The organism is Thalassospira xiamenensis M-5 = DSM 17429, from assembly GCF_000300235.2.
GTDB lineage: Bacteria > Pseudomonadota > Alphaproteobacteria > Rhodospirillales > Thalassospiraceae > Thalassospira > Thalassospira xiamenensis.
On sequence record NZ_CP004388.1, the window covers coordinates 2935172 to 3050514 of the forward strand.

Below are 115343 nucleotides of genomic sequence, written 5' to 3' on the forward strand. Positions count from 1 at the left end.
CACGATCCGGCGCAGGGAAATCATTATGTCTATTGCTATCGCGAAAGGGAGAAACTGAAAAGTCATTTTGTATGATGATTGACTTAAACCGCCAAACGCAATCGCAACTCGGTTGCATTTCCATCAGGTTATTGATAGGCATTCTCATATTCATGCAGCCTGCTTTGCCGGATGCGATCCGCGATTTTGCACCGGCACCGACTTCTTGCGAGTTTCCGCCCAATGTTCGATCTGAAAAATATCTCCTTCCAAAGCGAAGGCAAGAACCCGAAAACGCTGCTTGGCGATATATCGGTGTGCTTCCCGACAGGCGAATTCAGCGCGATTGTCGGACATAACGGATCGGGCAAAAGTACGCTTTTGAAATTGCTCGCCCGCAAAAATAAACCGGCATCCGGCCAGATCACGCTCGATACCCGGATTCTAGATACTCACAGCACGCGCGATTTCGCCCGCAAGGTCGCCTATCTGCCGCAAAGCCCGATTGTCCCAGCCCATCTCAGTGTCCGCGAACTGGTTGCCTTTGGCCGATATCCGTGGCGCGGTGCCTTTGGCCGATATCGCGCGGAAGATCACGAAAAAATCGACCGTGCCATGGAAATGACCCACGTCACCGAATTTGCCGACCGCTTTGTCGCAAGTCTTTCGGGTGGGGAACGCCAACGTGTCTGGCTCGCCATGCTGCTTGCCCAGGATGCCCCGGTTCTGTTGCTTGATGAACCGACATCCGCCCTTGATGTCGGTCATCAACGCGACATCCTGCAACTTGTCGCCAATCTTAAATCCGAAATCGGCCTTACCGTGATTGCCGTTCTGCACGATATCGACATGGTCGGGCGGTTTGCCGATCATATCCTCGCACTTCGCGGCGGCCAAACATGCTGGCAGGGCACAGCAGCCGACTTCATGCAGGCAGATACGCTTCGCAATATTTTCCAAACCGAAATAGGTGTGATCCGCTTGCCGGAATCCACTCATTATGTCAGTTACATAGCCTAGGACCCTGACCATGCGAAACCGTCTGATCGCTTCAATTGCCTGTTCCTGCATGATTGCAACCGGCATCCTTGCACCGACCATCGCCCCGACAATCGCATTGGCTGAAACCTATCGCCATGAAATGGGAACGGTAAATTTCGCAACACCCCCGACCCGGATTGCCGTATCGAACTGGTCACTGACGGAAACGGTTCTGGCCCTTGGTCTTGATCCGGTCGCCATCCCGGAGGCCGACGGATATCGCGCATGGGTCGTCGAACCTGCCCTACCCGCTGAATTTGCCGATCTTGGCGAACGCAGATCCCCTAACCTCGAAGTTCTGCGCGATAGTCGCCCCGACGTCATCCTGATCAGTAACGAAGTCGCCATGGCCTATGACAAGCTATCGGCTCTTGCCCCAACCATGGTCTATTCGATCTATAACAGCGATCAGTCCGCCCTTGAAAAGGCCGAGGAGCTCACGCGCAATATCGGTAAACTGACCGGGCGCAGCGACAAGGCCGGGGAAATCATCGCGTCGGCCAATCAACGGATCGCCGCCGCCGCCGACCGCATCCGCAAGGTCGTTGGTGATGATGCCAAATTCTCGGTCGTACGCATCCTTGATGGTGCCCATTTCCGCATTCACGGCACTACATCGCTTTTCGGATCGACACTGGCGCGGATGGGATTTGCCAATGCATGGACCGGCCCGCTTAATGGCTGGGGCTTCAGCAATGGCGAAATTGGCGATCTTGCCAAACTCGGCCCGGCTCATGTCGCCTATATCGAACCCACCCCCGATCCGGTAAAGGCCAAACTTTTTGCTTCTCCGGTCTGGAAGGCGCTGCCGTTCAACCGGGAAAACACCGTCTATGAAGTCCCTGCAAGCTGGACATTTGGCGGGCTTTTGTCGGCAGCACGTTTTGCCGAACAGCTCGCTGATGCCGTGACCAAGACCACCGCACAGGGATCGTAGACCGATATGATCAGACACCTGTTTCTTCGCCTCTTCGTGATCGCCGGTTTAACCGCACCACTTACGCCACAAATGGCCCATGCCGATCCGATCACCATTGAACATGAGCACGGCACCCTGAAGCTTGATGCACCTGCTAAACGCATTGCCGTGACCAATTGGGCGACAACCGAAACCGTCATTGCACTGGGGTTGGACCCGGTCGCAATTGCCGATCCCGACGATTACCTTGACTGGGTTGCCAAGCCGGACCTTCCCGAGAACTTCACCGATATTGGCCTGCGCGCTGCCCCCAATATGGAAGCCCTGCGCGCGGCCAAGCCCGACCTGATCGTGATCAGCAAGAACCTTGAAATGGCATATGACAGTTTCAATGCCATCGCCCCAACCATCGTATTGTCGGTCTATAACAACAATCGCGATGCCCTGCCCGAGGCGCAAAAACTTCTCGAAACCCTCGCCAAGGCCACCGATCGTCAAGCCGAAGCCAAAGCATGGCTTGACGATGCCGATGTCAAATTCGCTGAATATGGCGATCGTGTCCGGGCCGCCATGCCGCCGGGTCGCGCCCTTGCCATTACCCAGTTCGTCTCCGAAAGTCATATCGGACTTTATGGCAAATCATCTCTGCCCGGCACGGTACTTGCAAAAATGGACCTGCCTCTGGCCTATCAGGGGCCAGTCAATAATTGGGGCTTTGCCAAGGGTGGCGTCGAGATTCTTGGCCCCCGCGCGCAGGATACACTGGTGTATCTGAACCCGGTGCCCGACGTGATCCGTGAAAAAGTCTGGGCATCCCCGGTCTGGAAAATCCTTGATTTCGTTAAGAATGACCGGGTCTATGAATTGCCCGTCGTATGGGCCTATGGCGGCATGCCATCGGCCTTGCGCTTTGCCCGGCTTCTTGCCGAAAGTATGGAAAGCGGCCCGGTTAAATGAGCGGCCAAAAGTCCCGTGAAGCGAACCCTGCTATGACACGCGCCATCAATAGTGACATGAACCGCTTTTTCCATCGCGGCCCGTCTATCCTGTGTATTGTCCTTGCCCTTTGTTCCGTTACCATCCTGATCAAAGATCTTTGGCCGTTCCTGCAAAACGGCGCCGGGATGAATGCGCTGTTTCATCCCGACGAAACCGATTTCGACCAAATCCTGTTTCATTTCAGCACCCTGCCCCGTATCGCGATGGCCTTTATCTGCGGGGCCGGTCTGGCCTTGGCTGGGGCGGCGATCCAGACGGTATTGCGCAACCCTTTGGCATCGCCGACCACCCTTGGGGTTGGTGCCGGTGTTGAATTTGCCCTGACGGTATTTCTGCTTCTGGCCCCTGCGGCCTTGGCCCCGTTCAAAGAAGCCGCTGCCCTTGCCGGTGGCATGATCGCCCTTGGCGCGGTTTATCTGATTGCATCGCGGCGCGCCAATGCGACACTGTGGCTGATCCTGGCCGGGATGATCATCAATCTGATGCTACAATCGGGTACGCAGATTTTCCTGCTGTTTAACGAACAATATCTGCAATCGGTCTTCATGTGGGGGGCAGGAGACCTCGCACAAAATGGCTGGGACTCAACGCAGTTTGTTTTGCCCCGCCTGCTGGTTGGTGTTGCGGTTGTGCTGCTTCTCTCGCGCCCGCTTGATCTTCTTGCCCTTGGTGACGACACCGCAAGCTCGCTTGGTGCGCGTGTAACAATCTTGCGACTGCTGATTCTGGGCTTTGCCGTCTTCATTACCGCATCGGTCATTTCGGCCGCCGGATTGATCGGTTTTATCGGTCTGGCGGTTCCAGCCGCCCTGCGCATTGCCGGTCTGACGCGTTCGCGCGATCTGATGATCTACTCGCTGTTGACCGGGGGCTTTGCATTGCTGTGCATCGACTTCCTTGTCCGGCAGATGAATGGGCTTGGCGGTGACATCGTTCCGACAGGTGCGGCCACCGCATTGATCGGTGCCCCCTTCATCATTCTGATCCTGCGCAAGGCACGGATCATGCCCGACCAGCAAAGCGAGGACCACCACCCCGATCAGCAGATTGTCTCGAAAAATGTGCTGAGCCTGGTACTGGTATTAGGGTTGGTTACAGGCCTCGGCTTATCTTTGTTTGTATCGTTTAACGGCCATGATTTTGTGCTTCTGACCGGCGGTGAAAGCTTCCATGACATCCTCCTCCAGCGTTCCGAACGCACCTTTGCCGCGGTCATTTGTGGTGCGGCACTGGCGGTTTCAGGCACGTTAATTCAACGCGTTGGTCGCAATCCTTTGGCCAGCCCTGAAATTACGGGCGTCAGTTCTGCTACCGCACTTGCCATGATTATCGCCCTTGTCTTCTTTGGCTTCGGGCAACGCGCCGATCTGATGTTTGTCGGGGCGGTCGGCGGGATCATTTCGCTGATCATTTTATTACTTCTATGCCGAAAATTCACCCACGCCCCGCATTACCTATTACTCAACGGCCTTGCTTTAACCGCCATTTTGGGGGCTATTGTACGGATTGCTCTGACCCGCAGCGGCACACAGACCTCAATGCTGATTTCATGGCTGGCTGGCACCACATATTTTACCCGCATGGACGAAGTCCTCATCGTCGCGGGGGTTACAGTAGCCTTGCTGATTGTGGTGATTGCGGTCCGTCGTCCGCTTGAACTGGCATCATTTGGCAATGATCAGGCCACCTCGCTAGGCCTTGGTATTTCAGGCTTTCAGTTCTTCATCATGCTGCTTGCTGCCATCCTTGCCGCCAGTGCCACCCTGCTTGTCGGGCCGCTTAGTTTTGTCGGACTGATGGCACCGCATTTGGCGCGTATTGCCGGGTATCGGCTTGCAGGCGGCCATTTGCTTGGTGCGGTTCTGATCGGGGCGAATGTAATGATGGTGGCCGAGTGGATGGCCAGAAACCTGCTTTATCCGCAACAACTGCCAACCGGCCTGATCGCGGCACTGATCGGGACGGCCTATTTCCTGTTTCTGGCAATCCGAAAACGCTAGGGCTTTGGCCAGTTCTCAGCCATCGCATAAGCCTTTTCAAGGCTATCAGCATGTTTAATCGGAAATGGCAGCATCTTTGCAAAGTTACTGCTCTCCAATTCTTCGGCATGACCTTCGTGGTCGTGGTCATCGACCCGGATCACGCCAAACAGAAACGCCGATAACCTGCCACGATTTTGCTTGAACCAAAGGGCGGCCTGTTTGCGGGTTTCGTGATCCTGATCAGTATGGCCCTGAACCGTCATGATCAGAAGCACCGGTTGTGTTCGGACCGAAAGCGCATGAAGGGCGGTGATATAGGCAGCCCCGTCCGCTTCGCTTTGGGCATCTTTCATTTCAAACAGGACAATCCCGTGACGCGGTTCCGAACTTGTAAACATTCCGTCTCCTGAACACCGAAACACCCGGCGGAACGCCCCGCCGGGTTGCCATGCTGCTATATACCGCCAGATCAGAATTCCCGACGGAATCCGATCAGGATCGTCCGGCCAAGTCCGGCAATGGAATATCCGCGAAGGGCGGTTGCTGCCGGGTTTTCATAGCTGGTATCAAGAATATTCTCGATGCCAAGCCGCGCCGTTCCGCCCATCACCGGGTAATTGGCAGACAGGTTGAAAACCAGACTTGGCTTGATTGTCTCGTCTTTGATACGGTTACGTTGGGCGGTATATGTGCCATCAAACCGAACATTCAGATCATCCCAGACATAACTGTCGACATATCCCGTGAACCGGAAGGGCGATGGAATGCGGTTGTTGGGCAGCCAGCTTTCCAGATCGCCGTCTTTATCTTTGTCATATTTTCCTTCAACATAAGACGCCAAAGCCCCGACATAGGTATTTTCGGTCAGATCATATTCTGCACTCAGCTCCGCACCGATGATGCGTTCTTTTTCCTGACTGAGCGCATTGGTCGCAGGGGCAAAATTGTTACCGTGTTCGTTGGTGCTCATATATACCGCCCCCGACGTCCGGAAATTACGCGTGTCATAACTTGCGGCAAGTTCATATGTCTTGACCTTGGATGCTTCGACATCGATCTGCGAGAAATTCAGTGGTACCCCTTGGGTCCCGGCACGACGGGTGTAGGCACCAACATCGGGAACGGCAAAACCTTCGCTATAGCTCAGTGATGTATCAAACTGATCGGTCCAGTGAACCACCGCAGATGCGTTATAGGTAACGGCATCATAGGTCGTGCTGCCGCCGGTAAATTGCGCTGCAGGGAAATAGGCACTCGCGACGCCACCGACATAGCGCATATAGTTAGGCCGCAGGAAATCATCGACCGTCAGATCATATGTCTCATAACGAACGCCGCCAGAAACATCGACAAAACGCGTGATCGGCGCACTTAATTGGGCAAAAACCGCCTTGCCGTCCTGATCCATTGGTGCGCCGATGTCGCGTCCACTAACGGTGCGATACTTGATCTCATCAAATGTCAGATCCCCGCCCCAGCTAAGTGTCAGTCCGTCATACAAATCGTCAATTCCGGTATCGGTTGAAAGTTTGACCCCATATTTCTGCGCATCAATAACCGACTGTCCCAGCGGATCCTCAACCGCGGGGCTGCCCGGTAATGCGACCAGTGCAAAATTATAGGTCGCATCATACTGTGCCCGCGACGCCTGCTTGTAGGTGTCATTGTAAAACAGTTTAAGATCGCCACGGCCCAAAGCCCCCAGGTCAAACTCGTATCCAGCAGTCAAATATTCGCTTTCTTCCTCAAGCGGCTGCCCGTCATATGGGGCCAAAAAATTCACTGCCGCAGGATTGGCCCGCACGTCGGGATAGTAATCCGGCTTCTGACTGAACCGGACGATTTCGGTCGAAAACGAAACCCGGTGTCCTTCAAGAAAACCATAGCCGACCTTGCCAAACAGGTTCAGATTCTCGGCATTGTCAAAACTACCCTGCCCCATCATCGGGTCGGACGGCATTTGTTTCCCATAGCCGCTATACTGGTTTTCGGATGTTGATCCGGTAACACTTGCAGCATAGTCGAATTTTCCCACGCCACCGCTGCCGGAAAGAGTAAGCGACGGCGCAAGGCTGTCACCGATATCCTGAGTGAATGCTTTTAAATGGGTATCGACAACAAAGATGTTCTCCCCCGGTGTCCCGGTTTTGGTTACGATATTGATCGTCGCCCCGGTTGCACCCTCTCCGTTCAGGGCGCTTGAACCCGGAATAACTTCGATGCTTTCAATCAGTTCCGGATCAATCATAGACAGAATGCGGCTGGAATTACGTAGCGGCGTATTGCGACCAATCCCATCAACAAGCACCTGTATGTCGCGTCCTCGGAAAGTTTCCGTGCTGCTGGTCAGGGTTTGCGCATCGAACATAAAGCCGGGAACAGCATCCCGCAAAAGGGTCGAAAGACTGTTGGACTTTGCGAGCTGCGCCTCGATCTGGTCGCGGCCAATTACCACCACTGAGGGAGACATGCTTTTTATTGAGCGTTTCGAACGACTTGCCGAAACCACAATATCCTGCAGGATGATCTCGCCACTGTCCGACTTTGCCGCCGGAATAATTTTTACGCTGTCAGCCCCGATAAACTCAAAATCATACCCGCTACCTGCCAGCAGGGTTCGCAATGCTTCCGTCGCGGTTACATCCCCTGCAAACGGCGTTGCAACCACCCCTGCAAGATCGCCCTGTACAATCAGCTGCAAACCAAACTCGGTCGCCAGTTGATCAAGTGCCGCGCGAAGATCTTGCGTTTCAATGCGGATTGTATGGACCGTATTAGCGTCCTGTGCCTGCACCATTCCGGTACTGCAGATCATCAGGACAGACACAAGTGCGCTTGTTCCAAGCAGGCGCATCATCGCGCTTCGTTCGTTTTTCAAGATCATTCCCCCATATCTGAAAGATAATAATGCAAATCACTATTACCCTCATGACGAATGGCTCGCGGGAATGAGGAGGTCATTTTGTTTATTTTTTTGAAATCAGATGAAAACCACCCGGATAGGCCTTATTTTCAAGGTCATAGGCTGCCATCAGAGCATTCATCGCACTGTCGGGTTTTGCCAGATCGAAATTTCCGGTAACGAAAATATCGCCCATACGCGGATCAAGGATAAAGTTCTGCCCCGGCAAAAGCGGCGAAATCCGTGCGATCAATTCCTCAAGCGACATCTCGTTAACCATCCAGCGACCATTCCGCCATCCGGCAATGCGATCCACATCGCGCGTGCCATAACGCATGTCACCCGTTGGCACCTGCCACGCGGCACGCCCGGCGGAAAGCTGCGCCAAACGTATGTTGCCGTCACTCTGGCGCAGATCGACCACACCTTCGCTGACTTCCACCCGGGCGAGCCCCCCCCATTTCGAAGCCACAAAGGCGGTGCCGACGGCCTGGGCGGTAATATCATTCAGACGAACCCGTAAAGGCCGGGATTTGTCAGGAGCAACTTCAATATAAATGCCACCTTCAAGAACCGTAATATCGCGCCCGGTATCATCATATTTGACCGCAAGCCGTGTTCCCGGTTCCATCCAGACCCGTGAACCATCTGTCAGTTCGTGAATTTCGCGGACCGCAATGGCATCGTTGGCCGCGATCAGATCCGGATCGCGACGAAGCCCGCCCAGCACAAACAGACCGACGAGGACCAATCCGATAGCTGCCGCCAGCTTCGGCCGAAACCGGCGTTTGCCGGATCGCATTCCCGGCAATCGCCCCTGCCCGCCTTCAAGTGCGCCAAGACGTTCAAGATCGGCGCGGATGCCGTCAAGATCGACGGGTTGTCTTTCAGTGTTTTCCTGCGCTGGTCGCGGACTATCCACTACGGCTATTTCCATGCTGCGCCATGTCTGGCGTGCCCGCATCAAAAGCCGCACATTGCCTGAATTTTCAGCCTGCCAGTTCTCAAAAGCCGTCTGCTCACATCGATCCAGATCCCCCTGGTCAAGTCGGATTGCCCAAAAATCGGCAATGTCTTCATTGCTTTGGCAGTCGTCGGGATAGCGAAACTCTGTCATGGCAATGGCGGGATCCGGCAATTGATCGAATAGCTTGATATGTAAAAGACGAATGGCAACGCACAAAGAGGATATTCAGTTTTCATATCGCGCCAGCATCGTTCGACAATGTTTAAGAGCATGACGCAAGTGTTTTTCGACCATATTGCGACTGATGCCAAGAGCTTCTGCGGCCTCCGCCGGGCTGAGATGGTCGCGCTTGCACAGCAGGAAAGCATCCCGGCAGCGCGGCGGCAATCCATCAATCGCCCGCCCGACAATGGCGATACGTTGCCGGTCTGCACTTATTTGCTCTGGCGTCACACTACCCCCGATTGCATCGGGTATATCGGCAAGATCGGCGGGATCGGTAAAATCAAGCGGATTTCGATTGCGACGGCGCAGCGTATCAATCGCCAGATTGGTTGCCATTCGCATCAAATAGGCAGGCGGATTGTCAACGTCGCACGGGTCGACGGCACGTTTGCGAAGTTGGATATAAAGGTCTTGCAACACATCATGGCTTTCTTCGCCAGCGGGCAGATATTTCTGCACCTGACGCAACAGGCGCCCGTGGTATTGTTGATATATCCCATCCCAGAAACGGTCCCTGACCGTCATGTCTCTCACCGGCCCAATCAATAATGATAACTGTTATCATTTTCATCAATGCTTATACAGTGCACGGTTTCAGGGTCAATCCCAAAAGCAAAAGGCCCGCTTGCGCAGACCTTTGACTGTATAGTTAATGGTGATTTGATCAGTCTTCAAAGTGACCTTTGGCAGCAAAACCACCTCCCTGATAGATCACAGCCGGGTCGTGACGGTCTTCGACCGGGAAGGCTGCCTCGATTTCTTCGCGGAAGATCTCGGAACTATCCTGCGGCTGCCAACCGATCAGTTCGGCATGATCGTTGCTCCACCATTTGGTGCGGTTGTTCGAAACCCCATACATCACCAGATGGCCGGTCATCGGTGCATCAAACACTGCCTTCATCAGGGAAATGAAGTCACGCGGGCTCATCCAGGTCGACAACATCCGGCGATCGCGCGGCTTTTCAAAACATGACCCGATACGAAGCGAGACGGTTTCAACATCGAACTTGTCGAAATAGTAACTCGCCAAGGCCTCTCCATAGCATTTGGTGACGCCATACAGACTGTCAGGGCGCAGTTCGGATTTGTCATCAAGCTTGGTCGTGCGCTTGTGGAACCCGATGGCGTGGTTCGAACTGGCAAACAGGATGCGTGGCTTGCCGTTCTTGCGGGCACCTTCATACAGGTTATAGGTGCCAAGGAAATTGGCCTGCAGCAGGTCATCAAATGCAGCTTCGACCGAAATCCCGCCCAGATGAATGATCCCGTCGCAATCCTTGGTCAATTCATGAACAGCCGAACGATCCGAAAGATCGCACGGCACGACTTCCTCGCCCGGACCAGCCGGATCCATCGGCGCGATATCCGAAAGGCGCAGCACATCGGCATAGCCTTTAAGCCCCTCGCGCAGGATTTTCCCAAGGTTGCCAGCAGCACCGGTAATCAGCAAACGTTTCATTGTCTTCCTCTTTGAAGTCATCTTGCCCCGCGATCAGCCACCACCAAACACAAGGTTCGGCAACGTCAGCGAAATCGCAGGCACATAGGTTGTCAGCATAAGCGCCGTCAGGATCGCCAGATAAAACGGCCAGATCGTCATGACGGCCTTTTCAATCTTCACCCCGCCAATCGCACAACCGACAAACAGGCAGGAACCCACCGGGGGCGTACAAAGGCCAAGGCCCAAATTCATCATCAAAACCATGCCGAACTGGATCGGGTCCATGCCAAACTGGGTCGCCAGCGGCAGGAAGATCGGCGTACAGATCAGGATCAATGCCGCCATATCCATGATCATGCCCGCCACCAGCAACATAAGATTGATCAGCAACAGAACCATGATCGGATTATCGGTGATCGATGTAATCGCATGGGCCAGTGCATCGGGCACCTGATAGAAGGCCAGCATATAGCCATAGGCCGATGCACACCCGACCAGCAACATGACAAGAGCCGTCGTTTTAGCCGATTGCTTGACCGCAGCAACAAAGCCCGCCGGATTGGCTCACACGATAAACAATCCCGGTAATGATCAACGCATAAGCCACGCCAATCGCACCGGATTCTGTCACGGTAAAGATACCGCTCAGAACGCCGCCGACGATAATGACCGCCGTGAAAAATCCGGGAATGGCACGAATGGCCGTAACCCCAACAACGCGCCATCCCGGAAACGGAACCGACGGGTAACCGTGTTTTATCGCCACCAACCACGTGGCAAGCCCAAGCAACAGACACATGATGATGCCCGGCACCAGACCGGCCATGAACAGCTTGGAAATCGAAATCCCGCCACCGGCCGCGACAGCATACAGGATCATGTTATGGCTGGGCGGGATCATGATACCCGCAATCGACGAGGTCACCGTGACGTTGACCGCATAATCCGCACGGTAGCCTTCCTTTTTCATCACCGGAATAAGGATCGAGCCAAGCGCGGAGGTATCGGCAACAGCAGACCCGGAAATGCCGCCAAACAGCATCGATGAAAATACGTTTACAATGCCAAGTCCGCCACGGCGGCTGCCGACAAGGGCGGTTGCGAACTGCACCAGCCGGTTGGCGATCCCGCCATGCAGCATCAGTTCACCGGCAAAGATAAAGAACGGAATGGCCAGAAGCGAAAAGGCACTGATCCCCGAACCGATGCGCTGAAATGCGATCAGGGTTGGCAGACCTTCGAAGAAGAAAGTCGCAAGGGCAGCAACGCCAAGTGCAAGGGCAACGGGCATACCAATGACAATGCCAATGGCAAACAGGCCCAAAAGAATGGTCATGCCCATTTATTCGGTGTCCTTATCAAGCAATTCGTCACTGTAAAAACGGCTTTGTGCGATGGTGTTCCAGCCACTAAGGATTTTAAGGATATGGACAACGCTGTAAAAAGCGATGCCTGCCCCGCAAACCATCATCGGGATCGACCGCATGCCATCGGGGATGTGAATGATCGGCATTTTCTTGGCCCAGTTAAAGACAACAAGATCATACCCGCCGATAAACATGTAATAACCAAACACCACCATTGCGGCATAGCTGATCAGTGCCATGACCGCCGCCGCCTTGGGCGGCAATGCATCGCGGAAAAACGATACCGAAAGATGGCTGTTGTCGCGAATACAGGCGGCAGCAACCGGAAAGGTGATCAGAACGATCAGGATCAGAGAAAGCTGCTCGACCCAGGTAGGGGTTTCATTGAGCACATAGCGCCCGAAAACCAGCCAGGCAAAAGCGGGAATAAGCGCCACCAGCGCAATTCCGCCGATCAGATTAAGGATTTTGGCAAGTCTGCCACCCAAACGGTCAAGCATCCCGGTGAGTTGAGAAAACATTCGCACGCCGCCAGAAATGGATTAACGAAAAAGACTGGATACAAGCGTAAAGAAGGGCGGCGAGAATGTCGCCGCCCTTCCATGGCTTGATCAATTATTTCTGGGCGTCCTGGATCGCCTTGACCAGACCGGCCAGATCCGGGTTGGCTTTGATGAAGTTGTCATAGACAGGCTTCATCGCATCTTGGAACGCGGCCTTGTCAGCGATTTCGTTCACTTCGATACCGGCAGCAACAACTTTCTCTTTGGACTGTTCTGCACGTTCCGCCCAGGCAGCGCGCTGAACCTTGACCGACTCATCGGCTGCTTCCTGAAGGATTTTCTTTTCGTCATCCGACAGACCGTCATACAGCGCCTTGTTGACGCACAGGCATTCCGGAAGGATCAGGTGCTGGGTCACGGAATAGTATTTCGCCGCTTCGAAATGGCCCGAGCTGTCATAAGACGGATAGTTATTTTCTGCACCGTCGATCACACCGGTTTTCAGCGACTGGTAAACTTCGCCATACGGCATCGGGGTTGCGTTACCGCCAAGGGCACCAACCATCTGTACATACAGATCGTTGCTCATCACGCGGAATTTAAGCCCCTTGAGGTCTTCTGGCGTGTTGATCGGGTGCTTGGTGTTATAGAAGGAACGCGCACCTGAATCGTACCAGCCAAGTGCCTGAAGGCCCGCATTTGCAAGGCCGTCTGCGATCTGCTGACCTGCCGGACCATCCATGACGTCATGCATGGCATCGACGTTTTTAAAGATGAAAGGCAGCGAAACAACGTTGGCTTCGGGTGCGACTTCACCCAACGGGCCAAGGTTGAAAACAGCCCAGTCCAGACCGCCAAGGCGAACCTGCTGGATGGCATCGGGCTGATCGCCCAGAACGCCGCCGTGATAAACCTTGGCTTCAAGGTTTCCACCGGATTTTTCATTGATCAGGCGGGCGAATTCCTCCATCCCGGTCGAAACAGGATAGTCTGCCGGATGGATATTCCAGCCGCGCCATTCACGTGCTTGCGCACCGGCAACAAAAGCGACCGACATCGCCGCTGCGGCAAGTGTCAGCGTCGTGGTTTTCATAAACTTGTTCATTGATATTCCTCCCGTGACTTTATGTCGTTTAACGTTAAAGTCTTGTTTTCCCTGATGGGACCAGTTGTTGTCAGAAAACCTTACATCTTGTCACTTGTAACAACAAGTAATGGTTTTTCTGACAACCAAATTTTGCGCGCCATTTGCTTTTGCAGCGTCGCAGAGGTAGTCCCGGCAGAAGCCACCTGCCGGTTCGTGCAGCTTAGGCGACCTTCAATACGTCCTCGCCGAACGCCTTGCAGATAACTTCAGCCAGCATGTCATGTTCTTCTGCACTCAGATCGGTAAGGGGGCTGCGAACCGGGCCGGTATCACGGCCAATAACGCGCATCCCTGCCTTGACGATCGACACGGCATAACCCGTGCCGCGATCACGCACCGCAAGATACGGATAGAAGAAGTCGGTCAGGATACGGTTCATCGTCGCATCGTCGTCAGTTGTCAGCGCGTCATAGAATTCCAGCGCCTGCTTGGGCAGGAAGTTAAAGATCGCTGACGAATAGGTGGTCACACCCGCCGCCTTGTATGCCTTGGCAAAAACTTCGGCCGTCGGCATCCCACCGATATAGGAAAGACGATCCCCCATCGTGACACAAACGCGCGTGACCAGTTCGATATCGCCGTGCCCATCCTTGAAGCCGACCAGATTGGGACACTCGTCACACAATTTCGAAAGCGTTTCAGCAGACAGGATCGAGTTGTCGCGGTTGTAAACAATCACACCGACACTCACCGCATTACAAACCGCCTTGACGCGCTCATACAGGCCTCCCTGCTTGGCACCAACCAGATATTGCGGCAGCAAAAGCAGGCCATCGGCACCGGCTTTTTCGCATTCACGGGCCAGTTCGACGGCCATGGCGGTGCCATAACCGCAACCAGCAATGATCGGGGTATCACCAGCAACTTCTTTCGCGACACGGACGGTTTCAACAACTTCCGCCGGGGTCAGCGAGAAAAATTCACCCGTACCACCAGCCGCAAACAGTGCCGCTGCCGGATACTGGGCCAGCCAGGCAACATGCGTACGGTAGGTATTCATATCCAGAGAACCATCCGCCCTGAACGGCGTAACCGGGAAAGACAGAAGACCGGCACCAATTGCCGTTTTCAGATCCTGATAATGCATAAAACGTCCTTCAATTCACAAGTCAGCGACATAATCTATGATGACTCCATAAATTCATCATATCATTGTGTCAATCATATTACTTATCGACTTTAGTCTGGGTGTAAAACCGCCACTTTCCAGGGTTATTCACCGTTATCGCCTTTATCGAAAATCATCATACAAACGCAACCTACATCAAAAAGAGACGACTCCCGGAAATTGATATGATGACTTCATCCAAATGCTCCGCTAGGCTGCTGAGAACGCCACGAAAAACACTCCAAAAACATAAGGATAGGCACAGGGAATGACCGACATCACCAAAGCAAGCCGAATTCTGGCCGATGCTTTCACCCAAAACATCCTGATTGATCCCCTGCCCGACGGTGCCAACCCGACCGACTTCGAAACGGCGTACGAGGTTCAGCAGGCAACCCTTGCCCTGACAGGTGCAAAACAAACCGGCTGGAAGCTCTCGGTGGCAACACGTGCCGCACAGGCGGGGCTTGGGCTTGACGGGCCGTTGATCGGGCCACTGCTTGATGGCCGGATCATTGCCGACGGAGCCACCATCACCACAAATGATGTCCATTTCCCGAATATCGAGGCCGAGATTGCCGTGGTCATGGCGAGCACTCCTGGTGCCAATGCTACCGCCAAAGCGATCCTTGATCACATCAAAAGCGTGCATCTGGCGATAGAGATCGCAGATCGCCGGTTTACCAAAAAACAGGAACCGGTCTCGACATTGGCCGATTTGAATTCCACCGGCTATCTGGTGCTTGGCCCGGAAATTGCCGATTGGCGCGATATGGCGTTTCTGAATGGCCCGGTAGAAACACGGTCCGATGACAAGGTTCTGGCGCAAAACAGCGACCCCGCCGCATGGCCTGATCCGTTTGGCGGATTGGCCTATCTGGTGCGGTTCCTCGCCAAACGCGGTCAGCACTTAAAAGCAGGCGATGTCATCACCACCGGGGCCTGCGCCCCGCCGACCTTGACCAAACATGGCCGTATCGAAGCGATTTTTGAAGGTGTCGGCACCGTGCGCGCCGAAATCAAAACCGCCTGAAAACGTACAGAAAATGGCAAAGGGGCCTTGCGCTGCAAACCGCACGGCCCCTTTGTTTTCAGTATCTATACATCTTCGCGGAACCGGTTGACCGGCACCCCCGCGACATCGACACGCAGCATGACAAGTTTGCCCGCATCGGGGAATTCGGCACGTTTATCAGCCGGGTAATTTTCCATGTGACTGGTGACATAAAGCGTTTTCATGTCCAGCCCGCCAAAGCACGGCATGGTCGGATTTGGCATCGGCATATCAATTGATAGCAACAAGGTACCATCAGGGGCAAAACGGTTCAGTTTGCCCGCCGAAACGCCTGCACTCCAATAACAGCCTTCCATGTCAACCGCCGCACCATCCGGGCGTCCGACCGTGTCGTTAAGGTCAAGGAAACGCTGACAATTACGGATCGCGCCGGTCTTGGCATCAAAATCCCAGCGATTGACCCAAGGCCCACGAGAATCCGAATGATACATAATGCGACCATCGGGCGACCATGCCAGACCGTTGGAAATCTTGATCCCGCCGACCTTGTGTTCGACTTCTCCCGATCCGGTCACGCGATAAAGCGATGCCACAGGCTGCTTGTCGGCATTCTGGTCCATGGTACCGACCCAGAATGCCCCGTCCGGGCCGATTTTGCCGTCATTGGTTCGGCTCATGTCATTATCGCCATCGACCGCGGCAAGCTTTTCGCGCACCCCGGTTTTCGGATCAAACAGGATAATGTCACTTTTCAGCGCCACGACCAGACGCCCCTGATCGGTCAGACCGAAACAGCCGACTTCGCTTTCAAATGACCAGCTATGGCGCTGCCCGGTTTCGATATCAAGCGCATGGATTTTCTGACCGATGATATCGGCCCAGTAAAGGCGGTTATTGTAGCCGTCCCAGTTCGGGCATTCGCCCAGTTCAAACCGTTCCTCCAGCAGAATGCGGGGCTGCTGTACGGCTGAAATATCACCTGACATGATCCGTTCCTGTATTCTTTCCGACGCAATTCGTCATATGACTTGTGTGCAGGCGCACAGGGGCACTTGTCAACAAATTTGCGTGGAAACTTTACAGGATGTTCTGTGCGTGGAAGTCGCGACGTTACATATCACGCGCATGGTCAGTTACCCGCTGGCGAGCTTGATGCAGGTGATAGCGCATCAGCAATTCCGCGCTTTCGCCGTCCTGTCCACGGATCGCGTCATAAATCTGACGATGTTCCAAAAGAACCTTTTTTACCCGTTCGGCCGATCCGGTGCGCGTGATGTTCAAGGCGACATTCATGGTTTTGGCAATCACGCCATGTAGGGACGTCAGCATGGTGACAAAGATATCATTGCCGCTGGCGCGTGCGATTGACATGTGGAATTCAAAATCCGCCTGATCGGCAATATCACCGGCTGCAATGCCTTCTTCAAGCATCTTAAGCGCACGTTCGATGTCGCGATGATGACGCAGTGTGGCGCGTTCGGCGGCCATGCGCGCGGTTGCCCCCTCGATCGCAATGCGGGCTTCAAAACAGCGCAGTAACCCGGCCACATCATTGATCCCGCCAAACTCGATCAACCCTTGTGGTGGTCGTTTCTTGACGAATGATCCAACTCCCTGTCGGGCATAGACCAACCCGTCAGACTGCAATTTGCGCAGGGCTTCGCGCACCACGGGTCGCGACACACCAAAGGATGCACATATTTCATTTTCAGAGGGCAGCTTGGCCCCTTCGGACAGATTGCCCGATACAATCTGCTCAAGTATCTGCCCGTAAAGCTGATCCGCAAGCTTTTCACGCTTCTGGATTTTAAGTTGCAAGCCGGTCATTTCCCCAATCCCCGTCAACTTGTCATCTTGTCATTCTTACTTGTAAGTTTTATCGGCAAATACTTGCAGGGTAAAGGGGAAGCAATCAGTCGACGAGTGAATAATCGCGCCTGCCAATCTGCTCTTCATCCTGATCGACAAGACCATGACCCGATCCGGTCAAAAGGCTTGGCGTCAGCGTCATGACGCCAGAAAGCGTATCGTTATAGCCAAGCACCCTGACATCGCCGAATTCCTTGAATTCAGGACGGTTATGGACGTTTGGTACATGCGACACCGGCTCGACACAGAATGTCTGACCGTTTTCCGGGATATAGAATTGCAGATTCGACAAAGTGTCACTGGCTTCCAGAAGCAGGCTTAACTGCCGGTCTGCCCAGACCATTTCCGCCTGTTTGTTCCAGCCGATATAATGAATATCAAGCCCCTTGTGATGGCAGATCATTTTTCCATCGGCAAAATCGCGACCAAGATCGATCACCGTGCGCGTTGTGGGTAACTTGCCTTCGTCGGTTCCGAAACAGTCGGTCGCAACAAACTGTACCCATGCACTTTCGCCTCCGGGGAACCATGGATGCAACCCGATCCCATATGGCATCGGGTCCTTGCCAAGATGACGCACACCGATTTCGATTGAAATAGTATCGTTTGCGACCTTGATCTGCTGCCAGGCGACATAACAAAAACCGGTCAGCGGATCATCATGTTTGTGATTGAACCGGATGGTATCAACCGCTGGACGTTCGATATCCCAGATACTTGAAATACCAAATCCGTGAATGGCATGCGGGTCCGGTGCCCGATTTGCCGGAACATTGATGGTTTTGCCATCGAATTCGAACTGGGCATAACCCAGCCGGTTGGCAAAGGGTACCATCGGAAAACATCCAAGGTGCGAAGGATTGCCCGATGCCAGGGAATAATCGTCAACCGGACGCAACAGGTTTACCACCCCGTTACCGTCGGGACGCACCCAGTCGATCCGCGAAATGGCCCCGCCCCGCGGGACAATTCCGACCCTGAACGGACCACTGTTCCAGCGATATTCCGGTTCGGCCGATTTGGCCATTGTCGTCGCCTCATCACTGTATCAAAATCATATGATGACTTTCCGTCACCAACATCGTAGGACTATTTCAGGATGTTAAATTCATCATTATTAACATCTGGTTCCGATCATAGCGGATTTGCAGAGCAAGAAAATGAGCAACAACTCCGCGCAGAACGCGCCACGAAAAGTTTCGCTGACCGAAAAGGTCATTGCAAGCCTGCGTCACGAAATTGAAAGCGGCATGCGCACGCCCGGCAGCAAACTTCCGACCGAGCCGGTTTTGACCGAACAGTTCGGCGTCAGCCGCACGGTGGTCCGCGAAGCCATTGCGGCCCTTAAGGCCGATGGTCTGCTCGAACCGCGCCAAGGAGCTGGCGTGTTTGTGCTGGCTCCCAATCCGCGCAAACTAGGCAGCACGATCTTTGCCGTCGATTCCGCGCAGATTTCCGATGTCCTGGAAATTCTTGAACTGCGCATGGCAGTCGAGATCGAGGCAGCCGGTCTTGCCTGCGCACGAAGCTCTGCCGCCCAGCAGGCCAAAATATACGAAGCCCTGCAGGAAATGACCGACTGCTTTGAACGCGGCAATCCGACCGAAAAGGCCGATTTCGAATTCCATCGCGCGATTGCCGATGCGACCAATAACCGGCGTTATGTCGAGTTTCTCGAACATCTGGGCGATAAGACCATCCCGCGCGCGCAATTACGCCGCCGCCCTCCCGAGGTCGAAGACCAGAAAAACTATATGCAGAAAATTCTGGCCGAACATCATCGCATCTTTGATGCAATTGCATCGCGTGATGCCGAAACGGCCCGCACCGCAATGCGCGAACATCTCAGCCAAAGTCAGGCCCGCTATCAAAGCCTGCTGCGGCAGCGCTAGGCAGACTCTAGCTCTGCTCGATCAGGGTGACGATATCACGCATGTCATCGAAAACAATATCGGCCCCGGCGTCATAAAGACGGGTCGATGCATCTTCGCGCTGCCCGGCATAATGCCCGCCCCCGATATAACCAATGCAGGTCATGCCTGCTGCCACGGCGGCCTTCACCCCGGCAATCGAATCCTCGATCACGATTGCCTGATCCGGACGAAACCCCATTTTATCAGCGGCATATAAAAACAGATCCGGTGCCGGTTTACCGTTCAGGACGAAATCGGCACTGTAAATATCGGCTCCGAACCAATGGCCCAGTCCCGTCACCTTCATTGTCCGTTCAAGCCGCTGCACCGAACTGCTTGATGAAATGCAAAACGCGATCTTGCGTTTTTTAAGCGCGGCAAGGACCGTATCGATTGCGTCTGTTTTCCGAAGTTCAACGTCGTAACGGGCAAACAGGCGCTCATAAAAGAACAGCTTGAATTCGAGGGCGATGTCACGTCCGGTTTCAAGGCGGATATGTTCGATCGGGGCGGCACTTGATCGCCCGGTAAAGCGTGCTGCAACTTCTGCTAGACTTAGCGGTGCACCGTAATGATCAAGCACATCGACAAGTGTTGCCAAGGAGATCGGTTCGCTGTCGACCAAGACACCGTCACAATCAAAAAGAACGACACCCTTGCCGGTCATGATCGATGCCAGTGTCCGGTTACGGACGTTATCTTGGACATTTCGGGGGGCCATGTTGAACCTGGCTTCATTGGGTTTGATGACAAAAGCCTATACAAATGCGAATATCACAGTCAACCAAAATGAGCATTTGACCAAATGATGCACTTTTGCTCAATTGCGCGTCATGTAAATTTATTGCGGACAAAAAGATACGCGGAAATCGCTTGAAATCAGGGTCGGATTTGCGCTCAAAACGCATCACACTACCAATCGGCCCCGCGGGAGGAAGATCAAATGAGCCCTACAGATAAGTTCATCATCGGCGTAGATGTTGGCACCGGAAGCGCACGCGCTGGCGTGTTTAGCGTCGATGGAAAGTTGCTTGGCAGCGCCGCCCATGCCATCGCCATGAACAAGCCAAAACCTGATTTTGTCGAACAGGACTCGGAAAATATCTGGCAATCGGTTTGCCAGTCGGTTCGCGACGCGCTGGCAAAATCAAATATTGCCGCCGATCAGGTCGCAGCCATCGGATTTGATGCCACCTGTTCGCTCGTGATCCGCGATACTGATAACCGTCCGCTTGGCGTAACACCGGGTGGTGCGGATAACTGGGATGTTATTGTCTGGATGGATCACCGTGCCATCCGCGAAGCCGAAGAATGCACCAAAACCGGCACCAAGGTGCTAGAATATATCGGCGGCACCATGTCCCCCGAAATGGAATTGCCCAAACTGATGTGGCTGAAACGCCATCATCGTCAGAACTGGGACAAAATGGGTGCGGCATATGACCTTGCCGATTTCCTGTCTTTCCGCGCAACCGGCAGTGACGACCGGTCCTGCTGCACAATCACCTGTAAATGGACCTATTTGGCGCATCAGGATGATCCGTGGGATCGCGCGTTTCTTGATCAGATCGGCCTTGATGATTTCCCCGGCAAGGCCGGAATTAACCGCAAGGCATTGGGTGTTGGCGATCTGATCGGCAATCTGTCAGATCAGGGGGCCGCCGAACTCGGCCTGACCACCGATTGCGTCGTGGGGGCAGGCTTGATTGATGCCCATGCCGGGGCCCTTGGCACACTTGGCGAATATCTGGATGGCAATCTTGATGAACGCTTTGCCATGATTGCCGGAACATCCACTTGCCATATGGCTCTATCCTCCGAACCGCGTTTCATTAAAGGTGTCTGGGGCCCCTATTTCGGGGCGATTGCGCCGGGTCTTTGGTTAAACGAGGGCGGTCAGTCTGCAACCGGCGCGCTGCTTGATCATATCGTCGCCATGCATCCGTTTTCGCACAACATGGGCCGTGATGCGCACAAGCTTGCAGGGGAAAAGCTTATGCCCCGGATGATGGAAACACCCGATCTTGCGCCCCGACTGCATGTTCTGCCCGATTTTCATGGCAATCGGTCGCCACTTGCCGACTCAGAAGCACTCGGCGTGATTTCAGGTCTCAGCCTTGATCAAAGCGAGGAGAGCTTCCTTGACCTTTACTGGGCAACCGCCTGCGCGATTGCCTATGGCACGCGCCATATCATTGATGCCCTGAACGCAACGGGCTATGAGATCAAACATATCCATCTAAGCGGCGGACACACTGCAAGCCCGGTTCTGGTCAAACTTTATGCCGATGTTACCGGATGCAATGTCGTGATGTCCGATTGCGCCGAACCGGTCCTGCTGGGTTCCGCCATGCTTGGTGCTGCGGCCCTTGATCCCGAAGGCGGTCTTGCCCTTGCATCGCGCCGGATGGCTGGCAAGGAAACCATCCACGCCCCGGACCAAACCGCAAAGGACGCCCACGATAGGCGCTATGCCATTTTCCACAAGCTTCATACCCACCGGCAGGAACTTGATGCCATGGTAGCAGGCTGATTCATCAAAAAGCCCCGCAACATTCACTGCGGGGCTTTTCATTTTGCTTACAAGCCTCATCAGGCCTGAACGGTTTTCTGACGCTGGCTTCCTAGCCCTTCGATGCCAAGCTCCATGACATCACCGGGTTTCAGGAAACGTTGCGGTGTCATGCCCATGCCAACCCCGGGCGGGGTGCCGGTCGTGATGATGTCGCCCGGCTGCAGGGTCATGAATTTCGACAGATAACTGATCAGATGGGTAACGCCATAAACCATGGTTGCCGTGCTGCCATCCTGAACACGTTCACCGTTCAGTTCCAGCCACAGACGCAGGTTTTGCGGATCGGCAACCTCGTCACGTGTCACAAGCCACGGACCAATCGGACCAAAGGTATCGTGGCTTTTGCCCTTTACCCATTGGCCTGCATGTTCAAGCTGAAACGCGCGTTCAGACATATCATTGACCACACAATATCCCGCTACATGACCAAGCGCCTCCGCCTCGGTCACGTATTTGGCTTGCTTGCCGATCACGATGCCCAGCTCAACCTCCCAGTCAGATTTTTCCGACCCACGCGGGATTTCGACATCATCATTCGGGCCGCAAACTGCCGACGTTGCCTTGAAAAAGATGATCGGCTCGGGCGGCACCTGCATGCCCGCCTCGGCGGCATGATCGGAATAGTTCAAACCGATGCAAATGAACTTGCCAGGTTTGGCAACACAGGCACCAATTCGCGGATTGCCGGAAACTGCCGGAAGTTTTTTGGGATCAAGGGCTGCGATTTTGGTAAAGGTCGCATCGGAAATGGTCTCGGGATTGTAATCCTCGATCACCGACGAAAGATCGCGGATTACACCATCCGGATCTAGAAGCCCGGGCTTTTCCGCACCGGCAGCCCCAAAACGCAGAAGTTTCATTTAATATTCCTCCCATGATCGGTTTATTTGTATTCCTCATACAAATAAACCCTTCCTTGGTCCAGTAAGGATCATTGATCTTGTAAATTAAAAGGGCCGCAGATTTGCGGCCCTCAGACCGCTGACAAACCCCGTCATATTTTGGCGGGGTTTTTCTTTTAGAGGTGTTTGAAAGCTGGCTTGAGTGTGCCGAGGGGATTATCCCTCAGCGATTGGCCCCTTGGGGCCCAAAGCCAGGGCTATTTTCTTGATGTTTTGGGCGGCGGCGGCCAGCAGACATTGGCATTTGACATTGATCAGTCCCCGGAACCTTGCATATCGATGACCGTGAAGCTGTTTGGCATCTGCAAAAGAGCGTTCGACCGTCTCTTTTCGGCGCTTGTAAACCCGCTTACCCCACTCTGTCAGACGATAGGCGTCAGCCCGGTCTCTGGCGTCTTGCCAGACATGGCGCGTGACAGTTTTTCGGTGGTGGGCATTGGCGGTACAGGAAGCCAGCACAGGACAGGTGCGGCATTTTTCCGGGTCGCTGTGATAATGGCGGTATCCATTTCGGTCGGTTGTCGCATAAGACAGAAGCTGACCTTCGGGGCAGCGATAAGCATCACGCTCAGGGTCATAAACGTATTTGCGTTTGGGGATGTAGCCTTCCCGAAGGTTCGGGCGGCGATAGCCCGTCACGCCAAGGATGTCACGATCTTCAAGGCCTTTGGCAATCGCGGCGGTCGCATAGCCCGCATCCAGTCCGACGGCGATAACATCAAGGTCAAAACGCTGCCTTTGTCGGTCAAGACGGTCGAGATAGGGAATGCTGTCATGCAGATTGGCCGGGGTGGCGTAACTGTCGGTAATGATCCCAAGCTTGCCATCGACCGTGCGGTGATCGAGATAGAAAAAGCCCTTGGGCTTGCCGTCGCGCACCATATATCCGCTGTCGGGATCGGTTCGGCTGATCTTGGTTTCTTTCTCAACCGGCTGGCGTTCCTTGGCTTTGAGCGGCTTTTTCGCATGAGCCGCCCGGTCTTCCTCAATCGCCAGATCCAGATCATCCCAATAGGCCGCGCGCGATTTGGCAACCACTTCGCGGTCCCATTTGTTCTTGTTGGCATCGGCCTTCAAATGCGTGCTGTCGGTATAGAGAACCTTACCATCCACCAGCCCGTGCCTGATCGCCTGCTCGACGATCTCGTCAAAAATATCCTGCGCAACACTGGCATCATGATATCGACGCCGCCGGTTCTGCGACAGGGTCGAGGCATCAAAGACCTTGTCGGTCAGCTTGAGTTGCAAAAACCAGCGATAGGCGACATTGACCTCAATCTCGCGCACAAGCTGGCGCTCCGAGCGCACGCCAAACAGATAGCCAATGAACAGCGCCTTAAACATCATCACCGGATCAAGGGCGGGACGGCCATTGTTCGCGCAGTACAAATCGGCCACGCGCGCATGGATAAAACTGAAATCGATCACGGCATCGATCTTACGAAGCAAATGATCGCTGGGGACCAAACTGTCGAGTGTCACCATCTCAAGTTCGGTTTGATGTGGGCTGGGTTTCTTAAGCATTCCCCATTGAATCAAAAATCCCCGCCAATGGCGAGGACTTTGTCAGCAGTCTGAAAGCCGCAGATTTGCGGCCCTTGTTGGGATCAGGTTGTGACGATCACGCAAGGTTTTCCTGGAAAAACTCGGCCGTCCGTGCATTGGCGGTTTCTGCATCCTTCTCGTCGTAATGCGCCCCGCCCTTGCGCGCAAACGCATGATCGCGACCGGGATAGAAATGAAGCTCGGTCAACGGATGGTCATCAAGCGCATCCTTGATAACGGCCTGCGCATCGGCAGGGATATATTCATCATTCCCGGCAAGGTGAATGATCACCGGCTGTTTGATCTTCCCGGCTTCGCCGATATAATTGTTCATGCCGCCACCATAATAGACGGCAAAGGCATCGCCATCAGTTCGCGTGGCCGACAGGAAGGTCAAAAGCCCGCCAAGGCAGAAACCGACAACACCGGCCTTGCCATTTGCACCATCAATCTTGCGTGCTGCCGTCAGGGTTGCCGCAATATCCTCGACACCCTTATCGACATTGAATGCCTGATAATAGCCAAATGCCTGTTTCCATTCTTCTTCGGTCTTGTCGGTGATTTCGATCCCCGGCTCGATCCGCCAGAACAGATCAGGACAAACCGCGATATAGCCCTGTTTGGCATAATCATCGGCAATGCCACGCATCACGGCATTAACACCAAAGATTTCCTGAATAACCACCACCACCGGTGCCGGTAATTTGGCTGGCATGGCAACATAGGCATCGAAATTACCGTTCGGCGTCTGCACCGTCAGCTTGCTGGTCATGATGGTCCTCCTTGTCGATATCAGATTTTCCGGCGACGCCGGTTCTTTCCCTGATGAGGTATTGGATCATACTGATTTCGCAAGGGCGTGGCAGAAATCCCTCCCCCTCAGATCAGCTTCGCCACGGATTGACCGCACGACGATCCACCACACCGGGGACAATCCCGCGTGCAGCGTTCGATACATGATCCATCACGTTGCTGGCTGCGATATCGTATTGACGTGCGATCATGCGTTTTTGCCGTTCAGCAAATAACGACGCACGATCCGCCAGATCAATCGGGCTTCCGGCCGTTTCCATCCCTGCAAGGAACGCATCGCGATCCAGCCAGTCCAGTGTATTTTTTGTCAGATCAAGACGCAGCACATCCCCGTCGCGCAGATGACCGATGCCGCCACCCACGAATGCCTCGGGCACCATATGGCCGATACACGCCCCCTTGGTCACGCCGGAATAACGGCCATCAGTGATCAGCATGCTTGACGCTTCAAGGATGCGATGGTGGCGCAGGTTCTGGGACGGTGAAAACATTTCCGGCATGCCATAGGCTTCCGGCCCCTGCCCGCCAATCACAAAGGCAAAGGACAAATGCCCCTGTGCCTGCATATCCTTGGGGGCGTCCATATCAACCCGGTTACCACCATTGCGCCGGACCACGGCAGCAATCAGTTCTTCGTCCACGCCATCGGTTTCAATCAGGCGCGTCACCAGATCGGGCGAGGCAAAATCAGCGTTACAGACATGCTCATTTTCATAATAGCGTACGATGAAAACGTGATTGTCGAAATGTTCGATCAGATGGTCGCTCATGCCCGATGTCTTGACCGCACAATTTTCAAAGAAGCTGCCGGTCAGAACATCCACGCCGGACCGCTTGCGTACAGGGGTCGCCCGGATAACCGATTTATCGCCAAGTGACAGATCGACGGGGTTTTCAAGATTGGCAATCCGTTCGCCCCATGTTTTGCCAAGAACCGTCGGCGCATCCAGATCCATCGCCACACCAAGATCGGCAAGAACGCGATAGATACTTTCCATACCACGATTTTTGCCTTCGGCCATTTGCTGGGCCAGAACAAAGGTATCGCGATTTTCCGTCAGGCTATGGGCGAAGATTTCCGGCACCGGTGTTTTAAGACGCACATCCTGATAATCATCAATCGTCACGTCAAACCCGGCATAGCGCATCATGAAGGGCAAATGCAGCAGCATGTTGCTGCTTGACCCCGTGGCATTATGAATACGCACGAAATTGGCAAAGTTGCGTTTCAACAGATTGCTGATCGCATATTCGGGTTTGTTGAAGACCCCAAACATCGCATCAATCCCGGCCGCCACTGCTGCATAGGGCGGCACATCGGTAAGCAATTCCAGTTCGGGCGGTGTCAGGCCAAAGGCAGCCAGCATGGTGCGCGATGAATTACCTGTACCGTTAAAGGCGCAAATTCCCCCCTTGGAATCACAGGTCGCCCCGGCAAGCTCATCAAGAACCCGGCGTTCCATCTTGCCATCGATAATGCCCAATAACCGCGCCCGGTCCAGCAACCCGGCAAAGGCTTCGTCAGACGTGCATTGCAGAATATAGCGCATATTTTCGCGAATATCCGAACCAAGGTCATCATGCCCGGCCCGATCTGCATCATCGGCAATTTTATCCAGCAACCGGCGGGTTCCATCGGGAATTTCCCCGCCCTTCAGGACGTGGGACGGGGCAAACACCGCCCAGACCGGGGCCTGATCACCACGATATTTGCGCGCCTGATCGGCGGCTGCCAGCCCAGCCACCACCGCGGCGGGTGATTTGTCGCACCCGGCAATGACGTAGGCCGCATGATAGCTGTGGCCTTCAAAGGTAATATTGACCGCCGCCGCCGTATGGTTCCGCGATGCCAGGGAATAGCTTTGGCCGATATTATTCTGCGCGGTGCCATCGCAAATCACCGGCACATGAAACAGGAACGGCACCCCACCCATTTCCCATATGCGAATTGCCGCCATCAAAGCCTGTGGCCGATCCAGCAAATGCGCCGGATGATCCGGTGCGCCGCCGATAATCGCAATGCGTGGCCGGTTTTCCACCAGTCGCCCGACCACATCTCGGATTTCCGGTACATTGAATTTCCGGTCGCTGGCGACAACCGGGTTTTCATTCACCGCATCGCGCAATAGCCGCACAACCGTAATCGGCTGATTGGCTAGCCCCTGAATGCAGTCGCGATAGGGATTGGCTTTTTCGTCAATGGTGATGGCATTGGGAAGGGATTGGGGCATGATGGTCTCTGACTGCGGGAATCGGGACGAAATGGTGCGAATTTATTTGATTGGTGGCAGACTATCAGACAAGCCCGCCATCGACGATAAAGCTTTGTGACGAGCACGCCGATGATACGTCGGATGCCAGGAAAAGCACCATCTGTGCAACATCATCCCCGACAAGGCGGCGTTTGACGCATTGCTGTTCCTGAATGCGTTCCTCGTCCGCGGGGCTGATCCAAAGATCAAGCTGGCGCTGGGTAATAATACAGCCCGGAATCACGGTATTGACCCGAATGCCATCCGCACCCCAGTCACGTGCCAAGGCGCGTGTCATGCCAACAATGCCAGCCTTGGCGGTTTCATAACCGACCAGATCGGGCAACCCCATCAAGTAACTTACCGAACTGAAATTAATGATGCTGCCACGGCCCTTTTCGGCCATGCCCTTTGCCACGGCACGCGAACAGAAAAACTGATGTGACAGATTGACATCAAGCTTGTCACGCCATTCATTCGGCCCGGTTTCTTCTGGACTGTGGCGGTCATCGCGGGCGGCATTATTGACCAGCACATCAATCACACCGATTTTCGATGCCATTTCGGTAACAGCCTTGGGAATCCCGGCCTGATCGCGCAGATCAAGTGACATGTAGTGCGGACGAACATCCAGATCACGTTCGATTTCGGCACACAGTTTTGCAGCAGCAGCATCATCGATATCAAAAAAGCCGACCCGCGCGCCCTGCGCACAAAAGGCCCGGACGATAGACGCCCCGATGCCCGACGCGCCACCGGTCACCAGAACCGATTTGCCCTCTATGTCGTGATAACTCGCTGTCATAACGTTCCCTGACTTGTTTTGATCTTTTATTTTTCACTATCAAATTAAATGCTGCGCTGCACCAACTCAAATCCGCCTTAAATCAACCAGTGATGCGGCTTAACGGTGTATTTGAGCGTAAAAAGCGAGATTTTTAATTTGTTCATTAAAAAAATTTGACAGGACGGATCGAAGGCGTCAACATTTTTTCGACAACAAAAATAAATGTCACTGCAAGACACATATCATTCAGGGAAGAAACAGATGAAAAAACTCCTCTCCTCGGTCGCACTGGCCGGTGCCGTGCTGTTTTCCGCTAACGCCTTTGCCGACGATCTGATCGTTGGTGTCAGCTGGTCGAACTTCCAGGAAGAACGCTGGAAAACCGACGAAGCCGCCATTGTCAAGGCGCTTGAAGCAGCTGGCGCACAATATATCAGCGCCGACGCCCAAAGCTCGCCCTCCAAACAGCTTTCCGATATCGAAAGCCTGATTTCGCGTGGTGCAGATGCCTTGATCGTTCTGGCACAGGATTCCTCATCCATTGGTGCTGCAGTCACGCAGGCGATCAATGAAGGCATTCCGGTGGTTGGTTATGACCGCCTGATCGAAGACCCGAACGCCTATTACATTACCTTCAACAACAAGGAAGTCGGCCGTCTTCAGGCCGAAGCCGTGTTTGCCCAACAGCCGAAAGGCAATTACGTATTCATCAAAGGCGCACCGACCGACCCGAACGCCAATATCCTGCATGAAGGGCAGCTTGAAATCCTTCAGGCGGCAATCGATAGCGGCGATATCAAGGTTGTCGGCGAAGCCTATACCGATAGCTGGCAGCCAGCCATCGCCCAGCGCAACATGGAACAGTTCCTGACTGCTGCCGATAACAAGGTTGACGCCGTTGTCGCCTCGAATGACGGCACGGCGGGTGGCGTTGTGGCCGCCCTTTCCGCACAGGGCATGCAAGGCATTCCGGTTTCCGGTCAGGATGGCGATCACGCCGCCCTTAACCGTGTTGCGCTTGGCACCCAGACGGTTTCGGTCTGGAAAGATGCCCGCCTTCTGGGACAGCGCGCGGCCGAAATCGCGGTTGAACTGGCAAAAGGCACCAAACTGGGTGACGTCGAAGGAACCCAGGATTGGAACAGCCCGAACGGTGTCACCATGAAGTCCTACTTCCTTGATCCGGTCGCGATCAACCAGAACAAGCTTGATCTTGTGATCGACGCGGGCTGGGTATCCAAGGACGTCGTCTGCAAAGGGGTTGAAAGCGGCAAGGTCGCTGCCTGTAACTAGGCAGGTTTCCTCCATCCGACCTTGTTAAACCCCGGGGCCGGCCGCATCTGATCGACCGGCCCCGCTGCCTGACGAGCATTTTACATGACAAGACTACTTGCCAAGATGGAAGTCGACCGCCGCCTTGTAGGGCTCGCCGTTGTGCTTCTGGTTATCTGGATCGGCTTTGACATCGCATCCGGCGGACGCTTCATCACCCCGCGCAATATCTTCAACCTGTCGGTTCAGACGGCATCCGTTGCCGTGATGGCGTGCGGGATGGTGCTGATTATCGTCACCCGCCATATCGACCTTTCGGTCGGTGCGATACTGGGTGTTCTTGCGATGATCATGGGTGTCGTGCAATCCGACATCCTGCCACAATTCCTTGAATACAACCACCCGATGACATGGATCATCACCCTTCTTGTCGGGTTGGTGATCGGGGCGACAATTGGTGGCATACAGGGGCTTGCCGTTGGTTATCTTGGCGTTCCGGCCTTTATCGTGACCCTGGGCGGGCTTCTGGTCTGGCGCGGGGCGGCATGGTGGGTCACGCAAGGGCGTACTGTTGCCCCGCTTGATCACAATTTCATGCTGCTGGGCGGCGGGATCGAAGGCACGATTGGCGCAACCTGGAGCTGGATTGTCGCAGCCATCTCCATTGTCGCCATCATCTATGCCGCCATCATGGAACGTCGCCGCAGGCTTTCCTTCCAGTTCCCGGTCAAACCGATCTGGGCGGAATATACCAATACACTGATCAAGGCCGGGCTGGTTCTGGTGGCGATCATCACATTGAACGCCTATCATCTACCCGAACGTGCAGCCGAACGCATTCTTGAAGATCGCGGTATTCCGGTGACGCCGGAAAACCTTATGATTTCGCACGGCATTCCGATTCCGCTTCTGATTGTTGCCCTTGTGGCGATTGTTCTGACCATCGTTGCCAAACGCACCCGGTTCGGGCGCTACGTTTTCGCCATGGGCGGCAACCCACAGGCCGCCGAACTGGCAGGCATTAACGTCAAACGCATGACGGTTGCGGTTTTTGCCCTGATGGGAGTTCTGTGCGCGATCAGTGCGGCGATTTCATCGGCACGCCTGCAATCGGCGGGCAATGACCTTGGCACGCTTGACGAATTGCGCGTGATTGCCGCGGTTGTGATCGGCGGAACGTCGCTGGCCGGCGGTGTCGGCACCATCTATGGCGCGCTGATCGGTGCCCTTGTGATGCAAAGCCTGCAAAGCGGCATGGCGCTTCTGGGTGTTGATACATCACTGCAAAGCATCGTCATCGGCCTTGTGCTTGTCCTTGCCGTGTTCAGCGACAAATATTTCCACCGTCGCTATAGCGACCCGACCAGTTAGGAGTATGGGGAAATGAACGATATCAAAACCGGTCAAAACCCGCTGGTCGAAATGCGCGACATCCATATCAGCTTTGGCGGGGTCAAGGCGGTCGACGGGGTTTCCATTGATCTTTATCCCGGCGAGGTGGTTGGCGTGCTTGGCCATAACGGTGCAGGCAAATCAACTCTGATCAAGGTGCTTTCGGGTGCATACAAGGCCGACACCGGCCAGATCATTGTTGATGGCCGCGAAGCCAAAATCGAAAATGCCCGCGATGCGCGCGACAACAATATCGAAACCATCTATCAGAACCTTGCCCTTGCCGATAATCTTGATGCCGCGCAGAACCTGTTTCTCGGCCGTGAAATCGTTGATAAATTTGGCTTTCTTGACGATGCCGCGATGGAACACAAGGCGCGTGAAGTGCTTCATCGCCTGAACCCGAATTTCCATAAATTCACATCCCCCGTTTCTGCACTTTCGGGCGGGCAACGGCAATCGGTGGCAATTGCGCGTGCCCTTTTGTTCGAAGCCCGCGTTCTGATCATGGATGAACCGTGTGCCGCCCTTGGCGTGCATGAAACCCGCATGGTCGGCGAACTGATTGATCAACTTAAACGCGACGGGCTCGGTATTTTGTTGATCAGTCACGATCTTCATGATGTGTTTGATTTGTCTGATCGTTTGCATGTTATGAAGAACGGCAAGCTGGTCGGCACCGTCCCGACCAAAGATGTTACCCATGATGACGTTCTTGGAATGATCATTCTGGGCAAAATGCCCGATCATCTTTTGCATCTTGCCGGACCGGGTGCCACCAACGCCCCGAACAAAGAGGCCCTTCAATGACTATCGACTTCCCAAATACCGCAAGCGACATCCTGCCCGACGATCATGGCAATGCCATTCTGGTTGGTCGCGTCTGGGACCCGCGCGTTTCCGGCCCGACCCCGGTTGTTGTCGATCAGGGCAACCTTCGCGATATCAGCAAACTGGCCCCGACCATCAGTCAGCTTCTTGAACGCGATGACCTGGTATCGCAGCTTCGCAATCCGTCCGGTTTCCCGCTGGTGGGTACGCTTGATGACGTTGCAGCAGCATCCAAACCCGGCGCCGGATCGCAAACACTTCATTTGCTCAGCCCAAATGACCTTCAGGCGATCAAGGCCAGTGGCGTGACATTTGTCGCAAGCCTTCTGGAACGTGTGATCGAAGAACAGGCGCGTGGGGACGCCAGCAAGGCCGATCTGATTCGCACCGAAATCACCGGCATCATCGGCGATGACCTGTCGCAAATCGAACCGGGATCGAAAAAGGCCGCAGACATCAAGGAAGTCCTGATCGCCAAAGGCGCATGGTCGCAATATCTGGAAGTCGGGATTGGCCCGGATGCGGAAATCTTTACCAAATCCCCGCCAATGTCCGCCGTTGGTCATGGCGCACATGTCGGCCTGCATCCGATTTCAAACTGGAACAACCCGGAACCCGAAGTGGTTCTGGCTGTCAGCTCAAAGGGCAAAATCGTCGGCGCAACCCTTGGCAATGATGTCAATCTGCGCGACGTCGAAGGCCGCTCCGCCCTGCTTCTGGGCAAGGCAAAGGACAATAACGGCTCCTGCGCCATCGGGCCATTCATCCGCATTTTTGATGGTAATTTCACGCTTGAAACCGTCAAGCAGGCCGATCTTAAAATGGCGGTCGACGGACAGGATGGCTATCACCTTGATGCCGGAAGCTCCATGAGCCAGATCAGTCGTTCACCCGAAAGCCTCGCCGCACAGGCATACGGCAAACATCATCAATATCCGGATGGCTTCATGCTGTTTCTGGGCACGATGTTTGCTCCCACCGATGATCGTGGCGGCAAGGGCAAGGGCTTCACCCACGAAATGGGCGATCTCGTTACCATTTCGACCCCCTGCCTCGGCAAGCTTTGCAATCAGGTCGAGCGGTCCGATGCCATTGCGCCATGGACCTTTGGCATTACGGCACTGATGACCAATCTGGCCGCACGTGGATTGCTTTAACCCGCTGCATCACCAGCTTGCCAAAACGATAAAAAACATGCCCTTATCCGGAACCGGGTTTGCCCCCGGTTCCGATCCCGCCTTGCAGAATAACAGGCCCCGCCGATGAGCCGTCGAACCGATCACGATACCCCACGCCAGCCATCCCAGATTGCCATTCTGCGTTTTCTGCGTATTCATGGCCCTGCCGCCCGTATCGATATCGGCAACGCTACCGGATTAAGCCCGGCGACAGTAACATCGCTGACCGCCGATCTGATTGCCCAGGGGCTGGTAAAGGAAACTCAAGGCGCACCAAACGGCACAAATGGCAATAACGGCCAAAGCGCTACACGCGGCCGCCCCAAGGTTCTACTTGATCTTGTGCCCGGCGCGGCCTGTGTGGTTGGCGTTAAACTAACGATCAATCTGGTTGAAATCGCACTGGGCAATTTCAAGGGCGAGATTGAACGCAGCATCCAGCACAGCGTGAATACCCGCGACCTGGATGAAACATCGCTGGTGACAACGCTTTGCGATCTGATTGATCAATTCATCACCAATAACCGGGATATCGCGCCAAACCCGCCCATCGGGATCGGCATCGCCATTCAGGGCGTTGCCGACAGCAATAGCGGTGAAATCATCTGGTCGCCGGCCCTCCGCCACCGGCAGATTGCGATTACCAAACCGCTGCGTGAACGCTTTGGCGGCATTGTCCAGATGTCAAACGATGCCAACTGTATTGCGACCGCCATCACTCAAAATAACGATCTTGGCGGCAATGGTGATTTTGCCGTGATCATGCTAGGCTACGGCGTCGGCATGGGGCTTGTCCTGAACGGGGCGGTGTATAATGGCCATTTTGGCGCTGCCGCCGAATTCGGTCACATGAAATATCAACCCGACGGGCCGCTTTGCAATTGCGGGCGACGCGGTTGCATCGAAGCCTATATCGGGGATTACGCCATTCTGCGCGATGCCAGTGGCCTGATTGATATGCCCGATACCAACAACCTGCATCCCAGCGAAAAACAGATGATGGATCTGGTCAAACGGGCACGTGACGGCCACGAAGACCTTGCCGATCTGTTCCGCCACGCCGGAAAGGTACTCGGATATGGCATTGCCAATCTGATCGCCCTTCTGGGACCGGAACGCATCCTGATCACCGGGTCCGGCGCGCGGGCCTATGATTTGATGGAGCCGGAAATCGAACGCGGCCTTCGCGAGGCACAGGTGCCGGAACTGCGTAACGGGCCCAAGATCATCCACCTGCCGTGGGACAAGGATCTGGCATTGCAGGGTGCAATCGGCCAAAGCCTTTTGCGCCATGACGAAAGCATGTTCGCCAATCCACCGGCGAACTGATCGGATCACTTGCCTAGACCCGAAATGCAAAAAGCCGCCCGAAACGGGGCGGCTTTACACGATATTCAGCAAAGCATAACCGGATCAGCGACCCGTTTTTTTGCGCCATGCCTCATAATTGGCTTTGGTTTCGTCCTTGGTCGCCGGATAAAGGCCGATGATCGGCTTGCCGGCCAAAACTTCTTCCAGAACGAAGTCCTCGAAGCTCTCCATGCCTGCGCATTCTTCGGCCAGTTCGTCTGCAAGATGGGCCGGAATGACAACAACGCCATCCTTATCCCCGACCAGAACATCCCCCGGGAAAACCGGCGCATCGCCACACCCGATCGGCACGTTAAGGTCATAGGCCTCGTGCAGGGTCAGGTTGGTCGGTGCCGACGGACGGTTGTGATAGGCGTGAATATCAAGTTTGCCAATACCCTCCGCATCGCGGAAACCACCATCGGTAACGATACCGACAACGCCGCGCTTCATCAGACGGGTTACAAGGATCGAGCCCGCCGATGCCGCCCGGGCATCCTTGCGGCTATCCATCACCAGAACATGACCAGCCGGGCATTGTTCAACCGCAACACGCTGCGGATGATTAGGATCGCGGAAAACCTCGATCGGGTTGCGGTCTTCACGTGCCGGGATATAGCGCAGGGTATAGGCCTGCCCGACCATGTTCTCGCCTTTTGGCGCAACCGGGCCAACCTCCTGAATAAACTGATTGCGCAGACCGCGTTTGAACAGGGCGGTGCACAGCGATGCCGTGCTGACCCGTTTAAGCTTCTCGCGCGTTGCGCCACCAAGGACATAATCGCTCATTATCTGAACTCCGTAGGTACGCCGGGGTGCAATCACCCCGGCAAATCAATGAAAGGCGATCAGGCCAAATCAGTCGGCAGGACATCCGCCGGAATGTTCTGATAGCAGACCGGACGCAGGAAACGACGGATCGACAAGGTACCGACCGACGTCGCCCCGAAATTGGTCGATGCCGGGTATGGCCCGCCATGCACCATGGTGTCGCAAACCTCAACCCCGGTCGGGAAACCATTGGCCAGAATACGCCCAGCCTTGCGCTCCAGGATCGGCAGCAGCGAACGCGCATCCCCCGCATCCCCGCCATCCATATGGATCGTGCAGGTCAGCTGACCTTCAAGCGCCCTGGCAATCGCCTGCATTTCGGCAATGTCCTTCACCCGGACAACAAGCCCAAGCGGCCCAAACACTTCCTCACCCAGCACATGATTGGCCAGCCAGTTTTCACCGCTGGTCTCAAACAGATACGGCGTCGCATTGCGAAGATCACATGACGTGGTCAGGACTTCCTTCACTCCCGATGTCGCAGCAATACGTTTCGCCCCACTGCGATACGCATCGGCCATGCCATCGGTCAGCATGGTTTGCGCCGATACATCCCCAAGGCCCGCCTTGGCGGTTGCGACAAACGCATCGGCATCCGGCCCATCCAGGACAACCGCAATCCCCGGATTGGTGCAGAACTGCCCTGCCCCCATGGTCAGCGACCCGACCCAGCCCCTGGCGAGTTCTTCGGTGCGCGCACTCATGGCCTTCGGCAGCAGGAACATCGGGTTGACCGAACCCAGCTCGCCAAAGAACGGGATCGGTTCCGGGCGCTGTGCGCACAGATCGAACAATGCACGACCACCGCCCAGCGACCCGGTAAAGCCGACCGCCTTGATCAGCGGATGCTGCACAAGGCTCTGACCGACATCGCGCTTGCCACCCTGAATAAGGCTGAACACACCGGGATGGATGCCACATGCCTTGACCGCAACATCAATCGCCTGGGCCACAATCTCGCCGGTACCCGGATGGGCCGAATGGCCCTTGACCACGACCGGGCAACCGGCTGCAAGGGCGGCGGCGGTATCGCCACCAGCGACCGAAAAGGCCAGCGGGAAGTTCGACGCACCGAACACCGCCACCGGGCCAATCGGGCGCTGCATCAGACGCAGGTCCGGACGCGGCAGGGGTGCACGATCCGGAAGCGCTTCGTCATGACGGCGATCAAGATAATCACCGGCAAGGATATGGCTGGCAAACAGGCGAAGCTGGCCAACGGTACGGCCACGTTCCCCATTCAGGCGCGCTTCCGGCAGGCCGGTTTCCTGGGTACCGATTTCGGTGATTTCCGTACCACGGGCGTCGATTTCATCGGCGATCCTATTCAGGAACTTCGCCCGTTCTTCGCGGGTGGAATAGCCATAGGACCAGAATGCGTCTTCGGCGGCCCTGGCGGCCTGATCGACCAAGGCCGGGGTACCGACCGGGAAGGTATTGGCCGGACCATGGGCCGGTTCAGACTGGAAGGTCTGCTCGCCCGCCACCCACTGGCCGGCAATCAGATGTTTTCCTGTCAGGTTATAGGACATTGGTGCCTCCTTTAAGCGGGGATATCCCGGCGCTTATTTCACTAGTTTGTTTTCGCGCATGAAGACGACAAGCTTGTCATGCTGCGCAGGCGTCAGGGGCCAAGCTGATGGCGGGCGCGTCGGTCCGCAATCGTTGCCCAGAATCTGCAACGCGGATTTAACTCCGGTCACGTTGGTACCGTTCATTTCTTCGGCTCGGACATCTTCAAATGCCCGCATTTCCGAAATCAGTTTGCGTGCGGTTTCGTAATCGCCGCCCTCAAGAGCCGCATGGATCGCCATCGAGCGTTCCGGCCACACATTGATCAGACCCGACGTAAAGCCGCGCGCGCCCACCGCATAGAAGGTCGGCGCCCAGACTTCGGCAAGCCCGCCAACCCAGACGATATCAGGATCGCAGGCTGAAATCGCCTCGGCCAGCTTCATCGGATTTGGCGTCGCCCATTTGACACCGGCAACACCTTTAACTGCACATAGGTCGGCAATCGCCTTGGTGCCAATCGTATCGTTGCGAAGATACAGCATCATCGGCAAACCATCCGACGCATCGGCAATGCGTTTAAGATAGTCGACAACACCACGCGGCGCGACAAAGGGATCTGGTGGCTGATGGATCATAAGCGCCTCGGCACCGGCATCCGTCGATGCCTTTGCCAATGCAACCGCATCGCGAATGCCACGCCCGACACCTGCCAGCATCGGCGCGCGACCATCAAGCATTTCGGCAACGGATCTGGCCATGGTGATGGCCTCGTCCGTGGTCAGCGCATAAAATTCGCCGGTATTGCCGTTTACCACCGGAAAATGGACACCCGCGGCCAGCGCACGATCAATGATCGGGGAGAGTTTTTTCGGCGCGACATCGCCGTTTTCATCATAAGGCGTAACAAGAATGCCGGAAATCCCGGACAGCACGCCACGCAAATCGACTTTGGAAAGTGCCATTGGTCAAAGTCCCTGAATTCTGTTGGTGGTGGCGCGATGGGTGCGCCACCAGTTTGTCATCGATCATTGCCGGATCAACCAACCGGCGGATCAGAAGATATCCGGCTCACCGGCGGTTTTGCCGAAGTCGGGCGACAGGAAGTCGAAATCACAGCCTTCATTGGCCTGGGTGACATGCTTGCCAAACATCCAGCCATAACCGCGCTGATAGCGATCCTCGGGCTTTTTCCAAGCCGCGCGACGCCGTTCGAGTTCATCTTCATCCACCAGCATGTCCAGACGACGGTTATCAAGATCAAGCTTCACGATATCGCCGGTTTTCAAAAGGGCGAGCGGCCCGCCGATATAGCTTTCCGGCGCAACATGAAGCACACACGCCCCATAAGACGTGCCCGACATACGCGCATCCGAAATGCGCAACATGTCACGATGCCCCTGCTTGATCAGCGCTTTCGGGATCGGCAGCATCCCCCATTCCGGGAATCCCGGCCCGCCAAGCGGCCCGGCATTGCGTAGAACCATCACATGATCGGGCGTGATATCAAGATTTTCGTCATCAACCGCCTTTTTCATTTCCGGATAGCTGTCAAATACAAGTGCAGGACCCTGATGATTGCGGAACCGTTCATCACAGGCGGCCGGTTTGATCACCGCCCCGTCCGGGCACAGATTGCCGCGCAGCACGGCAAGCGATCCTTCGTGATAGACCGGGTTGGACAGCGGACGAATGACATCGTCGTTATAAACCGTCGCGCCCTCAAGGGTTTCGCCAAGTGTCTTGCCGGTAACGGTCGTAACGCTTGTATCAAGCTTGTCGCCAAGTTCCGCCATCAGGGCGCGCAGACCACCGGCATAGAAGAAATCTTCCATCAGGTAATCACCCTTGCCCGACGGGCGAATATTGGCAATCAGCGGCGTGGTACGGCCAAGTGCGTCAAGATCATCAAGATCAAGCTTGATGCTGGCACGGCGCGCCATCGCCAGAAGATGCACCACCGCATTGGTCGAACAGCCGGTCGCCATCGCAACAACGGCAGAGTTTCTTACCGACGCCGGGGTGACAATTTTTTCAGGCGTCAGATCTTCCCAGACCATATCGACGATGCGACGACCACATTGGGTCGACATGCGGATATGACCGGCATCCGGTGCCGGGATCGACGACGCGCCAGGAAGGCAAAGCCCCATGGCTTCGGCAATCGCGGTCATGGTCGATGCCGTGCCCATGGTCATGCAATGACCATAAGAACGTGCGATGCCGCCTTCGACCCCCACCCATTCCTCGTCACTGATGTTACCCGCACGGCGTTCATCCCAGTATTTCCACGCATCCGACCCAGAACCAAGGATTTTACCGGCATAATTCCCGCGCAACATCGGGCCAGCCGGAAGATAGATCATCGGCACACCCGCCGAAATCGCACCCATGACAAGACCCGGCGTGGTTTTGTCGCAACCGCCCATCAAAACCACACCATCAAGCGGGTGCGAACGGATCAGCTCTTCTGTCTCCATCGCCAGCAGGTTGCGATACAGCATCGAGGTCGGCTTGGTGAAAGATTCATCAACCGAAATCGCCGGAAGTTCGACCGGGAAACCACCCGCCTGATGCACGCCTTTTTTGACGTCACCGGAACGTTCGCGGAAATGAGCGTGGCACGGGTTCAATTCCGACCAGGTATTCAGAATTCCGATGACCGGGCGACCTGTCCAGTCTTCCGGATCAAGCCCCATCTGCATCAGACGCGAACGGTGACCAAAAGAACGCAGATCGTCGGGCGCAAACCAGCGCGCACTTCTAAGGTCTTCGGCAGATTTTTTTTGTTTTTCGGACATGGCGTTCCTCCCGTGTATCTGCCCTGCCGGGTGACTATGCACATGCAAACCCGACAGAACAATGCAATTTCATTTATGATGTCATGTATGCGCATACACATCAATGTTGTCAAGTTATCTTACAGGTATTTTCCCGTGTGAAGCCTATACAAAAAGACCAAATATTCCGGGATTGACAGAAGTTAAATCGACTTGTATGAATTTATGTATGCGCTTTCATTAAGCTTGGAATTTTACAGGCAACAATAACAAGAACAAGCAAAGCGCAGGCCTATCGGGAACCACCCCGGCCGGGCATCTCGGGCAAGGAGCCCTTATTCAGGATCGCGTCATTCGGGAGGAAACAATGACCGGACTTTTCAAAACCCTCGCCACTGCCGTCGGGCTTGCAGCCATGCTCGCAGCACCGTCTCTTGCCAACGCAGCCGACCTGCCAAGCAACGTTCGACTGGTCATCGGTTCGAAGTCAACCGGTGGCGACACCTATCAGAACAGCGCAATCATCGCCGAAGCACTTTCGAAAAAACTCGATATCAACTCAAGGTTGATGCCGTTGGCGTGAGCGAAGCCTTCAAGGCTCTTGATCGCGATTCACGTGGCACGACGCTTATGATGTTCCATGACGGTGCCTATATGGGCAACCTTTATGGCGTTCGCGGTTACGACAATATTTTTGAAAAATACAATGTCGGTGCCACCGTCTCGATCAATCCGGGCAACGCATACCTTGTCGCGAAAGACTCTCCGTTCAAATCAATGGAAGACGTCTTTGCCGCTGCGGCTGCCGGACAGCGCATTCGCGTCGCCATTCAGGCTGGTGGCGTTTCGGAAATCGGTCTTTCTGCGATGAAAAACGCAGCAAAAATCATGTATCCGGGCGCTGAAGAAAACATCGTCGCCGTAAATACCGGTTCGCAGGCAGATAAAAACCAGCTTCTGTTTGATCGTCAGGCCGATGTGATCAACGGCTCCGTACAGGCAAACGAACAGTTCACCCAGCTTCCGCAGGACGACCAGAAAGCGATGCGTTTCATCTGGGTAACAGCCCGTGAAAAAACCATCAAACAGGCAAATCCGGAAGGCATGGGCAACACGACCAGCGAAGAATTGCTCGGCTACACCACACCGAATGTAAGCGTCACGATGGACGGCACGAACGACTTCACCTTTGATAAAGAGTTCTTCTTCCTCTTCAACAAAGACATGGATCCGGCAATCGTCGAAACCATCGACAATGCCCTTGCCGAAATCTATGCCGAAGGCAAAATTCAGGAAACCCAGAAGAATTCCTTCTTCATTCCGAACTTCCTGCCATCGAAAGAAGCCTCTGCCTATCTTGAAGGTAAAAGCGAAACCATCCGGAAAATCATCTCTTCGATTTCGACGAACTAGCCATTCCCTGTTGGCCCGGCCATCTGCCGGGCCAACAGGAACATCGACAGATGAAGACTATCCCGACAACCCTGCCCGCAGCTAAAACCGACACGTTTTCAGCACATTGGGCAACGCGGGATAAGAAGGAGATACTTCATGTCACTGGAATCGCTTTTATCAGTGTCCATTGATTTCGATACATCGCACACGGTATTTCCAACCATCGTTGCCATTGTGCTCGGCATTTTACTGGTTGCGATACTGGCAACGCGCAGTCGCGCGATTTTGGCAACGGTTGGCTCTGTCCCCTGGTGGCCGGCCAAAATTGACCATATGCGTTTTTTCGGAACCCTCGCCGGTACCGTTCTTTATTTCATCGCCATGCCATGGGTGGGCGACTTTTATCCGAATACCGGCCTCGGGTTTTATATCTGTTCGATCCCCTACCTGTTTGCCATGAGCGTGCTTTACCTGCAGCAGCGCGATAAGCGGCATCTGCTGATCGCGGGCCTGAATGCCCTGATAGCACCAAGCGTTGTCTGGTACCTGCTGTCGGAACTTTTCAACATATCGCTTCCTTAAGCCAAGAACGACACGAGAGATTTGATATGGATTTTCTTTCCATTTTAACGCCGTTCTTCTTTACCCTGGTTGCATCCGGCACGGTGATCGGCATCATTTTTGGTGCGATCCCCGGGATGACGGCAACCATGGCGGTCGCGGTGTGTTTACCCCTGACCTATTCCCTTGGTCTGGAAAACGGTCTGGCCCTTTTGCTGGGTCTTTATGTTGGCGGCATTTCGGGCGGACTTGTTCCGGCTATTCTTTTGAATATCCCGGGAACGCCATCCTCAATCGCCACCACATTTGACGGCTACCCCATGACCCAAAAGGGCGACGGTGAAAGCGCCCTTCGGATCGCAGTCATTTCATCTTTTGTCGGCGGCATCATCAGTCTGGCGGCACTCTTCTTCTTTGCCCCCGCACTTGCCGACTTTGCGATCAAATTTTCATATGTTGAAAAATTCCTGATCATCTTCTTTGCGCTGACCGTTATGGCAGCACTTAGCAGCAACATGCTCGTTGGCGTTTTCAGTGGCGTGCTTGGTATCTTCCTTAGCCTGATCGGTGCCTACGATATTTCGCGCGGCGGCAACGGCGAATTGCGTCTGGTACCTGAATTTCTGGAATATTACCTTGAAGGTGGCTTCTCGCTGCTGCCGGTACTGATCGGCATCTTTGGCCTGTCGACCATCCTGATCGAAGCCGAAAGTGGCATGAAGGACGAAAAAGGTCTTTCATCGGTCAAGATCGGCAAAGGCAGACGTTTCGATTTTTCCGTATTCAAAGGTCAGTTCGTCAACCTGATACGATCTTCGGGGATTGGTACTTTTGTGGGAATTTTGCCCGGTGTCGGCGGCAGTGCCGCATCGATCCTGGCCTATAGCCAGCAAAAAAACTTTTCAAAAAATCCGGAACGCTTTGGCAAAGGCGAGCCTTCCGGCGTCATGGCATCGGAAAGTGCGAATAACGGCCTGACCGGCGGCGCGCTGGTACCGTTGCTTTCGCTTGGCATTCCCGGTGATTCGACAACCGCCATCCTGATCGGTGCCTTCACCTTGCAGGGCATTCAGGTCGGCCCCCTGTTTATCGGCAACAATCCGGTAACCTGGGATGCGATGATTGTTGCCATGCTTGCAGCAAACATCGTGATGCTGATTGTCATGATCTTTGCCATCCGGCACATCGCCAAGGTGGTGATGATCCCGAAAAACATCCTGTTTCCGATCATCTTGATGATGTGCGTTGTTGGCGCATACACCATCAATTACGGCGTGATGTTTGATGTCTGGACGTTGTTGATATTCGGTTTGTTTGGCTACTTTGCCCATAAAATCGGCTTGGAAATCGCCCCCTTCATCATCGGTTTTATCCTTGGTCCGTCGGCGGAAATCTATTTCGTCAAAAGCATTGAATCGTTTGGCACGCTCTCGATCTTCTTCACCAAAAGCTGGATCGCAGTTCTGTTGTGGATACTGATTGCACTTTCCGTCTGGTTCTCGGTTGCAATTTCTCGCAAAAAGAAACGGGACCTGACGGCATCTGGCAATTAAGATAAAACGCGATTGCCATCCAGTGATGCCAATGTGCCGGTGCCCTCGGATCAAGCCGATGCCAAGGGCGCCTTCACAAAATGACTTCAACAGAGAAACCGTTTTGCCGAAAAACGAAACATCGCACACAATGTCTCAGAACAAAGAACACCATTCGGGCACCGTAACGATGGAATCCGTCGGGCGACTTGCCGGTGTGTCGCAGGTGACGGTTTCGCGTGCCCTTAACGATCCGTCCAAAGTCTCCGCAAAGACACTCCAACGCATCAAAGATGCAATCGAACTGACCGGTTATGTGCCAAACATGGTAGCCGGGGCCCTGGCATCCAAGCGAAGTCACCTGATTGTTGCCCTGATCCCGTCCATCACCAACTTCGCCTATTCCGAATTCATCAAGCATTTCATTCAGGTGATGCGCGGGCATGGCTATCATGTTCTGACTGCTGAAACCGGCCTTTCGATGGAAGAAGAAGAATCGGTCCTCGCAACCATGCTAAGCCGCCGCCCCGATGGCATCATGATGACCGGGATCAATCATTCGGCAAAATGCAAACGGATGCTTCTGGGATCCGGAATTCCGGTTGTTGAAATCTGGGACATGACGGAATCCCCGATTGATACCTGTGTTGGCTTTTCACATGCAAAATCGGGCGAAGAAACCGCGAAATTCGCGCATAAAAAGGGCTATCGCAATGCGCTGGCCATTTCGGCCGCCGACGAACGTGCGCTGCGACGTAAGGATGCTTTCTGCGAAACCTTTCGCAAGCTAGGCAACAATCCCGTCAAAGAGATATGCCTGGATAGTCCCGCCAGTCTGGAACTGGGACGAAAGTCGCTTGCACAGGCTATTGATGAGGGCTTCCAGAACGGCGTTGTCATGTGCAGCTCCGACCTGCTGGCGCATGGGGTCATCATCGAAGCACAGACACGCAATCTGCGCATCCCCGAAGACATTGCAGTGATCGGCTTTGGGAACCAGAATTTTGCCGCTTTCACAGTACCAAGTTTGACATCGCTTCACGTTGACCGGGCTTATCTGGGCTCTCAGGCGGCGACAGCCTTAATGGCACGCATCGACAAAAAGCCGCTGCAAAAAAACTGCATCGATATCGGATTTGAAATTGTCGAACGGGATTCCGCCTGATTTGGCTTAGGCAAAACGCCGGAACAAACCGCGCCGTTCGCGACAGATCATTGTCAATCCCGCCTGTCGCGCCAGATTGACCGCGGTTAATGTCGGCCCCGAAAGGGTTACAAGTCCGCCCACCCCGCATTGCACGGTTTTGGTGACGATTTCATATGAACAGCGGCTGGTCATAAGGATGAAACCACCGGCTTTATCAACACCCTGACGCACCACCGCACCAAGAACCTTGTCGAGCGCATTATGACGCCCGATATCCTCGCGCACAATGCGGATGGAGCCAGTCGCATCGACAAAGGCACTGGCATGCAAAAGACCGCCGCCTTCGCGGTTGCGCGTCTGCTGATCGGGAAGGGCGTCAATCGCACCAAGCACGATGTCTTGTGGCATATTTGAAGGCGCCACCTTACCGATCCGGTCCATCGCCACCGCCTCAAGCGACTGCACCCCGCAAAGCCCGCAACCAGAACGCCCTTCAAGAGTGCGCTTGCGGATTTCAAGCCGGTCCTGAATATCCTCATCCAGATCAGCCTCGATCACATAACCCTGCAAGGTTTTGCGCACATCGCGCAAATTGATCTGCCCGGCATGATCGGCAATGCCTTCAGACAGGGCAAACCCGATCATGAAATCTTCAAGATCGTGCGGCGACACCATCATTACCGCGTGGGACGTGCCATTGAACGTCAGTGCCGCCGGGATTTCCGGCTGCAGGATCATCGGTGCATCAACACTTCCATCGCCGCGTGCTACGGCACGCGCCGGGTCATGGTCACGGCCATCAATGATGCGATTTGCCGATGTCATTTTTGCTGTCACGCCGGTTGTTTGACCTTGCGGATCAATGGGGCGGCTTCGATCACCAGCGGATGGAAACCTCCATGGCCGCTTTCGATCATGTCAAAAAGCTGCTTGCGCATGCGCGGTTCCCAGAAATCGCTGATATGCCCGGCCACCCCCTCGACCCCTTCTGCGTGGGGTTTTGATGTGAAAAAGGTCGCGATCTGATTGGCCATATAGACGAGTTTGTCAGGTGCCATTGACGTTTAATCTCCCGCCGGAATTCTTGATTTTACGGACGAAAACACCCGGTTTCATGACACGATCCTATCATGAAACCGGGCAACATTTCGCGCCTATTCGGCCGCATCAACACGTGGAAGGATCCGGCGTGACTGTTCAGCCTGCTTGTCATATTCCACCTGCCATTCGGTCGGCCCGTTACTCGGCGTGACCTGAACCGCGGTAACCTTGTATTCCGGGCAGTTGGTCGCCCAGTCGGTATAATCGGTGGTGATCACGTTGGCCTGTGTGCCCGGATGGTGGAAGGTCGTGTAAACCACCCCCGGTGCAACCCGGTCGGTAATCGTTGCTCGCAACGACGTTTCACCCGACCGCGACGCCAGACGGATCCAGTCCCCTTCGCGAATGCCACGCTGTTCGGCATCATGGGGATGGATTTCAAGCAGGTCTTCCTTGTGCCATGCAGTGTTTTGCGTACGACGGGTCTGTGCCCCAACGTTATATTGGCTAAGGATGCGCCCCGTCGTCAGCAACAGCGGGAAGCGCGGTCCGGTACGCTCGTCGGTTGCAACATATTCGGTCACAACAAACTTGCCCTTGCCGCGCACAAAGCCGTCGATATGCATCACCGGCGTCCCCAGCGGCGCCTTTTCATTGCATGGCCACTGGATCGATCCTTCGCGCTCCAGAAGACCATAATTGACCCCGGCAAAGCTTGGCGTGGTACGGGCAATTTCATCCATGATCTGTGATGGATGGTTATAGTTCCAATCAAGCCCCATCGCACGCGCCAGATTCTGGGTCACTTCCCAATCGGCAAAGCCGTTTTTCGGGCTCATCACCTTGCGAACACGGTTGATACGACGTTCCGCATTGGTAAATGTCCCGTCCTTCTCAAGGAAGGTCGAACCGGGCAGGAACACATGCGCATGATTTGCCGTTTCGTTCAAAAACAGGTCATGAACCACAACGCATTCCATCGCCGCAAGACCGGCGGCGACATGCTTGGTATCCGGGTCCGATTGCAGGATGTCTTCACCCTGAATATAGATGCCCTTGAAAGTGCCTTCGACGGCGGCATCAAGCATGTTGGGAATGCGAAGCCCCGGTTCGTCATCGAGTTTGACACCCCAGATTTTTTCAAACACGTCGCGCGTCGCATCATCGCTAATATGGCGATAACCCGGTAATTCATGCGGGAACGATCCCATATCACACGAACCCTGCACGTTGTTCTGCCCACGAAGCGGGTTCACACCCACACCCGGACGCCCGATATTACCCGTCGCCATCGCAAGGTTGGCAATCGCCATTACCGTGGTTGATCCCTGGCTGTGTTCGGTCACGCCAAGCCCGTAATAGATCGCGCCATTGCCACCGCGCGCAAAAATACGCGCCGCCTTGCGCACGGTTTCCGCAGGGACCCCCGACAGGCGTTCGACCTCTTCCGGGCTGTTTTGCGGATCGGACACAAACGCCGCCCAATCCTGGAATTCATCCCAGTCGCAGCGTTCGCGAATGAATGCCTCGTCAAACAGGCCTTCGGTCACAATCACATGCGCAAGCGACGTCAGAACCGCAACATTGGTACCCGGACGCAATGCCAGATGGGCGGCGGCCTTGATATGCGGTGACTGCACCAGATCAATGCGACGCGGATCAATCACGATCAGCTCCGCCCCCTGACGCAACCGCTTTTTAAGGCGCGATGCAAAAACAGGATGCCCGTCCGTCGGGTTGGCCCCGATCAGGATCACCACATCGGTATGTTCGACACTGTCAAAATCCTGCGTCCCGGCCGATGTCCCGAATGTGGTTTTAAGGCCATAACCGGTCGGCGAATGACAGACACGCGCGCACGTATCAACGTTGTTATTGCCAAACCCGGCCCGGATCAGCTTCTGCACAAGGAAGGTTTCCTCGTTCGTGCAACGCGATGACGTAATCCCGCCAATCGCGGCCTTGCCGTATTTTGCCTGAATCGAACGGAACTTGTCCGCCGTGTATCTAAGGGCTTCTTCCCAACTGACTTCGCGCCACGGATCAGACGTGTTTTCGCGGATCATCGGGTTCAGGATACGGTCCTTATGGCTGGCATAGCCATAGGCAAACCGCCCCTTAACGCACGAATGCCCGCGGTTGGCTTTGCCATCCTTGTAAGGCACCATGCGCACCAACTCATCGCCGCGCATTTCCGCCTTGAACGAACAGCCGACCCCGCAATAGGCACAGGTGGTAACGACCGAATGTTCCGGCTGACCGATTTCGATCACCGATTTTTCCTGAAGCGTTGCCGTCGGGCAGGCCTGAACACAGGCACCACACGACACGCATTCTGAATCCAGGAAGTTTTCATGCATGCCCGGCGACACCCGGCTTTCAAACCCGCGCCCCTCAATGGTCAGGGCAAAAGTCCCCTGCACTTCCTCGCACGCCCGCACACACCGCGAACAGACGATACATTTCGACGGGTCATAGGTGAAATACGGGTTGCTCTCGTCCTTGGCCATATAGCGCGGGTTTTCCTCGCCATTCTGGCGGGTCTTGACGTGGTTGCCCCCATCATAGCCATAACGCACATCGCGCAGGCCAACCGCACCGGCCATATCCTGCAATTCGCAGTCACCATTCGCCGCGCAGGTCAGGCAATCCAGCGGGTGATCGGAAATATAAAGTTCCATCACGCCTTTGCGGATTTTCTTCAATCTTTCGGTCTGGGTATGAACCACCATGCCATCCGCGACCGGGGTCGTGCAGGATGACGGGGTGCCATTGCGGCCTTCGATTTCCACCAGACACAGGCGGCATGAACCGAACGCATCGACCATGTCGGTCGCGCATAGTTTCGGCACCTGAATGCCCGCCTCCATTGAGGCCCGCATGATCGACGTGCCTTCGGGCACGGTCACATCAAATCCGTCGACATTAATTGTCACGGTCTTTTCGGATTTCGCGGCGGGGGTTCCGTAGTCGACTTCTTGTATCAAGGACATCGTTCTCACTCCGCGGCTATGTCAAGCGCATGGGGCCTGAAATCATCAGGGAAATGGGTCAGCGCGCTCATCACCGGATAGGGCGTAAACCCGCCCAGCGCACATAGCGACCCGAACTTCATCGTTTCACACAGATCGGCCAGAAGTTCCTTTTGCATTTCGGGATCTTCGCCGCGCGCGATTTTATCCACAACTTCGGTGCCGCGTGTTGATCCAATGCGGCATGGCGTGCATTTGCCACAGGATTCAATCGCACAGAATTCCATGGCAAAGCGGGCCTGTTTCATCATGTCGACACTGTCGTCAAACACGACGACACCGGCATGACCGATCAAACCGTCTGCCTTGGCGAATGCCTCGTAATCAAACGGCGTGTCAAACAATTCGCGCGGGAAATATGCGCCCAGCGGGCCACCAACCTGAACCGCCTTGACCGGGCGACCACTTGCAGTACCCCCACCGATCTGATCAACGATTTCACCCAGTGTCAGGCCAAAGGCCGTTTCATAAAGGCCGCCATGTTTGACATTGCCAGCGATCTGGATCGGGATGGTCCCGCGCGAACGGCCCATGCCGAAATCGCGGTAATATTCCGCACCCTTTTCAAGGATTACCGGCACCGAACACAACGAGATAACGTTGTTAACAACCGTCGGCCGTGCCATGAAGCCCTCAAGTGCTGGAAGCGGCGGCTTGGCGCGAACAACCCCCCGTTTGCCTTCCATGCTGTTCAACAGCGAGGTTTCCTCGCCACAGACATAGGCACCCGCCCCCATGCGGACTTCCATGTCGAACGCGTAATCCGATCCCAGAACCTTAGGCCCCAGCAGCTTGTTTGCCCGTGCGACTTCTATTGCTTCGTTCATGATGCGGATCGCATCAGGATATTCCGACCTTGTATAGACATATCCCTTGGTCGCCCCGGTCGCCAGACCGGCAATGATCATGCCTTCGATCAGGACGAATGGCTCGCCCTCCATGATCATGCGGTCGGCAAATGTACCACTGTCGCCTTCGTCGGCGTTACAGACGATGTATTTCTGATCACCCGGCGCCTGCCGGACCGTATTCCATTTTATACCCGTCGGGAAACCGGCACCACCGCGCCCGCGAAGACCTGAATCCGTCACTGCCTTGACGATATCCTCGGACGTCATCTTAAGGGCATTTTCAAGCCCCTTGAGCCCGTCATTGGCACGGTAATCGTCAAGCGACACCGGATCGATAATCCCGCACCGCTGGAAGGTCAGGCGCGTCTGCGCCTTCAGGAACGGGATATCCTGCGTATGGCCAAGGTAACGTTTATGATCACTACCGTTCAGGAAACCGGCATCAAACAGGCTATCGACATCTTCGACCGCGACCGGGCCATAGGCCAGACGACCGCGCGATGTTTCGACCTCGACCATCGGCTCCAGCCAGTACATGCCAAACGAACCGTTACGCACGATCTGAACATCTTCGCCGCGTTTCGCCGCCGTCGCGGCAATGGCAGTTGCGACTTCGTCCGCACCAAGGGCAACGGAACCTGAGTCAAGCGGGACGTAAATCTTGACTGTCATGATTCCACCTCGCTCAGGATGCGATCAAGGCGATCCTTGCTGACCCGTCCGATGACCTTGCCATCCACCATGGCGGCCGGCGCACAGGCACAAAGCCCAAGACAGAAAACCGGTTCAAGCGTCACATTCTGGTCGCTGGTCGTTTCCGACCAGTCGACTTTCAGTTTGCGCTTCGCATGATCGCTCAGATCATCCGCGCCCATCGACTGGCACGCCTCGGCGCGGCAGATCTTGATCACGTGTCTGCCCGGCTTTTCTTCACGGAAATCATGATAAAAACTGGCAACCCCGTGGACTTCCGCCCGGCTGAGATTGAGCTTCTTGGCAATGGTCTGAAGGGCACCTTCGGGAATAAAGCCAAATTCTTCCTGCACTTCATGCAGAATCGGCAAAAGCGGTCCTTCAAGTCCGGCCAGACCATCACAAATGGTACCAACCCGGACGGATATTTCCTCGGTCGTCTCTGTTGCAGACATGCAAGCCTCTCTCACTTAGCAGTCTATTGAATTCTTTGTTATTCTTCACAGTGTCGGTGATTGCCAACGCCTGTTCAATAAAGCCATCCCGTTACGCGATAGCGAAAACCTATCAAGCCCTCTCAGGCGGGCTCCAGTTCAGAAATATTCTTTGCCTCTTTCAGCAACGCCGACACAACCGGTGTTGCCGGTTCGCGCTTTGCCGCGATCATACCCACCAGATGAGACGCATCAGGATCAACAATCGGGATCGATTTGACCCGGTCGCGCATACTGAATTCCTTGACCATCTTGACCGGCATGATGCTGGCCCAGTTACCGGTATGCACATGGGTAAAAAGCGCAATCATCGAATCACTTTCCAGCGTCGGGCTGATACGCGCGCCCGCCTCGTTCAGATGCTGATTGATAATCCGCCGGTTCTGCATATCGGGTGTCAGCAAACATAACGGAAATTCTGCCGCCTCACGCCACGTGATGCTTTCGCGGTCACCGATATCATCGAAATTCGATGTCACAAGATGATAGCGCTCATAATAAAGCGGGATCGATGTCACACGGCCAAGCGGCTCATTATCCAGATAGGTAATCCCGACATCGATTTGAAGATTATCAAGCAGCGCCTGAATTTCTGTCGAAGTCCGCGACAGTACCGCAAAGGTCACATCCGGATGCTTTTCGCGAAACGGCGTGGTCAATTCATGCACCATCGAAAGTGCTGTCGGAATAACCGCAATCTGCACCTGCCCGGTCAGACCGAACCGCATCGCGCGCATTTCATCACGCATCGAACGCGAACTTCCGACAATATGGCGCGCCCATTCCAGAACCCGCTCGCCTTCTGGCGTCAGCCCCTGATAGCGCGAACCACGACGCACCAGAACCACACCAAGATGGTCTTCAAGCTGGCGAAGGGCACTGGAAAGGGTCGGCTGCGTCACACCGCATTCCTCGGCGGCGTGACCAAAATGCTGCTCTCTGGCAAGCACGATAAACATTTCGAGTTTGTCGATCATGGCGTATCCGGCGCCTTTCGGGGAAACCCCGTCTGGTGGCGCACTTTATGTGATTGATGGACACCATTTGCGGGGCGGGTGTCCTGATTGCAGGATAACCCGAATGGCCATAAAAGCCGAAGGGTTAATCCTGCAACAGGACCGGACATGACATTGATGCACTATCATGTCCAGGCGGGTCCGGGGACAGACGAACATACCCGGGCCCAGTGGTACCGGTCAGGGCCAAAGCCGACCGGCACCGGGGTTCGGCTTTACGCCTCAGACGTTGCCTCGCGGCCGGTCGGGGTCGGTTTGGCCGGGTCCGCTGCGGTTTCCATGTAATGCTTGTCATGGATCGGCTTGACCAGCGCGTTGGCAATCAGGCCAATCACCAGCAGGGCCGCCATGGCATACATGGTGGTGTTATAAAGGCTTGGCGTCGGATCAACCGTCCCGGCCGGGGCGATTTCCATCAGACGGCCAATCGTCACGGTTTTGGCCGCAATCAGCTGATCAAGCTGTTCCATACCCGCACCGAACTTTGCCTGAAACGCTGCCGGATCGATCTTGGCAGCCAGTTCCTTGATCGAATTGCCGACCGATGTCTGACGCAGCTGGGTGATGGCAAGCGGGCCAAGCACGCCCGCGACACTCCATGCGGTCAGAAGACGACCATGGATGCCACCGACATATTTGGTTCCGAAAACATCTGCCAGGTAGGCCGGAATGGTCGCAAAACCGCCACCATACATCGTGAAGATGATCATGGTTGCGCCATAGAACATCACAAGCCACGTCACGACCGGGTTCACACTGACCTGCCCCGCAGCATACGGGATCGACAGATACAGGATGATGCCAAGGATGAAGAAGCAGTAGTAGGTGTTCTTGCGTCCGATATAGTCCGAAATCGACGCCCAGAAGAACCGGCCACACATGTTAAAGACCGAAATCATGAACACATAGGTCGCGGCAAAGCCGGAATTGACCACCAGCGGCAGGGTGCTGCCGAAAATCTCGCTCATCATGGTTTTGGCAACGCCAATCACCCCGATGCCTGCCGTCACGTTAAAGCACAGCACGATCCAAAGCATATAGAATTGCGGGGTTTTCAGGGCCTGATCGATATGAACGTTGTTCTGGGTGATCATGCGCTTGGATGCAGTATCCGCCGTCGGCGGTGTCCAGCCAGCCGGGAGCCATCCTTCGCGCGGTACACGATACGAAAACGCCGCAATGACCATGACGATGAAATAGGCGATGCCAAGCGTAAAGAAGGTCGCCGCCGCACCGGTATTGCCCGTGCCCGCAACATATACGCCCTGCTCGATCGTCACCGGCGCCGAAGCAACCTGTGCCGCACCGGCGACAACAACCTCGACCATCTGGCCACCGACTTCGGCCATACGCTTGCCACCTTCGGTGACAAGGTTCACGGCACTTTCCGGCCCAAGATATTCCGGCACCTTATAGAAGAATGAAAGCAGGCTTTCCTTGATCGGCGTTGCGATCATCGCACCACCGCCAAAGCCCATGATCGCCATACCGGTTGCCATGCCGCGACGGTCCGGGAACCAGCGGATCAGGGTTGATACCGGCGATACATAGCCAAGCCCAAGGCCACAACCGCCAAGCGCGCCATAACCCAGATAAACCAGCCAAAGCTGATGGGTCGCAATGCCCATGCCACCGATGATGAAACCACCGCCCCAGCAAAATGCGGCAACAACACCCACCATACGAGGGCCGACTTCTTCAAGCCATTTTCCGCCAAATGCCGCGGCCAGCCCCAGAAATACAATCGCGACCGAGAAAATCCAGACAACAGATTGCAGGCCCCAGTCACCAGAGCTTGACGCAACCACGCCGAATTCCTTGATCAGTGGCGGGTTGAAAATCGACCAAGCATAGACAGAGCCGATGCAAAGATGAATGGCGATGGATGCTGGCGGAACTTTCCAGCGATTGAAATCGTCCCCTGCGACGATATGTTCTTTTTTAAGGCGATCAAACATTTGTGTTTTTCCTCCCGGTATTATGTTCATCCGGCGGCCCCATCCCCCCAAATCGGATGAATGCTGCAAGGCCATATCGGTAAGACCCGGAAACCACACCGTCGCAATCGCTATGCCATTCAGCCTGTTGCCTGATTTTCTGGAAGTTTTTGAAAGACAATCATCATATTGCAGCGCACGCGGGTGGACAAAATGTCCAACAAATTTTTACTGTGCAATGCACCATCCGGACAAAATGTCCAACCTAATGGCAGAACAATCAATCCGCTTCAGGCAACCAGATGGTGAATAACGTGCCCTTGCCCGGCTCGCTCTCAACCGCCATGGCCCCGCCCTGCCGGTCAATCAGGGTTTTGCTGATCGATAAGCCCAACCCCGTGCCTTCGCGGCGCTTGGTCGTATAGAAAGGATCGAAAATACGCCCCAGTATGTCGGACGACATCCCCGTTCCCGTATCGCGGATCGAAATGCGAATGCCAGGTTTTCCGTTTCGATCAAAATCCTCGTCAATCAGGGTCAGGGTGCCACTTCCGAGCATGGCATGCAGGGCATTGACCATCAGATTGACCACCACCTGCTGCAATTCCGTCCGGTTCATCAGAATAAGCCGTCTGGCCCGGCTCTCGCGCGCAACCTCGATATCGGCCTTGTTCAACAGATGCTGCACCAGCGGCAGGCAGTCGCCAATCACCTCGCCTGGTGAATGGCGTTCGACAAATCCGGCATATTCTTCGGGTTTGGCAAATTGCAGAAGCTTGGTGACAATCAGGTTGATACGGCTGACCTGTTCGTCAATCAGGCGGAATTCGGTTTCGGCAATTCGCACATTTTCGCCCAGTAAATCACGCACCACATCAAGGTTCCCCTGAAGCACCGCCACCGGATTGTTGATTTCATGGGCCACACCGGCGGTAATTTCACCGATGGCTGCCAGTTTCTCGGACATGATCAATTGCTTGGTCGTCGCCTCAAGCTGGCGGTTGGCTTCGCGAAGTTCGCTGGTGCGCGCATCGACCCGCGCATTCAGTTCCTCGTTCCAGGCGCGCAAACGTTTGTCACGTTCCTGCACCTGATCAAGCAGATCATCAAGATGTTCCGCCACCAGCGATATTTCATCCTGCACCTGATCAATATGGGTTCGCGCGCCAAAGTCTCCGCTCTCGACCCGTGCAATCGTCTGGGTCATACGTTCAAGCGGCTTGAAAATACCGCGCGCCCATCGCAGGAAGATCGGAACGCTCAGCGTCGCGACAAACAGAAACGCCGCAATGATGATCAGCAGGCTTTCATATTTCGTCTGGGCAAACGGCGCTTCAAGGAACCCGACATACAGCATTCCGACACGGTCGCCAAAGCTGTCCACAATCGGCTCATAGGCTGAAATGTACCAGTCATTGACGACAAACGCGCTATCAAGCCACACCTTGCCGTCTTCCAGAACATTCTGGCGCACCGCACTCGAAACACGGGTGCCCAGCGCACGTCGCCCTTCAAACAGCCGCACATTGGTGCTGATTCGCACATCATCAAGAAAAAGCGTCGCCGTCCCCTGACTGCCTTCCGGAAGGCTGCTTTCGCGGTAAACCAGATCATTGATCGTATCAATGAACACAAGGTTCTGGTTTAACAATATGCCCCCGACCAGCGCGCCATCAATGTCCTCCGGCCCCACCATCGGCAGGGAAACATGACTTGCCGAATGCACAACCATGCCGCGCGTTTCGGCATCGCGCGTGGTTGGCACTGCATTGGGTGTCGGCACCAGATCAAGCCGCGCGCGTGCCGCCAGATCGGGCGAAATCGCCGCCAGATCGGCATTGTCAAAGATGTCCACCCCGGTCAAGGACGCCCCCGAAAGGGCTGTTGCAATCACCGGCCAGTCGGCATCAAGTCGCGGGGTGGCCTGCCGGGGGGACGCCCCTGAAACAATCCCCTGCCGATTGGCGATATACAGGAAATCAAGACCAAGCTCGGCCCGCTTTGCCGCCAACAGATCATCGATCCGCGCCCGGTCCCCCGATGTCAGAACATCACGAAACGTCACTGATTGGCCAAGGGCTTCGATCTGTTCGCCGGTGGTTTCAAGGATATGAGTAAAATACTGATGGGCAATCGTCAGGTCGCCATTGACCTTTGATGTCAAAAGCGCGTCAAACTTGCTGTTCCAACGTACCATCATCACGCCCAGCAAAAGCGGCAGGATGACCAGTGTTGGCAATAACGCAATCGCCAGCAATTTGAACCGCACAGACCGGGTGCGTTTGGTGCGGCGGCCCGGCCACTGCATCAGTCGGCCCAATCGGCAAATTTGCGGTCAATTGTCTTGCGCGAAATGCCCAGACGCCGTGCGGCTTCATTACGATTGCCGTCGGTCTTGTGCACCATCGCCATAATGTGACGGCGCTCCATTTCCTCCAACGTTTCGTCATGGTCGGCATGTCCTTCGGCACCGGCCTGTTCATCACGAAACTCGGCCGGGAACCGCCCAAGGATCAGGGTGCGCTCGACAAGGTTGCGCAATTCGCGCACATTCCCAGGCCAGTCATATCGCGTCAATCCGGCCCGCACCGCCCCGTCCATCGCGACTTGCGGCACGCCAAGCTGCTTTGAAAGTTTGCTCATGAACAGGCTGGCAAGTTCAAGCACATCATCCCCGCGCTCCCGCAACGGCGGCATTGCGATATGCATGACATTGATCCGGTAAAACAGATCGGCACGGAACCGGCCCGCTTCGACCTCTGCCTCCAGATCGGCATTGGTGGCAAAGACAAACCGCAAGTCGACCGGTGCCTCGCGCTCCGACCCTACCGGGCGGATACGACGGCTTTCAATCGCGCGCAAAAGCTTGCTTTGCGTCGCCAGTGACAATTCCCCGACCTCGTCCAGAAACAGGGTACCACCCTGCGCATGCATGAAAAGCCCGTCGCGCGTGGTTTGCGCCCCGGTAAAGGCCCCTTTCAGGTGCCCGAACAATTCGGCCTCTATCATCTCGGACGGAATGGCGGCACAATTGATCGGCACGAACGGTTTTTCGGCCCGGTCGGACAACGCGTGTAACGAGCGCGCTGTCACTTCCTTGCCCGTGCCGCTTTCCCCGGAAATCAGGATCGATGTCGGAAGGGGTGCGACCCTTGCAATGGTTTCACGGATTTCCTGGATTTGCGCCGAATAACCAATCAGCTTGTCGCGCAACAACACATGATCGGATGTCGCGCGCAATTCATGGCGTAAAACATGGTTTTCGCGCCGCAACCGCATCCGGTCAAGGCAGCGCGCCACCGCATTCAAAATCTGGTTGGACCGAAACGGTTTCAGGACAAAATCAACCGCCCCGGCCCGCAATGCCTTGATCGCGGTATCCAGATCGGCATAGGCCGTCATCAGGATCGCATCGGAAAAGAAACCTATTTCGCGCTGCTCGGTCAACCACTCGACCCCGGACTTGCCCGGCATGATGTTATCAAGGATCACGACATCAAAATGATGCTGATCGAGAAGCTTGGTCGCTTCTTCGCAATCAGCGGCTTCTTCGACCCGTTTGGCGCGCGGTCCCAATGTACGCAAAAGGAAATTGCGCATCCCCGGTTCGTCATCGACGATCAGGATCGATGCTTTCTCCAGCCACGGCCCGAATTCCGGCCCCGGCTTGCCATCCGGTTGCGCTGCGGGTGATGGTGCCGCCAACTCCGGCGCACCCATTGCCGTCGATCTCATTGATATTCCTCCGCCGATCTTCCCGGTCATTTTGTTTTTATTTTTTCGAAGATTAGATCAGCAGCACATGAAAAGCAAAACCGTTGGTCGCATTCCTCAAAGTTCCTCGCGCGCGCCCAATAAAAACCGGGCGGGAAACCAATGTTCCCCGCCCTATGAATTCTGAAATATTTTGGGCACTACGCCCCAGATAAAACGACGTTCTAGAACTCGTAACGCGCTGCCACCCCGAAAGTCAAAGGTGCGCCAACATCGACGACTGTATCGCTCTGATTGGCTGTAACGTAACGCTCGTTAAACAGGTTTTTGACATAGCCGGTAAATGTCATGCTGCCAACGGCATATTCCGCATTCAGATTCACCAGCGTCACCGGATCGCTACGCCGTTCACCGACGACAGTCGAACCGCTAGTGATAAAGTTGGAAATGCTGTCATCCTGATAGACAACATTGGTTCCGATCATAAGACCGTTATCAAAGGTGTAATTGGCCCCGACGGATGCCAGATATTTCGGCGCAAACATGAATTCGTGGCCGCTATAATCAACACCGTCCGATACAAAAGAATTGTACTTGGTATCACTGTAAGACGCACCGGCATGCACAGAAAGTTGCGATGTGACCAGATATTGCGCCGAAAGTTCCGCTCCGGCCATCCGGCTATCAGCCGCATTGGCCACCTGGCGGTTGCCACTACTATCACGGAACGTAACCTGCTGATCGGTCCAGTCGGTGTAATAAATGTTGGCATTGGTCCGCAAACGACGGTTCAGCCAATTGCCACGCCAAGCCAGTTCATAAGTATCGGTAAATTCAGGATCATAAGGTGTATGAAGGGCAAGTGATCGAAGATTCACCCCCCCACTGCGATAGCCGCGCTGCCACGTAACCCCGACAAGATGGTTCTCCGTCACGTCATAACTCAGGCCCAGTTTCGGCAGCAAAACACTGGAAGTGATATTTTCGTTTGCAGAAGGGTCCGTCGCCAAATTAAGCGTATCAACCGTGTAGTCAATCCGGGTGTGGTTTTCCTCATGGTCCCAGCGAAGACCAGTAATCAGGGTCCAGTCATTAACGAACTCCCAGTTTGCCTCGCCAAACAGAGCATAACTGTCAATTTCAACCTTGCCCTTTTCATTCATGACGGTTGTCCCGCTTACGGCAAGCTTGTCGTCAATATCACTGGTCGTCCGGCCAAGATAGGCACCAAAGAACCCGGTAAGATTTTCATAATCATAACCAAGCCGAACTTCCTGACTGGCAAGGGTCTGTTCATGCTCGCGAAGAGCCGCCTGCGACGTTGTTGGCGTCCTGTCGAAATCAAGGGCAGCACTATAATCAACAAGTGTCGCCGAACTGATGCTGGTCAATGTCCATTCACCATCCAGATACCAGTCGAGCTTGCCCGTTACCGCATTCTGATCAAACTTGTGATAGGTTTCGGTATTCTCGTATACATTGAAGTAATCTGGCACACCGTCATTTGCATCAACCGCATTAAGTCCGGCACGCTGATCATTATGCGAAAAAGTCAGCAGCACATCGACATCATCCGACGGCAGGAACAATAGCTTCCCGCGCACATTGGCCGACCGCAAAGGATTGGCATCATCGCCCAATGTCGGGTTATTGATGTATCCATCCTCGGTTTGATAATCGACGGCCAACCGTCCCGCCAACCTGTCTTCAATCAGTGCACCATTGGCAAGTGCCGATGAACCCTTTTCACCATAGCGGCCAAGATTTCCCTGTACGGCGAATTCGGGGGTAAATGTCGGGTCTTTGGTTTTCATCACCACCGCACCGGCAAGCGAGTTACGCCCTTGTGTGGTCGATTGCGCTCCGCGATAAACTTCAACCTGCTCAACATCCCAGACCGAGAGCGGATTGGCCGTCAGCAGACGGTTACTTTGGATCGCATCGTCAACATAAACCGAAATCGCACCGTTAAGGGCGGCTGCCCCCTGTTCGTCAAACCCTTGGATCGGAACACCGCGAATACCCCAGTTTTCGTTGCCGGACTGAGTATAGACGCCGGGCGTACCACTCAGCACATCCTGAAGGGTCTTCGCTCCTTCTTTGCGGATATCTTCGCTGGTGCTGACCGCAACACTCGAAAGTGTCCTGTCCTGACTGCGCTGGATTTTTTCTCCTGTGACGATAACTTCTTCTAGCTGAATAACTTCCTGCGGCACTTCCTCGTCCGCAAATACCGGCGTGATACCCAGCGCGCTGGAAGCCACCGCCAGCGCCAAAGAGTTTTTACTGAAAACTTGCATTACCTTGCTTCCCATTCAGAACCACATTTTTTCAAGCGTTGCGGTAAAGAAGTCAGAAGGTTCACACTGTCCGTTTCCCGCCTTCCCCCGCTCCCTGAAACATCTGTTGCGAATGATTAAGCACGATCAATTGCAAATGACAATAGTTATTATTCGCTATAATAAGCACGTATTTTCAGTGAATTAGTTTTTTTGAGGAGAAGCACACAGAAGATGCAGATACATACCACCCAGACCGAGCCGATAAGTCGCACCTCAATTCAGCCATGCTCATGGTAAATGGACCGCAGATAGCTCTCCTGTTCGGCCAACGGCTGCCTGTGCAATCGCGGACATGCTTCGCATAAAACCTCCGGCTTTCCGACAACCGGCGTATGAAGCAGATAATGCAGACAGCAATGCTTCCTTAACGGGATGCTTGAACAAATATCCGGGACAGGCGAAGCAACAATACGTTGCAAGCTTCTAATCTTTAACCGGCCATCGGCAACAACCGGCGTCTCCATCCATTGATGGGCCTTGGAAAAGGTTTCGGGGTCCAGCGCATCGCGCAATCTGTCAAACGCCCCGTCCCAGACCGCGATAACGTTTCCCCACAGCACCTTGGTCGATACACCACCCCACGCGGAAATCGTCGCAAACAACGGGTCCAGATGGTCGTTTAACACGCGCTCCCAATAGCCTGCGATCTGGTCGGATGAAAATGACGGAAGCCGTTCCATGACCTTTAATGCCACAGGGCGGGCGTCATCATGCAAAAGTTCGACATCCCCCTCCCAAACCCGAATTTCCAAATTTCGGGCCAATATTCCCGCCAATACCGCCGGGAACAGAACACTAAGGTAATTCATTGACCACTGGGACGCGATGGGTGGTCGCTTTGCTGCCGAATAGACCAAGGCGAACCGATCAAGCATCGGAAACAGAACGTCTTCCCGTGGAAGCTGCTGCAGCCTGACGGAAGAAAACCCGCAATGATCTGTCCGGATGACTTGACGGATGGGGGGCCATGTTTGGCAAAGCCAGTCTGGTAATTCCATAGCAAGCCCCTGCTAAAAAATGAGAACGCCAATCAGTATTATTAGCATTGCGACCATAACGAGCTGCCTCTATAAACTCAATCTGATTTATCCCGATCAGTTGAGGCATCATGAATACTTTGCAGGGCTTCTGGCGACTTGCGCGCCCTTTCTGGACATCGTCTGAAAAAATCCCTGCCCTGTTGTTACTGGCTGCGACCATCCTCATGAATCTCGGGCTTGTCGGGGTCAACATCCTGAACAATTTCTGGAATCTGAACTTTTATAACGCCTTGCAGGCTCTGGATTACGATGCTTTCCTGATCAGTGGCGGCCAGTTCATCCTGTTACAAGTCGCCCTCACGACCTTCACTGTCGCAGCTTTTCACTTTCAACAAAAACTGACGATCCGGTGGCTGCGCTGGTCAATCACAAACACGCTTCAGGATTGGCTGAAAGATCAACGATACCTTCTCTTGCAACTGGACTCTCCGGAAACAGACAACCCGGATCAACGGGTTGCCGATGATATCGACATGTTCATCGTCATATCGCTCAAACTGGGTCTAGGGCTGATGACGGCTTTGGTGTCGCTCTTCTCTTTCCTCAATATTTTATGGAACGCATCCGGCCTCGTCACGATACCATTCGGAACCGAAAGTCTGGTCATCCCCGGACTACTGGTCTGGGTTGCATTACTTTACTCGATAGCCGGAACGGGTGGTGCATTCTGGCTGGGACGTGCCCTTCCCGGGCTTAATTTCTTGCAGCAACGCCGCGAAGCTGATTTCCGGTTTTCCCTGATGCGCCTTCGCGAACATGCGGAATCGATTGCGCAATATCGTGGCGAAAAAGCCGAAATGCGCACCTTCGCATCACGATTGGAGGCCGCCCTTCAGAACTTCTGGGAACTGGTCAAAAAACAGAAAATCGTACTTGGCTATTCCACATTCTATATGCGCACGGCCACAGTGATCCCAATGTTCATCATGGCACCGCAATTCTTTGCCGGGGCATTTCCCCTTGGCCGCCTGACCCAGATCAGCGCCGCCTTCGGTGAAGTTCACGAAGCCATGGCATATCTTGTCCGGGTCTTCCCGCAAATTGCCGAATGGAAATCTGTCGTCGACCGATTAACCGGCTTCCAGAACAGGCTCGATGCCCTTTCGTCCAATTCCGGCGTCAAGATCCGCCATCAACCACATGCTTTCGAGATCAAGAAACTTAACCTGTGGCTCCCCGATGGCGAAAAAACGCTTCTGCGCGATTTTTCCCTGCAACTGACACCGGGGGATAGCCTTCTTATCCGTGCGCCATCCGGCTTTGGGAAATCCACAATGATCCGTGCTGTTTGCGGCCTGTGGAAACACGCCTCTGGCAGCGCTGCTTACGACACCGAAAACGCTCTTATCCTGGCCCAGAAACCCTATTTTCCGCTTGGAAGGCTGCGCGATATTCTCTGGTATCCGCAAATTGCTGATGCCGACAATGATCCGGCTTTATCGCATGCTTTGCAACGGTTTGAACTGGGGCACCTGATCGAACAGCTCGATAGCGAAACCGACTGGTCAAAGAAACTCAGCATTGGCGAACAGCAGCGATGCTCCTTTGTCCGCGCCGTACTGCGAAAACCGAAAATTCTCTTCCTTGATGAAAGCACGTCCGCACTTGATGAAAACGCGGAAACCCTCTGCTACCGCCATCTGAAAGAAGAACTGCCTGACACAATTCTGGTCAGCATCGGACACCGTGCTTCACTGGAACAATTTCACTCCAGAATTCTGGAACTTGATAAAGATACCAATGCCCTTTCTCTCGCCAGTCGCGAAGTATTGGCATAAAGCAAGACATATCAAAAAAAGTGGCAGTCCATCGGGACTGCCACCTTATGTCTTCACGATCCTGCGAAAATCACTTCATCGTCGGCATGACGAATTCGGCACCCTTGCGAATGCCCGTCGGCCAGCGCGAGGTGATGGTTTTAAGGCGGGTATAGAACCGCACCCCTTCCATGCCATGCATGTGATGATCGCCAAACAAGGATGCCTTCCAGCCGCCAAATGAATGGAACGCCATCGGAACCGGGATCGGCACATTGATGCCGACCATGCCGGTCTGGGTGCGGTTGGCAAATTCACGCGCCGTATCGCCATCGCGGGTAAAGATCGCGGTACCATTGCCATATTCGTGGCTATCAACAAGATCGGCAGCAGTTTCAAAATCATCGGTCCGCACGATCGACAGGACCGGGCCGAAAATCTCTTCCTTATAGATCGTCATGTCGGGTGTGACATTGTCAAACAGGGTCCCGCCAACGAAATAGCCGTCTTCATAGCCCTGCAAACGAATGTCGCGGCCATCAACAACCAGCTTCGCGCCTTCTTCAACGCCCTTGTTGATATAACCGACAACCTTGTCGCGGTGCTGCGCGGTCACAAGCGGCCCCATTTCGGCGGCCGAATCTGTCCCCGGTGCAACGCGAAGTTCGTTAATGCGCGGGACAAGCTTTTCGACCAGCGCATCCGCCGTTGCCTTCCCCACCGGTACTGCAACCGAAATCGCCATGCAGCGTTCACCAGCCGATCCATATGCCGCCCCCATCAGGGCATCCACCGCCTGATCCATATCGGCATCGGGCATCACGATCATGTGGTTCTTCGCGCCCCCCAACGCCTGGCAACGTTTGCCCTGCGCAGTCGCGGTTTCATAGATGTATTTTGCAATCGGGGTCGACCCGACAAAGCTGATTGCGCTGACATGCGGATCAAACAGAAGCGCATCAACCGCTTCCTTGTCGCCCTGCACAACGTTGAAAACGCCGTCCGGCAAACCAGCCTCGCTCAGCCATTCCGCCAGCAGAAGCGACGCAGACGGATCACGTTCGGATGGTTTCAGGATGAAACAGTTGCCGCAGGCAAGCGCAACCGGGAACATCCACATCGGCACCATGGCCGGGAAGTTGAACGGCGTAATACCGGCCACAATACCAAGCGGCTGGCGCACCGAATGGCTATCAACCTTGGTACCGACATTCTCGGTGAACTCGCCCTTCAAAAGCTGCGGCGCGCCGGTGGCAAATTCAACAACCTCGATCCCGCGGGTGACTTCACCCAGCGCATCCGAAAGTACCTTGCCATGCTCGGCGGTAATGGCCGCCGCCAGTTCTTCCGAACGGCTTTCAAGGATGCCCAGGAATTTATTGAGAATACGGGCACGACGCAGCGGCGTGGTATTGGCCCATTCCGCGGCCACCGACCGTGCACTTTCGACAGCATTTCGAACCTCGGCCTTCGATGCAAGGTCAACCGTCGCACTCTGCTGACCGGTGGCCGGGTTGAACACGGCCGCTGTCCGGCCGGAAGTCCCGGCGACACGTTTGCCGTTGATGTAATGGGTGATCTGGCTGGACATTCGGCTTCTCCCGATAATCGTGGTGATCTTTTGTCGCGGATCATGACAACCGTCCGCAAAGCAGGTCGATTATGGATATGCATATGGATGCACATCAATTACCATTATTGCAAATTCGATGTGCAATTTTTAAAGTCAATAGATCATGGATTGGGACCGCATTCGCATCTTTCTGGCCGTCGCACGCCAGGGGCAGATCCTCTCGGCGGCCCGTCAGCTTGGCCTGAACCATGCCACGGTCGGTCGGCAACTGACCGCGCTTGAACAGGAACTCGGCACCAAGCTTGTCGAACGACGCACCACTGGATCGGAACTGACAGAGGCAGGAAAGGCATTAATGGGTGCGGCAGAGGCCGCTGAATCCGCCTTCCTTAAAGTCGGCACCGCCTTCCCCAGCCGAGCAGAAGGCATCGCAGGCACCGTGCGCGTTGGCGTGCCCGATGGACTTGGGAACTATTTCCTGGCGCGTGAACTGGCGGGCTTTGCCGCAAAACATCCCGATCTGGTGATCCAACTGGTGCCCCTCCCGCGCACCTTTTCGCTGTCCCAACGCGAAGCCGACATCGCCATCACCCTTGATCGCCCCAAACAGGGGCGGCTGGTGATCAAAAAGCTCACCGATTACACACTCAGCGTCTATGCCTCCCAAAGCTACATAAAACAGTATGGTGCCATCCGGTCTGAACGCGACCTGACCGACCGGCTGTTTGTCACCCATATCGAAGACCTGATTTACAGTCGCGCACTTGACTACGCCGCCCGCCTTGGCAAACTGATGAAGCGCCGATTTGAATGCGGCAGTGTCGTCGCCCAGATGGAAGCAGTGCGCAACGGGCATGGCATTGGCATTCTGCATGATTACGCCACCCGTGATGTGGCCGACCTGGTCCGTCTGCTGCCCGATATCCGCTTTACCCGAAATTACTGGATGCTGCTTCATCCCGATACCAAGGACACCCGCGGGGTCGCCGCCGTCGCCGACCATATCAGCCGGGTCGTACGCGCCGCGCGTGGCCTGTTCGTTGCCGACTGATGCAAACCGGGGATTTGCGAATCTGATGTCCATACATGCAGGCAGATATCTTGCCGCGCTGAAAAACCCGATAAGAGTGCAACACTATACGAACGGCCGTGATCATCTGCAAAATCAGCTAAAAAGCGAGAAACAACAAGCTGTTCAGGCACCTTAACTGATCACCTTTGATTGTATTTTCACGGACTTAACTTATAATTCTTCGCTACGACCACTTGCATTCAGGATGTATTCCCGGGCATATTCTTTCGGATATGGTTGGGGATGAGCCATGTGGTCGGGGTCACACAAAAAGCCTGTTGAACAGGATTTCAAAAACCGCTTGCTGCATGGCGCAATCAACGTTTGAAAGGTCAGACGTTGCAGAAGCGCACAAACACGTTTGCGCCGGGGACAGAACGGCAGGGAAAACCGCTTACAACGCCGCAGTCGAGCATATGGCTTGACTGGGCCGAGGGCGACGATTGCGCAAATTACAATATTTGCAGCGTCATCCGGTTCGAGGGCGATCTTGATATTGCAGCCCTTTACAAGGCCATTGTCCAAACCGATCAGGAAAATGACGCCCTGCGTCTGCGCTTTGCATCAGAAGGCGGCAAACCGTTTCAGACCTTTGCCGATGACTGCCGCGAAACCGATTTCAGCGTCATCGATTTAAGTTTTACCGATGATCCGGTTCTGATCGCCAATAACGAAGTCGAAGAAATCCGCCGACGGCCACTTGACCCGGAAAACGGATATCATTGCCGCCATCGCCTGTTGCAACTTGGCACGGGACGTTACTGGTGGGTTCGGGTTTATCATCATCTAGTCTGTGACGGTTATGCCGGGCATTTGATGGCGCAACGCGCGGCGGAAATTTACAGCGCACTTAAAACCGGTACTGCCGTCCCCGAAAGCACATTCGGGTCCTATGGCGACTTTATCGCTGCTGACGCGACCTATCCCGAAACACCGGCCTATCAACGTGACCTTGCCTATTGGCAGGAACGCCTGCAAAACGACCACGCGATCACGCGGTTTTCATCGGACAAACCATCCGGAAAATTGGTTCAGGCCCGGCTGGAACAGACGCTGGATGGGCACGACCTTGCCAGACTGATCCACACGGCCAAAGCCTGTGGCACATCGCCCACCGCGATCGTCATGGCCACCTATTTCATCCTGCTGGGTCAGGTCACCCATATCAAACAACCGACCGTCACAATGCCGCTTCTGAACCGGATGGGACGGACTGAACGCCAGACACCGGGTGCCTTTTCCTATATCGTACCCTTCGATGCCGATTTAAGTAAACACACACGTTTTTCGGAACTGGCCCGCGATATCTTTGCCCGGGCACGTCGCGATGTCCGTCATATGCGCCTTGGCGCGCCGCGCATGCGTGCAGCACGTCTGGGTGCCCGGGGTCTTTCGGGCAATGGTGCCTTTTTCAACAGTCTGGACGGCGCAGAACCCTTATCCTTTGCCGGGCTGGATACACGCCGGGTCAATATCTATAACGGGCCAGTCACCGATCTTGGCCTGATCTATATGATGCAGGCCATAAGCCCAGACCGGCAGGAAGCCGAAATCATCTGGCAATATGACACCGCTTGCCACGACGTTAAATCCGTTAAGCGCATCGCCGAACGTTTCCGTTATTTCCTGTCCCGCGCACTGGACGACCCGGAACAGGATATCGCGGCCATCGCCGCACCGCCGATGAACGAGCTTGCCATTATCCGCACGCTTGAAACTGGCCCGACATTCACAAGGTCGGCTCCGGGACGGCTCATTCCCGAACGCATCGATCATGCCATTGCATCACGCCCCGGCGAAATCGCCCTGATCACGGAAGATGATCACGAAGTCACGTTTGCAACGCTGGGTCATATGGCCAATGCCGTCGCCCACCACCTGAAACAATGCGGCATTGCACCGGGCGATTTTGTCGGGATGAACATTTCCCCCAGTGCGCAGCAAACGGCCGCTGTGATCGGTATCCTGAAATGCGGGGCAACCTGTGTGCAGCTTGATCCGTTGCAACCTGTCGCGCGCAATGCGTCGATGACCCGCCATCTTGATTGCCGTCTGGTTCTGACTAACAGCACCGACACATGGCGCAAAATCGGCGACACCTCCATCACGGTAAACGATATCAATGCCTTAACCGGCATTGACGGCAGCATCACCTTTGAAAATATCCATGACGATATTTGTGGCGACGATATTGCCTTTGTCTTCCATACATCGGGTTCGACCGGGCAGCCAAAACCGGTTCCCGTTCATCACCAATCCCTTGCCGATAAAATCGACGTCGCCATTGCGCAATTCGGTATCGGATCACATGAAAACGGCAACCCTGAAATAATGGGTCTTTTCCCGTCGCTCGGATTTGATCCCTGGATGCTGCAATTCTGCGTCGGGCTGATCCGTGGCCATCGCATGTGGCTGATGACCCACGCGATACTCAGTGACGGGCATAAATTCTGGAACGGTGTGGCACGACATCATGTCACCCACATCATGTCGGTCCCGTCATTTTATGAAAGCGTGATCGATGCCGTTCCGGCAGATGGCGCTTTCAAATTGCGCCGTCTGATCACGGGCGGCGAAATCATGCAGCCAACACTCGTCCGCAGGCTTTATTCCGCGTTCGAAACCGTCGATATCTGGAACTGCTATGGCCCGACCGAGGCGACAATTCATGCCGCCGTGTATCTGATACCAAGGGCCTCCCAAACCAAAAGCATCCCGCTCGGCCGCATCGACAAGGGTGGCTTTGTCCGGATACTTGACGAAGACGGAAAACGGGTACCGCTTGGCGTCCCGGGCGAGATTTACCTTGGCGGCGCAGGACTTAACCGCGGCTATATCAATATGCCTGACGTGACGGAGGAAAAATTCGTCACGGATCCGACGGGCGAGACCGATGAAACCTTTTATCGCACTGGTGATCTGGTTTCCTGGGGCGAAGACGGGTTGCTTTATTTTCACGGGCGCACGGACGAACAGGTCAAAATTCGCGGGCAACGCATCGAAATCGGGGAAATCGAATACCAGCTTTCGCGCCTGTCCGGCGTCGGACGGGCTGCGGTATTGCATGTCAAAACCAATCATGGTGGTGAACTGATCGGTTATCTTCTATCCAACGCAAGCCCGTCGAAACGCCCGGACGCAGCAACCGTGCGCGCAGAACTGGCGCGCCACCTGTCCGATGCGGCCGTTCCGACCCGCATTGAATGGGTGGAAACGCTACCCCTCTTGCCGTCGGGCAAAATCGACCGCAAGGCACTTGCCGAATTCGCCCGAAACCCGGATGGCAAGCAGCCTGTTGCGTCCAAAGCATCGCCCCCTGCATCCAGCAAACCCGATCAGGCGCGCATCCATCAACTGGCCGGTAAAATTGCCAGGATATGGATGGAGCTGATCGAAACAGACGAAATTGAATTTGACACCAACCTGTTTGAAGCTGGCGCCCATTCATTGCTGGTACCGCGCGCCCAGTTTGCCCTGTCAAAACTCGCCGGGCGCAACATTGCATCGGTGGAAATATTCCAGCACCCGACCATCAATTCCTTCGCACGTCACCTTTGTGCGGATGATGAACATGCCCCCGAAACCGCACAAGCCGAACCGGTAAAGCCCCAACGCAATGTGTCTGAAAATCACGACATTGCGATTATTGGCATGGCGATGCGCCTGCCCGGCGCGAATGACCGCGACGCATTCTGGTCGATGCTTGAAAACGGTATCGATCAGATAAAGGACGTCGATATTTCCCGCCTGCGCGCAATGGGCGGCGATCCGTCGGTGCTCGAAGACGCCGATTTCATCGCCCGCCATGGGATTCTTGACGATCTCGATATGTTCGATCCCGCACCGTTTGCCATGACCGCGGGCGAAACCATCGAAACCGATCCGCAACAACGCCTGCTGCTTGAAGTCGCCCTTAGCGCTCTGGAAGACGGGTCTTGCGATCCAGCGCGTGACGGCCCGGTCGGTGCCTATGTCGGCGTCGGTTTCCCGACCTATCTGGTCGACAGCCTGCGTGATCGCTTGCGCGACCGCCCCGATGCGATCCGGTATGGCATGACACTCGGCAATGACAAGGATTTTGCTGCAACACGGCTTGCCTACAAGCTGAACCTGACTGGCCCCGCCATCGCATCCTCGACCGCCTGTTCGACCGGGCTTGTCAATCTTGCCCTGGCCGTCAATGCCTTGCGATCCGGTCAATGCCGCGTCGCCCTTGCCGGTGGGGCGGCCCTTGGGCTTAGCCCGGCTGGCGGATATTATTTCACGCAGGGCGGCATTGGATCAAGAAGCGGCGTTTGCCGCCCGTTTGACAGCAAGGCAGACGGTGTTGTCGGCGGCAGCGGTGCGGCCATTGTCCTTTTGAAACGCCTTGATGATGCCATTGCCGACAGGGACACCATCCATGCGGTGATCAAGGGTGTCGGCATCAACAATGACGGTTCAGCAAAGGCCGCCTTTACCGCGCCTTCTGTCGATGGTCAGGCAAAGGCCATTCAAACGGCCCTTGACGATGCCCAGATCGATCCATCGACCATCCGCTTTGTCGAAGGCCATGGCACCGCAACCGCGCTTGGCGACCCGATAGAAATCGCTGCACTGAATAAAATTTACGCCCGAACCGATGCAACGCCAACGCATCCGGTCTGGCTTGGCTCGGTCAAGGGTAATATCGGCCATCTGGACAGTGCCGCCGGAATGGCCGGGCTGATCAAGGCCGTATTGGCAATCCGCCATCGGGTATTTCCGCCGACCTGCCATTTCAATCAACCGAATGAAAACCTTGGTCTGGATCAGGGACCATTTCAAATAAACAACACTGCTCAACCATTATCGAATAATGATGATGAACCGCTGCGCACGGGCATCAGCAGCTTCGGGGTTGGCGGCACCAACGCGCATATCATCATCGAAGAAGCCCCCCGTTTCGATGAACCGGCATCACGCCAGACACAAAACGATATTCCCCGTATCCTGCCCTTCTCGGCGGCAAGCGAACCCGCCTTGCAAAAACTTCTGGAAAACACCGCAAGCTGGCTTGACCGCAACGGATCAGACATTGCGATATCCGATGTCGCAAACAGCCTGTCACGGCGTCACGCCTATCGTTTCAGGGCCGCCATCGTTGCCACGAACATCAAGGCTGCGGTTTCAGCCCTGACCCATCCGAAATCGACCGCCCGCCATCAGGCCGTTGCCCAACGCAATGTCCCTTCCATCGCCTTCCTGTTCCCCGGTCAGGGATCGCAACGACCGGGCATGGCAAAAGGCCTTTATGAAGTGGATCAAACATCGACAAAGATCATCCGCGATGCCTGCAAGCATGTGGCACAGACGGGCGGCCCCGATGATCTTTTTGAATTGCTGACCGTTCCTGATGAAAGCCCGGCAACATCAAGCCGCATGGCACGCACCGAAATCGCCCAGCCCGCTCTGTTCATTTATGAATATGCGCTGGCAAACTGGCTGATCGAAAACGGCATTTTGCCCGCAGCATTGACCGGGCACAGCATTGGCGAATATGTCGCGGCCTGCATTGGCGGGGTCATGTCCTTTGAAGATGCGCTTCGCCTTGTGGTGATGCGCGGTCGCCTGATGGGGCAGACCGAACCGGGATCAATGTTTGCCCTGTCCATGACCGAGGCCGAAGTCGGTGATCTTCTGTCGGCCTTTGGCCCCGATCTGTCGATGGCTGCAATCAACGGCCCGCGTCAATGCGTGGTGGCGGGCAGCACCGAATGCATTGATGCGCTTGAAGAACACATCAAATCACAGGGTAAATCCGGTCGTCGGCTTGTGGTCTCCCATGCCTTCCATTCACGGATGATGGAACCGGTTCTGAATGAATTCCGCCATGTCGTCGCCAAAATCCGGTTGAACGCGCCAACCCTTCCGATCCAGTCCAACCTGACTGGCAACTGGCTGACACCCGAAGACGCCACCAATCCCGATTACTGGGTTCAACATCTGCGCAATGCGGTGCGCTTTGCCGATAACATCAAGGGACTTCTGGCCGAAATGCCCGAAACGATCATGGTCGAATGCGGCTTTGGCAACACGGCAAGCCGCCTTGCCATTGTCAATGGCACAGCGACCGGCAACAGCATTGCCCTGCAACCTGCCCCCGGCCCCGATGCCGCCCGAAAAACGGATGCCGCAATCACCGGGTCAAACGCACTGGCCGATGCGATTGCCCGGCTTTGGGTTATGGGAACATCGCCCGATTGGGATCGGGTGAACCAAACCCGTGATGCCCATCGCATTCCGTTGCCGACCTACGCCTTTGACCGACGCCGCTTCTGGCCGGAGAAGGCAACCACCGTGAACGCCGATCCCAAATCTATCGCCGTTGCCGCTGCCCCGGTGGAGGCCACATTGCCCCCGGCACAAAACCCGGCACAAAATACGTCCGATGCCCAAACCGAAACACAAGCGCAATCCGCCATTCTTGCCGTCTGGCGCGATATGTTTGGCGATCCGGCAATCGGCCCCGATGATGATTTCTTTGAACTTGGCGGGGACTCCTTATTCGCCGTACGGATCGCAACACGGCTTTCCGAAGTCCTGACTGCCGAAATTCCCGCCGCCGTAATGTTCGAAGGCCGCACCGTTTCAGGTGTTGCCAACCTGCTTGCATCCTTTGAGACAAACAGCCCGCCGACCAATGCCCGATCCGCGCCAACAGCAACGGCAACAGCAAAACCGGCCACAACAGCCCCCCGCCCGTCACGTGAACAGGGAGTTCTGTGATGAATACCGATCAGCTGTCACGCCGCACACAAACCGCGCGCAACCTGCTCGACAAACTCCGTCAGCGCGACATTGTGCTAAGCCTGCATGCCAACGGGCACGATCTTTGTTTTGATGCACCGACCGGTGCATTTGATGATGCCCTGAAATCCGAAACCCGTGACCTGAAGGCCGAAATCCTAAGCTTGCTGCGTGAACCTTCCGATGCCGAAAGTCATGACACCAAAGCAGGTCCGATCCTCAAATTCTTCCCGGCCCATCCCGCCATCGAAGGCCAATGGATTGCAAGACGTGACCAACCGGCAAGTGCAAATTACCATATCGTTACAGGCATCACCCTTCCCAAAGGAACCGGTTTCAATGCGGTCCGCGATGCGATTGCCGCCATCGTCAAACGCCATGATGCCCTCCGGTCCACCTTTGTCGAACAGGACGGGCAGCTGATCCAGCGCGTGCATGCCGATATGCCGGTCACTGTGCGCAAAATCGACACCACCCGAGAAATCCGCCATGATCTTTTTGATCTCGCGACGGGTCCTCTGGCCCGGTTTGGCTATATCGAACATGACGACGGAAAAGCCCCACAACTGGCCATGGCGATCGATCATCTGTGCTTTGATGGCCAATCGATCATGTTGCTGCAAAAAGAGCTTCTTGCCATACTTGCCGGAAACACGCCCGGAAACATCCCTGATATCGAAAAACTTGTGCGCAATGCACATCGCAATCTGGATCGGGAACGCGGCGAAATCGCGCGGAAATTCTGGTCGGCACGAACCGATAAACTGTTATCTGCCGGGCTGCCTGACGACCCGGCAGCAGAACGGAATGGCGACGGCAAACGCCTTCTGATCAAACTGACCGGCAAAGACGCCGAGGCTTTCGCAAAGCTTGCCAGCCATACCCGCAAAACAACCCAGACCACTCTCTGGGCCGCCCTGACCATCGCTGTGATCGCGCGGCACAAGGAAAACGCCACAGCCGTGATCGGGCTGCCTTTTGCCGGTCGCAGGGACAAGGAAACCATGCAGTCGATGGGCTGCTTTGTGAATGTCCTGCCCGTCGCGATCAAACCGGATATGGCAGATAATCTTGATGCCCTGACCAGACAGGTCGGGCACGAAGTTCTTTCCATGCTTGACGTGCAGGATTACCCCCTGTCGCGCCTGATGCATGATCTGACACAGGCGGCACAGGGCCCGACCGGCCTGCCATTCGATGCCGTCCATGTGATGGAATCCAGCGACAGCCCCTTCGTGATCGAAGATCTCGACTTCGGGGCGGGCAAATTCCCCCTGATGGTCGGCATGATGAAAAACGGCCCGGAAACATCTCTGGCTGTCGAATATCAAAGCCACGTCTTTGGCGAAGCATGGATCGAACGTTTTGCCAAACGTTTCCTGACCTTTGCGCGTGCGCTTGCCAAAAACCCGGAAATGCCGCTTGGCCTTGTTGATCTGCTGCCTGACGACGAACATGATCACCTGACCGTAGCACTTAACGATACCGCATCGGATTACCCGCGCGACTGCGGCCTTGGCGAATTACTCGCCCGTCAGGTCACCAACCCGGCCAACGCGGATAAAATTGCCCTGCAGGATCGCGACCGAAAAATCACCTATCGCACGTTGGGGCAACACGTTTCCGCCGTTTCTGCCGGTCTTGATGCCCTTGATGTTGCCCCCGGGTCGATTGTCGCCCTTGCCGCTGATCGTACCCTTGATGCGATTATCACGATACTTGGTATCGCATGGCATGGTGCGGCCTATCTGCCAATTGACAAATCTCTGCCTGCCGATGCCATTGCCGCCCTGATGGCAGAATGCGGTGCCCGTACTTTGCTGTGTGACAACGCCGAATTTGAACGCCTGTCGGGGCTGTCTGATCGCGTTCGCATTGCGCAACTGCCCGACGCCAACGCAACATCGGATGCGACCTTCGCCAAACGTGCAGGCGATGATCTGGCTTATGTCATGTTCACGTCCGGCTCCACCGGTGCGCCCAAGGGGGTGCTGATCCCCAACCGGGCTGTTGCACGACTGGTGTTGAACAATCGGGTGCTTGCGTTTGATGAAACCGATGTGATGGCACAGGCCGCATCACTTGGCTTTGATGCCGCAACCCTTGAAGTCTGGGCACCGCTTCTGAATGGCGGCAAACTGGTTCTGATTGATAACGAAACCCTGTTTGATCCAACCGCCCTGCAGAATGCCCTTAAAGGTGGCGGTGTGACCACCATGTGGCTGACCGCAAGCCTGTTTAACCGTATCGCCGATGACGCGCCAGGTTGCTTTTCCCCGCTCAAAAGACTGCTTTCCGGGGGCGAGGCACTAAGCCCCCCTCATCTGCAAAAAGTCATGGCCGCCTGCCCGGACCTTACCCTGATCAACGGCTATGGCCCGACGGAAAACACGACCTTTACCTGTATCCATCCGATCACGCCACATGACGTAAATTCGGCAACCATCCCGATTGGCCGACCGATTGGCAATACGCGCACCTATATTCTTGATACTGGCGGGCAACCGGTTCCGACCGGGGTCTGGGGTGAACTTTACGCCGCGGGCGACGGGCTGGCGCTGGGATATTCCGGCGTGCCCGAACGCACCGCCAAGGCATTCGTCACGTTCGATCATTTACCCGAAACCCGCCTTTACAAAACCGGCGACCGCGTGCGTTGGCGCTCAGATGGGATGATTGAATTTGGCGGCCGCGGTGACGGGCAGGTCAAAATTCGCGGACACCGGATTGAAACCGCCGCCATTGAAAAACGACTGAGCCAGATTGACGGCATCCGCAATGCCTGCGTGATGCCGGTTGGCGTCGGTGCCGATGCCTTCCTTGGTGCGGCCGTCGCCGCCGATCAGGATAACAGCAATGTCTGGATGCATATCCTTGGCCGCAATCTGCCCGATTACATGATCCCCGAACGGTTTGTGGTGCTGGATCATCTGCCGGTCAATGTGAATGGCAAAGTAGATCACAAACAGCTCCTTGGTGCCCTGGCCAATACGGCACCGCTTGCTCCCCAAACCGGCAACGCCGCCACCAGCAACGAACTGGAACAGATCGTTGCCGAACAATTCAGGGCCCTGTTTGGCAACAGGGACATTACCGCATCGTCGGATTTCTTTGCCTTGGGTGGACACAGCCTTGTCGCCATGCGCCTTGCCGGATTGCTCGAAAAATCCACCGGCGTCCGCCCGAAACTTCAGGATATCTTTGTCGCCCGAACAGTCGGCGGGATCGCAGCCCTGCTTGCCAACCATAAACAGAATGGCAAACAATTCCTGATTCCAAAGGCAGATGGCCCGAAATTCCCGCTTTCAAGCGGACAGGCCCGCCTTTGGGTTCTGCAACGCATGCAGCCCGACATGGCGGTCTATTCCGTCCCGGCCGCGTTTGAAATCAATGGCCCGATTGATGCCGATGCATTGCAGACCGCCCTTCATAAACTTGAAGAACGGCAACATGCGCTGCGCCTGCGTTTCAAATCCGATCCCCATCATCCTGATGGCGTCAGCCAGTATCTGGCACCGGTCGGTTCATGGCTTATGGGCCGCCATCAAATGGACGAAGGTCCCGCCCGCCTGTTCATCGCACGCGAAACCGTCCGTCCGTTCGACCTTGAAAACAAACCATTGGCACGGGCCGATCTGATCACACTTGCCCCCGACCGTCACTGGATGCTGGTTTCGCTGCATCATGCGATTTGTGATGGCTGGTCGATGCCGACATTACTACGCGATCTTGCCGCCCTTTATGCCGCCGAAACCGGCAGCCCCGCCGCGCCCTTGCCGGAGCTCGACCGGCATTACGAGGATTTTGCAAGCTGGCAACATGGCTATTTAAGCTCAACCGACGGCAAGGATCTATTGGCCCGCTGGCAAGAACGGCTGTTGCCCCTGCCTGAACCGCTGGCCCTGCCAACGGATCGCCGCCGGCCTAAGGCACGGCGTTTTGCGGGCGATTTCCATGAAATTACCTTTGGCGAACAAACCACGCGTCTGATCAATGATGCGGCGGATCGGCATGGCACAACCGCCTTTTCCATTCTGACCGCTTTGGTGCAAATCCTGATGTACCGCCAATGCGGGCAGACCGATATCCCGCTTGGCATGCTGGTGGCGGGCCGTGAACAGACCGCCCTTGATGATGTGGTCGGCTTCTTTGTCAACACCGTTGTCCTGCGTCAGAATGTCGATCCGAACGCCGGATTTGACGATCATCTGGCCCAAACCGGCAAAACCATCATCGATGCCCTGTCCGATCAGGCCGCCCCGTTCGAGGATGTTGTGGCCGCCGTCAATGCGCCACGCGATCCTGCGCGCAATCCGCTATTTGATGTTCTGGTCGCCTGGCAGGACAGCATCCCTAACCTTGGAAAACTCGGCGATGCCGAACTCTCGCTGCTGAAAACAGAATTCCCGTTCTCGAAATTCGATCTTGCATTCTATTTCAGCAAACAGAACGACGCCCTGCTGTGTCAGATCGAATTTGATACCGACCTGTTTGACAAATCCACCATTCAGGCGATTTTCAACCGGCTTGAAATCCTTGCTGCTGCGGCCCTGTCCACGTCATCAAGCGCCAAAATCGCCGAATTGCCGATTTTGCCGGCCGACGAACGCGCCCGGATCGATCAATTCAATGCCACCGATCTTGACCTTGCGATTGAACGCAGCATTTCCGAACCGTTCACCGATCAGGTCCGTGCGACACCCGGCGCACCGGCGGTTATCGGAACATCTGCAACGCTAAGTTATGAACAATTCGCCCGTCGTGCATCCGGGATTGCCGCAAAACTGCGTGCGACATCGGTCGGTCCGGGTGATGTCATCGGCGTTGCCGTGCGACGCTCAATCGATATGCTGGCCGCCATTCACGGGATTCTTCTATGCGGTGCGGCATATAGCCCCCTTGACCCCGATCATCCCGAACAGCGCCGCACGGATATGCTTGATGATCTTGGCTATCCGCGCGTCATCACCACCGCCGATCTGGCCGATCTGTTTGACGCAGATAAAGTCCTGATCATCGATGGCAGCGAAGATGCCGATATCCCTGATGCAATCAACGCTCCCGATGACCTTGCCTATGTGCTGTTCACATCCGGCTCGACCGGTCGTCCAAAGGGTGTCGAAATCGCCCATCGGGGTGTTCTGAACCGTATCCTCTGGATGCAGGACGCCTTCCCGATTGGCCCCGAAGACGTCATTTTGCAAAAAACCCCGATCACATTCGATGTGTCGGTCTGGGAACTATTCTGGTGGTCATGGACGGGCGCGCGCGTTGTTCTGCCTGATCCGGGTGTTGAACGCGATCCGCAACAACTTGCCCAGGCCATTCGCGATCATGGCGTCACCACCATGCATTTCGTGCCTTCGATGCTGGCAAGTTTCCTGTTCTCGGTCGAACACGGGCTGGTCGACATCGAACATCTTGGCAGCCTCAAACGCGTTTTCGCCAGTGGCGAGGCGCTCGACCCGGCACTGGTAAAGCGCTTCAACGATCTGCTGTTTGATCGCTTCGGAACCGAACTGCATAACCTTTACGGCCCGACCGAGGCGACGGTGGATGTCACCTGGCATGCCTGCTCGCCGCTTGAAAATCCCGATATCGTTCCGATTGGCAAACCGATTGCCAACACCACCATTCGCATCCTTGATGACAGGCTTGGCGACATGCCGATTGGCATTGCGGGTGAAATCGTGCTGGGTGGGCCGCAAATTGCACGCGGTTATCGCAACCGCCCGGAACTGACAGCCGAAAAATTCCCCGACGATCCCCGCAACCCGGGCCATAAACTGTATCGCACCGGCGATCTGGGGCGTTTCCTTGCCGACGGATCGGTCGAATATCTTGGCCGGATCGATCATCAGGTCAAAATTCGCGGCTTCCGCATCGAATGCGGCGAAGTCGAAACCACGATTGAAAGCCACGATCTGGTTGAACGCGCCCTGGTCAAGGCGGTGCGCATCGGCGACCTTGATGAATTGCATGCCTTTGTGCTGGGCGATGGCGACCTGACCATTGGTGTCCTGCGCGATCATCTGCGCACCCGCCTGCCCGAATATATGATCCCTGCGCGTTTCTTTGCCCTTGATCATCTCCCGCTTACCAGCAGCGGCAAGGTCGACCGAAAGGCCCTTTCGGGCACACCGATGGCCGGTTCACCCAAAACCGCCCGCCGGAAATCAAAACCGGCTATCGCGGCAAAGCCCGATGCCGAAAATCATGATCTGGCAAATCTGGAACGCGTTCTGCAACGATTGTGGCAGGAAATCCTGCCCGGTGTGATGGCGGATCGCGAAGACGGTTTCTTTGATGTCGGCGGCAATTCGCTTTTGCTGCTGCGCCTGCATGAAAAGATCAATGCCCGCTGGCCCGGCAAGGTCAGCATTGCCGATCTGTTCGCCAGCGCCACCATCGCCCGACAGGCCGAACTTCTGGCCGGACTGGATATCGCAACCGATGATCTTGCACTGGCAAATAACGTCCAGCTCGCAACCGACGAACCGATTGCGGTGATCGGTATCGGACTTCAGCTTGCCGGGGCGGACGATATCGAAACATTCTGGGCCGATGTTGCTCGCGGGGCGGATCGCGTCCGTCCGCTTACGCCCGAACGCGATCATGAAACCCGCGACATGATGGCCGCCATTGGCCGTTCGGTTCCGGCCCGCTTCCGCGAAGCCGCCTATCTTGACCGCATCTTTGATTTCGATCCGGGCCGTTTCCGCATGGCACCTGCGGATGCCGCCCTGATTGACCCGGAACAACGCCTGTTTATCGAAACCGCCCTGATGGCGATGGAAAATGCCGGTTATGGCGGGCAGGCCCTGCGCGGGAAAAAGGTCGGGATTTTTGCCGGTGGCGGGGCAAACCCGGCATGGCGCGTTGCCATGGAACATGTCGCACGTGACAAGGCCGAACAGGTCTTTGCCCTTAACGTGCCGTCAAACATGGTCACACGCCTGTCCTTCCTAAAGGACTGGCACGGCCCGGCAAGTATCGTCGATACCGCCTGCTCGTCATCCTTGGTCGCGGTTCATCAGGCCTGCCAGAATTTGCGCAGCGGCACATGCACCATCGCCCTTGCCGGTGGCGCAAAACTGATCCCCTGCCCGCCCGATGCGGACGGCGGCTTTACGATTGATTCTTCCACCGCCCGCACCCGCGCCTTTGACGACAGCGCCGATGGTACCGGCATGGGCGAAGGCAGCGTTGTCTTTGTCCTCAAACCGCTTGGCAACGCCATCGCCGATGGTGATCCCGTCCATGCCATCATCCGCGGCAGTGCCGTCAATCAGGATGGCGCCTCAAGCGGCGCGGCCGCCCCCAACCCGGCCATGCAGGCCGATGTCATCCGGCAGGCCGCGCAAACGGCGGACATCGAACTGGGTTCCATATCCTATATCGAAGCCCACGGTACCGGCACATCGCTTGGCGATCCGATTGAAATCGATGGCCTGACCCGTGCATTTGCCGGAAGCACGGATGAACATGGCTTTGCCCTGATCGGCTCGGCCAAGGGGAATTACGGCCATCTTGATGGGGCGGCGGGGGCCCTTGGTCTTGCGCGCGCCATCATGGTATTGCGCTTTGATCAGGCCCCGCCACAACCCTTCTTTGAAACCCCCAACAGCCGGATTGATTTCGCCCGGGCCCCGGTGCGCCCGACCAATCGCCTTGAACCCTTGGCAGATCGCGGCGCGCCAAAACGCGCCGGTGTCAGCTCCTTCGGGCTAAGCGGCATCAACGCCCATGTGATCCTTGAAGCCGCCCCGAAACGCAGCGCAAATCCACAGGATGGAACACAGGATGAAACCGCGCAAAACGGGACCTTCATCCTTGCGCTGTCGGCTGCCAACGAGGCGGCATTAACCGATTATGCAGCCAAACTGCATCGTGACATCGCCAGGGACACCACCCTTGATGTCCGTGACATCTGCCACACGCTTGCCACCGGGCGCGATCAGCTAAAGCATCGCTTCGCCGTTGCCGTGTCGGATCGCGACAGCGTTATTAACGCTCTTGCCGGGTTGATCGCCGGTGACACGACACATTGCGCGGCCCCCAAACCTGCCACTGGGGCATCATCGGTTTCTGCGGTTTCGACCAATCCTGCCGATGCAACCGCCAACGCTCGTGAATGGCTGGCCGGTGCGAACCTGATCTGGCCCGACGACATGCGCGCGCGCCGCGTGTCCCTTCCCCATGCACCTTTTGCGAAAATCGTTTGCAAACCGGTCTTTGGCGACACCCGGGCCCCTGATACCGCCATCATGACCGGCCCGGTCGAAACCGAAAGGGGCCGCTGCTTTGCCATTCCGGTTGCCGCCCCGTCCTTCTGGCCGACAAATGAACATCACCTGAACGGACAACCGACACTGGTCGGCATGGCGGTTCCCGCCATGATCGCAACAGCGGCCCGAAACGGGACAGGCGACCAAACCGTTCATATTTCCGACCTTAAATGGCAAAAGGCCCTTCTTCCCAATGCCCTGCCCGATGGTACGGCAACGCTGCTGCTTGGAAATGACGGTCATGTAGAACTGGGTGGCCGTCTGAAAAACGGCAAATGGTCGATCTTTGCCACCGCGCGCTGGGCCAATGACGCACCGGAAAAGAACCGGACTGATAATTCGCTGTCACTTGATCATGTGCGGGCAAAATGCACCTTGCAGGCCCATGTTCTGCCCCATGCCCCCCAGATCGGCCCGATTTCGATCAGCGACCGCTGGGATTGCCGGATGTCCATGCATTACAGCGCGGACGAAACCACGGCGATCACGCATCTGAAACTGAAACCGCAATATCATGCCGACCTGCGCGACTGGATCATTCATCCGGCCATGGCCGATATTGCCTGCAGCATGATTCTGACGACCGAGGATAATGGCTCTCTCCCCGTCGGCATTGACGAAATCACGCTGCACGCCCCGTTTAGCGGCGATATCATTGTCTGTGCCGAACGTCGCCATCCGGGCCAGGCCGACTTCACCTTCTTTGATGCCGACAGCCAAAAACTGCTTCTGACCATACGCGGCATTCGTTTCTCGGGGGATGTTAACGGCAAAGCCGCATCCGCCATACCGGAACTGCTCGAAATTGACTGGTTGCCGGGCACGGTTGAAATGCAACCGGTTCCCGAAAACACCATCATGATTGCCGATGGCGATTTCTGGCCGATCCCGCCTGCATGTCAACGCGTCCATCCCGATATGCTCGGCAAGGATATGCTGGCAAAGGCACAAAACGTCATTCTGGCGTTGCAGCCGGGCGAAGACATCGCCCTTCGCACCGCCCGATGCCTGCGCGATATCCTGCGCTCGATGCGCGGACGGATGCGGCTTGTCGTTGCCGGAAGCGGTGCCTATCAGATCGACCGCGATACCGTTCCGGCCTCCCCGGATCAAAGTGCCGCTGCCGGTGTTGCCATCGCGGTGGCCGCCGAAGAACCGCGTCTTGCCCTTTCCTTTACTGATATCTCACCGGCTGATTTCATCGCGCATGTCGGTGGTGAACTGGCAGCCGATCCTGGCCGCGATCCGGTTTCGGTTTATCGCAATCAGGTCCGTTATCGCCGCAAACTGCGCCCGATTTCAGGGCACGATAACCTGCCGCAACCCAACTGGCCCGATCATGGCGTCTGTGTCGTGACCGGCGGCACCGGTGGCTTTGCCATGGCCCTTGCCGAAGAAATGGCTTTGGGCGGCAAAATCACGCTTGCCCTTCTTGCCCGTCGCGGTGAAGACGGTCTTGATGCCATTGTGCAGTCTAAACTGGCCGACCTGCGCGCCAAGGGTATTAAAGTATCAATCCACACCTGCGACGTTGCCGATAAAAACGCCCTGTCCGATACCCTTGCCACGATCCGAAATAGTCTTGGCCCGATCACCGCCATCGCGCACGCCGCCGGGCTTGCCGATGGCGGGTTCCTTGCCGTGCGCGACATGGATGCGTTCGACGCCATCATGGCCGCCAAGATCAACGGAGCCCGTCATCTTGACGCCCTGACCCTTAACGACCCCGTGCAGGCCTTTGTCATGTTCGGCAGCCTGACGGCCATCGTCGGTGTACCCGGTCAGGCCGCCTATAGTGCGGCCAACGCCTTCCTTGACGGTTTTGCCCGTTACCGCAGGTCACAGGGCCGCCCGGCACTGACCATCGACTGGTGTGCCCTTGCCGATCAGGGCATGGCGGCGCGCCACAATGTACCGCTTCAGGACGGGGCCGCCATCACCCCGCAACAGGCCCCGGTCTTCTGGCGCGATGCCATGTACAGCACGGCCGCGCAGCTTGTCGTGCTTGATCCGGCCCTTGCCGGTGAAACAGCCGCACAACCGGAAAAACCCGTGACCACACCGGCATCTGTATCCGTCACGGCAACGGATATCTCGCAAAAGATCGCGGCCATCTGGGCCGAAACACTCGGCTATGATGCCATCGCACCGGATGATGATTTCTTTGCCCTTGGCGGCGATTCCATTACCGGCATGCAGATCGTTGATCGCATGAATGCCGAACTGAAACTGTCGCTGGCGATTTCGGACCTGTTTGCCGCACCGACGGTATCCGATCTGACGGCCCAATTCGCCCCGTCACCGGCGGGCGATGTCAACATACCTGAAATATCCGATCATCGTGACGCGATATCGGACGAAAAGGCCACTCCTGCGGAAAAAATTGCAAAAATCTGGGCCGAAATCCTTGGTTATGACACCATCGACCCGGACGAGGATTTCTATGCCCTGGGCGGAGATTCCATCACCGGCATGCAGATCGTTGATCGCATGAATGCCGAACTTGCCTGCAACATCGGTCTTGCCGATCTGTTTGAAACCCCAACGATCACCGCACTGGCCGCAAAAATATCACCATCCGTTGAAACGGCGGAACTTCCCCAGTCATCGGCAAATCCCCCAGCCGAAGAAACATCTCTGCCATCGGCATCAAAACCCGTAAAGGCAGCAACAGAAACCGGGATCGAAACCGATCCGCGCCGCGCGCCTGAAATGGAATTCTATCCGCTGGCCCCCGAACAGGTTTCCGTTCTGCATGCCGAACATAGCGGCAATATGGGTACGGCCTTCAACCTGCCGCATGCCTTCATGCTTGATGACAGTATCGATCTTGATCGCCTGCGCGATGCCATCTCCCGCCTGACGGAACGCCACGAAATCCTGCGCACCCGGTTGATTGCCAATGGCGATGACTGGGCGATGAAAATTCTGCCACTTCATGAAGCCCTGCCCGATCTGACGCCAATTGAACTTGATGCTTCGCTATCACTTGAAGATGTCGGCGCGGACCTTGTCATGCCGTTCGATCTGGCAACGGAAATCCCCGCGCGCTGGCGTCTGATCTGCGCTGCCAACGGTCAAAAGGCACTGTTCTTTGATATCCATCACACGGTTTGCGATGGCTTTACCATTGAAATGCTGCTGGGGGATTTGCTGGCCCTTTATCGTGGGCAGGTCTTGGGCCCACTCCCCTATCAGCTTCGCGATTACGCGTATTGGAGCCAGCAACCCGAAAGCCTCAAGCGGCTTGAAACGGCACGTGATTACTGGCTTTCCCTCTATCAGGGGCCGCTTCCGAAACTGGATATGCCGTCTGATCGCAGACGCCCGGCCTTCCACAGCTTCAGGGGCGAAATCGTCGCGTTTGATATTGATCCGGCCTTGCTGAAATCGGCACGGAAATTCGCATCAGATCAACGCGTCACCATGTTCTCGCTCATGATGGCAACGTGGTTTGCCGTGCTTGGCAGGATCACCGCAACCGACGATCTGGTGATCAGCGTCCCGGTCAACCAGCGCGACGGGACGGGTTTCCGCAACGTGCCGGGCATGATGGTATCGCTTTTGCCGCTCCGCATGCAGATTGCTAATGATGAAACCTTCGCATCCCTACTGCACAAGGTGCAAAACCACCATATCGATGCGCTACGCCACCGGGCCTATTTCCTTGATCTGCTGCTCGATGATCTCTCGCCACCTGCCACCCCCGAACGCACCCTGCTGTCCGAAATATCCCTGTCTTACATGAACTATGCGCAGGGCGATTACGGACCGGATGATCAGGCCAAATCCATGCTCCCCATCGGCCTTGGCCGGCAGCAATGCAAAAACGATCTGGCGATCTTTGTCCGCGATCTGCCCGAACGAATGTCCATCTCGTTTGACTATTATGCCGATATGTTCGATCAGGCGCGCATGATCGAACTCGGTCATATCTTCACAAAAACCCTGCAAAAACTGGTTACGACGGAAACTACCGCGAAAACCATACCGATTGCCGATCTTGATCTTCTGCCCGATGATCAGAAAACAAATATCGAAATCTGGGAACAGGGTCCGCAACCGGAAACCAGCCTTGATGCGGACACGAATGCCGGAATCTTTGCGATATTCGCCAATCAGGCCTCTGTCACCCCCGATGCCCCTGCCATCCGCGATAACAACGGCACATGGACCTTTGGGGAACTGCATGCCGATGCGCGCGCCATTGCCCACTGCCTGCAAACCGCCGGGGTCAAACCGGGCGATCTGGTTGCGATGCATATTGAACGCGGTCGTCCGGCCATTGCGGCAATTCTTGGGATTACCGCCATCGGCGCGGGATATGTCCCGCTTGATCCGGCCTATCCGGCGGCGCGCAATCAATTCATCCTGTCAGACAGCCGCGCCAAACTGGTTCTGGTCGATGACATCGGATATGACGCGCTTGATGCCTTGTCCGAAACCGGCGGTCCATGCCCGCAACGGATCAATATCGCGGGCATTGCCCCGGCACCGGCGGACTTCACCCTGCCCGAATTGACCAACCCGGACAGTTTGCCTGCCTATATCATGTATACCTCCGGCTCGACCGGAACGCCCAAGGGGGTTCTGATCGAACAGGGGGCCGTGCGTCGGCTGGCATTTGGGGCGGATTACGCCAAAATCGTCGCTGGTGATGTGGTGGCACAGGCGGGGCCGCTGGCATTTGATGCCTCGACCTTTGAAATCTGGGCGACCTTGCTGCGTGGGGCGGAAATCGCCGTAATTGACCGTAATGACCTGCTTGATCCGGCCAGATTCGGCGATGCTCTGTCGCAATTTGGTGTCACGAAAATGTTCATGAGTGTCGGCCTGTTCAATCGTCAGGTCGATCATGATCCCCGCACCCTTGCCGGACTTGATATCCTGATGATCGGCGGGGACGCGATCAGCAAACAGCATGTCCGCACCTTCATCGCCACCTGCCCCGATGTCACGGTTCTGAACGGCTATGGTCCGACCGAAAGCACCACCTTTGCCGTTGTCGGCCCGATCGCCGAAAATGATCTGGCGGGCGATACCGACGCCACCATCATCGGCAAACCGATCCCCTTCACCAAAACCCTGATCCTTGATCAGAACGGTCAACGCGCGCCCGTCGGCGTCTGGGGCGAATTGATGATTGGCGGGTCACGGCTGGCACGCGAATACTGGCAACGCCCCGACCTGACCCGCGAACGGTTCATCGCTGATCCTGATCAACCTGGCGAACGGCTCTATCGCACAGGCGACCTTGCCCGCTGGACCCGCGATGGCAGGATCGAATTTGGCGGCCGCCATGACAATCAGATCAAATTGCGCGGTTTCCGCATCGAACTGGATGAAATCGAACAGCAGCTTCAATCCGCACCCGGCATCAAAAATGCCGTTGCCCTGTTTGACGCAACCGCCCCTGACGGCGGGGCAATCATCGGCTGTATTCAGACGGCACAGGGGCAGGATATCGATATCCCTGCCCTGATGACGTGGCTTGGCCAACATCTGCCTGGCTACATGATCCCGGCGAAATGGCATATCGTCGATACCATCCCGATCACCGCCAATGGCAAGGTGGATCGCAAGACATTGCTCGAAACGGTGCGCACGCAATCAAGTGCGCTGGCCCTTGATAACGGCACAGATACCCCGCCCGCCACCCCGGCAGAAGAACTGGTTGCCGATATCTTTACCGAGGTTTTCGCAAGCCCCATCCATAACCGCCACGCAAGCTTCACCCAGCTTGGCGGTCACAGCCTGATGGCAATCCGGATCGTGAACCGCATTGCGGACCGGACCGGCAAACGCATCAGCATGGCCGGCTTCTTTACCGATCCGACGGTTGCGGGACTAGCCCGCCATATCGAAAATGCCACCCTCGATATCGCCGCCACCGGCAATGGCCAAATCCCGCGCGCACCGGCAATGGAACATTACCCGGCCAGCCACGCGCAAAAACGGCTTTATCTGCTCTCAAAGATGGACGGCAACAGCGATGCCTATGGCATGCTTTATGTCTTCCGCTGCACCGGTGATTTGCGGGCCGATATCCTGCAATCCGCCCTGACCCGTCTGGTGGACCGTCATGAAACATTGCGCACGGGCTTTGTCGAACAGGACGGCACGATCACACAGAAAATCCACGCCACCACGCCGCCTGGCGTCGCGTTTGATGATCTTTCCGGTCATGGCGATCCGGCCCGCGAAGCCCTTCGCCTGACACGGCTTGAAGCCGCAACACCGATGATCCTTGACCAGCCGCCCCTGATCCGCGGGCGTGTGATCAAGGTGGCGGCAAATGAATGCCTGATGATCCTGATGACCCATCATATTGTCGGCGATGGCTGGTCTTCGCGCATCCTGATCAATGAACTTGGCGCGCTTTATGACGCCGTTGTCCATGAACGGAACGCTGCCCTGCCGCAACTTCCGATCACGTATAAGGATTTCGCCCATTGGCAATCCAAACAGAACTGGGCCGATGCCGCCGATTACTGGCGTCAACAGCTTGCCAATGCCCCGGAACAGATCAATCTGCCAACGGATCGCCCTGTACCGGAAAAACAATCCTTCCGCGGCGCGCATGTGCATCTTGCCCTGCCCGATGATGTTTTATCGGGCCTGCATCGGCTTGCCAGCCTGAACAAAACAACCCTGTCATCGGTTGGTCTGTCTCTGTTTTCCGCCATGCTCTATCGCCTGACGCGCCAAACCGATATGGTCATCGGCATGGGCGTTGCCGGGCGCGAACGCATGGAAACCGAAGGCCTGATCGGCTTCTTCGTCAATGTCCTGCCGATCCGCATGCAGCTTGACGACGACACCGATCTTGGCGATCTGATCCGTACCACCCATATCAATATTGCCAATGCGCTGGACCGGCAGGATTTCCCGTTTGATGAACTGGTTCGCGCGGTTGCGCCAAAACGCAAATCCAACCGCCAGCCATTGGTCAATGTGGTGTTCGAATATCAGCGCTTCGAAGCCGTAAGCAACTTGGCACAAACCGACGGGACACAATCCGGCCTGCCGATGCTTGCCCCCGATGCCGACGGCATACTGCCATCCAACATGGATGCCTTTGTCGATAACACGACGGCCAAACATGACATCATTCTGTTCCTGACCGAAGAAGCCGGTCAGGCACGCTTCACCCTTGAATATGATACCGATCTGTTCGATGCGGAAACCATGCAGCGCTGGTTGGCCTTCCTTGGCAAATTCGCTGCTGCCGCCGCACAAAATGCCCAAAGGGACGCATAATGAAAATCGCCGATTTCGATTTCGAAACCCTCGATACACCACCCGGGGCAGACAACCAACCCGATCACCAGCCATTGGCAACAACCGGCAGCATCACCGATCGGTTTGCGAAGATTGCCGCGGCTCATCCGCATCGCATCGCAACCCGCGATGAAACCGGCGAAATCAGCTATGCCGGACTGGACCGCCAAAGCAATCGTATCGCGCATTTCATTGCCGGACTTAACCTGCCCGTCGGCTCGCTTGTCGGTGTGATGACCGGGCGCAACCGCCATTACATCGCAGCAACCCTTGGCGTCCTGAAAGCAGGCCTCGCCTTTGTGCCGCTTGATCCGAATGTGCCGCTGATCCGCCGCACCACACTGGTCCGCAATGCAGCGCTACCGCTGATCATATCCGAAGGCGCTCATATCGGCGATCTGCACCAGTTGCAGTGGCGCTGCAAAACCGTCACCGATATTCTATGCCTTGACCATGACGATATCGATACCCTGACGGAAAATCACGGCTCCCTGATGTCGGTCGAACTGTGGGATCATCTGGCGGGTGACGATGCCGACAACATTCTGGCGGGTGGCTGGAAAAGCGCCTTTACCGGGCAACCAATTGCACAAAGTGCCATGGATGCCTTTGGCGCAAATGCGCGGAACAAGGTCGCCGGTCTGGTATCGCGCGATGCCCGTGTGCTTGAAATCGGCTGTGCGTCCGGCTTCACCATGAAACACGTTGCTCCTGTGGTCGGCACCTATGTCGCGACCGATCTGTCGCGCCGCAACGTCGAACGGACCGAGGCCCTGGCGATCAATCTTGGCATGACCCATGTCATCGGTCGGCAGCTTGGCGCACATGATATCGATGTTTATGAACCGGGCTCGTTCGACCTGATCATCATGAACAGCGTCATCGAAAACTTCCCCGGCTACGGTTATCTGCGAACCGTCCTGGCAAAGGCAAAAACACTGCTCGCCCCCGGCGGGGCCATTTATCTTGGCAATGTCTGGGATGCGGATCGCCGCGATGATTACCTTGCCGATCTGGCGCAGTTTGCCCGTGACACGGCGGGCAAAGGCTACAACACCCGTCTCGATTTCCTCGAAGACCTGTTTGTCCCTCAATGCTTCCTTGAAGACTGGGCACGCGAACAGGGCGGCTTTGCCGCCAAACGATCCGCAATCGATGCGGACGGGTTCGACCCGGCCCCCTACACATTCGATTTCGTCCTGACAACGGATGCGGCCCAACAGCCCGCCCCGTCGCAAAAGCGCCGCCACGATCTCGCCGCCCTGAATGCCGCAAGTGATGCGCACACTGCAAGCATCACCAACGCAAACGATCTTGCCTATGTCCTGTTCACCAGCGGCACCACCGGCACGCCCAAAGGTGTTCAGATCGAACATGGCTCGGTTGTAAACCTGGCCCAGTCGGTTCTTGATACGCAGTTAAAACAGATCGGTGCCGATGATCCGGACCGCGTCCTGAACCTGACCTGTATCGCGCCCTTTGCCTTTGACGGCTCCATCGTTCAGATTTTCGCCGCCATCCTGAACGGGCATTGCCTGAACATCACCGGATCGGCTACGCGAAGCGACCCCGAAGCCCTGCATAACCTGATGGTTGCCAACGCCATTGATCAGCTTGACGCAACGCCAAGCCTGTTTTCCCTGCTGCTTGACTACTGGGAAGAAAACAGGCTTTCCTGCCCTGCAAGGATGGTGGTTCTGGGCGGCGAAGCCGTGTCCACCCGAATGGTCGAACGTTTCTTTGCCCTGCCCGGTCAGACCGACCGCAAACTGGTCAATGCCTATGGCCCGACAGAATGCTGCGTTTCATCGGCGCAATATGTGATGACCGCGCACAACCATAAACAGATTCTGCCGCCCCCCATCGGCAAGGCCATTCAGGGCGTTCATATTGAAATCTGCGACGATATGGGCCGTCCGTTACCCGATGGGGTTCCGGGCGAAATCCGCATTGGCGGTGCCGGTGTCGCGCGCGGCTATCTGAACGACCCCGCCCTGACCGCACAGAAATTTGTCACCGATCCCAACGGCAAACGGTTCTATCGCAGCGGCGATATGGGCCGACGGCGCAGTGACGGTGAAATCATTTTCCTTGGCCGTGAAGACGGTCAGATCAAGGTCCGCGGCAACCGCATCGAACTGGGCGAAGTCGAACATGCCCTGCTCGCCCATCCCCATATCCGCCGTGCGGCCGTGGTGGCCCATGACCGCCACCAGAACGGCAATGTTGTTCTGGTCGCCTATGTCGTCACCGATGACGATGCCCATGCCGATTTCGATGTCGCGGCATGCCGGGCAAAACTTGAACAGGCCCTGCCGAACTATATGGTGCCCAACCACCTGATCACGATGGATGACCTGCCGCTGACCGTAAATGGCAAGATCGATCTTTCACGCCTTCCCATCCCCGAAAATACCGATCATGCCACAAGCACCACCGCAAAGCCGCTTGGCAGCGACCATGAACGCACCGTTGCCCGCCTGATGGGCGAAGTCCTTGATTGCACTGTGGATGACGCCACCGCCGATTTCTTTGAACTCGGCGGTCACAGTGTTCTTGCGGTTCAGTTCCTGTCAAAAATCAACAAGGTTACCAACGTCAAAATCCCGCTCGGTGATCTGTTTACCTGTGCCTCGGTCGAAAAACTCGCCGCGCGCATTTCCGAACGCGAAAACGAAAGCGACGCCAAAAGCCCGATTGTCACCGTCAATGCATCGGGCACCAAACCACCGATGATCTGCTTCCATCCGGTCGGCGGCAATGTGCTGTGCTATCAAAACCTTGCCCGTGAATTCGGCCCCGATCAGCCGCTTTACATGGTCGAAGCCCAAGGCCTCGAAGAAGGCCAGAATTTGCAGCCAACGGTCGAGGAAATGGTGGCTGCCTACATGCCCGCCATCCGCGAAACCGTTCCCGACGGCCCGATCCATGTCATCGGCTGGAGCTTCGGCGGATTACTGGCGTTTGAGGCCGCCTTCCGCATGCAGCAGGCAGGGATCGATGTGCGCAATATCATCCTGCTTGATGCGATTGCCGTGCCCGATGCGGTCCGCGCCATCCTGCGTAAGGGCGAGGCAGAATATCTTGCCGATATCTTTGCCGAGCTCGGCCTTGTCACGGTTGACGAATTGCGTCCGTTAACGCCTGAGGAACGCATCGACCTGTTGCTCGAACGCGGCAAGAATTGCGACCTTCTACCCGACGAGGCAGATCGCGGCACCATGCGCCGCCTGCTCGCCGTGTTCCAGAATAACGCACTCGCCGCCGTCCATTATGTCCCGCCGAAAATTGACGGGATTGATGTCCTGCTGCTGCGTCCGACAACCGGAACCCGCGCCGCACCCAGCATCGAAGGCGATCAATATAGCGGCTGGCAAAAGGTCGCGGGCGACAATCTGACCCTTGAATGGGTCAGCGGCACCCACGGATCAATGATGTTCGATCCCCATGTGATCGAAGTCGCCGAACGCATCCGCCTTCATATTGAAAAAAAGCTCTAACCCCAGAGCAGGCCTGAGAGCAAGCTTGCCGGATCGAACTCCGTTTGATCCGGCAATGTCAGGCCAAGCCACCCCTGCGCACCGGGCCAGATGAGGGTGCGATACTGGCCGAAATTGGCATATCGCACCTCAAAACAGGCCCCCTTGCGATCAATCGATGACGGCGCGTAAAGTTCAAGCGGCGTCATCATCCCCGTGGTAATGGTCTTGGCTAGGCTTTCGCGCGCCACCCAAAGCAGGCAGGCCGCCCCGTGGTCGTCAAGATCATGGGCACGGATCATGTCCCGCACGTCGGGGGCGATCCCGTCAAGAATTGCGGGCACATCCGTGATCGTCGGCAGATCGACATCAATGCCCAACGGATGGGCACGATGAAAAACAACGGCAACCGCAAACCGATCCGAATGCGACAGCGAAACCGACATGCACTGCAAATCATCCCCGCCGCCAACAATGATCGGCTGATCAAAAACCCCCGATCCTATTTCAATCGATTGCGGATCAATCCCCGGAAAATACGCGCTCAACGCCGCCTTCGCCGCCAACCGTCCATGAATAAAACTTTTCCGGCGGCGGTCATGCCGGAACCCCGCCAATCGGGTCTTTTCGGCGTCGTTCAACTGGCTTTCTGCCAGTGCGGTGCACCTGACATCGTCAAGCCCCTCCAGATCAATAACCGCCAACACCGCGCGCAGGATATCGGACGGTGCAAATGTTCCCGTACCTTTCGGGCGCTGGAACATAAGGCGATGGGTTGTGATCGGGGACATCCGGGTGGCCTTTTATGCATCATCAACAACAGACAAAAAAGAATGCCCAAAGCATGCTTTGGGCATTCTCGAAATATGGTCTGAAAACCCGACGATCAATCAGGCTTTGGCGGTCGTTGCACCCGCTGCCGGTTTGGCCGTGGTTTTGCCGCCTTTGACAAATTCGGACGCCTTGCGTTTGCCGTCTTCGAATTCGTCCTTGAAACGACCCTTCATTTCATCGGCATCGAAATCGTCAACCGTTCCGCCCTTGGCAAAGTGCCAGGCAAAAACACGCCCCAGCGCGTAGGTGCAGGCACCAGCAAAGGTCGGCATTGCGACAACGCCAAAGATCGTGCCAACAACCGGAACCTTGCGAACCAGTGCCGCCGTTGCATAACCGACACCGGTCATCGGCAGGACCGTTGCAACCAGGGTCGAAATCGAACTCTTGATCGCGTTCTCAGAGAACGGAACACCGTAGATGTCGCAAAGCTTTGCAAGCATCCGCACCTGAATCGTGCTGCTGGTGGCCATTTCAAGGAACGGGATCGGGACAAGACCACCAACCGCAGCATAAACGCTATGACGATGGATGCAGTCACGGGACTGGGCACGCATTTCATCCGCTTTCGCGACGGCCAGTTCTTCAGTCTCTTCGATGGTTTCTGCTTCGCTCATTATCGCCTCTTGAATTTGTACCTGTAAGTTGATGTCCTGCACGCAAAATCTATTCTTCAACTTTACCTGAACTAACCTGAAGTAGCAACGCACAACACCCTTTATTTGCTACCGGTTTTTGAAATTTCAGGCTGCCCCGCACTCTCATGTTTCGCGGCAGGTTCCATGTCGCTCTGTTTGACAACACCACCCCCGTCACCACTGGTCGGATCAAACAGCGGGGCAATCGATTTCAGAACATCACCAGCCGTTTTACCCGTCGTTGAAACATCCTCTGACGCCCCCGCTGTCGGGGCTGTCGGCTTCATCGACGGTGTTACCGGCGGTGTGGCCGAATTTGCCGCACCGGGGCGCGCACGTTTGTCCGACGGATCGACCGGGGCACGAACGCCCGGCGAAATCGCATTTTGCGGCGCGATTTCCTGCGACCGTGCATTAAGCGCCCCGGAATTCGGCAGGCTTTCCGCCGTATCGTTCACAAGCTCCGCCCCCGAATCTGAATCCGGGGAGCTGGCCGTCGGCGAATCTGCGGTATTGAGGATCACGGGCAGGCCATCTTTGCCACCAATGATGATCGTCTTGCTGTTTTTCGATGTCGCAAGCGTCATGGTGGCTTCGATACCGCGCAGGCGAAGATATTCCTCGGTAATCGTTTTGGCGACGATATCCTGGAATTCCCGAATACCTTCCGCCTCGATCTTCTTGCGTTCCTTTTCCTTTTCCTCGCGCGCCAGACGGAAATCATATTCCAGCATGGCCTGATATTGTTCAGCCTTGCGTTCAATCGCATCCGCAACGCGTTCGGGCAGGATCACGGAACGGATCAGAACGTCTTCAACCGTCACCAGCCGCCCCTGAAAACTCTGATTGACCAGTGATGATCCAAGCTCGTTGACCATCCGTTCAAGGATTTCGGCCTGAATGAAGGCACGGGTTTCGGTATAAAGCTGTTCAGGCGTGTAACGCGAAATCAGTTCACGCGCATGCGATCCGATTTCCGGATACACAAGGATTTCCGCATAATTCGGCCCGACAAGCTTGTGCAGCATCCCGACCGCTTCGCGATTGATCCGATACCGCACCGCAATATCGACTTCCATCGACAGGCCGTTCGATGAAATGGTGTCATAAACCCGCGCCTGATTTTGCAGACGCGCGTCATAGATATACATTTCATCCCACGGGAAGATCATGTGAATGCCCTCCCCATAGCTTCTGTCAACCACCGTCCCGCCAAAGAACCGGTACCACATCACCGCCACATGCCCGGCAGGCACGGTAATGAAAATCTGCGGTGCCAACGCGAAAATCGCGATCAGCAAAAACAGAATCCCGATCAGAAATGTCGTGCGCAACCGCCGCAGGCGTTCCCCCGCGCTAATGAAAAAGCGCCGCCAAAAGATCGACCACCGCCCTCTTTTGCGGGCGGTTCCGTTTTGGTCTGGTGCACCGGGTGCGACTGTCGCGCTATCAACCATTCATCATCTCGTCGTCGGATTTATCGTGACGCATGCTGATCGCCCGTCAGTCATCATCTTATTCATAATCAAGGTCTTTAAGCTTTTCACGAAGCTCCCGCGACGGGCGCGCAACAATCTGAACCAGAAAATCACCAATCGGGGTAATCGCAATCGCCAGCAGGAAATGCCCCAGAAATCCGAACGACGTCCGGCGGCCAAGCATGCCGCAAACAATGCAGGCCAACAGATAAATTACAATCAAAATCAAATGCATCGTTTCGCCACCCGAATTCCTGTTATTGCGCGATTACGCGTTCTTCACGCCGTTTTCTCGTCCTGATCGAATTTCAGGCCTTCCTTGAATTTCCGGCGAAAATCGGCCTCTGCCTTTTGGGCGTCAAAATCCGCCATCGTCCCGCCCGCGGCGTAATGCTGCTGAAAAACCCGACCAAGCGCATAGGTAAATGCCGCATTGAAACCTGGCATGGTCACGATGCTCAGTGTCGATCCGACAACCGGCATCACCTTGGCAATATTGGAAAATATCCCCGTCCCCAAAAGAGCCCGCCCCAAAACGCCGCTGGTAATGCACGCGGTTAAGGCCGCAATCACGGATTTGCCACTGCTTTTATTGAACGGAACACCGTAAACATCGCTCAGTTCCGCCAGCATTTTAAGCTGCACGGCAACCGTCGCTGCAGAATCGAGAACAGGAATCGGAACAAAACCGGTCCCCGCGGCCCAAAGGGCATTGCGTTGCACAACACCACTTGCAAGCCGGTGCTGTTTGCGCCGTTTCAGCACTTCAAGCGTTTCAGCCCCCATAACGTCCCCCGGTTTATTGTCCCGCGCCAAATCATAATCGCTAACTATCAGCACTGCAAACCGAATCAAGGTTTTATACAGCCTTGACCTCAACCCCGACGCAATCAACCATATGGTTTGTGAAAGCCGCTTTCTGAGGATATAACCGGCTTAACAGGATCATGTTTTGAAAATACTTTGAAAATATATCTCGCCGGAGACACGTTTTGAAGCTGTCTACCAAGATCGGGCTGGCCCTTTTCCTCGTGCTTGCAAGCGCACTAAGCATGACCACGGCCCTGAATTATCTGCGATTCGACCAGACCCTGCACACCCTTCTGGCCCAGCGCATGACCGTGATCCTCAATGAAACCAGTCAGGATGTCCTTGCCGGGATCGATCTGGGTTTGCGGCTGGAAAACATGGAAAATCTGCAATCGGTCCTGAACCGGCGTCTGGATATGGCCAACGATATCCGCAATGTCGCCGTTCTGGACTGCAACGGCACCCCAATCAGCAACGCCACCCGGTCCCCAGACAGCCCCCCGAATGATCAGGCGCTCGCTGGCGCGGCAATATCGCAACAGACACGTGATCATTGGATCGATTTCACACCTGGAATCGCCACCGCCGGACAGGTCCTGCGCGACAGCCTTGGCCAATGCGCGGGTCTGGTCGTCATCACCGCAAACTCGCAGGCCTCCGAAGCCAAACTTGCCAATGCCTTCTCTGAAATGTGGAAATCGGCGGCCTTCGGCATGGGCATGATTGTGCCCATCCTTGGCGTCCTGTTCATTCTGATGCGCCGTCGCCATCGCGTTTTCGAAGAACTGCACGAAGATCTGGCGCGCGCTGTTGCGGGCAAGGCCCCCAATACCCGCCCCCATGATGGCGATGTCCTGACCCAAAGCGAAATCGAACTGATTTCCCTGTACCGCGAAATCCGCGATCAGTTGCCCCACGACACCCAAGAGGACGGCACCGAACGCACATCGAAAACCCCGGCGGAGCCCCTGAAATGACCCCCTCTGCCAATCCGAAAACCAAACCCGATACCCCCGCATCCCCTCATGGCGGCAATATCCGAAGCCGTCTTTTCCCCAAGGGCACGATCTGGATTCTGCTGCTGTTCAGCACGATCTCGCTTTGCATTGCCTTGGTCGGGATTTCTTGGCGGGCCGCCGAACTGGCGCGTGCTGATCTGCAAACCGAAATCCGCGAAAAGGCCGAAATCGAAGCCCGGGTTCTTGGCGAAAAAATCGAAAATGCCCTGCGGCTCGGCATTCCGCTCCGCGAGATTGTCGGCTTCGAAGCCGTCGTCTATCAGCTTCGCGATGGCGACCCCGATCTGGTTTTTGCCGCCATCACCGACATGGGGGGCGACATCCTGCATGCGGGCGGCCTGCCATCGGATGAAATCGCCACCGCCTTAACGGCCCCGTCGGGCAACGATACCGCCTATATCGTGACCCGCCTCAACCTGCCCCGCGCCGAAGAGCATGACGATATCGAGGTGGTCCTTGGTCATGCCCGTGCCGCCCTGATGCGCCCGGTTACTGATAACCTTTATGACATTGCGATCATTTTCATCATAACCCTCGCCTTATCATTTGAACTGATGTTGCTGGTGTTAACCGTCAATGTCGCCCTGCCAGTAAGGGTTGCGCGCAAGGTTCTCGGCAATGTGCGCGACCGCAAATTCACCCTGCTGCATGGCCAAAGCACCCATGACGAAATCGGCCAGTTCATGGAACGCATCAATTCCCTGATCAACACCACTGCCAAAAAGGTCGGCACACATCCCCAACGCGAACGGGAGGTAAAGCTGATCGGGGTTCGCATGCTGGCCTTCATGTTTGTCCTGGCCGAAGAACTGGCCCGTCCGATCATGCCGGCCTTCTTTAGCCAAGTGACATCCCACAGCATCGACGGGCAGCTTGGCGCAGGCGTGGTCATGGCGGTGCATCTTCTGATGGTTGCCCTTGCCATGCCGATCTGCAGCCTGTTTCAGGAACAGGTCGGGTCACTGCGCATGTATCTGTGTGGCGCATTTCTGGCGACACTTGGTCTGATCGGTACCGCCTTTGCCGTTGGCATCTGGGATCTTGTACTGTGGCGCGCATTATCGGGGATCGGTTACGCCACCACCTTTGTCGCCTGTCAATCCTATGTCCTTGATGCCACCAATGACAGCAACCGCACACAGGGAACCGCCATGATGGTCAGCGGCATCATGCTGGCTGATATCTGCGGCCCGGCGATTGGCGGGATTGTTGCTGGCCATTTCGGGCCGGACATGACCTTTATCGCCGGTGCGACCATTGCGTTTCTGGCCGTCCTTCTGGCCTTCTTCCTGATGGATAATATGGTGCGTGGCAAAACCCCACCGCCGGTCCCGACCAGGGCCGCCCTTCGTGCCATGCTCGGCAATCGCCGTTTGCAGGTGCTGATCCTGTTTGCCGCCATTCCCGCCAAACTGATCCTCAGCGGCTTTTTATATTACCTGACCCCGATGATCTTGCTGCAATCGGGTGCGACCACGGCTGAAACCGGGCGGGTGATCATGCTTTACGGGCTGGTCGCGATCCTGACCGGCTGGGCCGCGGCAAAATGGACCGACAAAAGCCAGAACGAAACCCGCGCGGTCGGCATTGGCGGTGGCTTGACCGCCGCCGGACTGTTGCTGGCGGGCTGGCTTCCCGAATATGCCCTGTTTGCGGTTGCCGTCGCCTTGCTAGGCCTCGCACAGGCAACCTCAATCCCGGCACAGCTTTCCGCCAGCCTGAAACTCAGCAAGGATTTCACCAAGGATCACGGCACCGGCCCGGTCCTTGCGGTCCTGCGTCTGGCAGAACGTCTGGGCGGGGCGGCAGGTCCGCTGCTGGCCGCCGGTCTGACCCTTCTGGTCGGAACAACGCAGGCCGTCCTGATTTTCGGGGTTTTTGCCGCCGTTTCGGTTCTGTGCTTTGAACTTCTGATCGGTCATGTGCCGCCAGAACAAAAGGGCGAACAAAAAAGCGAACAAAAAGCACAAGGAGGGACGAAATGACATTCCCCCGTCCCCCGGCTTTTCGTCTGCTTGGCATTCTTGCGGTCTTGATCGTCGCACTCAGCGCGACGTTATTGCCAACGGCATATGCGCAATCATCAAAGGCCCCGCTTAAAATCGCCATGATCCTTTGGCGGGGTGAAACCAATGTCGAACAGGGATTTCGCGCCTATTTCGACGAAAACAACATCCCCGTCGATCTGACCATTCATGACGTTGCGCGTGATCTGTCGCGCGTGCCCGCCATCATCGATCAGATCCGTAAAGACCCGCCCGATCTGGTTTACACATGGGGCACCGGGATCACATCTTCTGTCGTCGGCAAATATGATGCCGTCGATCCGGCGAAAAACATCACCGATCTTCCGGTGGTCTATGTGATGGTTTCATCGCCGTGGAAAACCGGTATTGCCGCGCCGGCGGGCCAAAGCCGCCCCAATGTCACCGGGGCAACCCACATCGCCCCGCTTGCCGCCCAGATCAATGCCATCCGCGCCTATCGCCCGATGGATAAACTCGGCGTGGTCTATAACAGCCGCGAAGACAATTCCGTTTCCAACGTCGCCGATCTGACCGAACTGGGCCGCGAAATGGGGTTTGACGTTCTGGCCGCCCCCCTTGGCACCGACGACGAACCATCACCCGATGACATCGCCCCCGCCGTTGCCGAACTGGCACGCAAGGGGGCCGATATCCTGTATATCGGGCCGGATAACTTCATCGGCAATTATCGCGATACCCTGACCGATGCCGGTTTTGCCAACGGGCTTGCCGCCTTTAGCGCGACCGAACTTGAAGTCCGCGATGGTCACGCCATGCTGGGCCTTGTCAGCCGCTATGAACTTGTCGGCCGTCTCGCCGCCAGCAAGGTCGAACAAATTCTGATCGGTGGCATATCACCCGCCGATATCCCGGTCGAAACGCTTGACCGGTTTTCCTATCTGATCCGGCTGTCATCGGCGCGCAAACTGAAACTCTATCCGCCGCTGTCGCTGCTGGATTACGCGGAGGTCATCGAATGACCCAACTGACCCGGCTTGATCCATCCCATCTTCCGGCTATCATCACCCTGCATCACAGGGTAATTGCGGACCTTCCGCCGGGCAATGCCGCCAGCGAAACCGATCAGTTCTTTGCCGATCATCTGGATGCCTGCGGGCAGATTTTTGGGGCCTTTGACGGGGACCGTCTGATGGCCTATTGCGTGCTGGGGTTACCGCGCGAAACCGATCCGAATTTCGGCACCGACCATCACCTTCCCCCCGATCAGCTGGGCAAGGTCGCCCATATCGACGGGGTCGCGGTTGATCCGCAATGGCGCGGACAGGGGTGGCAACGCCGGATGGTCGAACACCGCATCGAAATCGCCCGGAAATGCGGGCGCACCATCGCGCTAAGCACCGTCGCCCCAACCAATTTCCCAAGCCTGATCAGCACGGTCTCAACCGGCCATGCCATTCATGGATTGATCGCGAAATTTGGCGGGAACCGTTTTCTGCTGCGCCGGGATATCGGCCCCGATCAGGATGCAAAATTCCCGTCCGCACCCGATCGCGCAATCTGGTGCGCCAGTGACGATCTTGCGACCTGCCGGAAATTGCTCGATGACGGGTTGATCGGCCTGTTTTGCCAATCATCACCCCATGGCACGGCACCGCGCATCGGCTGGGTTCCGGCCATACCCGCTTAATAACGCGGCTTATTGCTGATAACTGTAATTCCACTTGCTCGGCCCTTTCGGGTCGGCCTGCTGATAATAGGGTTGCCAGTCGCAGGCATGCGCATCGGTTTCCCAATAACATGCCGCCCCCTTATGGAACGGCAGGAAATTGCCCTTTTCATACATATCGTCGGCAACCACGCTTCGGAATGTCGGATACATTTCCTTCATCCGGTCGATATTTTCATGAACGATCCGCGTGATCCAGTACACCACATACGGATCGGCCGGTTCATAGGCGATAAGGGATGCCTTGAACCCATAGGATGCAATCGCTTCTTCCTGCGCACTATATGTCTTTGCTGGCAAAACCTGATTAAAGAAATACTGGTTTGCCCGCACCATCTCATCGGTCAAGGGGCCGCCCATGCCGACAACCCGCGCCCCGCAGCCAAGCGTATCTTCAATCAGCGTCGCCGGATGCCCGATCCACAGACCGAACGCATCAATATAATTCTCGCAGATGCCAAGTTCGTTATAATCCTGCGCAACATTGTAAACGGTATCAAGATCCTCAAGCGTGATATCGTACCGCGACAGAAGCTCAAGCCACAATTCCCGCGATGCCGACCCTTCCGGCCCGATATTGATGCGTTTGCCGCGCAGATCGCCAACCGATTCAATGCCGGAATCATTGCGCACCACCAGCAACCCCATTTCATCATGCAGCGACATCACCGACCGCGCACCGGGGATCGGCGCAATGCCTTTCTGCGCCTCCCAGTTATTGTTCGACTGCACAATGGCAAGCTGCACCCGTCCTTCCTTCATCAGACGGATATTGCTGCCGACACCCTGGGATCGCAACGGCACGCAATGCACGCGATGGCGCTCAAAGGTACGGCTCATCATCTCGCAAATCTGGGCTGCAACCTTGAAATACACGCCACTCGTGCTGCCGCTGTAAATCGCCGCGTAATAGGATCGTTCGGTCTGGCCATCACCGGCAATCACATCGGTGTTGCTCAACACCGCCAGACTTTCCGGGTCGGTTGTCCGGCGACGATATTGCGACAACGGAATGGCATCGGGCTTGTAAATCAGGCCATCAATCAGGTCCGGGTTGGATTTTGCCGGGTCGATGATTGCATCGTCATATGTGTCGACATCGATATCAGGCAGGACGTCAACCGGCGACATATCGGCACTTGCATCCTCGGCAACGGTGCCACTTTGCTGCGCATACGCACCCGCCGCCCCCGCCGACAGCAGAACTGCCAGCATACCGGTCGCAATCATTCTCATGCCGATCTCAAAACGCAAAACCGTCCACTCATCGTTTGTGATGAACCAATCCTCGCATCCCAACGGCCATCCTAAAGGATCGCCCGGAAGCCCGTCGAGAGCGAAGATGAATTAATACCCTTATTCTCAGCGATTTAACACAATCGTCTTCACCACGATCCTCACCGATCGTCGATATTCAGATTGTGTTTGACGCAACATCATACGCCCCTCATAAACCAGAAGACCATATAACAGAAAACCGGACCACGGCCAGATTTCGGAGAAGACGATGACGTCCATCATCGCCCTTGATCCCGGGCGCAACGATATTTATCAGGCGTTCGACCTGATATCCTCCTGGCCGGAATACCGCCAAAGCCCCCTGATCCGCGCCACCGGTCTTGCCCGCGAACTCGGTCTTGGCACTGTCTGGATCAAGGATGAAAGCAAACGGTTCGGTCTGGGCGGGGTCAAGGCACTTGGCGCTCCCTATGGCCTGAAACAGCAGCTTTTGAAACGCGGCCTCATCCCCGGAAGCCCCCAATGTGCGGACTATACCGCCGTTGCCGCAACCGATGGCAATCACGGCCTTGCCGTGGCATGGGCGGCCCAAAAATTCGGCTGTCATGCGCGGATCTATGTCGGAACCGAGGTCGATCAGGCCCGCATTGCCCGCATCACCGATAACGGGGCTGAAATCGTCCGGGTGGATGGCACCTATGACGATGCGGTCCTTGCCGCCGAAAATGCCGCACAATCGCCCGACGTGCTTCTGATCACCGATACCGATTATGGCCATGCACTCGACGTTACCCGCGACATCATGGCGGGTTATGCGGTTCTCGGCATCGAATGCGCCCGCCAGCTTCGGGCTGAAAACATCACCCCCGATCATGTTTTCCTGCAATGCGGCGTTGGCGGCATGGCAGCAGGTTGCGCCATCGGGCTCTGGCATGAAAGCGGTCAAAAACCGAATGTCTGCACGGTGGAGGCAACAAACGCCGCCTGCCTTCAGGCAAGCCTTTCAACCGGCGAACTGACATCGGTTCCGGGCAAGCTCCTGACCCGCATGATCGGACTGTCCTGTGGCAAACCGAGTCTCCCGGCGTTTGAAATCCTGCGCGAAGTATCCACCCACAGCATCGCGATTGATGATGACGTAGCGCTTCTGGTCCAAAACACGCTTTCCGCCGGGATCAATGGCGACGCCCCGCTTGAAACATGGGATACCGGCATTGCAGGCATCGCCGGGCTTTGGCATGTCGCCAAAAACCACGACCTTCGCGCCCGTTTTGGCCTGAATGCCCAAAGCAACGTGCTTGTGATCAACAGCGAAGGCCCCATTCCATTGCCATACCGCGCAAATATCTGAATTCTTTCGACGCGAAAAAGGCTTTCCGTTATGCCACCAACTGGACAGCGACTGGACAGCCCTGCCGGGCATCGGTACAGTCGCGCCAGACCGTGCAAATGCCCACGTCGGGTTCTATGGGGACTGCAAACAGATGAAATTGCTCGAACTGTTGTCTTGGGGGGATAACAGACTGATGGCCCGGCTTGCCTTTGCCGGTGCGCTATCGGGTGCGGGCAGTGCGGTCCTGCTGGGTCTGGTCAATACCGCCGCCGAAGGCATTGCCGATAACGGTGTCGATCAGGTCGACTGGCTTCTGGCCGGCGGCTTCATCGCCCTTGCCGTGGTCTATTTCCTGGCCGAGGTTTTCCTTCTTGCCAACATCTCGACCCAGATCGAACAGGGCATCGACAAGGTCCGGCGAAAACTGCTGGGTCAGATCGCCCATGCCGACTTTTCCCGGCTAGAAACCTTTGGTCAGGCCCGCCTGTTTGACAGCATCACCCAAAGCACTCAGGTCATTTCGCAAAACTCGCACATGATCGGCATGTCGTTCCGATCCCTTCTGCTGGTCGTTGCGGTGATGATCTATGTCTTCTGGCTGTCCACGCTGGCCTTTTTCCTGATCGTGATGGTGATCGGGGCCGGAATTATCATTTACCTGCAGATGGGCAAACAGCTCGGCATGTGGTTTGGCAAACTCCATCTCGCCGAAACCAGCCTGTTTGGCAAGGTCGCCGATCTGTTTTCGGGTATCCGCGAAGTTCGCATGTGGTCATCGCGCAGCAGCACCCTTTTCAATGCCTTTTCGGAAAACTCGCTGACAAAGGAACAGATAACGGCAGAAACCCACAGCCTGATGTTCCGTCAGATGATCATGGGCATGACCGCCTTTTATGTCCTGCTTGCGGTGATCGTCTTTATCGTGCCGGTCTATACCGATAATTTCGGCTCCACGGTTTCCAAGGTCAGCACCGCCGTCCTGTTCATGATCGGCCCGATCAGCACCGTGGTGCAGGCAATGGCGGTTCTGGGGGCGGCCGAACAGGCCGCCGCGCGCATGGTAACCCTGTCACAGGATCTGGACGAAATTGCCGAACCGATTGACGAAAACGGCACAAAGCTGCCCGATACATTTTCAAACATCGCGTTTGATGATGTTTGCTTTACCTATCCCAACCGCGACCCGCGCCACGGCTTTGTTCTTGGCCCGATCAGCCTTTCGGTAAAAAAGGGCGAACTGATTTTCATCACCGGCGGCAACGGGGCGGGCAAATCCACCCTGATCAAGCTTCTGACAGCCCTTTATCGCCCGGTATCGGGTGCCATCCGGTTTGACGATATCCAGCTTGGCGCGCAAAATATCGCGTCCTTCCGCGATAAAATCGCCACCGTGTTTTCCGATTTCCACCTGTTTTCCGAACTGCACGGATCGGCCGAAATTGCCCCCGAAGAAGCAGATTACTGGCTCAACCTGTTTGAACTGTCCCATGTGACGGGTATTCGCGACGGCAAATTTGTTTCCATCGCCCTGTCTGCCGGGCAACGCAAACGTCTTGGCCTGATCACCGCCATTCTCGAACATCGCCCGATCCTTGTTCTTGATGAATGGGCCGCTGATCAGGACCCCTATTTCCGTAAAAAATTCTATTACGAAATCCTGCCACAGATCAAAGCACGCGGCATAACCATCATCGCGGTCACCCATGACGATCATTATTTCGATGCTGCCGACCGCCGCCTGCATCTCGAAGCCGGCACCCTGCACGAACTTGACCGCAACGACCCGCGTGGAAGGATCTGATCATGCTGCTTGTTGATCTTCTGCGATCCCGAACCCGCATCGATCTGCGCCATGCCGTGGGCCTGCTGTCACTGGCATCGATTGCCACCACCATGGTGCTGATCATCGTCAATCTGGCCGCCGAACAGGCCGAAGACGGTGTGGCCAGCATGCGCTATCTCGGCATGATGGCGCTGTCGCTGATCGGCTATATCTGGGCCCAGAAAAAATCCAGCGACATGATCGCCGCCGAGGTGGAACACATCCTCCATCAACTCCGCCTCAGCCTGTTTGATCGCGTGCGAAAAGCCGCCCCCGATACGCTGGCCAAGGTCGGACAGGGTGCGGTTCAAACCGCCCTCACCCAGGAAATGCAAACCGTATCGGCCGCCCTGCCCCTGATGCTGAATGGTGTGCAGCAGGTGGTCCTGATCATCTGTGTCGCGGCCTATCTCGCATGGCTGTCGACCTTCGCCTTCGTGATGATTTCCGTTCTGGCCGTTGTGGTTTCAACCATCCATCTGCAACGCATGCGCAAAATCAACGCCGCCACCCGTGACGCGATTGACGATGAAAACCTGCTTTTTGGCGGCCTGACCGATCTGTTGCATGGCTTCAAGGAAGTCAAAATGAACAGTCGGCGTCGCGACGCGCTGCTCGGCGCACTCAATGACCGCTCCATCCGGGCACGCGACACCAAATCCGTGGTCAAGGCCCAATGGTCGCGCGAATTCGCCCTGATCCAGCTGGCCTTCTACGGGATGATGGCGGCAATGGTATTCATCGTTCCGATCTTCACATCGGATTATCATGACGTTGCCGTGCAAACCACGACCGCGGCCCTGTTCATGATCGGCCCGATCGGGGCTGTGGTTGCCTCTGTCCCCAGCTTCACCGATTCCGATGTGGCGCTCCGCAAGATCAACGATATCGATCACCAGCTCGAAGACGCCCTTGACGCCCAACATGCGAACGAGGCCGCGAACGGCACGTCATCGCCCGAAACCCTTGATAAATTGCGCGGTGCACTTGGCAATATCGCCGAAATCAGCCTGCGCGACGTTCGTTTCGCCTATCCCGGAACGACGGATAGCCCCGGCTTTGCCGTCGGTCCGATCAATGCCACCTTCAAAAAGGGTGAAATCACCTTTATCACCGGCGGCAATGGCGCAGGCAAATCGACGATCATCGCCGTCCTGACCGGCCTTCGCCCGGCGGCAGGTGGTTCGATCATGGTCAATGATTGCCCGCTCCCTTCCGACGCCTTGCAGCTTTATCGCGATCATTTCGCGACTGTCCTCTCGGACTATCATCTGTTTCGCGAACTTTACGGCATTGATGAGATCGACCCGAAACGGGTTGAAACGCTGCTCAAACAGATGGAAATCGATGACAAGGTCGAAATTGATGACAACGCCTTTTCAACGACATCGCTGTCACAGGGGCAACGCAAACGCCTTGCCCTGATCGCGGCCCTGCTCGAAGAAAAGCCGGTTCTTGTCCTTGATGAATGGGCCGCCGATCAGGACCCGCATTTCCGCTTGGTCTTCTATGAAAAAATCCTGCCATCCTTACGCAAACAGGGCAAGATCATCATCTGTGTCACCCATGATGACCGCTGGTTTGACGCGGCCGATACGATCTATCACGTCCGCGACGGCGAATTTGTCGACGGGCGCAAAACCATTACCGCCTGATCCGTCACACTACCGTCAGCGCATCCCTGACCACGCGAACGATCTCATCCCCGCCATCGCGCAGGAAAAAATGCCCGCCGGGCAAAACATACTTGGCAAAATCACCCGTGGTCGCCGCCGCCCAGTCATCCAGTTCATCCGGCACCGGGTTCGGATCATCCGCCCCGCCAAAGGCGGTAATCGGGCAGGACAGTCTGGGCAATCCGGTCGAAACCGCGGTTTCCGACAATCTGAAATCCGCCCGAAGCCCCGGCTCGAACAGGGCGCGATATTCCGCATTTTCCAGAATTTCGGTGGGCGTCCCGCCATAATTGGCAATCCCCTGCCAGAACTCATCTGATGACAGATGATGCAACGGTGCACGATGCCCCGCCATATTCGACCCGCGCCGTGCCGCAACAAACAGATGAACCGGCACTGCCATCCCCGCCTGTTGCAGATGGCACGCCAGATGATGGGAAATCAGCGCCCCCATCGAATAACCGAAAAACGCAAATGGCCGATCCATAACCGGCTTTAACCCATCGGCCACCGCCGCAACCATCGCCGAAAGATCATCAATCACCGGATCGCCAAACCGCTGCTCACGCCCCGGCAGATTGACCGGCACCACATCAATGTCATCGGGGAATTGTGTCAGCCACGGCCGATAGGCCAACGCCCCGCCCCCGGCAAACGGGAAACAGAACAGCCGCATCCGCGCCCCCGCCGTGATATTCTGACCGACCCAGACATTTTGCGTCATGTTTCTTTCTGCCCCAATTGCCGACATGCTTTACCTGTCGCAATAATATCGCGCAAATTCAAGCCGCTAAACGCGCCAGCGCGCCAGAAAACCCATCCATCGTTTCAATCGCGATCAATGTGGCCCGTGACTGCATCACCGGGTCGGTTTCGCCCGTCGCCTTGAAGGCTGCCTCGTAATCGCACCAACCCTGATAAAAATCCCGGCCATCCGCATCCCCGTCAAACAGCCAGCGTGACAGGGCGTCGATATCACGGCTCGGGTCACGATACTCGATATCAATGCCGATCATGGCATCCGGGTCTTTGGCAATCGCCACCGCCACAAGATCGCGGCTGTGGCTGATACTCGCACAATAGATCACACCATCGATGATCAGGCCCGGCTGCCCCGAGCCTTGCCGCACGGTTTCATATGTCCCATCCCCGGCGATATCCGGCCAGATATAATGTCCAAAATCGCCCAGCATCTGCCACGCTTGGGCCGAACTTTGGCGGCGTTTTTCCGTGCGGTCGCCCTTCAGATCATCGACCCGCTGCCAGCACCATAAAACGCTGCCCCCAAACGCGGTCTTGACATCGATGATTGCGTTTTTTTTCATGTATCTGGCAAGTTTTGGTTGTTTTGTTGTCGACGGGTTCATTAAATCAGGGACGTCTGCCCGGCTCGGGCAATAAAAAACGCGATAATTGATCCGATCAACCGGATCAATCTGATAATATCAATAAAAGGCAGGTTGGATATGCGCAGTTTGAAATTTGCAGTCGTCGGTTTGCTGGCACTTGTTGTTGCCGCGTGCCGCACCGCCCCCGTTCAGAATGTCAGCAGTCAGCCCTTCCCGGCTGATGCGTCAAAACTCAGCATGGCACAGATCGAAGAAAGCATCATCAAGGCCGCAGGCGAACGTGAATGGATCGTTCAACGCAAAGCCGAAGGTGAACTGATCGCCACCTATTCCCCACGCAACCATCTGGCCAAAGTCGAAATCGATTTTGACCAGTCCGAATTTTCCATTTCCTATGTCGACAGCACCAATCTGAACTATGATGGCACGTCGATCCATTATAATTACAATCGCTGGGTCAATAATCTGCGACAGGATATCTTGCGCGAAGTCTCGGCAAAGGCCGTACTCGCGAACTAGGTTTGGATATGAGTTTGCTGCACGCCAGAATTTCGCACTGGGCGTTCTGGGAAGACCGCGATGATCGCGCGGTCCTGAAATCCGGAACAGCCGGGCATACCGAAATCCCGCATACCGCAATCCCGATTGACAATATGACCGGTGCCAATCTGGCGCGCAGCCTCAAACTCGCCTGGCGGCGGCGTCTGGACCTCTATGGCCGGGCCGCCGCCGAGGTGCTCGACCATACCATCCGTGATGGCGATAATCCGCATATCGTTTTTGCCTCCCGCCACGGCAATATTGATCGCACGCTGAAACTCCTCCATCAGGTCGCGACAAACGAAACCCTCTCCCCTGCGGATTTCAGCATGTCGGTGCATAACGCGCTGGTCGGGGTTGCCTCGATCAACTGGTCGATCACCCAAAGCCACACCGCGATTTCGGCTGGCAATGACAGCCTGATCGCCGCCCTCACCGAAACATTATGCCAGCTCACAAGCGAAGATGGCCCGGTCATCCTGTGCTATGTCGATCTGCCACTGCCCGATATCTACCATGACGAGGACCCGGACGACATTTCCGGCACCGCCCTTGCCATCCGCTTTGACCAGCCAACGAAACCGGACGGCAAAATGTTCTGGTTCGATCCGATCCCCGATCATGATCCCGCCCCCATGCCACACCGCCAGGCACGCGCCATCGCCGCCTGTCTGGGGGCATCGTCAAAAACCGGGTTGAACCTGCCGGGGAAATCCGGCGGCTGGGCCATGCAACCGCATGGCTGATAAACACGGCAGGCCGATACGGTCGTCAAAGGGCTTTAACTGGTATTGGCGGCTGCTGGCGACCGGCTTTGCCTTTTCATCCTTTGGTCTTGGCGGGCTTTTGCTGGCCATCACCATTTTCCCCGCCATGATGATCATCCTGCGCGACCGCGCCAAACGGCGCAAATACGCCCAGTTTGTCATCTGTCGCGGTTTTCGCCTTTTCACATGGATGCTTGATGTCACCGGTGTGGCCGTCGCCCAGACCGAAAATATTGAACGCCTGCGATCCGCACGTGGTGCGCTGATCATCGCCAATCATCCGACATTGCTCGATGTCGTGATGATCCTGGCCCAGATGGATCGCTGCCAGTGTGTCGTCAAACACGAACTGTTTCGCAATCCGTTCATGGCCGGTGTGGTAAGTGCGGCTGGTTTCATTCGCAATAATGATGACCCGAAAAACCTGATTTCGCAGGCGCGCGATCATCTGGCAACCGGTGCCTGTATCCTGATTTTCCCCGAAGGCACGCGCACGCCCAGCCGCCGCAAACTGGGCCAATTGCAACGCGGGGTAGCGAATATCGCGATAGAAACACAAGTCGACTTGATTCCTGTGGTTGTGCACTGTAATCACGATACCCTGAAAAAGGGGGTACCGTGGTATCGCATTCCGCCGTCGAAAATCCGTTTTCGCCTCGTGGTCGATGCACCGCTATCATTTGGGGACATTGCTGATCCGACATTAAGCCGTGCTAAACAGGCCCGTTTGCTGACCCGGATCATCAAGGATTATTATCTGGACAGACTCACGCATGACTTCGCTGGAAACAGAACTTAAAGCCTTCATTATCGAGACGCTCAATCTCGAAGACATAAGTGTCGAGGATATCGACAGCGAAGAAGCCCTATTTGTCGATGGGCTCGGCCTTGATTCCATCGATGCCCTTGAACTTGGCGTTGCGATCCAGAAAAAATATGATGTCCGGATCGATGCCAAGAACGAAGATGTCAAAACCCATTTTGCATCCGTGCGCAATCTGGCGAAATTCATTCAGGCTTCGGGCAAGGAGGGGTAATCATGCACAGTCGCCAGGACGTTTATCAGCAGCTTCACGATTACCTTGTCGAACTTTTCGAAGTCCCGTCCGAGGATATCACCCCTGACGCCCGCCTGTTCGAAGACCTTGACCTCGACAGCATTGATGCCGTCGACCTGATCGTCAAATTCCAGGAAATCACCGGCAAGAAAATCCCGGCCATGGAATTCCGGTCTGTCCGCACCGTCGATGACGTCGTCGAGAAGATCCATGTCCTGGTCAGTTCCTAAACGGGTCGCGACCATTCTGCTTGCCGCACTGGGTGTCGCCTATCCGGTTCTGGTCTATTTCGGGCTGTCGGTATTTTCCCCGCAGATCATCCTGATCGGGCTTCTGATCGTGGTGCTTTTGCGCGCCGTGACATTTGTTTTCGCAAAACGCTATGCCGCTGCCGGTCTTGCGGTTCTGGTTGCCGTTATTGTTGCCATCGGCGGGATCGCAAGCGAACTTCTTGCCATCCGGTTCTATCCGGTGGTCGTCAGCCTGACGATGGGATCGGTCTTTACCGTCACGCTTTTTACCGACCAACCGATGGTCGAACGCCTCGCCCGGATCAAAATACCCGATCTTGACGCCTATTCGATTGCCTATACCCGCAAACTGACCAAGGTCTGGATCGGGTTCTTTGCCGCCAATGCAATCATCGCGGGCTGGACGGCACAATATGCCAGTATGGAAATCTGGACGCTGTATAACGGCCTTATTTCCTACATCCTGATGGGCCTATTGTTCGTTGGCGAATGGCCGGTCCGCCGCATCCTGCGCGCCCGCCATGACCGCAAAACCCGAAACGGCACGGAAACCCCATGACCGGCTTTATCGAAAAACTGCATGATCCGCAAAACGCCGATACCGCCCTTTGCATCGAAGGCGACCGGGTGTTTTGCGCAGGCGATCTGCGTTCCGATATCGACCGGCTTTGCCCCGCCCTGTCCGCATCTTCGCGCATCGCCATCCATTGCCAGTCGGCCCGCTTGTTCCTGATTGCCATCACCGCCGCATGGCGTGCGGGTGCCACCGTGATTTTACCCGCGACCGACCGACCGGCCTATCTTGACGGCATTGCCGATCAGTTCGATCTCTATCTCGACGATACTGCAATCCTTGCAAAGCTCGCCAAAGGCAATGACGCGACGCTGTCAACCACACTGCCCGCCGCATCCGATTGCAGGGCGGTGTTCTTTACCTCCGGCTCGACCGGGGATGCCAAACCCATCGCCAAGACCCTCGCCCTGATCGAAGCCGAAATCACCATACAGGAACCACTTTGGCAGCCGCACATCCCCAAAGGCGCACGCATTGTCGGACTGGTATCCCATCAGCATATCTATGGCCTGATTTTCCGCATCGTCTGGCCGGTGATCACGAGCCGTGTCTTTACCGCCGATCCCGCCCCCTATTGGGAAATGATGCAGGGCGATATCAATAATGGCGATGTCCTGATCACAAGCCCCGCACACCTTAAAAACCTGCATCCCGATCTGGCAGATGTGCCGCGCCCGTCGCTGATCTTCTCATCGGGTGGCCCGCTTGACCTTGCCGCTGCACGTGAAACCACCACCATGCTCGGCACCTGCCCGACCGAAATTTACGGCAGCACCGAAACCGGCGGCATCGCCCATCGTCAGCAGACCGGCGACAACTGCCCGTGGCATCCCCTGCCGGGGGTTGCAGTCGCCCTGAACGATGCCGGATGCCTGCGCGTGCGTGCCGCCCATATCGCGGGCGATGACTGGTATCAGACCGAAGACATCGCAAAGATCGATAACACAACCGGCACCTTCACCCTGCATGGCCGGGCCGACCGGGTGGTCAAGGTCGAAGGCAAACGCATTTCGCTGGGTGCTGTTGAACGCCATCTGCGCCAAAGCGATATGATCGAAGACGCCATTGCGCTCATCCCCGATGAAAATGACCGCCGCCTTGGCGTGGTGGCCGTGCTGTCGCCTGCGGGTCGCGATATGCTGGCCGATATCGGGCGGTTTCGCATGGGCCGGCAATTGCGGCGTGAAATCGCCAAATTCGAAGACGACGCTGCTTTGCCGCAACGTTGGCGCTTTGTCGATCGGTTACCATCCGACAGTCAGGGCAAACGCCCGCTTCATTTGCTGCGTGCGCTTTTTGCCGATATGGAACCTGTGACACCTGAAATCGTTATACAAAATCGCGATGATGACCGCGTCAATCTGGCGCTGCGCCTGCCAACGGACCTGCTTTATTTCCGGGGCCATTTCCCCGGCATGCCGATCCTGCCCGGCGTGGTGCAACTGCATTGGGCGGTGGATCAGGCCGCAACGCTTTTTGACGTACCGGTCACCATCGGCGAGGTGACACAACTGAAATATCGCAAACCGATTGCACCGGGGTCAAAACTGATGCTTGAACTTGATTGCGACCGGGAAAACAGAAAAATCAAATTCCGCTATCATTCCGACGCCGAAGGCGATCACAGCTCCGGTATTCTGAAATGGCGCGAGGCCCCCTCATGAAAATCTGTGCCGTCATCCCGACCCATAACCATCATGATGTACTTGGCGATGTGGTGGCGCGTCTGCGCGAATATGACCTTCCGGTGATCATTATTGATGACGGGTCAAACACGCAAACACACGATGTTGTCGCCGCCCTGCACGATCCCGAAAACGACATCACTTGCCTGCATCTGGACGAAAATGGCGGCAAGGGTGTGGCGGTAATGACCGGCCTTGCCATGGCCGAACGCGCCGGTTTCACCCACGCCATTCAGGTCGATGCCGATGGGCAGCATAACCTTGACCGGATCAAGGAAATGATCCGCATCGCACAAGAAGACCCAACGGCGCTTGTCACCGGCCTTCCGGTCTATGATGACAGCATCCCGCAAAAACGCCGTATCGGGCGCTGGATTTCCCATGTCTGGGTCTGGATCGAAACATTGTCGACCCACATCCGCGACAGCATGTGCGGCTTTCGCGTGTACCCGGTTTCCGAAAGCCTTGCCGTCTGGCGCGAAGAAGGCTGCGGCCATAAAATGGATTTCGACACCGAACTGATGGTACGCCTTTACTGGCGCGGTGTCCCCGTCCATCACGTCCCGACCGAAGTCACCTACCCCGAAAACAACACGTCTAACTTCCGCATGTGGAAGGACAATGTCCTGATAAGCTGGATGCACACCCGGCTGTTCTTTGGCATGCTGGCCCGCCTGCCGGGATTTATTGCGCGTGGTGGCCATTTCGGGCAGAAACACCGCACTGGTATTGATCCCGAAAAACATCCCGAAACCATCGGAGCCCCCGCCAAACACTGGTCGGAAATTGACGAACGCGGCATTTACTGGGGCATCCGGTTCCTCGGCGCGGTTTATCGTTATGGCAGACGTCGGCTGTGTCTGGTGGTGATGTTTCCGGTCATCACTTATTTCTTTGCCACCGGCCGGGTCGCGCGCCGCGCCTCACAGGATTTCCTGTCGCGCGTTGCCGCCATCACCGGTCAACCCAAACCGGGCCTGCGTGACAGTTTCCGCCATTTCATGAATTTCGGCGAAAGTGCTCTGGATAAAATCGCCGCATGGTCGGGCGAAATGAAGATTGATGATCTTGATCTGCCCAACCACGCCGACAGCCTGTTTTCCTATATCCCGCGCGATCAGGCCGTCATCCTGTTCGTCTCGCATTTTGGCAATATCGAACTGGTGCGTGCGATTGCCAGCCGCGACCGCGATTTTCGCGTCAATGTGCTGCTGCATCAAAAAAACGCCGCCCGCTTTGGCCGCGTCTTGCAAAAATTCGCCCCGCAAAGCCAGGTCGATCTGATCGAAGTCACCGATATCGGCCCCGATACCGCGATGCTGCTGCGTGAAAAGGTCGAACGCGGCGAATGGGTCGTCATTGCAGCGGACCGCGTTGCCATTGGCGCACGCGATAAATCGGTGCGCGTCCCGTTTCTGGGCGATCCGGCTCCGTTCCCGCAGGGGCCGTTTGTTCTGGCCCATCTGCTGCAATGCCCGGTCTATATGGTTGCGGCATGGCGCAATGGGAAACGCTTTGAAATCGTCTGGGAAAAACTGGCCGATCAAATCACCCTGCCGCGCGCCAACCGCATCGGTAAAATCACCGAATATGCCGGGCAATATGCCAACTGGCTTGAAAAGCTTGTTGTTACAAAACCGCTGCAATGGTTCAATTTCTATGACTTCTGGGCGAAGAAAAAGGACGAGAATGAATAACAGCCGCACCACTGTGCAGTTTGGCGATGAAAACCTGCGCATCGAAGATATCGTTGCCCTTGCCGAACAGCGTGCCCTGCCCGTCCTGTCATCCGACCCGGAATTCACCACCCGCATTAAGGCCGGGGCCGATTTCCTTGATCGGGAATTGCGCGATCACGGCCATATTTACGGGGTCACCACCGGCTATGGCGATTCCGTATCGCGCCGCGTGCCGCCCGAACTGGTCGCCGAACTGCCGCTTCATCTCAGCCGTTTTCACGGTTGCGGCCTTGGCGATATCCTACCCTCCGATCAGGCGCGCGCTGTCCTTGCCGTCCGGCTTGCATCCCTTTGCACCGGCTATTCCGGTGTCAGCCTTGATCTTCTGCGCCAGCTTGCAGGTCTTCTCGAACACGACATCACACCCCTGATCCCCGAAGAAGGATCGGTCGGCGCCAGCGGCGATCTCACCCCGCTTTCCTACGTGGCCGCCGCCCTGATCGGCGAACGCGACGTGCTGTATCGCGGCCAGAAAATGACCGCATTGGATGCCCTTGCCACGTCCGGGTTAACGCCGTTAACGCTCCGCCCCAAGGAAGCCCTGGCGATCATGAATGGCACATCGGTCATGACCGCCATGATGTGTCAGGCATTCGTGCGTGCGGATTACCTCTGCCGATTGACAGCACGCATCACGTCGCTCGCCTCTATCGGGTTGCTCGGCAATCCCGCCCATTTTGACAAACGCCTGTTTGCCGCCAAACCCCATCCGGGGCAGGCCCGCATTGCCGCCTTTATCGAGGATGACCTTGCCGATCTGGGAGCGAATTATACCCCGGCCCGGTTGCAGGATCGTTATTCGCTGCGCTGTGCGCCGCATGTCATCGGCGTTCTCGCCGACATGATGCCGACCTTCCGCGCAACGCTTGAAACCGAGCTCAACAGTGCGAATGACAACCCGCTGATAGATGTCGAAGGCGAAACCATCCTGCATGGTGGTCATTTCTATGGCGGCCATGTTGCCTTTGTCGCCGATGGCATGAAAACCCTGATCGCCAATCTGGCCGATCTGATGGATCGGCAGATGGCGCTTCTGGTCGATACCAAATTCAATCATGGCCTGCCATCCAACCTGTCGGGATCTGATGCGGATCGCGCTTCGATCAATCATGGGCTGAAGGCCGTGCAGATCGGCGTTTCCGCCTGGACGGCAGAGGCATTGAAAAACACCATGCCCGCCAGCGTCTTTTCGCGCTCGACCGAATGCCACAATCAGGACAAGGTCAGCATGGGAACGATTGCCGCGCGTGATTGCCTGCGCATCCTGCAACTGACCGAACAGGTCGCGGCTGCCAACCTGATTGCCGTCAAACAGGCGATCACGCTGCGTCTTAAAAACGGTGACATCAAACCCGAACAACTTGGCAGTGATATCACCGCCTTCCTTGATGCGCTTGGCAACGACATCCCCTTCATCGCCGAAGATCAGCCGCTCGAAGCAACCCTTCGCCTTCTGATCGACCGCATTCAATCGCGCCACTGGGCGCTTTATGGCGGGGATCTGGCATCATGATCAGCGCATCGGTCAGTGAAACCATCCAGTTCTATCACCTTGATCCGATGAATGTCGTCTGGCACGGCAATTACGTGCAGTTCTTTGAAAATGCCCGCTGCGCGCTGCTGGATCAGATCGACTACAATTATCCGCAAATGGATGCGTCGGGCTATGTCTGGCCGGTGGTGGATATGCGGGTCAAATATGTCCGTCCCTGCACCTTCGGGCAAAACATCACGATCACCGCGACGCTCCGCGAATATGAAAACCGGCTTAAAATCGACTATCTCGTCAGCGACAGCAAAACCGGTGAAAAACTGACCAAGGGCTTCACCATTCAGGTCGCGGTCGAAAAATCCAGCGGCGAAATGCTTTATCGCAGCCCCGATTTCTTCATCGAAAAGATGGAGGCCCTTGTTTGATTCCGATCCGCCGCCTGATCGCATCCGTCGCAACCGCCATCCTGCTGACTGCCAGCATGATCGGCACCGCACGGGCGGATGACATTCCGGCCCCGGCGACCATCGGTACCGAACAATATCTTGGCGGCAGTTTCACCATGGACCGCCATCTTGACGGCTTTGAAAAACCGCTCACCTCGAACGGCGATTTCGTCCTGTCCCCGGCACGCGGGCTGGTCTGGCGCACGTTGCAACCCTTCCCCGGCACCACAATCCTTGATGATCACGGCATCACCCGGATCGATGATCAGGGCAACCGCGACGAACTGGCCCGCGGTGATCAGTTCCGCCAGTTTGTTGAACTGATTTCGGCTGTGCTTGCCGGAAACTGGCAACCGCTGGAACAGCGTTTTGACATCACCAGGGACACAACCGAACAGGGCGCATGGCAGGTCATCCTGACGCCAAAGGATGGCAGCACCATCCAAAACCAGATCAGCAAAATCACCGC

The 115343-nt window shown here is 55.8% G+C and carries 83 protein-coding genes (1 of these 83 cut by a window edge); 40 read left to right on the top strand and 43 right to left on the bottom strand.

Annotated features, from left to right (window positions below; translation table 11 throughout):
- The first annotated feature begins 222 nt into the window (after positions 1-222).
- The 4 genes from TH3_RS13745 to fhuB are packed head-to-tail and all read left to right on the top strand — an operon-like array spanning position 223 to position 4938.
- A complete protein-coding gene (locus tag TH3_RS13745; protein WP_007091563.1) occupies positions 223-999 on the top strand; it encodes an ABC transporter ATP-binding protein in 777 nt (258 codons plus the stop codon).
- 10 nt (positions 1000-1009) lie between these two features.
- The gene (locus TH3_RS13750) at positions 1010-1957 is read left to right on the top strand and encodes an iron-siderophore ABC transporter substrate-binding protein (RefSeq protein WP_007091564.1); all 948 of its coding nucleotides are present in this window, start codon (positions 1010-1012) and stop codon (positions 1955-1957) included.
- A gap of 6 nt (positions 1958-1963) precedes the next feature.
- Complete coding sequence (locus TH3_RS13755; RefSeq protein ID WP_007091565.1) at positions 1964-2896, top strand: ABC transporter substrate-binding protein; 933 nt, start codon at positions 1964-1966, stop codon at positions 2894-2896.
- Between the two features lie 32 nt (positions 2897-2928).
- Positions 2929-4938 carry a Fe(3+)-hydroxamate ABC transporter permease FhuB gene (gene fhuB / locus TH3_RS13760; RefSeq protein ID WP_139328311.1) on the top strand — a complete coding sequence of 670 codons (2010 nt, stop codon included), beginning with the start codon at positions 2929-2931 and terminating at the stop codon, positions 4936-4938.
- Here the strand turns inward: fhuB and TH3_RS13765 are convergent.
- From TH3_RS13765 to kdgD, 10 genes are all read right to left on the bottom strand, one after another.
- Positions 4935-5318, bottom strand: coding sequence for a hypothetical protein (locus TH3_RS13765; protein WP_007091567.1), 384 nt, complete (start codon positions 5316-5318; stop codon positions 4935-4937). The genes fhuB and TH3_RS13765 overlap by 4 nt on opposite strands.
- A 71-nt stretch (positions 5319-5389) precedes the next feature.
- Complete coding sequence (locus tag TH3_RS13770; RefSeq protein ID WP_007091568.1) at positions 5390-7804, bottom strand: TonB-dependent receptor; 2415 nt, start codon at positions 7802-7804, stop codon at positions 5390-5392.
- Positions 7805-7886: 82 nt separating this feature from the next.
- Positions 7887-8939 (bottom strand): FecR family protein, encoded by a 1053-nt coding sequence (locus tag TH3_RS13775; RefSeq protein ID WP_139328310.1) that lies wholly within the window; start codon positions 8937-8939, stop codon positions 7887-7889.
- 75 nt (positions 8940-9014) lie between these two features.
- Positions 9015-9539, bottom strand: coding sequence for an RNA polymerase sigma factor (locus TH3_RS13780; RefSeq protein WP_007091570.1), 525 nt, complete (start codon positions 9537-9539; stop codon positions 9015-9017).
- Between the two features lie 139 nt (positions 9540-9678).
- Positions 9679-10473, bottom strand: coding sequence for an NAD-dependent epimerase/dehydratase family protein (locus tag TH3_RS13785; protein WP_007091571.1), 795 nt, complete (start codon positions 10471-10473; stop codon positions 9679-9681).
- Positions 10474-10506: 33 nt separating this feature from the next.
- On the bottom strand, positions 10507-10959 hold the full coding sequence (locus tag TH3_RS23450) for a TRAP transporter large permease subunit (protein WP_267958665.1): 453 nt from the start codon (positions 10957-10959) through the stop codon (positions 10507-10509).
- Between the two features lie 16 nt (positions 10960-10975).
- On the bottom strand, positions 10976-11797 hold the full coding sequence (locus tag TH3_RS23455) for a TRAP transporter large permease (RefSeq protein WP_267958666.1): 822 nt from the start codon (positions 11795-11797) through the stop codon (positions 10976-10978).
- A complete protein-coding gene (locus TH3_RS13795; protein WP_007091573.1) occupies positions 11798-12343 on the bottom strand; it encodes a TRAP transporter small permease in 546 nt (181 codons plus the stop codon).
- A gap of 94 nt (positions 12344-12437) precedes the next feature.
- A complete protein-coding gene (locus tag TH3_RS13800; protein WP_007091574.1) occupies positions 12438-13430 on the bottom strand; it encodes a TRAP transporter substrate-binding protein in 993 nt (330 codons plus the stop codon).
- A 202-nt stretch (positions 13431-13632) separates the two neighbouring features.
- On the bottom strand, positions 13633-14559 hold the full coding sequence (gene kdgD, locus TH3_RS13805) for a 5-dehydro-4-deoxyglucarate dehydratase (RefSeq protein WP_007091575.1): 927 nt from the start codon (positions 14557-14559) through the stop codon (positions 13633-13635).
- Between the two features lie 289 nt (positions 14560-14848).
- Between kdgD and TH3_RS13810 the strand changes: the two genes are divergently transcribed.
- Positions 14849-15613 (top strand): 2-keto-4-pentenoate hydratase, encoded by a 765-nt coding sequence (locus TH3_RS13810; RefSeq protein ID WP_007091576.1) that lies wholly within the window; start codon positions 14849-14851, stop codon positions 15611-15613.
- 65 nt (positions 15614-15678) lie between these two features.
- Here the strand turns inward: TH3_RS13810 and TH3_RS13815 are convergent, their stop codons facing one another.
- From TH3_RS13815 to TH3_RS13825, 3 genes are all read right to left on the bottom strand, one after another.
- Entirely contained in the window at positions 15679-16581 is a 903-nt protein-coding gene (locus TH3_RS13815) for an SMP-30/gluconolactonase/LRE family protein (protein ID WP_007091577.1), read from the bottom strand.
- 124 nt (positions 16582-16705) lie between these two features.
- Positions 16706-17422 carry a FadR/GntR family transcriptional regulator gene (locus tag TH3_RS13820; protein ID WP_007091578.1) on the bottom strand — a complete coding sequence of 239 codons (717 nt, stop codon included), beginning with the start codon at positions 17420-17422 and terminating at the stop codon, positions 16706-16708.
- Positions 17423-17507: 85 nt separating this feature from the next.
- Entirely contained in the window at positions 17508-18491 is a 984-nt protein-coding gene (locus tag TH3_RS13825; protein WP_007091579.1) for an aldose epimerase family protein, read from the bottom strand.
- Between the two features lie 133 nt (positions 18492-18624).
- Here TH3_RS13825 and TH3_RS13830 point away from each other — a divergent pair, with 133 nt between their 5' ends.
- Positions 18625-19356, top strand: coding sequence for a FadR/GntR family transcriptional regulator (locus TH3_RS13830; RefSeq protein WP_007091580.1), 732 nt, complete (start codon positions 18625-18627; stop codon positions 19354-19356).
- Between the two features lie 7 nt (positions 19357-19363).
- Here TH3_RS13830 and TH3_RS13835 read toward each other — a convergent pair whose 3' ends face one another.
- Positions 19364-20098 (bottom strand): HAD family hydrolase, encoded by a 735-nt coding sequence (locus TH3_RS13835; protein ID WP_007091581.1) that lies wholly within the window; start codon positions 20096-20098, stop codon positions 19364-19366.
- 222 nt (positions 20099-20320) lie between these two features.
- On the opposite strand from TH3_RS13835, the gene TH3_RS13840 reads away from it, so the two are divergent.
- Entirely contained in the window at positions 20321-21910 is a 1590-nt protein-coding gene (locus TH3_RS13840) for an FGGY-family carbohydrate kinase (RefSeq protein WP_007091582.1), read from the top strand.
- Between the two features lie 59 nt (positions 21911-21969).
- Here the strand turns inward: TH3_RS13840 and TH3_RS13845 are convergent, their stop codons facing one another.
- The 5 genes from TH3_RS13845 to TH3_RS13865 form a co-directional block, all read right to left on the bottom strand.
- Entirely contained in the window at positions 21970-22812 is an 843-nt protein-coding gene (locus tag TH3_RS13845) for a fumarylacetoacetate hydrolase family protein (RefSeq protein ID WP_007091583.1), read from the bottom strand.
- Positions 22813-23010: 198 nt separating this feature from the next.
- Positions 23011-24378, bottom strand: coding sequence for an IS1182 family transposase (locus tag TH3_RS13850; RefSeq protein ID WP_040059618.1), 1368 nt, complete (start codon positions 24376-24378; stop codon positions 23011-23013).
- Between the two features lie 97 nt (positions 24379-24475).
- The gene (locus TH3_RS13855) at positions 24476-25171 is read right to left on the bottom strand and encodes a dienelactone hydrolase family protein (RefSeq protein ID WP_007090586.1); all 696 of its coding nucleotides are present in this window, start codon (positions 25169-25171) and stop codon (positions 24476-24478) included.
- A gap of 112 nt (positions 25172-25283) precedes the next feature.
- Positions 25284-27443 carry a dihydroxy-acid dehydratase domain-containing protein gene (locus TH3_RS13860; RefSeq protein ID WP_007090587.1) on the bottom strand — a complete coding sequence of 720 codons (2160 nt, stop codon included), beginning with the start codon at positions 27441-27443 and terminating at the stop codon, positions 25284-25286.
- 64 nt (positions 27444-27507) lie between these two features.
- Positions 27508-28269 carry an SDR family NAD(P)-dependent oxidoreductase gene (locus TH3_RS13865; RefSeq protein WP_007090588.1) on the bottom strand — a complete coding sequence of 254 codons (762 nt, stop codon included), beginning with the start codon at positions 28267-28269 and terminating at the stop codon, positions 27508-27510.
- A gap of 243 nt (positions 28270-28512) precedes the next feature.
- Between TH3_RS13865 and xylF the strand changes: the two genes are divergently transcribed.
- The 5 genes from xylF (at position 28513) to TH3_RS13890 (ending at position 34253) form a co-directional block, all read left to right on the top strand.
- Positions 28513-29544 carry a D-xylose ABC transporter substrate-binding protein gene (gene xylF, locus TH3_RS13870; protein WP_007090589.1) on the top strand — a complete coding sequence of 344 codons (1032 nt, stop codon included), beginning with the start codon at positions 28513-28515 and terminating at the stop codon, positions 29542-29544.
- Positions 29545-29628: 84 nt separating this feature from the next.
- The gene (locus TH3_RS13875; RefSeq protein WP_202965941.1) at positions 29629-30894 is read left to right on the top strand and encodes a sugar ABC transporter permease; all 1266 of its coding nucleotides are present in this window, start codon (positions 29629-29631) and stop codon (positions 30892-30894) included.
- Positions 30895-30906: 12 nt separating this feature from the next.
- Complete coding sequence (locus TH3_RS13880; RefSeq protein ID WP_007090591.1) at positions 30907-31725, top strand: ATP-binding cassette domain-containing protein; 819 nt, start codon at positions 30907-30909, stop codon at positions 31723-31725.
- Positions 31722-32903: a fumarylacetoacetate hydrolase family protein gene (locus TH3_RS13885; protein ID WP_007090592.1), complete on the top strand. Its 1182-nt coding sequence runs from the start codon at positions 31722-31724 to the stop codon at positions 32901-32903. The genes TH3_RS13880 and TH3_RS13885 overlap by 4 nt, the downstream gene beginning before the upstream one ends.
- Positions 32904-33008: 105 nt before the next feature.
- Complete coding sequence (locus TH3_RS13890) at positions 33009-34253, top strand: ROK family transcriptional regulator (RefSeq protein WP_007090593.1); 1245 nt, start codon at positions 33009-33011, stop codon at positions 34251-34253.
- A gap of 84 nt (positions 34254-34337) precedes the next feature.
- Here the strand turns inward: TH3_RS13890 and TH3_RS13895 are convergent, their stop codons facing one another.
- The 4 genes from TH3_RS13895 to araD form a co-directional block, all read right to left on the bottom strand.
- Positions 34338-35063, bottom strand: coding sequence for a ribonuclease activity regulator RraA (locus tag TH3_RS13895; RefSeq protein ID WP_007090594.1), 726 nt, complete (start codon positions 35061-35063; stop codon positions 34338-34340).
- A 59-nt stretch (positions 35064-35122) separates the two neighbouring features.
- Complete coding sequence (locus TH3_RS13900) at positions 35123-36637, bottom strand: aldehyde dehydrogenase (NADP(+)) (RefSeq protein ID WP_007090595.1); 1515 nt, start codon at positions 36635-36637, stop codon at positions 35123-35125.
- A gap of 33 nt (positions 36638-36670) precedes the next feature.
- Positions 36671-37582: a dihydrodipicolinate synthase family protein gene (locus TH3_RS13905; RefSeq protein WP_007090596.1), complete on the bottom strand. Its 912-nt coding sequence runs from the start codon at positions 37580-37582 to the stop codon at positions 36671-36673.
- Positions 37583-37672: 90 nt separating this feature from the next.
- Positions 37673-39418 carry an L-arabinonate dehydratase gene (gene araD / locus TH3_RS13910; RefSeq protein WP_007090597.1) on the bottom strand — a complete coding sequence of 582 codons (1746 nt, stop codon included), beginning with the start codon at positions 39416-39418 and terminating at the stop codon, positions 37673-37675.
- A 346-nt stretch (positions 39419-39764) separates the two neighbouring features.
- Between araD and TH3_RS23170 the strand changes: the two genes are divergently transcribed.
- The 5 genes from TH3_RS23170 to TH3_RS13930 all read left to right on the top strand — a co-directional run bounded on the left by TH3_RS23170 (position 39765) and on the right by TH3_RS13930 (position 44050).
- Positions 39765-39980 carry a hypothetical protein gene (locus TH3_RS23170; RefSeq protein ID WP_202965942.1) on the top strand — a complete coding sequence of 72 codons (216 nt, stop codon included), beginning with the start codon at positions 39765-39767 and terminating at the stop codon, positions 39978-39980.
- A complete protein-coding gene (locus TH3_RS13915) occupies positions 39977-40810 on the top strand; it encodes a type 2 periplasmic-binding domain-containing protein (protein ID WP_202965943.1) in 834 nt (277 codons plus the stop codon). Before TH3_RS23170 ends, TH3_RS13915 begins: the two co-directional genes overlap by 4 nt.
- Before the next feature lie 138 nt (positions 40811-40948).
- Positions 40949-41374 carry a tripartite tricarboxylate transporter TctB family protein gene (locus TH3_RS13920; RefSeq protein WP_007090598.1) on the top strand — a complete coding sequence of 142 codons (426 nt, stop codon included), beginning with the start codon at positions 40949-40951 and terminating at the stop codon, positions 41372-41374.
- A 26-nt stretch (positions 41375-41400) separates the two neighbouring features.
- Positions 41401-42906 (top strand): tripartite tricarboxylate transporter permease, encoded by a 1506-nt coding sequence (locus TH3_RS13925; RefSeq protein ID WP_007090599.1) that lies wholly within the window; start codon positions 41401-41403, stop codon positions 42904-42906.
- A 130-nt stretch (positions 42907-43036) separates the two neighbouring features.
- The gene (locus TH3_RS13930; RefSeq protein WP_040059961.1) at positions 43037-44050 is read left to right on the top strand and encodes a LacI family DNA-binding transcriptional regulator; all 1014 of its coding nucleotides are present in this window, start codon (positions 43037-43039) and stop codon (positions 44048-44050) included.
- A 6-nt stretch (positions 44051-44056) separates the two neighbouring features.
- On the opposite strand, the gene fdhD is transcribed toward TH3_RS13930, so the two are convergent.
- The 11 genes from fdhD to fhuF all read right to left on the bottom strand — a co-directional run bounded on the left by fdhD (position 44057) and on the right by fhuF (position 60027).
- Positions 44057-44857 carry a formate dehydrogenase accessory sulfurtransferase FdhD gene (gene fdhD, locus TH3_RS13935; protein ID WP_007090601.1) on the bottom strand — a complete coding sequence of 267 codons (801 nt, stop codon included), beginning with the start codon at positions 44855-44857 and terminating at the stop codon, positions 44057-44059.
- 8 nt (positions 44858-44865) lie between these two features.
- Entirely contained in the window at positions 44866-45090 is a 225-nt protein-coding gene (locus tag TH3_RS13940) for a formate dehydrogenase subunit delta (protein WP_007090602.1), read from the bottom strand.
- A 96-nt stretch (positions 45091-45186) separates the two neighbouring features.
- Positions 45187-48066 (bottom strand): formate dehydrogenase subunit alpha, encoded by a 2880-nt coding sequence (gene fdhF / locus TH3_RS13945; protein WP_007090603.1) that lies wholly within the window; start codon positions 48064-48066, stop codon positions 45187-45189.
- A gap of 5 nt (positions 48067-48071) precedes the next feature.
- Positions 48072-49628 carry a formate dehydrogenase beta subunit gene (locus tag TH3_RS13950; RefSeq protein ID WP_007090604.1) on the bottom strand — a complete coding sequence of 519 codons (1557 nt, stop codon included), beginning with the start codon at positions 49626-49628 and terminating at the stop codon, positions 48072-48074.
- A complete protein-coding gene (locus tag TH3_RS13955) occupies positions 49625-50104 on the bottom strand; it encodes a formate dehydrogenase subunit gamma (RefSeq protein ID WP_007090605.1) in 480 nt (159 codons plus the stop codon). The genes TH3_RS13950 and TH3_RS13955 overlap by 4 nt, the downstream gene beginning before the upstream one ends.
- A 122-nt stretch (positions 50105-50226) precedes the next feature.
- The gene (locus TH3_RS13960; protein ID WP_007090606.1) at positions 50227-51120 is read right to left on the bottom strand and encodes a LysR family transcriptional regulator; all 894 of its coding nucleotides are present in this window, start codon (positions 51118-51120) and stop codon (positions 50227-50229) included.
- A gap of 254 nt (positions 51121-51374) precedes the next feature.
- Positions 51375-53117, bottom strand: coding sequence for an OFA family MFS transporter (locus tag TH3_RS13965; RefSeq protein ID WP_007090607.1), 1743 nt, complete (start codon positions 53115-53117; stop codon positions 51375-51377).
- Between the two features lie 259 nt (positions 53118-53376).
- Positions 53377-55404 (bottom strand): sensor histidine kinase, encoded by a 2028-nt coding sequence (locus TH3_RS13970; RefSeq protein ID WP_007090608.1) that lies wholly within the window; start codon positions 55402-55404, stop codon positions 53377-53379.
- Complete coding sequence (locus TH3_RS13975; RefSeq protein WP_007090609.1) at positions 55404-56831, bottom strand: sigma-54-dependent transcriptional regulator; 1428 nt, start codon at positions 56829-56831, stop codon at positions 55404-55406. The genes TH3_RS13970 and TH3_RS13975 overlap by 1 nt, the downstream gene beginning before the upstream one ends.
- Before the next feature lie 203 nt (positions 56832-57034).
- Positions 57035-59110 (bottom strand): TonB-dependent receptor, encoded by a 2076-nt coding sequence (locus tag TH3_RS13980; RefSeq protein WP_007090610.1) that lies wholly within the window; start codon positions 59108-59110, stop codon positions 57035-57037.
- Positions 59111-59370: 260 nt separating this feature from the next.
- Positions 59371-60027: a siderophore-iron reductase FhuF gene (fhuF, locus tag TH3_RS13985; RefSeq protein WP_007090611.1), complete on the bottom strand. Its 657-nt coding sequence runs from the start codon at positions 60025-60027 to the stop codon at positions 59371-59373.
- A 233-nt stretch (positions 60028-60260) separates the two neighbouring features.
- Here fhuF and TH3_RS13990 point away from each other — a divergent pair, with 233 nt between their 5' ends.
- A complete protein-coding gene (locus TH3_RS13990; protein ID WP_007090612.1) occupies positions 60261-61970 on the top strand; it encodes an ABC transporter ATP-binding protein/permease in 1710 nt (569 codons plus the stop codon).
- 70 nt (positions 61971-62040) lie between these two features.
- On the opposite strand, the gene TH3_RS13995 is transcribed toward TH3_RS13990, so the two are convergent.
- Complete coding sequence (locus tag TH3_RS13995) at positions 62041-63540, bottom strand: CoA-acylating methylmalonate-semialdehyde dehydrogenase (RefSeq protein WP_007090613.1); 1500 nt, start codon at positions 63538-63540, stop codon at positions 62041-62043.
- A 145-nt stretch (positions 63541-63685) separates the two neighbouring features.
- On the opposite strand from TH3_RS13995, the gene TH3_RS14000 reads away from it, so the two are divergent.
- The 4 genes from TH3_RS14000 (at position 63686) to TH3_RS14015 (ending at position 90431) form a co-directional block, all read left to right on the top strand.
- Entirely contained in the window at positions 63686-64573 is an 888-nt protein-coding gene (locus TH3_RS14000) for a LysR family transcriptional regulator (protein ID WP_007090614.1), read from the top strand.
- A 360-nt stretch (positions 64574-64933) separates the two neighbouring features.
- Positions 64934-71341: a hybrid non-ribosomal peptide synthetase/type I polyketide synthase gene (locus TH3_RS14005; protein WP_167710576.1), complete on the top strand. Its 6408-nt coding sequence runs from the start codon at positions 64934-64936 to the stop codon at positions 71339-71341.
- Positions 71341-86910 carry a non-ribosomal peptide synthetase gene (locus TH3_RS14010; protein ID WP_007090616.1) on the top strand — a complete coding sequence of 5190 codons (15570 nt, stop codon included), beginning with the start codon at positions 71341-71343 and terminating at the stop codon, positions 86908-86910. The genes TH3_RS14005 and TH3_RS14010 overlap by 1 nt, the downstream gene beginning before the upstream one ends.
- Positions 86910-90431 carry an alpha/beta fold hydrolase gene (locus TH3_RS14015; RefSeq protein ID WP_007090617.1) on the top strand — a complete coding sequence of 1174 codons (3522 nt, stop codon included), beginning with the start codon at positions 86910-86912 and terminating at the stop codon, positions 90429-90431. The genes TH3_RS14010 and TH3_RS14015 overlap by 1 nt, the downstream gene beginning before the upstream one ends.
- Here TH3_RS14015 and TH3_RS22450 read toward each other — a convergent pair.
- From TH3_RS22450 to TH3_RS14040, 5 genes are all read right to left on the bottom strand, one after another.
- Positions 90428-91201, bottom strand: coding sequence for a 4'-phosphopantetheinyl transferase family protein (locus TH3_RS22450; protein ID WP_007090618.1), 774 nt, complete (start codon positions 91199-91201; stop codon positions 90428-90430). The genes TH3_RS14015 and TH3_RS22450 overlap by 4 nt on opposite strands.
- 99 nt (positions 91202-91300) lie before the next feature.
- Positions 91301-91861, bottom strand: a complete 561-nt coding sequence (locus TH3_RS14025) for a YcjF family protein (RefSeq protein WP_007090619.1) — start codon at positions 91859-91861, stop codon at positions 91301-91303.
- 101 nt (positions 91862-91962) lie between these two features.
- Positions 91963-93216: an SPFH domain-containing protein gene (locus tag TH3_RS22455; RefSeq protein ID WP_233421779.1), complete on the bottom strand. Its 1254-nt coding sequence runs from the start codon at positions 93214-93216 to the stop codon at positions 91963-91965.
- Between the two features lie 181 nt (positions 93217-93397).
- A complete protein-coding gene (locus TH3_RS14035; RefSeq protein WP_007090621.1) occupies positions 93398-93595 on the bottom strand; it encodes a hypothetical protein in 198 nt (65 codons plus the stop codon).
- 44 nt (positions 93596-93639) lie between these two features.
- On the bottom strand, positions 93640-94146 hold the full coding sequence (locus TH3_RS14040; protein WP_007090622.1) for a YcjF family protein: 507 nt from the start codon (positions 94144-94146) through the stop codon (positions 93640-93642).
- A 206-nt stretch (positions 94147-94352) separates the two neighbouring features.
- On the opposite strand from TH3_RS14040, the gene TH3_RS14050 reads away from it, so the two are divergent.
- The 4 genes from TH3_RS14050 to TH3_RS14065 are packed head-to-tail and all read left to right on the top strand — an operon-like array spanning position 94353 to position 98864.
- A complete protein-coding gene (locus TH3_RS14050; protein WP_007090623.1) occupies positions 94353-95147 on the top strand; it encodes a hypothetical protein in 795 nt (264 codons plus the stop codon).
- Complete coding sequence (locus tag TH3_RS14055) at positions 95144-97174, top strand: MFS transporter (RefSeq protein WP_007090624.1); 2031 nt, start codon at positions 95144-95146, stop codon at positions 97172-97174. Before TH3_RS14050 ends, TH3_RS14055 begins: the two co-directional genes overlap by 4 nt.
- Entirely contained in the window at positions 97171-98196 is a 1026-nt protein-coding gene (locus TH3_RS14060; RefSeq protein ID WP_007090625.1) for an ABC transporter substrate-binding protein, read from the top strand. The genes TH3_RS14055 and TH3_RS14060 overlap by 4 nt, the downstream gene beginning before the upstream one ends.
- Positions 98193-98864: a GNAT family N-acetyltransferase gene (locus tag TH3_RS14065; protein ID WP_007090626.1), complete on the top strand. Its 672-nt coding sequence runs from the start codon at positions 98193-98195 to the stop codon at positions 98862-98864. Before TH3_RS14060 ends, TH3_RS14065 begins: the two co-directional genes overlap by 4 nt.
- 9 nt (positions 98865-98873) lie before the next feature.
- Here TH3_RS14065 and TH3_RS14070 read toward each other — a convergent pair whose 3' ends face one another.
- Complete coding sequence (locus tag TH3_RS14070; RefSeq protein ID WP_139328208.1) at positions 98874-100139, bottom strand: TAXI family TRAP transporter solute-binding subunit; 1266 nt, start codon at positions 100137-100139, stop codon at positions 98874-98876.
- Positions 100140-100410: 271 nt separating this feature from the next.
- Here TH3_RS14070 and TH3_RS14075 point away from each other — a divergent pair, with 271 nt between their 5' ends.
- The 3 genes from TH3_RS14075 (at position 100411) to TH3_RS14085 (ending at position 104952) form a co-directional block, all read left to right on the top strand.
- Positions 100411-101493, top strand: a complete 1083-nt coding sequence (locus tag TH3_RS14075; protein WP_007090628.1) for a diaminopropionate ammonia-lyase — start codon at positions 100411-100413, stop codon at positions 101491-101493.
- A 133-nt stretch (positions 101494-101626) separates the two neighbouring features.
- Positions 101627-103276, top strand: a complete 1650-nt coding sequence (locus TH3_RS14080) for a cyclic peptide export ABC transporter (RefSeq protein WP_040059970.1) — start codon at positions 101627-101629, stop codon at positions 103274-103276.
- 2 nt (positions 103277-103278) lie between these two features.
- The gene (locus TH3_RS14085; protein ID WP_007090630.1) at positions 103279-104952 is read left to right on the top strand and encodes a cyclic peptide export ABC transporter; all 1674 of its coding nucleotides are present in this window, start codon (positions 103279-103281) and stop codon (positions 104950-104952) included.
- Positions 104953-104956: 4 nt separating this feature from the next.
- Here TH3_RS14085 and TH3_RS14090 read toward each other — a convergent pair whose 3' ends face one another.
- Positions 104957-105697 (bottom strand): thioesterase II family protein, encoded by a 741-nt coding sequence (locus tag TH3_RS14090; RefSeq protein ID WP_040061018.1) that lies wholly within the window; start codon positions 105695-105697, stop codon positions 104957-104959.
- Between the two features lie 58 nt (positions 105698-105755).
- Positions 105756-106298, bottom strand: a complete 543-nt coding sequence (locus tag TH3_RS14095; RefSeq protein WP_139328209.1) for a 4'-phosphopantetheinyl transferase family protein — start codon at positions 106296-106298, stop codon at positions 105756-105758.
- 141 nt (positions 106299-106439) lie between these two features.
- Here TH3_RS14095 and TH3_RS14100 point away from each other — a divergent pair, with 141 nt between their 5' ends.
- The 11 genes in view from TH3_RS14100 to TH3_RS14150 are tightly spaced (at most 8 nt apart) and all read left to right on the top strand, a layout consistent with a single transcriptional unit that may run on beyond the window.
- Positions 106440-106841 (top strand): hypothetical protein, encoded by a 402-nt coding sequence (locus TH3_RS14100; RefSeq protein WP_007090633.1) that lies wholly within the window; start codon positions 106440-106442, stop codon positions 106839-106841.
- Between the two features lie 8 nt (positions 106842-106849).
- Positions 106850-107608, top strand: coding sequence for a beta-ketoacyl synthase chain length factor (locus TH3_RS22460; protein WP_007090634.1), 759 nt, complete (start codon positions 106850-106852; stop codon positions 107606-107608).
- Positions 107601-108428 carry a lysophospholipid acyltransferase family protein gene (locus tag TH3_RS14110; protein WP_007090635.1) on the top strand — a complete coding sequence of 276 codons (828 nt, stop codon included), beginning with the start codon at positions 107601-107603 and terminating at the stop codon, positions 108426-108428. Before TH3_RS22460 ends, TH3_RS14110 begins: the two co-directional genes overlap by 8 nt.
- Complete coding sequence (locus tag TH3_RS14115; RefSeq protein ID WP_007090636.1) at positions 108403-108666, top strand: phosphopantetheine-binding protein; 264 nt, start codon at positions 108403-108405, stop codon at positions 108664-108666. The genes TH3_RS14110 and TH3_RS14115 overlap by 26 nt, the downstream gene beginning before the upstream one ends.
- A gap of 2 nt (positions 108667-108668) precedes the next feature.
- Entirely contained in the window at positions 108669-108917 is a 249-nt protein-coding gene (locus TH3_RS14120; protein WP_007090637.1) for an acyl carrier protein, read from the top strand.
- A complete protein-coding gene (locus TH3_RS14125; RefSeq protein ID WP_007090638.1) occupies positions 108898-109497 on the top strand; it encodes a COG4648 family protein in 600 nt (199 codons plus the stop codon). Before TH3_RS14120 ends, TH3_RS14125 begins: the two co-directional genes overlap by 20 nt.
- On the top strand, positions 109494-111176 hold the full coding sequence (locus tag TH3_RS14130; RefSeq protein ID WP_007090639.1) for an ApeI family dehydratase: 1683 nt from the start codon (positions 109494-109496) through the stop codon (positions 111174-111176). Before TH3_RS14125 ends, TH3_RS14130 begins: the two co-directional genes overlap by 4 nt.
- The gene (locus TH3_RS14135) at positions 111173-112894 is read left to right on the top strand and encodes a glycosyltransferase family 2 protein (protein ID WP_007090640.1); all 1722 of its coding nucleotides are present in this window, start codon (positions 111173-111175) and stop codon (positions 112892-112894) included. The genes TH3_RS14130 and TH3_RS14135 overlap by 4 nt, the downstream gene beginning before the upstream one ends.
- On the top strand, positions 112887-114449 hold the full coding sequence (locus tag TH3_RS14140) for an HAL/PAL/TAL family ammonia-lyase (protein WP_007090641.1): 1563 nt from the start codon (positions 112887-112889) through the stop codon (positions 114447-114449). The genes TH3_RS14135 and TH3_RS14140 overlap by 8 nt, the downstream gene beginning before the upstream one ends.
- Positions 114446-114853 carry an acyl-CoA thioesterase gene (locus tag TH3_RS14145; RefSeq protein WP_007090642.1) on the top strand — a complete coding sequence of 136 codons (408 nt, stop codon included), beginning with the start codon at positions 114446-114448 and terminating at the stop codon, positions 114851-114853. Before TH3_RS14140 ends, TH3_RS14145 begins: the two co-directional genes overlap by 4 nt.
- Positions 114850-115343, top strand: the 5' portion of a protein-coding gene (locus TH3_RS14150) for a LolA family protein (protein WP_007090643.1). The gene runs 142 nt beyond the window's last position; only the first 494 of its 636 coding nucleotides appear in the window; its start codon is at positions 114850-114852; its stop codon lies off the right edge, out of view. The genes TH3_RS14145 and TH3_RS14150 overlap by 4 nt, the downstream gene beginning before the upstream one ends.

Bases quoted from the DNA above. Each gene is read 5' to 3' on its own strand.
- TH3_RS13990 (WP_007090612.1), top strand. From the start codon at position 60,261: ATGAATACTTTGCAGGGCTTCTGGCGACTTGCGCGCCCTTTCTGGACA.
- TH3_RS14000 (WP_007090614.1), top strand. From the start codon at position 63,686: ATGGATTGGGACCGCATTCGCATCTTTCTGGCCGTCGCACGCCAGGGG.
- TH3_RS13995 (WP_007090613.1), bottom strand. From the start codon at position 63,540: ATGTCCAGCCAGATCACCCATTACATCAACGGCAAACGTGTCGCCGGG.
- TH3_RS23450 (WP_267958665.1), bottom strand. From the start codon at position 10,959: ATGTTGCTGGTCGGGTGTGCATCGGCCTATGGCTATATGCTGGCCTTC.
- fdhF (WP_007090603.1), bottom strand. From the start codon at position 48,066: ATGTCCTTGATACAAGAAGTCGACTACGGAACCCCCGCCGCGAAATCC.
- TH3_RS13795 (WP_007091573.1), bottom strand. From the start codon at position 12,343: ATGTTTTCTCAACTCACCGGGATGCTTGACCGTTTGGGTGGCAGACTT.
- TH3_RS14080 (WP_040059970.1), top strand. From the start codon at position 101,627: ATGAAATTGCTCGAACTGTTGTCTTGGGGGGATAACAGACTGATGGCC.
- TH3_RS13970 (WP_007090608.1), bottom strand. From the start codon at position 55,404: ATGCAGTGGCCGGGCCGCCGCACCAAACGCACCCGGTCTGTGCGGTTC.
- TH3_RS14090 (WP_040061018.1), bottom strand. From the start codon at position 105,697: ATGACGCAAAATGTCTGGGTCGGTCAGAATATCACGGCGGGGGCGCGG.
- TH3_RS13965 (WP_007090607.1), bottom strand. From the start codon at position 53,117: ATGTTTGATCGCCTTAAAAAAGAACATATCGTCGCAGGGGACGATTTC.
- TH3_RS14110 (WP_007090635.1), top strand. From the start codon at position 107,601: ATGGCTGATAAACACGGCAGGCCGATACGGTCGTCAAAGGGCTTTAAC.
- TH3_RS13835 (WP_007091581.1), bottom strand. From the start codon at position 20,098: ATGGCCCCCCGAAATGTCCAAGATAACGTCCGTAACCGGACACTGGCA.
- TH3_RS13745 (WP_007091563.1), top strand. From the start codon at position 223: ATGTTCGATCTGAAAAATATCTCCTTCCAAAGCGAAGGCAAGAACCCG.
- TH3_RS22450 (WP_007090618.1), bottom strand. From the start codon at position 91,201: ATGTCCCCGATCACAACCCATCGCCTTATGTTCCAGCGCCCGAAAGGT.
- kdgD (WP_007091575.1), bottom strand. From the start codon at position 14,559: ATGCATTATCAGGATCTGAAAACGGCAATTGGTGCCGGTCTTCTGTCT.
- TH3_RS14010 (WP_007090616.1), top strand. From the start codon at position 71,341: ATGAATACCGATCAGCTGTCACGCCGCACACAAACCGCGCGCAACCTG.
- TH3_RS13775 (WP_139328310.1), bottom strand. From the start codon at position 8,939: ATGACAGAGTTTCGCTATCCCGACGACTGCCAAAGCAATGAAGACATT.
- TH3_RS13895 (WP_007090594.1), bottom strand. From the start codon at position 35,063: ATGAGCGATTATGTCCTTGGTGGCGCAACGCGCGAGAAGCTTAAACGG.
- TH3_RS13975 (WP_007090609.1), bottom strand. From the start codon at position 56,831: ATGAGATCGACGGCAATGGGTGCGCCGGAGTTGGCGGCACCATCACCC.
- TH3_RS13825 (WP_007091579.1), bottom strand. From the start codon at position 18,491: ATGGCCAAATCGGCCGAACCGGAATATCGCTGGAACAGTGGTCCGTTC.
- TH3_RS14075 (WP_007090628.1), top strand. From the start codon at position 100,411: ATGACGTCCATCATCGCCCTTGATCCCGGGCGCAACGATATTTATCAG.
- TH3_RS13780 (WP_007091570.1), bottom strand. From the start codon at position 9,539: ATGACGGTCAGGGACCGTTTCTGGGATGGGATATATCAACAATACCAC.
- TH3_RS13855 (WP_007090586.1), bottom strand. From the start codon at position 25,171: ATGACCAGCAAGCTGACGGTGCAGACGCCGAACGGTAATTTCGATGCC.
- TH3_RS13800 (WP_007091574.1), bottom strand. From the start codon at position 13,430: ATGAACAAGTTTATGAAAACCACGACGCTGACACTTGCCGCAGCGGCG.
- TH3_RS14015 (WP_007090617.1), top strand. From the start codon at position 86,910: ATGAAAATCGCCGATTTCGATTTCGAAACCCTCGATACACCACCCGGG.
- TH3_RS14065 (WP_007090626.1), top strand. From the start codon at position 98,193: ATGACCCAACTGACCCGGCTTGATCCATCCCATCTTCCGGCTATCATC.
- TH3_RS14035 (WP_007090621.1), bottom strand. From the start codon at position 93,595: ATGCATTTGATTTTGATTGTAATTTATCTGTTGGCCTGCATTGTTTGC.
- TH3_RS14070 (WP_139328208.1), bottom strand. From the start codon at position 100,139: ATGAGAATGATTGCGACCGGTATGCTGGCAGTTCTGCTGTCGGCGGGG.
- TH3_RS13890 (WP_007090593.1), top strand. From the start codon at position 33,009: ATGAGCCGTCGAACCGATCACGATACCCCACGCCAGCCATCCCAGATT.
- TH3_RS14120 (WP_007090637.1), top strand. From the start codon at position 108,669: ATGCACAGTCGCCAGGACGTTTATCAGCAGCTTCACGATTACCTTGTC.
- TH3_RS14095 (WP_139328209.1), bottom strand. From the start codon at position 106,298: ATGAAAAAAAACGCAATCATCGATGTCAAGACCGCGTTTGGGGGCAGC.
- TH3_RS13930 (WP_040059961.1), top strand. From the start codon at position 43,037: ATGTCTCAGAACAAAGAACACCATTCGGGCACCGTAACGATGGAATCC.
- TH3_RS13810 (WP_007091576.1), top strand. From the start codon at position 14,849: ATGACCGACATCACCAAAGCAAGCCGAATTCTGGCCGATGCTTTCACC.
- TH3_RS13845 (WP_007091583.1), bottom strand. From the start codon at position 22,812: ATGAAACTTCTGCGTTTTGGGGCTGCCGGTGCGGAAAAGCCCGGGCTT.
- TH3_RS13765 (WP_007091567.1), bottom strand. From the start codon at position 5,318: ATGTTTACAAGTTCGGAACCGCGTCACGGGATTGTCCTGTTTGAAATG.
- TH3_RS13770 (WP_007091568.1), bottom strand. From the start codon at position 7,804: ATGATCTTGAAAAACGAACGAAGCGCGATGATGCGCCTGCTTGGAACA.
- TH3_RS13785 (WP_007091571.1), bottom strand. From the start codon at position 10,473: ATGAAACGTTTGCTGATTACCGGTGCTGCTGGCAACCTTGGGAAAATC.
- TH3_RS14130 (WP_007090639.1), top strand. From the start codon at position 109,494: ATGACCGGCTTTATCGAAAAACTGCATGATCCGCAAAACGCCGATACC.
- TH3_RS13750 (WP_007091564.1), top strand. From the start codon at position 1,010: ATGCGAAACCGTCTGATCGCTTCAATTGCCTGTTCCTGCATGATTGCA.
- TH3_RS13865 (WP_007090588.1), bottom strand. From the start codon at position 28,269: ATGACAGCGAGTTATCACGACATAGAGGGCAAATCGGTTCTGGTGACC.
- TH3_RS13885 (WP_007090592.1), top strand. From the start codon at position 31,722: ATGACTATCGACTTCCCAAATACCGCAAGCGACATCCTGCCCGACGAT.
- TH3_RS13980 (WP_007090610.1), bottom strand. From the start codon at position 59,110: ATGCAAGTTTTCAGTAAAAACTCTTTGGCGCTGGCGGTGGCTTCCAGC.
- TH3_RS13955 (WP_007090605.1), bottom strand. From the start codon at position 50,104: ATGTCTGCAACAGAGACGACCGAGGAAATATCCGTCCGGGTTGGTACC.
- fdhD (WP_007090601.1), bottom strand. From the start codon at position 44,857: ATGACATCGGCAAATCGCATCATTGATGGCCGTGACCATGACCCGGCG.
- TH3_RS14100 (WP_007090633.1), top strand. From the start codon at position 106,440: ATGCGCAGTTTGAAATTTGCAGTCGTCGGTTTGCTGGCACTTGTTGTT.
- TH3_RS14140 (WP_007090641.1), top strand. From the start codon at position 112,887: ATGAATAACAGCCGCACCACTGTGCAGTTTGGCGATGAAAACCTGCGC.
- TH3_RS13755 (WP_007091565.1), top strand. From the start codon at position 1,964: ATGATCAGACACCTGTTTCTTCGCCTCTTCGTGATCGCCGGTTTAACC.
- TH3_RS14115 (WP_007090636.1), top strand. From the start codon at position 108,403: ATGACTTCGCTGGAAACAGAACTTAAAGCCTTCATTATCGAGACGCTC.
- TH3_RS13960 (WP_007090606.1), bottom strand. From the start codon at position 51,120: ATGATCGACAAACTCGAAATGTTTATCGTGCTTGCCAGAGAGCAGCAT.
- TH3_RS23455 (WP_267958666.1), bottom strand. From the start codon at position 11,797: ATGGGCATGACCATTCTTTTGGGCCTGTTTGCCATTGGCATTGTCATT.
- TH3_RS14055 (WP_007090624.1), top strand. From the start codon at position 95,144: ATGACCCCCTCTGCCAATCCGAAAACCAAACCCGATACCCCCGCATCC.
- TH3_RS13850 (WP_040059618.1), bottom strand. From the start codon at position 24,378: ATGCTTAAGAAACCCAGCCCACATCAAACCGAACTTGAGATGGTGACA.
- araD (WP_007090597.1), bottom strand. From the start codon at position 39,418: ATGTCCGAAAAACAAAAAAAATCTGCCGAAGACCTTAGAAGTGCGCGC.
- TH3_RS14085 (WP_007090630.1), top strand. From the start codon at position 103,279: ATGCTGCTTGTTGATCTTCTGCGATCCCGAACCCGCATCGATCTGCGC.
- TH3_RS14125 (WP_007090638.1), top strand. From the start codon at position 108,898: ATGTCCTGGTCAGTTCCTAAACGGGTCGCGACCATTCTGCTTGCCGCA.
- TH3_RS22460 (WP_007090634.1), top strand. From the start codon at position 106,850: ATGAGTTTGCTGCACGCCAGAATTTCGCACTGGGCGTTCTGGGAAGAC.
- fhuB (WP_139328311.1), top strand. From the start codon at position 2,929: ATGACACGCGCCATCAATAGTGACATGAACCGCTTTTTCCATCGCGGC.
- TH3_RS13940 (WP_007090602.1), bottom strand. From the start codon at position 45,090: ATGGCACCTGACAAACTCGTCTATATGGCCAATCAGATCGCGACCTTT.
- TH3_RS14025 (WP_007090619.1), bottom strand. From the start codon at position 91,861: ATGAGCGAAGCAGAAACCATCGAAGAGACTGAAGAACTGGCCGTCGCG.
- TH3_RS13820 (WP_007091578.1), bottom strand. From the start codon at position 17,422: ATGACCGGCTTGCAACTTAAAATCCAGAAGCGTGAAAAGCTTGCGGAT.
- TH3_RS13830 (WP_007091580.1), top strand. From the start codon at position 18,625: ATGAGCAACAACTCCGCGCAGAACGCGCCACGAAAAGTTTCGCTGACC.
- TH3_RS23170 (WP_202965942.1), top strand. From the start codon at position 39,765: ATGACCGGACTTTTCAAAACCCTCGCCACTGCCGTCGGGCTTGCAGCC.
- TH3_RS13905 (WP_007090596.1), bottom strand. From the start codon at position 37,582: ATGGCACTTTCCAAAGTCGATTTGCGTGGCGTGCTGTCCGGGATTTCC.
- TH3_RS14135 (WP_007090640.1), top strand. From the start codon at position 111,173: ATGAAAATCTGTGCCGTCATCCCGACCCATAACCATCATGATGTACTT.
- TH3_RS13900 (WP_007090595.1), bottom strand. From the start codon at position 36,637: ATGTCCTATAACCTGACAGGAAAACATCTGATTGCCGGCCAGTGGGTG.
- TH3_RS13880 (WP_007090591.1), top strand. From the start codon at position 30,907: ATGAACGATATCAAAACCGGTCAAAACCCGCTGGTCGAAATGCGCGAC.
- TH3_RS13920 (WP_007090598.1), top strand. From the start codon at position 40,949: ATGTCACTGGAATCGCTTTTATCAGTGTCCATTGATTTCGATACATCG.
- TH3_RS14060 (WP_007090625.1), top strand. From the start codon at position 97,171: ATGACATTCCCCCGTCCCCCGGCTTTTCGTCTGCTTGGCATTCTTGCG.
- TH3_RS13950 (WP_007090604.1), bottom strand. From the start codon at position 49,628: ATGACAGTCAAGATTTACGTCCCGCTTGACTCAGGTTCCGTTGCCCTT.
- TH3_RS14145 (WP_007090642.1), top strand. From the start codon at position 114,446: ATGATCAGCGCATCGGTCAGTGAAACCATCCAGTTCTATCACCTTGAT.
- TH3_RS14040 (WP_007090622.1), bottom strand. From the start codon at position 94,146: ATGGGGGCTGAAACGCTTGAAGTGCTGAAACGGCGCAAACAGCACCGG.
- TH3_RS13860 (WP_007090587.1), bottom strand. From the start codon at position 27,443: ATGCCCCAATCCCTTCCCAATGCCATCACCATTGACGAAAAAGCCAAT.
- xylF (WP_007090589.1), top strand. From the start codon at position 28,513: ATGAAAAAACTCCTCTCCTCGGTCGCACTGGCCGGTGCCGTGCTGTTT.
- TH3_RS13925 (WP_007090599.1), top strand. From the start codon at position 41,401: ATGGATTTTCTTTCCATTTTAACGCCGTTCTTCTTTACCCTGGTTGCA.
- TH3_RS13875 (WP_202965941.1), top strand. From the start codon at position 29,629: ATGACAAGACTACTTGCCAAGATGGAAGTCGACCGCCGCCTTGTAGGG.
- TH3_RS13815 (WP_007091577.1), bottom strand. From the start codon at position 16,581: ATGTCAGGTGATATTTCAGCCGTACAGCAGCCCCGCATTCTGCTGGAG.
- TH3_RS13840 (WP_007091582.1), top strand. From the start codon at position 20,321: ATGAGCCCTACAGATAAGTTCATCATCGGCGTAGATGTTGGCACCGGA.
- fhuF (WP_007090611.1), bottom strand. From the start codon at position 60,027: ATGCTTGATCGGTTCGCCTTGGTCTATTCGGCAGCAAAGCGACCACCC.